General features: G+C 65.2%; 113 protein-coding genes, 1 tRNA gene and 1 pseudogene (1 of these 115 cut by a window edge). 65 read left to right on the plus strand and 50 right to left on the minus strand.

Features of this window, described 5'->3' with window-relative positions; all coding sequences use genetic code 11:
• Positions 1 to 145, minus strand: a 145-nt coding sequence (locus A5740_RS28600; protein ID WP_371454811.1) for a hypothetical protein, incomplete at its 3' end; no start/stop codon positions are given.
• Positions 146 to 175: 30 nt separating this feature from the next.
• Here A5740_RS28600 and A5740_RS28605 point away from each other — a divergent pair.
• The 3 genes and pseudogenes from A5740_RS28605 to A5740_RS24655 all read left to right on the plus strand — a co-directional run.
• A pseudogene (locus A5740_RS28605) lies at positions 176 to 1294 on the plus strand (tripartite tricarboxylate transporter permease); the annotation flags it as partial.
• Between the two features lie 58 nt (positions 1295 to 1352).
• A complete protein-coding gene (locus A5740_RS24650; protein WP_076198484.1) occupies positions 1353 to 1739 on the plus strand; it encodes a universal stress protein in 387 nt (128 codons plus the stop codon).
• Positions 1740 to 1852: 113 nt separating this feature from the next.
• Positions 1853 to 5884 carry a bifunctional nitrate reductase/sulfite reductase flavoprotein subunit alpha gene (locus tag A5740_RS24655; protein WP_076198487.1) on the plus strand — a complete coding sequence of 1344 codons (4032 nt, stop codon included), beginning with the start codon at positions 1853 to 1855 and terminating at the stop codon, positions 5882 to 5884.
• A 117-nt stretch (positions 5885 to 6001) separates the two neighbouring features.
• On the opposite strand, the gene A5740_RS24660 is transcribed toward A5740_RS24655, so the two are convergent.
• Positions 6002 to 6087 (minus strand) — tRNA-Leu (locus A5740_RS24660).
• A gap of 87 nt (positions 6088 to 6174) precedes the next feature.
• On the opposite strand from A5740_RS24660, the gene A5740_RS24665 reads away from it, so the two are divergent.
• On the plus strand, positions 6175 to 7509 hold the full coding sequence (locus A5740_RS24665) for a M20/M25/M40 family metallo-hydrolase (protein ID WP_076198488.1): 1335 nt from the start codon (positions 6175 to 6177) through the stop codon (positions 7507 to 7509).
• A 42-nt stretch (positions 7510 to 7551) separates the two neighbouring features.
• Entirely contained in the window at positions 7552 to 8076 is a 525-nt protein-coding gene (locus tag A5740_RS24670; RefSeq protein WP_076198489.1) for a YbhB/YbcL family Raf kinase inhibitor-like protein, read from the plus strand.
• A 55-nt stretch (positions 8077 to 8131) separates the two neighbouring features.
• Here the strand turns inward: A5740_RS24670 and A5740_RS24675 are convergent, their stop codons facing one another.
• From A5740_RS24675 to A5740_RS24685, 3 genes are read right to left on the minus strand one after another with little or no spacing between them, the layout of a single operon-like run.
• The gene (locus A5740_RS24675; protein ID WP_076198819.1) at positions 8132 to 9196 is read right to left on the minus strand and encodes a quinone-dependent dihydroorotate dehydrogenase; all 1065 of its coding nucleotides are present in this window, start codon (positions 9194 to 9196) and stop codon (positions 8132 to 8134) included.
• 8 nt (positions 9197 to 9204) lie between these two features.
• Positions 9205 to 9474, minus strand: a complete 270-nt coding sequence (locus tag A5740_RS24680) for a DUF5703 family protein (protein ID WP_067770565.1) — start codon at positions 9472 to 9474, stop codon at positions 9205 to 9207.
• On the minus strand, positions 9471 to 10499 hold the full coding sequence (locus A5740_RS24685) for a YncE family protein (protein WP_217696712.1): 1029 nt from the start codon (positions 10497 to 10499) through the stop codon (positions 9471 to 9473). Before A5740_RS24685 ends, A5740_RS24680 begins: the two co-directional genes overlap by 4 nt.
• Before the next feature lie 123 nt (positions 10500 to 10622).
• Between A5740_RS24685 and A5740_RS24690 the strand changes: the two genes are divergently transcribed.
• From A5740_RS24690 to A5740_RS24710, 5 genes are read left to right on the plus strand one after another with little or no spacing between them, the layout of a single operon-like run.
• The gene (locus A5740_RS24690) at positions 10623 to 10934 is read left to right on the plus strand and encodes a hypothetical protein (protein WP_076198490.1); all 312 of its coding nucleotides are present in this window, start codon (positions 10623 to 10625) and stop codon (positions 10932 to 10934) included.
• A 55-nt stretch (positions 10935 to 10989) separates the two neighbouring features.
• The gene (locus tag A5740_RS24695) at positions 10990 to 11820 is read left to right on the plus strand and encodes an undecaprenyl-diphosphate phosphatase (RefSeq protein WP_076198491.1); all 831 of its coding nucleotides are present in this window, start codon (positions 10990 to 10992) and stop codon (positions 11818 to 11820) included.
• Positions 11821 to 11835: 15 nt separating this feature from the next.
• Entirely contained in the window at positions 11836 to 12507 is a 672-nt protein-coding gene (locus A5740_RS24700) for a histidine phosphatase family protein (protein WP_076198492.1), read from the plus strand.
• Positions 12508 to 12542: 35 nt separating this feature from the next.
• Positions 12543 to 13130 (plus strand): DUF3090 domain-containing protein, encoded by a 588-nt coding sequence (locus tag A5740_RS24705; RefSeq protein ID WP_076198493.1) that lies wholly within the window; start codon positions 12543 to 12545, stop codon positions 13128 to 13130.
• Positions 13114 to 13944 carry an SCO1664 family protein gene (locus tag A5740_RS24710; protein ID WP_076198494.1) on the plus strand — a complete coding sequence of 277 codons (831 nt, stop codon included), beginning with the start codon at positions 13114 to 13116 and terminating at the stop codon, positions 13942 to 13944. The genes A5740_RS24705 and A5740_RS24710 overlap by 17 nt, the downstream gene beginning before the upstream one ends.
• Here A5740_RS24710 and A5740_RS24715 read toward each other — a convergent pair.
• Positions 13941 to 14348 (minus strand): DUF2628 domain-containing protein, encoded by a 408-nt coding sequence (locus A5740_RS24715; RefSeq protein ID WP_076198495.1) that lies wholly within the window; start codon positions 14346 to 14348, stop codon positions 13941 to 13943. The two genes, A5740_RS24710 and A5740_RS24715, sit on opposite strands and share 4 nt — an antisense overlap.
• 68 nt (positions 14349 to 14416) lie before the next feature.
• Here A5740_RS24715 and A5740_RS24720 point away from each other — a divergent pair, with 68 nt between their 5' ends.
• The 3 genes from A5740_RS24720 to A5740_RS24730 all read left to right on the plus strand — a co-directional run bounded on the left by A5740_RS24720 (position 14417) and on the right by A5740_RS24730 (position 17456).
• Complete coding sequence (locus tag A5740_RS24720; RefSeq protein ID WP_076198496.1) at positions 14417 to 15181, plus strand: 3'(2'),5'-bisphosphate nucleotidase CysQ; 765 nt, start codon at positions 14417 to 14419, stop codon at positions 15179 to 15181.
• A 103-nt stretch (positions 15182 to 15284) separates the two neighbouring features.
• Positions 15285 to 16532: a cysteine--1-D-myo-inosityl 2-amino-2-deoxy-alpha-D-glucopyranoside ligase gene (gene mshC / locus A5740_RS24725; RefSeq protein ID WP_076198497.1), complete on the plus strand. Its 1248-nt coding sequence runs from the start codon at positions 15285 to 15287 to the stop codon at positions 16530 to 16532.
• Between the two features lie 39 nt (positions 16533 to 16571).
• A complete protein-coding gene (locus A5740_RS24730) occupies positions 16572 to 17456 on the plus strand; it encodes an SDR family oxidoreductase (RefSeq protein ID WP_076198498.1) in 885 nt (294 codons plus the stop codon).
• Positions 17457 to 17492: 36 nt separating this feature from the next.
• On the opposite strand, the gene A5740_RS24735 is transcribed toward A5740_RS24730, so the two are convergent.
• The gene (locus tag A5740_RS24735; RefSeq protein WP_076198500.1) at positions 17493 to 18371 is read right to left on the minus strand and encodes a PAC2 family protein; all 879 of its coding nucleotides are present in this window, start codon (positions 18369 to 18371) and stop codon (positions 17493 to 17495) included.
• A 414-nt stretch (positions 18372 to 18785) separates the two neighbouring features.
• Between A5740_RS24735 and metH the strand changes: the two genes are divergently transcribed.
• The 3 genes from metH to A5740_RS24755 all read left to right on the plus strand — a co-directional run bounded on the left by metH (position 18786) and on the right by A5740_RS24755 (position 24897).
• Positions 18786 to 22562 (plus strand): methionine synthase, encoded by a 3777-nt coding sequence (gene metH, locus A5740_RS24745; protein ID WP_076198504.1) that lies wholly within the window; start codon positions 18786 to 18788, stop codon positions 22560 to 22562.
• 76 nt (positions 22563 to 22638) lie between these two features.
• A complete protein-coding gene (locus tag A5740_RS24750; protein WP_076198506.1) occupies positions 22639 to 23322 on the plus strand; it encodes an HAD family phosphatase in 684 nt (227 codons plus the stop codon).
• 99 nt (positions 23323 to 23421) lie between these two features.
• A complete protein-coding gene (locus A5740_RS24755) occupies positions 23422 to 24897 on the plus strand; it encodes a sugar porter family MFS transporter (RefSeq protein WP_076198508.1) in 1476 nt (491 codons plus the stop codon).
• A 15-nt stretch (positions 24898 to 24912) separates the two neighbouring features.
• On the opposite strand, the gene A5740_RS24760 is transcribed toward A5740_RS24755, so the two are convergent.
• The gene (locus A5740_RS24760; protein WP_076198510.1) at positions 24913 to 25380 is read right to left on the minus strand and encodes a hypothetical protein; all 468 of its coding nucleotides are present in this window, start codon (positions 25378 to 25380) and stop codon (positions 24913 to 24915) included.
• A gap of 37 nt (positions 25381 to 25417) precedes the next feature.
• Between A5740_RS24760 and A5740_RS24765 the strand changes: the two genes are divergently transcribed.
• The 4 genes from A5740_RS24765 to A5740_RS24780 all read left to right on the plus strand — a co-directional run bounded on the left by A5740_RS24765 (position 25418) and on the right by A5740_RS24780 (position 28499).
• A complete protein-coding gene (locus A5740_RS24765) occupies positions 25418 to 25699 on the plus strand; it encodes a phosphoribosyl-ATP diphosphatase (RefSeq protein WP_076198512.1) in 282 nt (93 codons plus the stop codon).
• Positions 25700 to 25713: 14 nt separating this feature from the next.
• Positions 25714 to 26568, plus strand: a complete 855-nt coding sequence (hisG, locus tag A5740_RS24770; RefSeq protein WP_076198823.1) for an ATP phosphoribosyltransferase — start codon at positions 25714 to 25716, stop codon at positions 26566 to 26568.
• Between the two features lie 67 nt (positions 26569 to 26635).
• Complete coding sequence (locus A5740_RS24775) at positions 26636 to 27118, plus strand: DUF4126 family protein (protein WP_076198514.1); 483 nt, start codon at positions 26636 to 26638, stop codon at positions 27116 to 27118.
• A gap of 4 nt (positions 27119 to 27122) precedes the next feature.
• Positions 27123 to 28499, plus strand: coding sequence for an FAD-containing oxidoreductase (locus tag A5740_RS24780; RefSeq protein ID WP_076198516.1), 1377 nt, complete (start codon positions 27123 to 27125; stop codon positions 28497 to 28499).
• Positions 28500 to 28510: 11 nt separating this feature from the next.
• Here the strand turns inward: A5740_RS24780 and A5740_RS24785 are convergent, their stop codons facing one another.
• The 4 genes from A5740_RS24785 to A5740_RS24800 all read right to left on the minus strand — a co-directional run bounded on the left by A5740_RS24785 (position 28511) and on the right by A5740_RS24800 (position 32713).
• Complete coding sequence (locus A5740_RS24785) at positions 28511 to 29686, minus strand: NDMA-dependent alcohol dehydrogenase (protein ID WP_076198825.1); 1176 nt, start codon at positions 29684 to 29686, stop codon at positions 28511 to 28513.
• On the minus strand, positions 29686 to 31152 hold the full coding sequence (locus tag A5740_RS24790; RefSeq protein ID WP_076198518.1) for an aldehyde dehydrogenase family protein: 1467 nt from the start codon (positions 31150 to 31152) through the stop codon (positions 29686 to 29688). The genes A5740_RS24785 and A5740_RS24790 overlap by 1 nt, the downstream gene beginning before the upstream one ends.
• A 13-nt stretch (positions 31153 to 31165) precedes the next feature.
• Positions 31166 to 31963 (minus strand): SDR family oxidoreductase, encoded by a 798-nt coding sequence (locus A5740_RS24795; protein ID WP_076198520.1) that lies wholly within the window; start codon positions 31961 to 31963, stop codon positions 31166 to 31168.
• A gap of 117 nt (positions 31964 to 32080) precedes the next feature.
• Positions 32081 to 32713: a TetR/AcrR family transcriptional regulator gene (locus tag A5740_RS24800; RefSeq protein WP_076198522.1), complete on the minus strand. Its 633-nt coding sequence runs from the start codon at positions 32711 to 32713 to the stop codon at positions 32081 to 32083.
• Positions 32714 to 32753: 40 nt separating this feature from the next.
• On the opposite strand from A5740_RS24800, the gene A5740_RS24805 reads away from it, so the two are divergent.
• Positions 32754 to 33899: an ABC transporter substrate-binding protein gene (locus A5740_RS24805; protein ID WP_076198827.1), complete on the plus strand. Its 1146-nt coding sequence runs from the start codon at positions 32754 to 32756 to the stop codon at positions 33897 to 33899.
• Here A5740_RS24805 and A5740_RS24810 read toward each other — a convergent pair.
• Complete coding sequence (locus tag A5740_RS24810) at positions 33891 to 34949, minus strand: dihydrodipicolinate synthase (RefSeq protein WP_076198524.1); 1059 nt, start codon at positions 34947 to 34949, stop codon at positions 33891 to 33893. The genes A5740_RS24805 and A5740_RS24810 overlap by 9 nt on opposite strands.
• A gap of 139 nt (positions 34950 to 35088) precedes the next feature.
• Here A5740_RS24810 and A5740_RS24815 point away from each other — a divergent pair, with 139 nt between their 5' ends.
• The 4 genes from A5740_RS24815 to A5740_RS24830 are packed head-to-tail and all read left to right on the plus strand — an operon-like array spanning position 35089 to position 38425.
• Positions 35089 to 36327 carry a cytochrome P450 gene (locus tag A5740_RS24815; RefSeq protein WP_076198526.1) on the plus strand — a complete coding sequence of 413 codons (1239 nt, stop codon included), beginning with the start codon at positions 35089 to 35091 and terminating at the stop codon, positions 36325 to 36327.
• 10 nt (positions 36328 to 36337) lie between these two features.
• A complete protein-coding gene (locus tag A5740_RS24820) occupies positions 36338 to 36517 on the plus strand; it encodes a hypothetical protein (protein WP_371454801.1) in 180 nt (59 codons plus the stop codon).
• Positions 36518 to 36525: 8 nt separating this feature from the next.
• Positions 36526 to 37530 (plus strand): hypothetical protein, encoded by a 1005-nt coding sequence (locus A5740_RS24825; protein WP_371454802.1) that lies wholly within the window; start codon positions 36526 to 36528, stop codon positions 37528 to 37530.
• Between the two features lie 52 nt (positions 37531 to 37582).
• Positions 37583 to 38425 (plus strand): SDR family oxidoreductase, encoded by an 843-nt coding sequence (locus A5740_RS24830; RefSeq protein WP_076198530.1) that lies wholly within the window; start codon positions 37583 to 37585, stop codon positions 38423 to 38425.
• 8 nt (positions 38426 to 38433) lie between these two features.
• Here the strand turns inward: A5740_RS24830 and A5740_RS24835 are convergent, their stop codons facing one another.
• Together A5740_RS24835 and A5740_RS24840 are read right to left on the minus strand one after the other, a co-directional pair.
• The gene (locus tag A5740_RS24835) at positions 38434 to 39237 is read right to left on the minus strand and encodes an SDR family NAD(P)-dependent oxidoreductase (protein WP_076198532.1); all 804 of its coding nucleotides are present in this window, start codon (positions 39235 to 39237) and stop codon (positions 38434 to 38436) included.
• A 12-nt stretch (positions 39238 to 39249) separates the two neighbouring features.
• The gene (locus A5740_RS24840) at positions 39250 to 40008 is read right to left on the minus strand and encodes an SDR family oxidoreductase (protein WP_076198534.1); all 759 of its coding nucleotides are present in this window, start codon (positions 40006 to 40008) and stop codon (positions 39250 to 39252) included.
• Between the two features lie 152 nt (positions 40009 to 40160).
• Between A5740_RS24840 and A5740_RS24845 the strand changes: the two genes are divergently transcribed.
• The 3 genes from A5740_RS24845 (at position 40161) to A5740_RS24855 (ending at position 42311) form a co-directional block, all read left to right on the plus strand.
• Complete coding sequence (locus A5740_RS24845) at positions 40161 to 40871, plus strand: alpha/beta fold hydrolase (RefSeq protein ID WP_254849331.1); 711 nt, start codon at positions 40161 to 40163, stop codon at positions 40869 to 40871.
• A gap of 364 nt (positions 40872 to 41235) precedes the next feature.
• On the plus strand, positions 41236 to 41904 hold the full coding sequence (locus A5740_RS24850) for a hypothetical protein (protein WP_371454803.1): 669 nt from the start codon (positions 41236 to 41238) through the stop codon (positions 41902 to 41904).
• Between the two features lie 74 nt (positions 41905 to 41978).
• The gene (locus A5740_RS24855; protein ID WP_254849338.1) at positions 41979 to 42311 is read left to right on the plus strand and encodes a hypothetical protein; all 333 of its coding nucleotides are present in this window, start codon (positions 41979 to 41981) and stop codon (positions 42309 to 42311) included.
• Positions 42312 to 42336: 25 nt separating this feature from the next.
• Here A5740_RS24855 and A5740_RS24860 read toward each other — a convergent pair whose 3' ends face one another.
• Entirely contained in the window at positions 42337 to 43950 is a 1614-nt protein-coding gene (locus A5740_RS24860; RefSeq protein ID WP_076198538.1) for a class I adenylate-forming enzyme family protein, read from the minus strand.
• A gap of 90 nt (positions 43951 to 44040) precedes the next feature.
• Between A5740_RS24860 and A5740_RS24865 the strand changes: the two genes are divergently transcribed.
• Together A5740_RS24865 and A5740_RS24870 are read left to right on the plus strand one after the other, a co-directional pair.
• Positions 44041 to 45261: a CaiB/BaiF CoA-transferase family protein gene (locus A5740_RS24865; protein WP_076198833.1), complete on the plus strand. Its 1221-nt coding sequence runs from the start codon at positions 44041 to 44043 to the stop codon at positions 45259 to 45261.
• Positions 45258 to 46490, plus strand: coding sequence for a cytochrome P450 (locus A5740_RS24870; RefSeq protein ID WP_076198540.1), 1233 nt, complete (start codon positions 45258 to 45260; stop codon positions 46488 to 46490). Before A5740_RS24865 ends, A5740_RS24870 begins: the two co-directional genes overlap by 4 nt.
• A gap of 6 nt (positions 46491 to 46496) precedes the next feature.
• Here A5740_RS24870 and A5740_RS24875 read toward each other — a convergent pair whose 3' ends face one another.
• From A5740_RS24875 to A5740_RS24915, 9 genes are all read right to left on the minus strand, one after another.
• The gene (locus tag A5740_RS24875; protein ID WP_083654410.1) at positions 46497 to 47054 is read right to left on the minus strand and encodes a hypothetical protein; all 558 of its coding nucleotides are present in this window, start codon (positions 47052 to 47054) and stop codon (positions 46497 to 46499) included.
• Between the two features lie 98 nt (positions 47055 to 47152).
• Positions 47153 to 47749, minus strand: coding sequence for a TetR/AcrR family transcriptional regulator (locus A5740_RS24880; protein ID WP_076198542.1), 597 nt, complete (start codon positions 47747 to 47749; stop codon positions 47153 to 47155).
• An 11-nt stretch (positions 47750 to 47760) separates the two neighbouring features.
• A complete protein-coding gene (locus A5740_RS24885; protein ID WP_076198544.1) occupies positions 47761 to 48927 on the minus strand; it encodes a lipid-transfer protein in 1167 nt (388 codons plus the stop codon).
• Positions 48924 to 49376 (minus strand): MaoC family dehydratase, encoded by a 453-nt coding sequence (locus tag A5740_RS24890; protein WP_076198546.1) that lies wholly within the window; start codon positions 49374 to 49376, stop codon positions 48924 to 48926. Before A5740_RS24890 ends, A5740_RS24885 begins: the two co-directional genes overlap by 4 nt.
• Complete coding sequence (locus A5740_RS24895) at positions 49373 to 50491, minus strand: acyl-CoA dehydrogenase family protein (RefSeq protein WP_076198548.1); 1119 nt, start codon at positions 50489 to 50491, stop codon at positions 49373 to 49375. The genes A5740_RS24890 and A5740_RS24895 overlap by 4 nt, the downstream gene beginning before the upstream one ends.
• A 7-nt stretch (positions 50492 to 50498) precedes the next feature.
• On the minus strand, positions 50499 to 50921 hold the full coding sequence (locus tag A5740_RS24900; RefSeq protein WP_076198550.1) for a Zn-ribbon domain-containing OB-fold protein: 423 nt from the start codon (positions 50919 to 50921) through the stop codon (positions 50499 to 50501).
• A 2-nt stretch (positions 50922 to 50923) separates the two neighbouring features.
• Positions 50924 to 51472: a MaoC family dehydratase N-terminal domain-containing protein gene (locus A5740_RS24905; protein WP_076198552.1), complete on the minus strand. Its 549-nt coding sequence runs from the start codon at positions 51470 to 51472 to the stop codon at positions 50924 to 50926.
• 18 nt (positions 51473 to 51490) lie between these two features.
• Entirely contained in the window at positions 51491 to 52672 is a 1182-nt protein-coding gene (locus A5740_RS24910) for an acyl-CoA dehydrogenase family protein (RefSeq protein WP_076198554.1), read from the minus strand.
• The gene (locus A5740_RS24915; RefSeq protein ID WP_371454804.1) at positions 52672 to 53895 is read right to left on the minus strand and encodes a cytochrome P450; all 1224 of its coding nucleotides are present in this window, start codon (positions 53893 to 53895) and stop codon (positions 52672 to 52674) included. The genes A5740_RS24910 and A5740_RS24915 overlap by 1 nt, the downstream gene beginning before the upstream one ends.
• A gap of 228 nt (positions 53896 to 54123) precedes the next feature.
• Here A5740_RS24915 and A5740_RS24920 point away from each other — a divergent pair, with 228 nt between their 5' ends.
• Together A5740_RS24920 and A5740_RS24925 are read left to right on the plus strand one after the other, a co-directional pair.
• On the plus strand, positions 54124 to 55584 hold the full coding sequence (locus A5740_RS24920) for an aldehyde dehydrogenase family protein (RefSeq protein ID WP_076198556.1): 1461 nt from the start codon (positions 54124 to 54126) through the stop codon (positions 55582 to 55584).
• Positions 55581 to 57974, plus strand: coding sequence for a CaiB/BaiF CoA transferase family protein (locus A5740_RS24925; RefSeq protein WP_371454805.1), 2394 nt, complete (start codon positions 55581 to 55583; stop codon positions 57972 to 57974). Before A5740_RS24920 ends, A5740_RS24925 begins: the two co-directional genes overlap by 4 nt.
• A gap of 7 nt (positions 57975 to 57981) precedes the next feature.
• Here the strand turns inward: A5740_RS24925 and A5740_RS24930 are convergent, their stop codons facing one another.
• The 3 genes from A5740_RS24930 to A5740_RS24940 are packed head-to-tail and all read right to left on the minus strand — an operon-like array spanning position 57982 to position 60373.
• Positions 57982 to 58455 (minus strand): MaoC family dehydratase, encoded by a 474-nt coding sequence (locus A5740_RS24930; RefSeq protein ID WP_076198560.1) that lies wholly within the window; start codon positions 58453 to 58455, stop codon positions 57982 to 57984.
• The gene (locus A5740_RS24935; RefSeq protein ID WP_076198562.1) at positions 58452 to 59651 is read right to left on the minus strand and encodes an amidohydrolase family protein; all 1200 of its coding nucleotides are present in this window, start codon (positions 59649 to 59651) and stop codon (positions 58452 to 58454) included. The genes A5740_RS24930 and A5740_RS24935 overlap by 4 nt, the downstream gene beginning before the upstream one ends.
• 59 nt (positions 59652 to 59710) lie before the next feature.
• Positions 59711 to 60373, minus strand: coding sequence for a cysteine hydrolase (locus A5740_RS24940; protein ID WP_076198564.1), 663 nt, complete (start codon positions 60371 to 60373; stop codon positions 59711 to 59713).
• A gap of 49 nt (positions 60374 to 60422) precedes the next feature.
• On the opposite strand from A5740_RS24940, the gene A5740_RS24945 reads away from it, so the two are divergent.
• Positions 60423 to 60863, plus strand: a complete 441-nt coding sequence (locus tag A5740_RS24945; protein ID WP_076198566.1) for a nuclear transport factor 2 family protein — start codon at positions 60423 to 60425, stop codon at positions 60861 to 60863.
• A 10-nt stretch (positions 60864 to 60873) separates the two neighbouring features.
• Here the strand turns inward: A5740_RS24945 and A5740_RS24950 are convergent, their stop codons facing one another.
• Together A5740_RS24950 and A5740_RS24955 are read right to left on the minus strand one after the other, a co-directional pair.
• Complete coding sequence (locus tag A5740_RS24950) at positions 60874 to 61773, minus strand: TIGR03619 family F420-dependent LLM class oxidoreductase (RefSeq protein WP_076198568.1); 900 nt, start codon at positions 61771 to 61773, stop codon at positions 60874 to 60876.
• 15 nt (positions 61774 to 61788) lie between these two features.
• Complete coding sequence (locus A5740_RS24955) at positions 61789 to 62892, minus strand: acyl-CoA dehydrogenase family protein (RefSeq protein ID WP_076198570.1); 1104 nt, start codon at positions 62890 to 62892, stop codon at positions 61789 to 61791.
• 103 nt (positions 62893 to 62995) lie between these two features.
• Between A5740_RS24955 and A5740_RS24960 the strand changes: the two genes are divergently transcribed.
• Genes A5740_RS24960 through A5740_RS24980 form a run of 5 tightly spaced genes read left to right on the plus strand, consistent with a single transcriptional unit; the run spans position 62996 to position 68803 of the window.
• Positions 62996 to 64192, plus strand: a complete 1197-nt coding sequence (locus A5740_RS24960) for an amidohydrolase family protein (RefSeq protein WP_076198572.1) — start codon at positions 62996 to 62998, stop codon at positions 64190 to 64192.
• A 6-nt stretch (positions 64193 to 64198) separates the two neighbouring features.
• The gene (locus A5740_RS24965) at positions 64199 to 65179 is read left to right on the plus strand and encodes an acyl-CoA dehydrogenase family protein (RefSeq protein ID WP_076198839.1); all 981 of its coding nucleotides are present in this window, start codon (positions 64199 to 64201) and stop codon (positions 65177 to 65179) included.
• Positions 65176 to 66375, plus strand: a complete 1200-nt coding sequence (locus A5740_RS24970; RefSeq protein WP_076198574.1) for an acyl-CoA dehydrogenase family protein — start codon at positions 65176 to 65178, stop codon at positions 66373 to 66375. The genes A5740_RS24965 and A5740_RS24970 overlap by 4 nt, the downstream gene beginning before the upstream one ends.
• Complete coding sequence (locus tag A5740_RS24975; RefSeq protein WP_076198576.1) at positions 66372 to 67916, plus strand: class I adenylate-forming enzyme family protein; 1545 nt, start codon at positions 66372 to 66374, stop codon at positions 67914 to 67916. Before A5740_RS24970 ends, A5740_RS24975 begins: the two co-directional genes overlap by 4 nt.
• 23 nt (positions 67917 to 67939) lie before the next feature.
• Positions 67940 to 68803 (plus strand): hypothetical protein, encoded by an 864-nt coding sequence (locus A5740_RS24980; protein WP_076198845.1) that lies wholly within the window; start codon positions 67940 to 67942, stop codon positions 68801 to 68803.
• On the opposite strand, the gene A5740_RS24985 is transcribed toward A5740_RS24980, so the two are convergent.
• Genes A5740_RS24985 through A5740_RS25010 form a run of 6 tightly spaced genes read right to left on the minus strand, consistent with a single transcriptional unit; the run spans position 68754 to position 75071 of the window.
• Entirely contained in the window at positions 68754 to 70217 is a 1464-nt protein-coding gene (locus A5740_RS24985; RefSeq protein ID WP_076198578.1) for a class I adenylate-forming enzyme family protein, read from the minus strand. The genes A5740_RS24980 and A5740_RS24985 overlap by 50 nt on opposite strands.
• Positions 70214 to 71014 carry an enoyl-CoA hydratase/isomerase family protein gene (locus tag A5740_RS24990; protein WP_076198580.1) on the minus strand — a complete coding sequence of 267 codons (801 nt, stop codon included), beginning with the start codon at positions 71012 to 71014 and terminating at the stop codon, positions 70214 to 70216. The genes A5740_RS24985 and A5740_RS24990 overlap by 4 nt, the downstream gene beginning before the upstream one ends.
• On the minus strand, positions 71011 to 71757 hold the full coding sequence (locus A5740_RS24995) for an enoyl-CoA hydratase/isomerase family protein (protein WP_076198841.1): 747 nt from the start codon (positions 71755 to 71757) through the stop codon (positions 71011 to 71013). The genes A5740_RS24990 and A5740_RS24995 overlap by 4 nt, the downstream gene beginning before the upstream one ends.
• On the minus strand, positions 71754 to 73010 hold the full coding sequence (locus A5740_RS25000; protein WP_076198582.1) for an acyl-CoA dehydrogenase family protein: 1257 nt from the start codon (positions 73008 to 73010) through the stop codon (positions 71754 to 71756). The genes A5740_RS24995 and A5740_RS25000 overlap by 4 nt, the downstream gene beginning before the upstream one ends.
• Positions 73007 to 73813: an enoyl-CoA hydratase/isomerase family protein gene (locus A5740_RS25005; RefSeq protein WP_076198843.1), complete on the minus strand. Its 807-nt coding sequence runs from the start codon at positions 73811 to 73813 to the stop codon at positions 73007 to 73009. The genes A5740_RS25000 and A5740_RS25005 overlap by 4 nt, the downstream gene beginning before the upstream one ends.
• Positions 73814 to 73820: 7 nt before the next feature.
• Entirely contained in the window at positions 73821 to 75071 is a 1251-nt protein-coding gene (locus tag A5740_RS25010; protein WP_076198584.1) for a hypothetical protein, read from the minus strand.
• A gap of 96 nt (positions 75072 to 75167) precedes the next feature.
• Between A5740_RS25010 and A5740_RS25015 the strand changes: the two genes are divergently transcribed.
• Entirely contained in the window at positions 75168 to 75989 is an 822-nt protein-coding gene (locus A5740_RS25015; RefSeq protein WP_076198586.1) for an enoyl-CoA hydratase/isomerase family protein, read from the plus strand.
• 2 nt (positions 75990 to 75991) lie between these two features.
• Here A5740_RS25015 and A5740_RS25020 read toward each other — a convergent pair whose 3' ends face one another.
• Positions 75992 to 76855: an SDR family NAD(P)-dependent oxidoreductase gene (locus A5740_RS25020; protein WP_076198588.1), complete on the minus strand. Its 864-nt coding sequence runs from the start codon at positions 76853 to 76855 to the stop codon at positions 75992 to 75994.
• A gap of 55 nt (positions 76856 to 76910) precedes the next feature.
• Here A5740_RS25020 and A5740_RS25025 point away from each other — a divergent pair, with 55 nt between their 5' ends.
• Positions 76911 to 78470, plus strand: coding sequence for a class I adenylate-forming enzyme family protein (locus tag A5740_RS25025; RefSeq protein WP_076198590.1), 1560 nt, complete (start codon positions 76911 to 76913; stop codon positions 78468 to 78470).
• 4 nt (positions 78471 to 78474) lie between these two features.
• Here the strand turns inward: A5740_RS25025 and A5740_RS25030 are convergent, their stop codons facing one another.
• The 3 genes from A5740_RS25030 to A5740_RS25040 are packed head-to-tail and all read right to left on the minus strand — an operon-like array spanning position 78475 to position 81333.
• Positions 78475 to 79782, minus strand: a complete 1308-nt coding sequence (locus A5740_RS25030; protein WP_076198592.1) for an amidohydrolase family protein — start codon at positions 79780 to 79782, stop codon at positions 78475 to 78477.
• Position 79783: 1 nt separating this feature from the next.
• Entirely contained in the window at positions 79784 to 80188 is a 405-nt protein-coding gene (locus A5740_RS25035; protein WP_076198594.1) for a Zn-ribbon domain-containing OB-fold protein, read from the minus strand.
• Positions 80188 to 81333 (minus strand): acetyl-CoA acetyltransferase, encoded by a 1146-nt coding sequence (locus A5740_RS25040; protein WP_076198596.1) that lies wholly within the window; start codon positions 81331 to 81333, stop codon positions 80188 to 80190. The genes A5740_RS25035 and A5740_RS25040 overlap by 1 nt, the downstream gene beginning before the upstream one ends.
• Before the next feature lie 77 nt (positions 81334 to 81410).
• Between A5740_RS25040 and A5740_RS25045 the strand changes: the two genes are divergently transcribed.
• Genes A5740_RS25045 through A5740_RS25060 form a run of 4 tightly spaced genes read left to right on the plus strand, consistent with a single transcriptional unit; the run spans position 81411 to position 85264 of the window.
• On the plus strand, positions 81411 to 82193 hold the full coding sequence (locus A5740_RS25045; RefSeq protein WP_254849334.1) for an HpcH/HpaI aldolase/citrate lyase family protein: 783 nt from the start codon (positions 81411 to 81413) through the stop codon (positions 82191 to 82193).
• Between the two features lie 34 nt (positions 82194 to 82227).
• Entirely contained in the window at positions 82228 to 83343 is a 1116-nt protein-coding gene (locus A5740_RS25050) for a TauD/TfdA family dioxygenase (RefSeq protein ID WP_076198600.1), read from the plus strand.
• The gene (locus A5740_RS25055; protein ID WP_076198602.1) at positions 83340 to 84437 is read left to right on the plus strand and encodes a hydroxyacid dehydrogenase; all 1098 of its coding nucleotides are present in this window, start codon (positions 83340 to 83342) and stop codon (positions 84435 to 84437) included. Before A5740_RS25050 ends, A5740_RS25055 begins: the two co-directional genes overlap by 4 nt.
• A 5-nt stretch (positions 84438 to 84442) precedes the next feature.
• Positions 84443 to 85264 (plus strand): enoyl-CoA hydratase/isomerase family protein, encoded by an 822-nt coding sequence (locus A5740_RS25060; RefSeq protein ID WP_076198847.1) that lies wholly within the window; start codon positions 84443 to 84445, stop codon positions 85262 to 85264.
• Positions 85265 to 85282: 18 nt separating this feature from the next.
• Here the strand turns inward: A5740_RS25060 and A5740_RS25065 are convergent, their stop codons facing one another.
• A complete protein-coding gene (locus A5740_RS25065; protein WP_076198849.1) occupies positions 85283 to 86470 on the minus strand; it encodes an amidohydrolase family protein in 1188 nt (395 codons plus the stop codon).
• 193 nt (positions 86471 to 86663) lie between these two features.
• Between A5740_RS25065 and A5740_RS25070 the strand changes: the two genes are divergently transcribed.
• A complete protein-coding gene (locus A5740_RS25070; protein WP_076198604.1) occupies positions 86664 to 87458 on the plus strand; it encodes a TetR/AcrR family transcriptional regulator in 795 nt (264 codons plus the stop codon).
• On the opposite strand, the gene A5740_RS25075 is transcribed toward A5740_RS25070, so the two are convergent.
• On the minus strand, positions 87447 to 88607 hold the full coding sequence (locus tag A5740_RS25075; RefSeq protein ID WP_076198851.1) for an acyl-CoA dehydrogenase family protein: 1161 nt from the start codon (positions 88605 to 88607) through the stop codon (positions 87447 to 87449). The two genes, A5740_RS25070 and A5740_RS25075, sit on opposite strands and share 12 nt — an antisense overlap.
• An 88-nt stretch (positions 88608 to 88695) precedes the next feature.
• Between A5740_RS25075 and A5740_RS25080 the strand changes: the two genes are divergently transcribed.
• Positions 88696 to 89709 (plus strand): acyl-CoA dehydrogenase family protein, encoded by a 1014-nt coding sequence (locus tag A5740_RS25080; protein ID WP_076198606.1) that lies wholly within the window; start codon positions 88696 to 88698, stop codon positions 89707 to 89709.
• A 37-nt stretch (positions 89710 to 89746) separates the two neighbouring features.
• Here A5740_RS25080 and A5740_RS25085 read toward each other — a convergent pair whose 3' ends face one another.
• The gene (locus tag A5740_RS25085; RefSeq protein ID WP_076198608.1) at positions 89747 to 90655 is read right to left on the minus strand and encodes an enoyl-CoA hydratase; all 909 of its coding nucleotides are present in this window, start codon (positions 90653 to 90655) and stop codon (positions 89747 to 89749) included.
• An 81-nt stretch (positions 90656 to 90736) separates the two neighbouring features.
• Between A5740_RS25085 and A5740_RS25090 the strand changes: the two genes are divergently transcribed.
• From A5740_RS25090 to A5740_RS25135, 10 genes are all read left to right on the plus strand, one after another.
• Positions 90737 to 91927 carry an amidohydrolase family protein gene (locus A5740_RS25090; protein WP_076198610.1) on the plus strand — a complete coding sequence of 397 codons (1191 nt, stop codon included), beginning with the start codon at positions 90737 to 90739 and terminating at the stop codon, positions 91925 to 91927.
• 11 nt (positions 91928 to 91938) lie between these two features.
• Positions 91939 to 93024, plus strand: a complete 1086-nt coding sequence (locus A5740_RS25095; protein ID WP_076198612.1) for a dihydrodipicolinate reductase — start codon at positions 91939 to 91941, stop codon at positions 93022 to 93024.
• 44 nt (positions 93025 to 93068) lie between these two features.
• On the plus strand, positions 93069 to 93671 hold the full coding sequence (locus A5740_RS25100; RefSeq protein ID WP_076198853.1) for a nitroreductase family protein: 603 nt from the start codon (positions 93069 to 93071) through the stop codon (positions 93669 to 93671).
• A gap of 164 nt (positions 93672 to 93835) precedes the next feature.
• On the plus strand, positions 93836 to 95116 hold the full coding sequence (locus tag A5740_RS25105; protein ID WP_076198614.1) for an MCE family protein: 1281 nt from the start codon (positions 93836 to 93838) through the stop codon (positions 95114 to 95116).
• Positions 95113 to 96141: an MCE family protein gene (locus A5740_RS25110; protein WP_076198616.1), complete on the plus strand. Its 1029-nt coding sequence runs from the start codon at positions 95113 to 95115 to the stop codon at positions 96139 to 96141. Before A5740_RS25105 ends, A5740_RS25110 begins: the two co-directional genes overlap by 4 nt.
• Positions 96138 to 97232 (plus strand): MCE family protein, encoded by a 1095-nt coding sequence (locus A5740_RS25115; protein WP_076198618.1) that lies wholly within the window; start codon positions 96138 to 96140, stop codon positions 97230 to 97232. The genes A5740_RS25110 and A5740_RS25115 overlap by 4 nt, the downstream gene beginning before the upstream one ends.
• Entirely contained in the window at positions 97229 to 98605 is a 1377-nt protein-coding gene (locus tag A5740_RS25120; protein ID WP_076198855.1) for an MCE family protein, read from the plus strand. The genes A5740_RS25115 and A5740_RS25120 overlap by 4 nt, the downstream gene beginning before the upstream one ends.
• Entirely contained in the window at positions 98602 to 99762 is a 1161-nt protein-coding gene (locus tag A5740_RS25125) for an MCE family protein (protein ID WP_076198620.1), read from the plus strand. Before A5740_RS25120 ends, A5740_RS25125 begins: the two co-directional genes overlap by 4 nt.
• Positions 99762 to 101357 (plus strand): MCE family protein, encoded by a 1596-nt coding sequence (locus A5740_RS25130; RefSeq protein WP_076198622.1) that lies wholly within the window; start codon positions 99762 to 99764, stop codon positions 101355 to 101357. The genes A5740_RS25125 and A5740_RS25130 overlap by 1 nt, the downstream gene beginning before the upstream one ends.
• A complete protein-coding gene (locus tag A5740_RS25135; RefSeq protein ID WP_076198624.1) occupies positions 101354 to 101848 on the plus strand; it encodes a hypothetical protein in 495 nt (164 codons plus the stop codon). Before A5740_RS25130 ends, A5740_RS25135 begins: the two co-directional genes overlap by 4 nt.
• Positions 101849 to 101998: 150 nt before the next feature.
• On the opposite strand, the gene A5740_RS25140 is transcribed toward A5740_RS25135, so the two are convergent.
• Positions 101999 to 102643, minus strand: coding sequence for a TetR/AcrR family transcriptional regulator (locus A5740_RS25140; RefSeq protein ID WP_371454807.1), 645 nt, complete (start codon positions 102641 to 102643; stop codon positions 101999 to 102001).
• Positions 102640 to 103410: an SDR family NAD(P)-dependent oxidoreductase gene (locus A5740_RS25145; RefSeq protein WP_076198626.1), complete on the minus strand. Its 771-nt coding sequence runs from the start codon at positions 103408 to 103410 to the stop codon at positions 102640 to 102642. Before A5740_RS25145 ends, A5740_RS25140 begins: the two co-directional genes overlap by 4 nt.
• Positions 103411 to 103536: 126 nt before the next feature.
• On the opposite strand from A5740_RS25145, the gene A5740_RS25150 reads away from it, so the two are divergent.
• The 8 genes from A5740_RS25150 (at position 103537) to A5740_RS28105 (ending at position 110602) form a co-directional block, all read left to right on the plus strand.
• Complete coding sequence (locus tag A5740_RS25150; protein WP_371454808.1) at positions 103537 to 104316, plus strand: SDR family NAD(P)-dependent oxidoreductase; 780 nt, start codon at positions 103537 to 103539, stop codon at positions 104314 to 104316.
• A gap of 25 nt (positions 104317 to 104341) precedes the next feature.
• The gene (locus A5740_RS25155) at positions 104342 to 105154 is read left to right on the plus strand and encodes a sugar phosphate isomerase/epimerase (RefSeq protein ID WP_076198630.1); all 813 of its coding nucleotides are present in this window, start codon (positions 104342 to 104344) and stop codon (positions 105152 to 105154) included.
• 58 nt (positions 105155 to 105212) lie between these two features.
• The gene (locus A5740_RS25160; protein WP_076198632.1) at positions 105213 to 105698 is read left to right on the plus strand and encodes a VOC family protein; all 486 of its coding nucleotides are present in this window, start codon (positions 105213 to 105215) and stop codon (positions 105696 to 105698) included.
• A complete protein-coding gene (locus A5740_RS25165; protein ID WP_076198634.1) occupies positions 105695 to 106705 on the plus strand; it encodes a zinc-binding dehydrogenase in 1011 nt (336 codons plus the stop codon). The genes A5740_RS25160 and A5740_RS25165 overlap by 4 nt, the downstream gene beginning before the upstream one ends.
• Positions 106706 to 106849: 144 nt before the next feature.
• Positions 106850 to 108094: an alkyl sulfatase dimerization domain-containing protein gene (locus A5740_RS25170; RefSeq protein WP_076198636.1), complete on the plus strand. Its 1245-nt coding sequence runs from the start codon at positions 106850 to 106852 to the stop codon at positions 108092 to 108094.
• The gene (locus tag A5740_RS25175; protein WP_076198638.1) at positions 108091 to 108840 is read left to right on the plus strand and encodes an SDR family NAD(P)-dependent oxidoreductase; all 750 of its coding nucleotides are present in this window, start codon (positions 108091 to 108093) and stop codon (positions 108838 to 108840) included. Before A5740_RS25170 ends, A5740_RS25175 begins: the two co-directional genes overlap by 4 nt.
• 12 nt (positions 108841 to 108852) lie before the next feature.
• A complete protein-coding gene (locus A5740_RS25180; protein WP_076198640.1) occupies positions 108853 to 110037 on the plus strand; it encodes a sulfotransferase in 1185 nt (394 codons plus the stop codon).
• Positions 110038 to 110230: 193 nt separating this feature from the next.
• The gene (locus A5740_RS28105; protein ID WP_083654412.1) at positions 110231 to 110602 is read left to right on the plus strand and encodes a hypothetical protein; all 372 of its coding nucleotides are present in this window, start codon (positions 110231 to 110233) and stop codon (positions 110600 to 110602) included.
• Here A5740_RS28105 and A5740_RS25190 read toward each other — a convergent pair.
• Both A5740_RS25190 and A5740_RS25195 read right to left on the minus strand, forming a co-directional pair.
• A complete protein-coding gene (locus A5740_RS25190) occupies positions 110599 to 111399 on the minus strand; it encodes a thioesterase family protein (RefSeq protein ID WP_076198644.1) in 801 nt (266 codons plus the stop codon). The genes A5740_RS28105 and A5740_RS25190 overlap by 4 nt on opposite strands.
• Positions 111396 to 112223 (minus strand): RecB family exonuclease, encoded by an 828-nt coding sequence (locus A5740_RS25195; RefSeq protein ID WP_076198646.1) that lies wholly within the window; start codon positions 112221 to 112223, stop codon positions 111396 to 111398. Before A5740_RS25195 ends, A5740_RS25190 begins: the two co-directional genes overlap by 4 nt.
• Positions 112224 to 112308: 85 nt before the next feature.
• Here A5740_RS25195 and A5740_RS25200 point away from each other — a divergent pair, with 85 nt between their 5' ends.
• Complete coding sequence (locus A5740_RS25200) at positions 112309 to 113187, plus strand: tRNA (adenine-N1)-methyltransferase (RefSeq protein WP_076198859.1); 879 nt, start codon at positions 112309 to 112311, stop codon at positions 113185 to 113187.
• A gap of 94 nt (positions 113188 to 113281) precedes the next feature.
• Here A5740_RS25200 and A5740_RS25205 read toward each other — a convergent pair whose 3' ends face one another.
• The 3 genes from A5740_RS25205 to A5740_RS25215 all read right to left on the minus strand — a co-directional run.
• Positions 113282 to 113575, minus strand: a complete 294-nt coding sequence (locus A5740_RS25205) for a DUF503 domain-containing protein (protein ID WP_076198648.1) — start codon at positions 113573 to 113575, stop codon at positions 113282 to 113284.
• 6 nt (positions 113576 to 113581) lie between these two features.
• On the minus strand, positions 113582 to 114001 hold the full coding sequence (locus tag A5740_RS25210) for a hypothetical protein (protein WP_254849335.1): 420 nt from the start codon (positions 113999 to 114001) through the stop codon (positions 113582 to 113584).
• Positions 114002 to 114126: 125 nt separating this feature from the next.
• On the minus strand, positions 114127 to 114481 hold the 3' portion of the coding sequence (locus A5740_RS25215; protein WP_076198650.1) for a hypothetical protein. The gene runs 149 nt beyond the window's last position; the window shows 355 of its 504 coding nt (coding positions 150–504); its start codon lies beyond the right edge, outside the window; the stop codon is at positions 114127 to 114129.

The raw sequence follows: 114481 nt of genomic DNA on the forward strand, positions 1-114481 counted from the left end.
GCTTGGACGAACCCAGCACCGCGGTCACGGCGACCAGGGCGAACAGCATGATGGCCAGGTAGGACGGCGCGCCCAGGGTGACCGCGAACCGCGAGATCGGTGGGGCGAACGCGGCCAGCAGCGCGGTCCCGATCGCCCCGGCCACGAACGAGCCGATCGCCGCGGTGGCCAGGGCCTGGGCGCGCCGTCCTACCTGGCCATCATGCTGTTCGCCCTGGTCGCCGTGACCGCGGTGCTGGGTTCGTCCAAGCTGCGCGGTGCCATCTCGCTGTTTCTCGGTCTGGCGATCGGCGTGGTCGGGATCGACTTCCTGACCGGCCAGCCCCGGGCCACGTTCGGCCTGCCGCAGTTGTCCGACGGCATCGACATCGTGGTGATCGCGGTGGCGATCTTCGCCCTCGGCGAGGCGCTGTGGGTGGCGGCACACCTGCGTCGGCGGCCGGCAGACGTGATCCCGGTGGGTCGGCCGTGGATGAGCCGTCAGGATTTCTCGCGGTCGTGGAAGCCGTGGCTGCGGGGCACCGCCTACGGATTCCCGTTCGGTGCGCTGCCGGCCGGGGGTGCCGAGCTGCCGACGTTCTTGTCCTACATCACCGAGAAGCGGCTCTCGAAGCACCCCGAGGAATTCGGCAAGGGTGCCATCGAAGGGGTGGCCGGCCCGGAGGCGGCCAACAACGCGTCGGCGGCGGGCACCCTGGTGCCGATGCTGTCGCTGGGGCTGCCCACCAACGCCACCGCGGCGGTGATGCTGACCGCGTTCGTGACTTACGGGATTCAGCCCGGGCCAACGCTTTTCGAGAAGGAACCGCTGCTGATCTGGACGTTGATCGCCAGCTTGTTCATCGGTAATTTCCTACTGCTGGTGCTGAACCTGCCATTGGCGCCGCTGTGGGCCAAGCTGCTGCGCACTCCGCGGCCGTACCTGTATGCGGGCATCCTGTTCTTCGCCACGCTCGGCGCGCTCGCGGTCAACGTGCAGCCCCTGGATCTGGCCCTGCTGTTGGTGTTCGGCCTCCTGGGGCTGATGATGCGGCGGTTCGGATTACCGGTGCTGCCGTTGATCATCGGGGTGATCCTGGGGCCGCGTATCGAACGGCAACTGCGCCAGAGCCTGCAACTCGGCGGTGGTGACTGGACCAGCCTGTTCACCGAACCGGTGGCGGTCATCACCTATGTGCTCATGGCGATCCTGCTGTTGATGCCGTTGGTGCTCAGGCTGATGCACCGCAGTGAGGAGACGTTGTTGATCGTCGAGGACGATGCGGATCAGCAGGAGAAGGCGGCCCAAGCGTGACCACCGACGAGCGCTTGCGCGAGGAGAATTCAAACGCACGCTTGCGTGAGGAGTATCGATGATCGTCATCGGCTACACGGCGGATGTCTTCGGCGTGGCCGCCGTCGAGCACGGCATCGCCGAGGCCAGGTTGCGCGGCACCAGCGTGTTGGTGATCAATTCGACGTCGGGTGAGGCGTACGTCGACAGCCGGTTCGCCAGGTCCGGTCAAATCCATGACGTCGAGGAGCGGCTGCGGGAGAGCGGCGTGCCGTTCGAGCTCCGGCAACCGGTAGGGGTCGACGCCGCCACCGAACTGCTCGATGCGATGGATGCCGAGGACGCCGAGCTGTTGGTGATCGGGATCCGCCACCGCAGCCCGGTGGGCAAGCTGCTGCTCGGCAGCGTGTCACAGCAACTGTTGTTGGAGTGCCCGAAGCCCGTGCTGGCGGTCAAGCCAGGCTAGCTGACCTGGGAAAATCGTCCTCACCGCGAGGGGATGCCAGCGGTGAGGATCAGTTTTCGCGGCGATAACCTCGATGGAAAGATCCGACAACACCTTCGCCCCACGCTGTGGGCATGGAAGCGACCCACCGGACTGCATGCTCGTACTGCGGTGTCGGTTGCGGCATCGAGGTCACCACCCGGGTCGACGACGGCCGCACGGTGATCGCCCGGGTCAGCGGCGACAAGCTGCACCCCACCAATTTCGGCCGGCTGTGCACCAAGGGGGCGATGCACGCCGAGATGATGGCCGCCGCCGATGACCGGCTCACGTCGGCGTTGCTGCGGCCCGCCCGTGCCGACGAACTGACCCCGACGCCGGTCGACGACGCCGTGGCCGAGGCGGGGCGCCGGCTGCGGGCCATCATCGACGAGCACGGTCCGGACTCGGTGGCACTGTATGTGTCGGGCCAGATGACGCTGGAGGCACAGTATCTGGCCACCAAACTGGCCAAGGGGTTCTTGCGCACCGTGCACATCGAATCCAATTCGCGGTTGTGCATGGCCAGTGCGGGCACCGGATTCAAGCAGTCGCTCGGCGCCGACGGACCCCCCGGTTCCTACACCGACTTCGACCACGCGGACCTGTTCTTCGTCACCGGTGCGAACATGGCCGACTGTCATCCGATCCTGTTCCTGCGGATGGCCGATCGGCTCAAGGCCGGTGCCAAGCTCATCGTCGTGGATCCGCGTCGCACCGCGACGGCCGACCGCGCCGATCTGTTCCTGCAGATCAAACCGGGGACCGATCTGGCCCTGCTCAATGGACTGCTGCACCTGCTGGTGCACAACGGAGACATCGACGAGCAGTTCATCGCCGACCACACCACCGGCTGGGACGGAATGCCCGAATTCCTGGTCGACTACCCACCGGACCGCGTCGCCGAGATCACCGGCATTCCCGAAGCCGACATCCGTACTGCCGCCACGATGATCGCCGATGCCGGCGAGTGGATGAGCTGCTGGACCATGGGGCTCAACCAGAGCACGCACGGCACCTGGAACACCAACGCGATCTGCAACCTGCATCTGGCCACCGGCGCCATCTGTCGCCCTGGCAGTGGCCCCATGTCGTTGACCGGTCAGCCCAACGCCATGGGCGGACGCGAAATGGGTTATATGGGGCCGGGTCTGCCGGGGCAGCGGTCGGTGCTCGCCGCCGGCGACCGGGCGTTCGTCGAGACCCGCTGGGGCCTCGAACCCGGCACCATCCGCGCCGAGGTGGGCCCGGGAACCGTCGGCATGTTCGAACAGATGGAACGGGGGCACATCAAGGCGTGCTGGATCATCTGCACCAATCCTGTTGCCAGTGTGGCCAACCGGAAGACCGTGATCAATGGTTTGGAGGCCGCGGAGCTGGTCATCGTGCAGGACGCCTATCGGTCCACGGCGACCAATCACTACGCCGACATCCTGCTGCCCGCCGCGTTGTGGGCGGAATCCGAAGGCGTCATGGTCAATTCGGAGCGTAACCTGACCCTGCTGTCCCCGTCGGTCGCCCCGCTGGGCCAGGCCCGGCCGGACTGGCAGCTGATCTGCCAGGTGGCCGCACAGCTGGGCTTCGCCGAGCATTTCGACTACCAGTCGGCCGAAGAGATCTTCGCCGAGATCCGCGGGTTCGCGAACCCGAAGACCGGATACGACCTGCGGGGGGCGGGCTACGAGAGGTTGCGTCAGACCCCGCTGCAGTGGCCGGTTGCTCCGGTCGACGGGCCCGGGGGAGCGGAGGACCGGCACCCGATCCGCTACCTCAACGACGGCGTGAGCCAGGAACTGTTCGTCGACGCCGACGGTCACCGCCCTCGGCTGGCCTTCCCGACGCCGTCGCGGCGGGCCGTGTTTCACGCCCGGCCACACATGGATGCCGCCGAACTGCCCGATGACGATTACCCGATGGTGCTGAACACCGGTCGGCTGCAACATCAATGGCACACGATGACCAAGACCGGCAAGGTGGACAAGCTCAACAAGCTCAACCCGGCGCCGTTCGTCGAAATTCATCCGCTGGACGCGCTGGACCTCGACATCGTCGAGGGCCAGCCGGTCGAGTTGACGTCCCGGCGCGGTCGCGCCGTGTTGCCTGCCGTGCTGAGCGACCGGGTGCGGCCGGGCAACTGCTTTGCGCCGTTTCACTGGAACGACGAACACGGTGAGTACCTGACGGTCAACGCGGTGACCAACGACGCGGTGGATCCGGACTCGTTGCAGCCGGAGTTCAAGGTGTGTGCGGTCAGCCTGCGTCCGGTCCGCTCGATCGACGGTACGCCCGCACTGCATCCACTGGCGGCCGAGATGGGTTTGCACGCGGCGCACAAGCCAACCCTGAGCCAAGACGAAAAGATCTATCTGGCCGGCTTTTTCACCGGCCTGACGGGCGATCCTGCCGGCGTTCCGACGCTCCCGGAGGCAGCGCCGATCAGCGCCAGGGTGCGGCTGTGGGTGGACGGGCTACTGGCGGGACGCTATTCGCGGACCGGCGACGGCCGGCCAGGTGAGCGGTCGGCACCCGAGGGGCCGCTGGTCCTGTGGGCCTCGCAAACCGGTACCGCCGAGGAGTTCGCGGCCGCTCTGGCGGGCCGTATCGACGGGTCGGTGTTGGTCAACATGGACGAACTAGAGCTGGCCGACCTGGCCACCGCGCGCGACATCCTGGTGGTCACCAGTACATTCGGCGACGGCGGCCCACCGGACAACGGGGCCGACTTCTGGAGTCGGCTGCAGGCACCGGATGCCCCGCAGTTGCACGGTCTTCGCTACGCGGTGCTCGGCGTCGGGGACAAGTCCTATGGCAACTTCTGCGGACACGCCAAGTCCCTGGATCAGCGGCTGGCCGATCTGGGTGCCACCAAGTTGCTCGACCGTGCCGACTGCGAGGCCTACGACGACGAACCGATGCGACGGTGGGCCGACGCGGTCACCACAGCGCTCACCGGTGCGGCGCCCGCCCCCACGGTCGTCGGTGGCGGCCTGCGTACGGTGATCCCCACCGAACCGGACGAATTCACCAGGGCCAAGCCGATTCTGGCCTCGCTGGCGCGCAACGAACTGCTGACGACGCCGACCGCGGCCAAGGAGGTGCGCCACTTGGGCTTCGACGTCTCCGATTACGACGTCAGCTATGCGGTCGGCGACTCACTCGGTGTGTACGCCAGCAACGACCCGGCGGTGGTGGACACCTGGTTGGCGGCCACGGCGCTGAATCCCGACTCGGTGATCGAGGTCGACAGCGTCGAGCAATCGCTGCGGGATGCGCTCATCTGCTCCTACGACATCTGCCGTATCACCCCCGACCTGCTGCGGTTCGTCGCCGATTCCTGCACCGACCGGGCCGCCGCCAGACGACTGCGCGGTAGCGGTGAACGGCAACGCAAGTGGCTGCGCAACCGCAACGGCCTGGACGTGGTCACCGAGTTCGCGGTCCGTGCCGAACCGCAACAGTGGCAGGAGGTTCTGGTCCGGCTCACCCCGCGCAACTACTCGATCTCGTCGAGTCCACTGGTCAGTCCGCGTGAGATACAGCTGACGGTGTCAGTGGTGCGCTACCGCGGGGCTGCCGGGATATCCCGGAGCGGGGTGTGTTCCACGTTCATGGCCGACCGGGCCGCCGCCGCACCGGTTTTCCTGCAACGCTCGCCGCATTTCCGTCCTCCCGAGGATGCGGGCACTCCGATGATCATGGTCGGCCCCGGTACCGGCGTCGCCCCGTTCCGGGGATTCCTGCAGGAGCGGCGGGCGTTGGGGCACACCGGCCGCAACTGGCTGTTTTTCGGTGATCAGCACCGCCGCGAGAACTTCTACTATCGCGACGAACTGGAGTCCATGGCCCGCGACGGGTTCCTGAGCCGGTTGGATCTGGCGTTCTCCCGCGATCAGGCCGACCGGGTGTACGTCCAGCACAAGATGCTCGAGGCCGGGGCACAGGTGTGGCGGTGGTTGGCCGACGGCGCACATTTCTACGTCTGCGGCGACGCCGCCCGGATGGCCAAGGACGTCGACGCTGCGCTGAGCACGATCCTGCGTACCCACGGCGGGATGTCCGAGGATGCCGCGCGTGACTACAAGCGGGAACTGATCGCCGACAAGCGGTACGTGCGCGACGTGTATTGAGTTCGTCGCACCGGGGTGATCGCCTGCCGACTACTCCGTGGAGCCGGCCACGCGGCCACGACAGTGTGGCGTCGATCCTCAGGAGTTGGGATTTCCATATCCCAAATTGATGAATTGTGTCCGAGGGGGGACTTGAACCCCCACGCCCGTTAATAGGGCACTAGCACCTCAAGCTAGCGCGTCTGCCATTCCGCCACTCGGACTTGCCAACCTCGCGGGGTTGGGCGCCTAAGGCTATCGGATTGTGTGCCCCAGACCCAAACCGGTGTCCCAGTGGTACGAATGGGACTGTGACTGTCCCCGCCTCCAGCGCCGACGAGGTGGTCGATCTCGTCAGCGCGCTCATCCGATTCGACACCTCCAACACCGGTGATCCGGCCACCACCAAGGGGGAGGCCGAGTGTGCCCACTGGGTGGCTGCCCAGCTGCAGGAGGTCGGTTACGCGACCGAATACGTCGAGGCCGGGGCGCCCGGTCGCGGCAACGTGTTCGCTCGCCTTCCTGGCGCGGACCGCTCGCGCGGCGCGCTGATGATCCATGGCCACCTCGACGTGGTCCCGGCCGAGCCGGCCGACTGGAGCGTGCATCCGTTCTCCGGCGCGGTCAAGGACGGTTATGTCTGGGGCCGCGGCGCGGTCGACATGAAGGACATGGTCGGGATGGCCATCGCGGTGGCCAGGCATTTCAAGCGCTCGGGCATCGTGCCGCCGCGCGACCTGTTGTTCGCGTTCGTCTCCGATGAGGAGCACGGCGGCACCTACGGCGCCAACTGGCTGGTGGACAACCGGCCGGATCTGTTCGAGGGCGTGACCGAGGCGATCGGTGAGGTGGGCGGGTTCTCCTTGACCGTGCCCCGCAAGGACGGCGGCGAGCGTCGGCTCTACCTGATCGAGACCGCCGAGAAGGGTCTGTCCTGGATGCGGCTGACCGCACGGGGACGGGCCGGGCACGGTTCGATGCTGCACGACGACAACGCCGTGACGGCGATCGCCGGTGCGGTGGACCGGTTGGGTCGGCATCAGTTCCCGCTGGTGCTCAATCCGGCCGTGGAGCAGTTCCTCACGGCGGTCGCCGAGGAGACCGGTTACGACTTCGACGTGAACTCGCCGGACCTGGACGGCACCATCGCCAAACTCGGCGGCGTGGCCCGGATCGTGTCGGCCACGCTGCGTGACACCGCCAATCCGACCATGCTCAAGGCCGGCTACAAGGCCAACGTGATCCCGGCGTCAGCCGAAGCGGTGATCGACTGCCGGGTACTGCCGGGCCGCAAGGAGGCGTTCGAGCGTGAGGTCGACGCGCTGATCGGTCCCGATGTCACCCGCAGCTGGGAGCGCGACCTGCCGTCGTACGAGACCACGTTCGACGGTGACCTCGTGGATGCGATGAACGCCGCGATCCTGGCGCTGGACCCCGAGGCCCGCACGGTGCCCTACATGCTCTCGGGTGGGACGGACGCGAAGTCGTTCCAGCGGTTGGGCATTCGTTGCTTTGGGTTCGCACCGCTGCGGCTGCCGCCGGACCTGGACTTCGCCGCGTTGTTCCACGGGGTCGACGAACGGGTACCGGTGGATGCCCTGCAATTCGGGGCGGGCGTTCTGGAACACTTTTTGCGGAACTGCTGACTTGCACGAGCTGGTTATACAAACGGACTACGAGAGGGAACCATGAGCACATCTCCGTACGACAGCCTGCCGAAGCTGCCGACGTTCACCCTGACCTCCGAATCGGTCAGCGACGGGCAGCCGCTGGCCAATGACCAGGTCAGCGGGATCATGGGGGCCGGCGGGTCGGACACCTCGCCGCAGCTGAGCTGGTCCGGCTTCCCGGCCGAGACCAAGAGTTTCGCGGTCACGGTCTACGACCCGGATGCACCGACTGCCTCGGGCTTCTGGCACTGGGCCGTGGCCGACCTGCCGGCCTCGGTGACCGAACTGCCCGCCGGCGCCGGTGATGGCGGCGAGCTGCCCGGTGGCGCGATCACGCTGGCCAACGATGCGAGCCAGAAGCGCTACATCGGTGCGGCCCCGCCGGCCGGTCACGGCCCGCACCGCTACTACATCGCCGTGCACGCACTACCGGTCGAGTCGCTTGAGTTGCCCGACGGCGCCACCCCGGCCTACCTCGGCTTCAACCTGTTCGGCCAGGCCATCGCCCGGGCCGTCATCCACGGCACCTACGAACAGAAGTAGTTTCGTCCACGGAGCAGACGTGAACCCGTACCAAAACCGGTGTTTTGGTACGGGTTCACATCTGCTCGCGGGGGTTGGCGGAGCCCACCGCATCCCTCAGCGAGGCGAATCCGCCGGCATGCAACCGCTCGGCGATGCCGTCGTGAATGTGTTTGGCCCACAGGCCGCCGCCGTAGACGAACCCCGTATAACCCTGTAACAGGCTGGCCCCGGAGACGATGCGCTCCCAGGCATCGTCGGCGGTCTCGATACCACCCACGCTGACCAACACGAGCTTGTCACCCACCCGCCGGTACAACCGGCGCAGCACCTGCAGGGACCGGTGGGCCACCGGACGCCCTGAGATCCCACCGGTACCCAACTCGGCGACGCCGGGGGTGGCCAGCCCGTCCCGCGAGATCGTGGTGTTGGTGGCGACGATTCCGGCCAGGCCCAATTCGACCGCCAGATCCGCGATTTCGTCGATGTCGGCGTCCGAGAGGTCGGGGGCGATCTTGACCAGGACCGGTTTGGTCGTCTCGGCACGCACCGCGGCCAGGATCGGCCGCAGCGATTCCACCGCCTGCAGATCCCGCAGCCCCGGCGTGTTCGGGGAGCTGACGTTGACGACGACATAGGCGGCCGGCCCGCTCACCAGCCGGGTGCTCTCGGCATAGTCGGCGACCGCGTCCTCGGCCGGGGCGACCTTGGTCTTGCCGATGTTCACCCCGATCGGGACGTTGGGGGTGTGGTCGGCCAGTCGCATCGCCAAGGTCGCGGCGCCCTCATTGTTGAACCCCATCCGGTTGAGCAGTGCATGGTCGTCGGGTAGCCGGAACAGCCGGGGTTCGGGGTTACCCGGTTGTGGCTGCGCGGTGACGGTGCCGACCTCGGCGAAACCGAAGCCGAGCGCGCCCCAGGTCTGCAGGCCGCGGCCGTCCTTGTCGAATCCGGCGGCCAGCCCCATCGGGCCGGGGAATCGCACCCCGAACACCGTGCTGGCCAGTGCCGGATCGGCCGGCGCCAGACGTCGCGCCAGGGCGCGCCGCAGGACGACAGGGCCGGTGACCGTCCGCAGTAGGGCGAACACCCACAGATGAATCCGTTCCGGCGGCACCAGGAACAGTGCCCGCCGCAGCATCGCGTAGATCACAGGGACGGCGCCTGGGGTGTGCCGGCCATCGATGACGCGGTTTTCTTGCGCCGCAACAGCACCCGGCGGCTCCCGTCTGTGTAGGCCCGCACGCGGGTCAGTTCCCAACCGCGGTACTCGGCTTCGATGGACAAGCGGATCGAGGCGCTGATCCTGGTGACGTCCGGAGGTAGCCGCAGCGGGATCCAGTCGTATTCCTCGGAGAGGTCCTCGGCGACGACCTTGTCCCATCCGGGGGGCATGCGGCCTTGTTGGATGGTGGTCATCGGCGCCCTGCTGCGTCGCGGATCACCTGGACACCGGCTCCCGAGCCGGACACCACGTACAGGGTGCCGGTCTTGTCGTCGTAGGCCAGGGAGTTCGGTTGCTGCACGGTTCGATGACGCACCTTTTCCACGGGTATGCCGGTGGAGAGATCGTAACCAATCACGGTGTTGGCCGCGGTCTGCGACACCCAGGCCAACTCGGCCGACCCGGCCAGGCCGTACGGGGCGGCGGGGACCGGGTAGCGCTGCCGCATGATCAACGGGTCGGTGCCGAACACCAGCAGTTCGTCGCCGCGGGTGTCGGCGACGAGGACCCGGCCGCGCGTATCGGCGGCGATCGTGGTGGCGCCCTCGCCAGCCCGCAGCGCCTGCGCGGCCTTGGTGCCGCTGGGATCGACGGCTGTCACCGAGGTCTGTCCGCGGTCCAGCACCACTGCGGTGTTGCCTTGGGTGACAAGCGAATCCACACGGGCGAAGATCTTGAGCCGGGTGCTCACGGTGTGATCGTCGGCCAGCGTGTACACGGCGCCGTCCGCGCTGCCCAGCACCGGTTTGCCGTCGGCGCGCAACGCGATCGCGGTGAACTCGACGTCCTGGCTGCCCTCCACCAGGATTTTGTCGGCCTTCGCGGTGCCGGTGTCGATGCGGAAATAGCCGCCGCGGGTGGCGGCCAGGATGTCCCCGTGGCCGTCGACGCTCATCGCGGTGGCCGCCGGTGTCAGCGTCACGTTCCGGGTGGGCCGGTTGCCGGTCAGCAGGCTCAGCGTCGACTGCCCGTCGGGTCCGGGGGAGAGCACGGCCAGGGTGGCTGTTGCCGGATCGAACACCGCGCTCTCGGCCCGCCCGGCCAGCGGTGTGATCTCACCATCCGGGGTGACGGTCACCGGCGGCGATTCCGCGGCCTGGGCCGGTTCGATGGTGGGTGGTGGGGCATCGGCGGGATTGGACGTGCACCCCGCGGTGAGCAACAGGGCCAACGCGACCAGTCCGGTGCGGACGGGCTGACCTGCAAAGATTGGGCGCAACGGTGGGCTCTCGATCGGATGTGAATGGTCGGTGACGGGCAGGAATCCAGTTTAGGCATGGCGGTTGGCCAGAAATGGTCGCGTCTTCAACCATCGCGCCATAAGTCGAGGTATGGTTCGACCATGACCCTCGCCGCAGACCGGGAACTGGAAAGCCGAGAGTTTGCTATGGAGGACATTTCCACTGGTGTACACGCCAGCGGGTTTGGCCAGGTTGGCGATGGCCGGAGTTTTTCCTTCCATATCGAGCGTCAGCAGCTGATGGTCGAGATCTACCGCCCCCGGCTGTCGGGTCCGGTTCCCGTGGAGGACGACGTGGTGGCCGTGGCGTCCCGCAAACTGACCGATATCGACCTGTCTGACGAACGCAGCTTGTCGGCAACGGTGCGCGATGCGGTGGCCGGCGCACAGCCGGTCTCACGCGCTACTCGCTGAACGCGTCCGCTGCGGTCGTCACGGTACGGTCGTCGGCGTGACTGACGTCGGAGCCATGTCCTGGCTGCAAGTGGTGGTGTTGTCGATTGTCCAGGGGCTCACCGAGTTTCTGCCGGTCTCCTCATCAGGGCACCTCGCGATCACCTCTCGTGTCTTCTTCGCCGACGACGCCGGCGCCTCCTTTACAGCGGTCACCCAGCTGGGCACCGAACTCGCGGTCCTGGTTTATTTCGCCAAGGACATCGGCCGCATCATCAAGGCGTGGTTCAACGGATTGTTCGTCGCGGCGCACCGCTCGGCCGATTACTGGCTCGGCTGGTGGGTTATCATCGGCACCATCCCGATCGGGGTGTTCGGTCTGTTGTTCAAGGACGAAATCCGTAGCGGCGCACGCAATCTGTGGCTCGTGGCCTCGGCATTGATCGTGTTCTCCGCGGTGATCGCCGCGGCCGAGTATTACGGCAGGCAGACGCGCCGGGTCGAGCAGTTGAGCTGGCGCGACAGCATCGTGGTCGGCCTGTCCCAGTGTCTGGCGCTGGTGCCGGGCGTATCGCGCTCTGGTGCGACCATCAGCGCCGGGCTCTTCCTGGGCATGGAACGCGAACTCGCCGCCCGGTTCGGATTCCTGTTGGCGATCCCGGCGGTCTTCGCCTCGGGTCTGTTCTCCCTGCCTGATGCGTTTCATCCGGTCGGCGAGGGAATGAGCGCCACCGGTGCTCAGTTGTTGGTGTCCACGGTGATCGCGTTCGTCGTCGGTTTCGCCGCGATCGCCTGGTTCCTGAAATTCCTGGTGTCCCACAGCATGTACTGGTTTGTCGGGTACCGCGTCGTGCTCGGCGTGGTGGTGCTGGCGCTGCTGGGTACCGGGGTGGTGGCGGCGCAATGATCGAGAGGAGCTGAAATGACGGTGATCTTGCTGCGCCACGGTCGTTCGACGTCGAACACCGCGCACACGCTGGCCGGCCGCAGCGACGGTGTCGACCTCGATGAACGGGGCGCCGAGCAGGCCGTCGGACTGGCCGCCCGCATCGGGGAGCTGCCGGTGGCCGCGATCGTGCGTTCTCCGTTGTTGCGCTGTGAGCGCACGGTGGCCCCGCTGGCCGAGGCGCTGGGGCTGGAGCCGGCGGTCGATGAGCGGCTCACCGAGGTCGATTACGGCAGCTGGACCGGGCGCGCGATCGGCGAGTTGGTCAAGGAACCGTTGTGGGCGGTCGTGCAGCAGCAGCCCAGTGCCGCGGTGTTCCCCGACGGAGAGGGGCTGGCCCAGGTGCAGGCCCGCGCGGTCGCTGCAGTGCGGGAACGTGACCGTGCGCTGGCCGAGCAGCACGGCGCCGACGTGCTGTGGGTGGCCTGCACACACGGCGACGTGATCAAGGCGGTGCTGGCCGACGCCCTCGGGGTGCATTTGGACGGGTTTCAGCGCATCACCGCCGACCCGGCGTCGATGAGCGTGATCCGCTACACCGATCTGCGGCCCTTCGTGATGCACATCAACCACACGGGTGCGCAGTTGAGCGCCGGCCTGGCCGCCAAACCCGTCACCGACGCCGTGGTCGGTGGGTCCACCAACTGACCCGGCGTTGCCCTACCGGTATTTTGGAAGGTGCCATGGCCCGCGCAATTCACGTATTCCGTACTCCCGACCGTTTCGTGGCCGGGACTGTCGGCCAACCCGGCAACCGGACTTTTTATCTGCAGGCGGTCCACGACAAGCGGGTGATCTCGGTGGTCCTGGAGAAGCAGCAGGTCGCCGTCCTCGCCGAGCGAATCGCCGCCCTGCTGACCGAGATCAACCGCCGGTTCGGCACGCCGATCCCGCCGGACACCGGTGAGGTGAGCGACCTGTTGCCCCTGGTCACTCCGGTCGATGCCGAGTTCCGGGTGGGCACCATGGGGCTGGGCTGGGACTCGGAGGCCCAGACGGTCGTGGTGGAGCTCCTCGCGGTGTCCGAAGGTGAGTTCGACGCGTCGGTGGTGCTCGACGATGCCGAGGACGGGCCGGACGCGGTGCGGGTGTTCCTCAGCCCGGAATCGGCCCGCGAATTCGCCACCCGGTCCAACCGGGTGATCTCGGCGGGACGTCCGCCCTGCCCGCTGTGTGACGAACCTCTGGACCCGGACGGCCACATCTGTGTGCGTACCAACGGCTATCGGCGTGGTGAGATCACCGGGTCCGACGATGACGCCGACAGCTGAGCGCGGGCCCGCCCAACCCGATGACGAGGTGCTGGCCGAGGGCGAACTGACAGTGCTCGGCCGGATCCGCTCGGCCAGCAATGCCACCTTCCTGTGCGAGGCCAACTTTCGTGACCGGCAGGTGCACTGCGTGTACAAGCCGATTCGCGGCGAGGCGCCGCTGTGGGATTTTCCCGACGGCACATTGGCCGGCCGCGAGGTTGGTGCCTGTCTGGTGTCGGCCGCTTTGGGTTGGAACCTGGTGCCGCGCACCATTGTTCGTGACGGCCCGGCTGGGTCCGGGATGGTGCAGCGGTGGGTGGATCAGCCCGGCGACGAGGTGGGCGACGAGCCGGCTGCCGGACCCGATCTGGTGGACCTGCTCCCGGCCGGCCACCTTCCGCCGGGTTTCTTGCCGATCCTGCAGGCCTACGACTACGCCGGCGACGAGGTGACCCTGGTGCACGCCGACGATCCCCGGCTGTTCCGGCTGGCGGTGTTCGACGTGTTGATCAACAACGCCGACCGCAAGGGCGGGCACGTCCTGACCGGGGTCGACGGCGCGGTCTACGGCGTCGACCACGGCGTGAGCCTGCATGTCGAGGACAAGCTGCGAACGGTGCTGTGGGGATGGGCCGGCAAACCGGTCGATGACGAAACGCTGGCCGATGTCGCGGCGCTGCGCGACGGCTTCGCTGAGCTGGCCGAACAGCTGCGTCCTCATGTCACCGCAGCCGAGATCGCCGCGCTGCGCTCGAGAATCGTTGGCTTGCTGGATGATCCGGTGATGCCGTCGCCGGATCGGCACCGGCCGATCCCGTGGCCGGCGTTCTAACGGACGCGCCTGAACCCCTCGAACGGATTCCACGATTGGCTGCCGCGCACCACGTGCAGGTAGTAGGCGTAGTTGGCGGTCGACATCGCCATCGTGGCGATTCCCAGGCCGATGGCACGGGCGAGGCTGTCACCGACCCCGATGGCCGTGAACACCACCGCGACCGCCACCGTCACCCCCAGCAGCGTCAAACCCTTGCGCCACATGCCTTTGACGAAGAAGTAGAGCGGCCCGAACAGGAACGCCAGGATGTTGGAGGTGAGCCGCAGCTTGGCCATGAAGCTGAGGTTGCGGTAGGCGGCCTTGGCCTCCGGGCTCGCACTGGGCAGCCCGTAGGTGCTGAAGAAATCGAACTTCCAGCGCCACGAGTCGGACAGGTTGTCGACAGGCGTCTGCTCGGTCATGGCCTGACCCTAATGGCACAGCCGGCCCCGCCGGCACACCAGTTCGGCGCGGCACCGATACTTGGTGGGTGCACTCGACCGACGCCGACCTGGCTGCTGCCGTGGCCAAGGAAGCCGGTGAGCTGTTGTTGGCCGTGCGCGAGGAGGTCGGTTTCTACGACCCGTACTACCTCGGCGACGAGGGGGACCGGCGATCCAACGCCCTGATCCTGGAGCGGTTGGCCCAGGCCCGGCCGGGGGATTCGGTGCTCAGCGAGGAGGCGGTCGACGATCTGTCGCGGGTCGACGCCGATCGGGTCTGGATCGTCGACCCCGTCGACGGCACGCACGAATTCTCGTTGCCCGGCCGGGAGGACTGGGCCGTGCACATCGCGCTGTGGCAGCGCTCGGTCGGCGCCGACGGCGGCCTGTCGGATGCGGTGGTGGCCCTGCCGGCGCGCGGCGAGGTGTACCGCAGCGACGCGGTCACCCCACCGGGTCCGCGTCGTCCGGGACCGTTGTTGATCACTGCGAGCTCGAACCGGCCGCCGGCAGTGCTGTGGCGGATGCGCGAACAGCTCGACTTCCGGATGGTGCGCATCGGTTCGGCCGGGGCCAAGGCGATGGCCGTGGTCCGCGGTGACGTCGATGCCTATATCCACGCCGGCGGGCAGTGGGAGTGGGATTCGGCCGCCCCGGCGGGTGTGGTGCTGGCCGCGGGTCTGCACGCCTCCCGGTTGGACGGCTCGGAACTGCGGTACAACCGCGCCGATCCGTATCTGCCGGACTTCGTCATGTGCCGCCGGGAACTGGCGCCCGTCCTGTTGGAGGCGATCGGGGCGGCCTCCCGATGAGCGCAGCGGGAATGGATCCGTCCCTGCGGTTGTCTGTCTACCTGAACTGTGCGGGACCGACCGGCGGGAGGCCGTCCTGAGCGAGCACCTTAGAGTCGAAGCCATGCAATCGTGGGCGGCACCGTCAATTCCGGTGCTGGATGGGAGTGGTCCGCAACTACGGCTGTATGACAGCGCCGACCGGCAGATCCGCCCGGTCACCCCGGGCCCGACGGCCACGATGTACGTGTGTGGCATCACGCCGTACGACGCGACCCACCTGGGCCACGCCGCGACGTATCTGACCTTCGATCTGGTCCACCGGCTGTGGCTGGATGCCGGGCACACCGTGCATTACGTGCAGAACGTCACCGACGTGGACGACCCGCTGTTCGAACGCGCCGCACGTGACGGCATCGACTGGCGTGACCTCGGTGACAGCGAGACCCAGCTGTTCCGCGAGGACATGGCCGCCCTGCGGGTGGTGCCCCCGCAGGACTATGTGGCCGCGACCGAGACGATCACCGAGGTGATCGAGTTGGTCGAGAAGATGCTGGCCTCGGGTGCGGCGTATGTCGTCGAGGACCCCAACGAGCCTGGGTATCCCGACATCTACTACCGCGCCGACGCCACCGTGCAGTTCGGGTACGAGTCGGGCTACGACCGCGACACCATGCTGCGGTTGTTCGGCGAGCGCGGCGGCGATCCCGACCGGGCAGGGAAGAGTGACGAGTTGGACGCCCTGCTGTGGCGCGCCGAGCGCCCCGGCGAACCGAGCTGGCCTTCGCCGTTCGGTGCCGGCCGGCCGGGTTGGCATGTCGAGTGTTCGGCGATCGCGCTGACCCGCATCGGTTCCGGCCTGGACATCCAGGGTGGCGGCAGCGATCTGATCTTCCCGCATCACGAGTTCTCCGCGGCCCACGCCGAATCGGTCACGGGGGAGCGGCGTTTCGCCCGCCACTACGTGCACGCCGGCATGATCGGCTGGGACGGGCACAAGATGAGCAAGAGCCGGGGGAACCTGGTGCTGGTGTCGCGGCTGCGCGAGCAGGGTGTGGAGCCGTCGGCCATTCGGTTGGGCTTGTTCGCCGGGCACTACCGCAGCGACCGCTTCTGGAGCGATGCGGTGCTCGAGGAGGCCACCGCCCGGCTGGCGCAGTGGCGCAGGGCCGTTGCGCTGCCCGCCGGACCGGACGCCACCGATGTGGTGGCCCGGGTGCGCCGGTATCTGGCCGATGATCTGGACACTCCGAAAGCGCTTGCTGCACTTGATGGTTGGTGTACCGACGCGCTGGCATACGGCGGGCATGACACCACGTCGCCGCAAACGGTGGCCGACACCGTGGATGCTCTGCTGGGGGTTGTGCTCTAGCACCTCGTCGGCCGCGTCCCCGTGCGGTACGTTGCGGCCATGGGTTCTGTGCATGGAAAAGTCGTATTCATCACCGGCGGTGCCCGGGGCATCGGTGCCGAGGTGGCCCGCCGGTTGCGGCGCCGGGGCGCCAAGCTGGTGCTCACCGATCTGGACGAGGCACCGCTGAGCGCACTGGCCGCCGAACTCGGTGAGGAACATGTGCTCACCGCGCTTGCCGATGTGCGTGACCTGGCCGCCATGCAGAAGGCCGCGGATGCCGCTGTCGAACGCTTCGGCGGCATCGACGTCGTGATGGCCAACGCCGGCATCGCCAGCTTCGGCTCGGTCATGCAGGTGGATCCCGAGGCGTTCAAGCGGGTCGTCGACATCAATGTGACGGGGGTGTTCAACACGGTCCGGGCCACGCTTCCGGCGGTCATCCAACGCCGCGGCTATGTACTCGTGGTGTCCTCGCTCGCCGCGTTCACCTCGGCGCCCGGGCTGGCCGCCTACCACGCCTCCAAAGCCGGCGCCGAGTACTTCGCCAACACCCTGCGGCTTGAGGTGGCCCACCTCGGTGTCGACGTCGGCTCGGCGCACATGAGCTGGATCGACACCCCCCTGGTACAAGACGCCAAGTCCGACCTTTCGGCGTTCCAGGAGATGCTGTCCAAGCTGCCGCCGCCGCTGAACCGGACCACCACCGTGGACGCCTGCGGCGCCGCCTTCGTCAAGGGCATCGAGGGGCGCAAGAAGCGCATCTACAGCCCGGAGTGGGTGGGGGTGTTCCGCTGGATCCGGCCGGTGGTGTCGACGCCGCTGGCCGAACGCGACATCCGCAAGTTCACGCCCACACTGCTACCCAAACTGGACGCCGAGGCGGCTGCCCTCGGCCGCTCGACCAGCGCCCGCATCGAAGCACTGGAGAAGCCCGAGGATTAATCGAGTGGCCGGTTGTGACACGCAGGCCAGCGGAGGCTACCGACCGCGACGCCGCAGGTAGCGCTCGAACTCCGCAGCCAACGCATCACCGTCGATCTTGCCGAGCGCCTCGTTCATGTCCACCTCGGCGTCACCACGCTGCTCCAACGACGCGACGTACTCGGCGATCTCGTCGTCCTCGGCCGTCATCTCGGAGACGGCCTGTTCCCACTCCTCGGCGGCGGCGGGCAGATCGGCCAGCGGCACCTCGATGTCGAGCACGTCTTCGACGCGGCGCAGCAGGGCGACGGTGGCTTTCGGGCTGGGCGGTTGGGACACGTAATGCGGAACCGCCGCCCAGAACGTCACCGCTGGGATGCCGGCCTGTACACAGGCGTCCTGGAACACCCCGGCGATCCCGGTCGGACCTTCGTAGCGGGTTTCTTCCAGCCCGAACACCTTCGCCGAATCCGACGAGTACGCCGAGCCCGACACCGGCACCGGCCGGGTGTGGGGCGTATCGGCCAGCAGCGCGCCCAGGATCACCACGGTCTGCACATTCAGCTTGTCGGCGATGGCCAACAACTCCGCGCAGAAGGTGCGCCAGCGCATGTTGGGCTCCACCCCGTGCATCAACACCACGTCGCGGTTGCTGCCCGGAGGACGGCAGTGCGAGACCCGCATCGACGGCCACACCAGCTCGCGGGTGACGCCGTCGACCTGGCGGATCACCGGTCGGTTCACCTGGTAGTCGTAATACGACTCGTCGTCGATCTCGACGATGGGTTGGGCCTCCCAGATCGCATCCAGGTGGTCCAGCGCGTCACTGGCCGCGTCGCCGGCGTCGTTCCAGCCCTCGAAAGCCGCCACGATGGTGGCGTCTTTCAGTTCGGGCAGGTTGATCGGCCGGCCGGCGTTCGGATACGACGGTGTCACACCTTCAGCGTAAGCCTTCCGATGGTGCCGATGAGCGCGTTGCGTGCGCGGGTCGTCGCGGGGTCCAACAGCGTGTTCGATAGACGGACTACCCTGTTGATGTGACTGCCGCTGACACATTCGGCTACGACATCGACCTGGGCATCCAGCTGCAGGCCGCCCGCCGGCCACGCGCCGTCGAGATGAAATATGGTCGGCCACAGCCTGGTTAGCCTCGGTGACGACGACATCGCCGACAAGATCCGCGGGTGGTCGCTGTAAGGGCGACGGGATGGGTGTCCAGACGTCGATCGGGTGACGACGTAGACTTTTCTGGTCGAGAGGCGTTGCAACGGTTATCGGGGGGGCGGTTCCCCGCGGTTTCCGCCACGCTCGGCAGAGTCAAGGACGCCTTCCGCTACGGAAGGAACGTACGTGAGCACTTCTGACTCGAACTCCTCTGGTTCAAATGGTTCGAACACTTTCGAGCCGAACATCCGTCCCGACTGCACCGATGACCTGACGGCTGCGATGCGCCGGCGGATCTTGGTGATCGACGGCGCGATGGGCACGGCGATCCAGCGCGACCGGCCGGACGAGGCCGGCTATCGCGGCGAGCGGTTCAAGGACTGGGCCAGTGACCTGCAGGGCAACAACGATCTGCTCAACCTGACGCAGCCCCAGATCATCGAGGGCATCCACCGCGAGTACCTGGAGGCCGGCGCCGACCTCCTCGAGACCAACACGTTCAACGCGAATGCGATCTCGCTCTCCGACTACGGCATGGAGGAGTTCAGCTACGAACTGAACTATGCCGGCGCTGCTCTGGCCCGGGCGGCCTGCGACCAGTACAGCACCGCGGACAAGCCCCGCTATGTCGCCGGGGCGCTGGGGCCGACGACGCGCACGGCGTCGATCTCCCCGGACGTCAACGATCCGGGTGCCCGCAACGTCACCTACGACCAGTTGGTGGCCGCCTACCTGGAAGCCGCCAAAGGCCTGGTCGACGGTGGCTCGGACGTCATCATCGTCGAGACGATCTTCGACACGCTGAACGCCAAGGCCGCGGTGTTCGCCCTGGAAACCCTGTTCGAGGAGCGCGGGCGCCGCTGGCCGGTGATCATCTCCGGCACGATCACCGATGCGTCCGGGCGGACGCTGTCCGGTCAGGTGACCGAGGCGTTCTGGAATTCGATCCGGCACGCCAAGCCGCTCGCCGTCGGTCTCAACTGTGCGCTGGGCGCGCCGGAGATGCGGCCTTACATCGCCGAGATGTCGCGGATCGCCGACACCTTCGTCTCCTGCTATCCGAACGCCGGCCTGCCCAACGCGTTCGCCGAGTACGACGAGACGCCGCAACGTCAGGCCTCCTACATCGCCGAGTTCGCCGAGGCCGGCCTGCTCAACCTGGCCGGGGGATGCTGCGGAACGACGCCGGCGCACATCGCCGAGATCGCCAAGGTGGTCGAGGGCAAGCCGCCCCGTGAGGTACCGGTCATCCCGGTGGCCACCCGGCTGTCGGGCCTGGAGCCGCTCAACATCGACGACAACTCGCTGTTCGTGAACATCGGTGAGCGCACCAACATCACCGGCTCGGCCCGATTCCGCAACCTGATCAAGGCCGAGGACTACGACACCGCGCTGTCGGTCGCCCTACAGCAGGTCGAGGTCGGGGCGCAGGTCATCGACATCAACATGGACGAGGGCATGATCGACGGCGTTGCCGCGATGGACCGGTTCACCAAGTTGATCGCGGCCGAGCCGGATATCAGCCGGGTCCCGGTGATGATCGACTCCTCCAAGTGGGAGGTCATCGAGGCCGGTCTGAAGAACGTGCAGGGCAAGCCGATCGTGAACTCGATCTCCATGAAGGAGGGCGAGGAGAAGTTCGTCCACGAGGCACGGCTGTGCCGCAAGTACGGCGCCGCCGTCGTCGTGATGGCCTTCGACGAACAGGGGCAGGCCGACAATCTGGAGCGCCGCAAGGAGATCTGCGGACGTGCCTACCGGATCCTGACCGAACAGGTCGGCTTCCCGGCCGAGGACATCATCTTCGATCCGAACTGCTTCGCGTTGGCGACCGGGATCGAGGAGCACGCGACGTACGGCATCGACTTCATCGAGGCCTGCGCCTGGATCAAGGAAAACCTGCCCGGGGTGCACCTCTCCGGCGGTATCTCGAACGTGTCGTTCTCGTTCCGCGGCAACAACCCGGTCCGCGAGGCGATCCACGCGGTGTTCCTCTACCACGCCATCAAAGCGGGTTTGGACATGGGCATCGTCAACGCCGGCGCGCTGGTGCCCTACGACTCGATCGACCCGGAGCTGCGGGAGCGCATCGAGGACGTCGTGCTGAACCGCCGCGAGGATGCCGCCGAGCGGCTGCTGGAGATCGCGGAACGGTTCAACAGCAAGGCCGACAAAGACGGGGGAGCGGCCGAAGCCGAGTGGCGCACCCTGCCGGTCCGTGAGCGCATCACCCACGCATTGGTCAAGGGCCTCGACGCCCACGTCGACGCCGACACCGAGGAACTGCGAGCGGAGATCGCCGAGGCGGGTGGTCGCCCGATCGAGGTGATCGAGGGTCCGTTGATGGACGGCATGAACGTCGTCGGTGACCTGTTCGGTTCGGGCAAGATGTTCCTGCCGCAGGTGGTGAAGTCGGCCCGGGTGATGAAAAAGGCCGTCGCGTATCTGCTGCCGTTCATCGAGAAGGAGAAAGAGGAGAACGGTACGGCGGACTCCAAGGACACCAACGGCACGATCGTGATGGCGACCGTGAAGGGCGACGTCCACGACATCGGCAAGAACATCGTCGGAGTTGTGTTGCAGTGCAACAACTTCGAGGTGATCGATCTCGGTGTGATGGTGCCCGCCCAAAAGATCCTGGACGCGGCCAAGGAGCACAACGCCGACATCATCGGGCTGTCGGGCCTGATCACGCCGTCGCTGGACGAGATGTCCAACTTCGCCGTCGAGATGGAACGCGAGGGACTGGAGATCCCGTTGCTGATCGGTGGCGCGACCACGTCGCGCGCGCACACGGCGGTGAAGATTTCGCCGCGGCGCAGTGGTCCGGTCGTCTGGGTCAAGGACGCTTCCCGTTCGGTGCCGGTGGCCGCCGCACTGCTCGACGACAAGCAGCGCCCGGCGCTGCTGGAGGCCACCGAGAAGGACTACGCCGCCCTGCGTGAGCGGCACGCCCAGAAGAACGAGCGGCCGATGCTGACGTTGGAGAAGGCCCGGGCGAACCGGACGCCGATCTCCTGGACGGACTACACGCCGCCGGTGCCTGCCCAGGGTCTGGGCGTGCGGGAGTTTCACGACTACGACCTGGCCGAGTTGCGCGAGTACATCGACTGGCAGCCGTTCTTCAATGCCTGGGAGATGAAGGGGCGTTTCCCCGACATCCTCAACAACCCGGCCACCGGCGAGACCGCGCGCAAGTTGTACGACGACGCCCAGCAGATGCTCGACACGTTGATCAAGGAGAAGTGGCTGACGGCCAACGGGGTGATCGGATTCTTCTGCGCCAACGCCGTCGGGGACGACATCGAGGTCTACACCGATGAGAGCCGCACCGAGGTGCGGACCACGTTGCACAACCTGCGCCAGCAGGGTGAGCATCGCGAGGGCATCCCGAACCGTTCGCTGGGGGACTTCGTCGCGCCCCGAGAAACCGGGCTGGCCGATTACGTCGGTGCCTTCGCCGTCACCGCCGGGCTCGGTAGCCAGGACAAGATCATGGAGTTCAAGGCCGCCCTCGACGACTACAGCGCGATCCTGCTGGAGTCCCTCGCCGACCGGCTGGCCGAGGCCTTCGCCGAACGCATGCATCAGCGGGTCCGTGAGGAGTTCTGGGGGTACCAACCCGACGAACAGCTGGACAACGACGCACTGATCGCCGAGAAGTACGTCGGCATCCGTCCTGCCCCCGGCTACCCGGCCTGCCCGGAACACACCGAGAAGGCGACGCTGTGGCAGTTGATGGACGTCCAGAAGCGGACTGGCATCGAGCTGACCGAGTCGATGGCGATGTGGCCCGGTGCCGCGGTGAGCGGGTGGTATTTCTCGCACCCGCAGTCGCAGTACTTCGTGGTCGGCCGGATCTCCCAGGACCAGGTGGCCGACTACGCCAGACGCAAGGGCTGGACGCTGGCCGAGGCCGAGCGCTGGCTGTCCTCCAACCTCGCCTACAACCCGGAGGACTGAGCCGAAACCCGGTGCACCGCAGTGCACTGAGTCACACGATTTCGCGTGGTCCGTTGTGCGATGGGACAATCGGACCATGCAAGCGGTGCTGTGGGACATGGACGGCACCCTCGTCGACTCCGAAAAGCTCTGGGACATTGCGATGCACGCGCTGTATGCGCGCATGGGGGCAGTGCTCACCCCCGAGGTTCGCGAAACCACGGTGGGCGGCTCGTCGGAGAGCGTGATGCGCATCGTCTACGACGATCTCGGTCTCGAGCCGGATCCGGCTGCCATGGCGGCGTCGGCGGACTGGTTGCACGATTACACCGGCGAGCTGTTCGACCAGGGCCTGCCCTGGCGGCCGGGCGCCCAGGAGATGCTCGAGGCCCTGTCCGCGGCCGGCATCCCGATGGCACTCGTGACCAACACGCGCCGCGATCTCGCCGAGCGTGCTCTGAACAGCATTGGCCGCCAATACTTCTCGGTGACCGTATGCGGCGACGAGGTACCGAACGGCAAGCCGGCACCGGATCCGTACCTGCGGGCGGCCGAGCTGCTCGGCCTGCTTCCGGCAGACTGCCTGGCAGTCGAAGATTCGGTGACCGGTACGACGTCAGCGGAGGCCGCCGGCTGTTCCGTTCTGGTGGTGCCCAACGACATCGAGGTGCCGAACGGCCCGGGCCGTCGGCGCGCGGAATCGCTGGGCGCCCTCGATGTCTGCGATCTGCGTTCCATCCATGCCGAACTGACTGTCGGCTCAGGTGTCCGCGGCGTCTGAGACGCGCCGAATTCAGCTATCCGGATATGGCCCGACCTGTGGGCTCACTGTGCCAAGGTGATGATGACTGGTCACCCGATGGCGCGGAGAGGACAGGTCATGTCACATGGTCCGGTAAGCGGCGGTACCTCGTCGGTCCACGACGACGAGTATTTCTCATCGGGTCGGAGCGCCGTGCGTATCGCCTCGGTGGCCGCCCTCGGCGGGCTGCTGTTCGGCTACGACAGCGCGGTGATCAACGGCGCGGTTGACGCCGTTCAGAAGAATTTCGACATCGACAACAAGATCCTGGGTTTCGCGGTGGCATCGGCACTGCTGGGCGCGGCCGTCGGTGCGCTGTCCGCGGGTCGGATCGCGGACCGGATCGGTCGCCTCGCGGTCATGAAGATCGCCGCGGTGTTCTTTTTCATCAGCGCGATCGGCACCGGGTTGGCCCCCAGCGTCTGGGTGGTGGTGTTGTTCCGCGTCGTCGGCGGTATCGGTGTCGGCATCGCCTCGGTGATTGCGCCGGCCTACATCGCCGAAACCTCGCCGCCGGGAATCCGTGGACGGCTGGGATCCCTGCAGCAACTGGCGATCGTCTGCGGCATCTTCCTGGCGTTGAGCATCGATGCGCTGCTGGCCCGTCTGGCCGGGGACGCCACCAAGGAACTGTGGCTGAACATGGAGGCGTGGCGGTGGATGTTCTTGATGATGGCGATTCCCGCGACCGTGTACGGTCTGCTGACCTTCACGATCCCCGAGTCACCGCGGTATCTGGTTGCCACACACCGCATTCCCGAGGCGCGCAAGGTGCTTTCGCGGCTGTTAGGCGAGAAGAATCTGGAAATCACCCTGAGCCGGATCCAGGACACCCTCAAGCAGGAGAAGCCCGCCGCCTGGCGTGATCTTCGCAAACCGACCGGTGGCGTCTACGGCATCGTGTGGGTAGGTCTCGGCCTGTCCGTCTTCCAACAGTTCGTCGGCATCAATGTGATCTTCTACTACTCGAACGTGTTGTGGCAGGCCGTCGGATTCGACGAGAATTCGTCGTTCATCATCACCGTCATCACCTCGGTGACCAACATCTTGACCACGCTGATCGCGATCGCGTTGATCGACAAGGTGGGCCGTAAGCCGTTGCTGTTGATCGGGTCGGTGGGAATGGCCGTGACACTGGGCACGATGGCAGTGATCTTCGGTACGGCAAAGACGCACGAGGTGCTCAACACCTCCACGGGCCTGATGGAGCAGCAACCCTTCCTCGGCGGCATCACGGGTCCGATAGCGCTGGTCGCCGCCAACCTGTTCGTGGTGGCCTTCGGCATGTCATGGGGACCGGTGGTGTGGGTACTGCTCGGCGAGATGTTCCCCAACCGCATCCGCGCAGCCGCGCTCGGTTTGGCGGCCGCGGGGCAGTGGGCCGCGAACTGGCTGATCACCGTGTCGTTCCCGGAACTGCGCAACATGCTCGGGGCGGCGTACGGGTTCTACGCGATCTGTGCGGTGTTGTCGTTCGTCTTCGTGTGGCGTTGGGTCGCGGAGACCAAGGGCAAGAATCTGGAGGACATGCACGCCGAGGTGTTGAAGGCGTAGCGGCGAAGCTGGCGCTCAGGCCGGCGACTCGTAGTCGTCGATGTATGGTCCGGCGCCGACGGTGCGGGCGATCTCGATGGCCGGCTCGACCAGCGTCTCCGGGGCGATGTCCCGGTGGGCCAGATACACCTCGCAATGATCGACGAGGACGCGGACGCTGGACAGCGTCGTCTGCACCAGGGCGAACTCGTCAGGCTCGTCGCGTCGCACCTCGTAGGTTCCCGGCGTGAAGTCCGCCGCCTGACGTAACTCCTCACGCGCCACCGTGACGTCGTCGATCGGATGGATGGCCAGGGTCAAGGTCGCGGCTGCGGCGGAATCGGGACCCCAGGACGCCGACAGACAATCCAGCGGCCGGATCGGGTTGGCGGTGCGATTGTTCTGGATCAGTGACGCGAGGGGAAGGTGCGTGGCCAGGATCGTCCGGATCTCTGCGACCCTGGCGGTGTACGTCGGCAGCTGGCGGTCGACTGATTCGCTCACCCTTCTATTGCACCGCACAAACCGACCCCCGCCGAGCATGAAACAATTCACTGCTGTGAAGACCTTCGATGCCCTGTTCGCCGAACTCAGCGACAAAGCGCGCACCAGACCCGCCGGTAGCGGCACGGTCGCCGCGCTTGACGCCGGCATCCATGGGCTCGGCAAGAAAATCCTGGAGGAGGCCGGTGAGGTATGGCTGGCCGCCGAGCATGAGAGCGACGAATCGCTCGCCGAGGAGGTCAGCCAGTTGCTGTACTGGACGCAGGTGCTGCTGATCTCGCGCGGTCTGACCCTCGACGACGTCTACCGGAAGCTGTGAACGTGGCCGATCAGATGTTGCGCGTTGCCGTGCCCAACAAGGGGTCACTGAGCGAATCGGCCGCCGAGATCCTCTCCGAGGCGGGGTACCGGCGCCGGCGTGATCCCAAGGACCTGACCGTCGTCGACCCGATCAACAATGTCGAGTTCTTCTTTCTCCGGCCCAAGGACATCGCGATCTATGTGGGCTCGGGTGAACTCGACCTGGGCATCACCGGCCGTGATCTGGCGGCCGATTCAGATGCCCCGGTTCGTGAACGCCTGGCGCTGGGTTTCGGCAATTCCACCTTCCGCTACGCCGGCCCGGCCGGTCGGGAGTGGACCACCCAAGACCTGGCGGGCAAACGTATCGCGACCTCGTTCCCGAACCTCGTCCGCAAAGACCTCGCCGCCCACGGAATCGAGGCCTCGGTCATCCGGCTCGATGGCGCGGTGGAGATCTCGATCCAGCTCGGCGTCGCCGACGTGATCGCTGACGTGGTCGGGTCCGGTCGTACGCTCGGCCTGCATGATCTGGTGGCTTTCGGAGCGCCGCTGTGCGAGTCGGAGGCGGTGCTGATCGAACGTGACGGCGCTCAGGGCGACGGCAACGCCGCTGCGCGCGATCAACTCACGGCTCGGGTGCAGGGTGTGGTCTTCGGCCAGCAGTACCTGATGCTGGATTACGACTGCCCGCGTGCGGTTCTGGAGAAGGCCACCGAGGCGACGCCCGGGCTGGAATCGCCGACCATCGCACCGCTGGCGGATCCAGACTGGGTGGCGGTGCGCGCTCTGGTGCCGCGCCGCGACGTCAACGCCATCATGGACGAGATCTCGGCGATCGGGGCCAAAGCGATACTGGCATCAGATATTCGGTTCTGCCGTTTCTGATCGGCGCGTGCTGCGTCTTTCTGCGTGTTAGCGTCCGGAGGACAAATCCAGGCCCTCGGAGGTTGCCGTGACGCATTTTCTGGTTCTGTTGTTGGCGCTGCTGATCGGGGTGGTGGCCGGCCTGCGGGCTTTCACCGCGCCGGCCGCCGTGGCCTGGGCTGCCGCATTGAGCTGGATCAACCTCGACGGCACCTGGGTCGAATGGCTGGCGCACCCGATCACGGTCACTGTGTTGACGATTCTTGCTGTGGTGGAATTGGTTACCGATCAACTGCCGAGTACGCCGAGCCGCAAGACTCCGGTGCAGTTCATCGCCCGGCTGATCACCGGTAGTTTCGCCGGTGCGGTGATCGGCACCGCATGGGGGTACACGTTCGGCGGTCTGGGCGCCGGCCTCATCGGCGCCGTGCTCGGCACGCTCGGCGGATATGAGGCGCGTCGGCGTCTGGTCTCCGCCACCGGCGGCCGTGATCTGCCAATCGCCTTGGTGGAGGACGCCGTTGCGGTGCTCGGCGGCTTCGCCATCGCCGCCCTGACTGCAGTCGTGTAAACCCATGGCGCCCGTGCGGAACTTCGACGCGATCGTCATCGGCGCGGGCCAGGCCGGACCGCCGTTGGCCGGCCGGTTGACCTCAGCCGGGCAGACCGTCGCGGTAATCGAACGCAAGCTGGTGGGCGGCACCTGCGTCAACTACGGCTGCATTCCCACCAAGACCCTGGTCGCCAGCGCCCATGCCGCGCACGTGGCCCGCCGTGGCGCTGATTTCGGTGTGCGCACAGGCGAAGTCATCGTCGACATGGCCAAGGTGAAGGCCCGCAAGGATGCGATCATGCTGGCCGATCGCCACGGCGTCGAGGATTGGCTGGACGGCATGGACAGCGCCACGCTCATCCGCGGACATGCCCGGTTCGTCGACCCGCACACCATCGATGTCGACGGCCAGTTGTTGCGGGCCGAGCGCATCTTCCTCAATGTCGGTGGGCGCGCGGTGGTTCCGGACTTTCCCGGTCTGGACGGCATCGACTATCTGACGAACGTCGGGATTCTGGACCTCGACGTGCTCCCCGAACATCTGGTGATCGTCGGCGGCAGCTACATCGCACTGGAGTTCGCGCAGATGTACCGCCGGTTCGGTTCCCGTGTCACGGTGATCGAGAAGGGCTCGCGGCTGACCTCGCGCGAAGACGAGGATGTCTCGGCTGCCATCGCCGAGATCCTGCGGGCCGAGGACATCACCGTGGTGCTCGACGCCACCGGTATTCGGTTTGCGAAGCGGGACAACGGCTTCGAAGTGACGCCTCGCGACGGTGCGGACCCGATCTGGGGAACCCATCTACTGCTCGCGGTGGGGCGTGCACCCAACACCGACGATCTGGGGTTGGAGAACGCCGGCGTGGACCTCGACAGACGCGGATATGTGGTCGTCGACGATCAGCTACGCACCACCGCCGAACACATCTGGGCGATGGGGGACTGCAACGGCAAAGGGGCATTCACCCACACGTCCTACAACGACTTCGAGATCGTCGCGGCCAATCTCCTCGACGACGACTCACGGCGGGTGAGCGACCGTGTCACCACCTATGCGCTCTACATCGACCCGCCGCTGGGCCGGGCCGGCATGACCGTCGACCAGGTGCGGGCATCGGGCCGGAAAGCGTTGGTGGGCAAGCGTCCGATGACCCGGGTCGGCCGGGCCGTGGAGAAGGGCGAAACCCAGGGCTTCATGAAGATCGTGGTCGATGCCGAGACCGAGGGGATTCTCGGTGCGGCGATTCTCGGTGTGGGCGGGGACGAGGTGGTGCACTCGATCCTCGACGTTATGACCGCCAAACTGCCCTACACCGCGATATCACGCACCATGCACATCCATCCCACCGTCAGCGAGTTGGTGCCGACGATGCTGCAGGAACTGAAGCCGTTGGAATGAACGTGCGGCCGTCAGTCGAACGCGATCACACCGCGGATGTTCTTGCCCACTCGTAGGTCTTTCATCGCCTCATTGATCTCGTCGAGCTTGTAGCGCTGCGTCACGAGTTCATCGAGCTTTAACGTGCCGGCTTCGTACATGGACAGTAATCGCGGCATGGCCTCGCGCGGGTTCATCTCACCGTAGAGCACGCCCTTGAGGGTCTTACAGGAGCTGACCATGTCGGGCAGGATCAGCGGCACCATCATGTCGGTCAGCTTGGCCATGCCGGTGAGCACACAGACGCCGCCCTTCCGCAGCAGCATCATGGCGACCATGATCAGATCCGGCGGCACCACGCCGGGCGTGAGTACGACGCGGTCAGCCATCACGCCCCAGGTGAGCTCCTTGACCAACTCGACTGCTGCGCCGGCGTCGACGGCGGTGTGGGTGGCCCCGAAGTTCGGCGCGACCTCTCGTTTGAACTCGTTCGGGTCGACCGCGACGATGTGCTTGGCGCCGGCGGCCTTCGCGCCCTGCACCGCGTTCATCCCGATTCCGCCGACACCGATGACCACGACGGTGTCGCCGACCTGGGTACCCGCTGCCACCGATCCCGATCCGAAACCTGTTGTCACCCCGCAGGAAACCAGCGATGCGGCCTCCAATGAGATCCAGTCGTTGATCTTGACGAGTGATCGCTCCGAGGCGACGACGTACTCGGAGAACGTCCCGACCTGCATCATGGCCATCAAGTCCTCCGGGCCGTTCGGCCCGGCTACGTGTCTGCGGCGGGTGTGGTCGGTGGTCATCTCCTTGCTGTAGATCTCGGCACCGACATCGCACAGGTACGTATGACCGGTGACGCAGAACCGGCAGCTTCCGCATGCCGGGAAGAATGAAACAGCCACGTGGTCACCGGTTTTGAGGCTGGTCACACCGGGGCCCACCGCTTCGACGATGCCGGAACCCTCATGCCCGCCGAGCATCGGAAACCATTCGGGCACCGGTACGCCGGCCGCCCGCATCATCTCCTCCATATCGGCGCTCGGGACACTGTCGCCGCTGTAGAAATGCTCGTCGGAGTGGCAGATACCCGCGAAGGCCATCTTCACCAGAACTTCACCCGCCCTGGGCGGGTCGAGGTCGATTTCGGTGACCTCCCAGTCGATGCCTACTCCACGGAGAATCGCGGCCTTGGACTTCATCAGGCGGGCCACCCCACCGTCTTGGTCTCGGTGAAGATCTCCAAGCCCTCGAGGCCGCACTGGCGTCCGATGCCAGACTGCTTGTAGCCACCGAACGGGGCGTCGGCGCCATACCAGAGACCACCGTTGATGCCCAGTGTGCCGGTGCGTATCCGGCTTGCCACATTCTTGGCGCGCTCCAGGTCGTTGGCGAACACCACACCGGACAGTCCGTAAATGGAGTCGTTGGCGATGCGCACGGCGTCATCGTCGTCGTCGAATCCGATCACCGACAACACCGGACCGAAGATCTCCTCCTGCGCGATGGTCATACTGTTGTCGACATCAGCGAAGATCGTCGGCTCCACGAAGAATCCCTTCGACAAATGTTTGGGAACACCACCGCCTGTGACGAGCCGGGCGCCTTCTTGCTTGCCCTTCTCGATGTAGCCCAGCACCCGGTCCTGTTGGCGTTTGGAAACCTGTGGCCCCTGCAGTACCGACGGATCGGTCGGGTCGCCGTATTTGTTCTTCTCGAGCGCGGTCTTGACGATCTCCACGGCCTCGTCGTACCGCGAATTGGGAACCAGCAGCCGGGTGGGCATGGCGCAGCCTTGCCCGGCGTGCATGGAGATGAAGGCACTGCCCCCGATCGACGCCCGCATATCCCCGTCGTCCTCGAGAACCAGATACACCGACTTGCCGCCGAGTTCGAGGAAAGTGGGTTTCACCGTCGCCGCGGCGGCCGCCATGATGCGGCGTCCGGTCGCGGTCGAACCCGTGAACGCCACCATGTCCACGAGCGGAGAGGTGGACAACACTTCGCCGACGAGGTGGTCGGAGGAGGTTACGATGTTGACGACACCCGGTGGGATATCGGTGTGTTCGGCGATGATCCGGCCGATCCGGGTGGCGTTCCACGGTGTGTCGGGAGCGGGTTTGAGCACCACGGTGTTGCCCATGGCCAGGATTGGGCCGATCTTGTTGAGGATGATCTCGAACGGGAAGTTCCACGGCGTGACGACACCGACAACCCCGATCGGCTCCTTCCACACCTCCCGCGCGGCGGGCGTTCCCATGCCGAACGCGTCCTTGTCGGGAAGAGAACGCTTCCAGGGAAACTGGGCGATCATGTCGGCGGGCCAAGTGAGCGCTTCGCTGAGCGGGGCGTCGAGTTGCGGGCCGTAGGTCGACAAGACCGGACAGCCGACCTCGGCGACGAGCTCGGCACGGATGTCTTCGCGTTCGGCCTCCAGAGCCGCCTGCAGCTGACGCAGACCGGCGGCCCGCAGTTCACCGTTTCGCGACCAGTCTGTGTTGTCGAATGCGTGCCGGGCCGCCGCCACGGCACGTTCCATGTCTGCGCGGGTGCCGTCGGCGGTGACGCCGAGCACTTCCTCGGTGGCGGGGTTGATGTTCTCGAAGGTCCGGCCGGTCTCCCCGTCGACGAGCTTGCCGTCGATGAGCATGCGGGATTCGTGTGTCATCTGGTGTTGTCCTTCACCACTGTCGGAGTTCGTTGACCGCCGCGGATGGGCGGGGGGCCAAGGTCAGGTAAGGGATGAAACTGCTGTTGCCGCAGACGAGTACGGAGTACACGACGTCGGCAAGGTGGCCGGCGTCGACAAGGCCGCCCTGCATTTCGCCCCGCTCCATCCACAGCCGAATCGCTTTGTCGAGCGCTTCGGGATTCCAGTTCTTGTTGAATTCGGTCTGCGAATCGCCTTTGCCGCCGAAGCTGTCGCCCACGGCAAGACGGGTGAAACCGATGTTGGGATGTTCGATGCGCCAGGCCTCGACGAGTTTGTCCAGCGCGGCTTTCGTCACGGCGTAGGCACCGAGGAGCGGCCACGGATTGGTGTAGGACGCGCTCAGCGACGACAGGTAGACCGCGGAGCCGCCGGTAGCGGCCAGGTGTGGTGCGGCCGCCGCCGTCGCGAGTGACGCACCGGTGACGTTGGTCGCGAACAGTTGCGCCCATTGTTCGGCGGTGACTTCCCGCAGTGGCGCGAGGACCCCCATGCCGGTGGTGTACACCATGGCGTCCAGACCGCCGAATTGGTGGATGACCTCGGACATGGCGGCCTCGCAGGAATCGGCGTCGGTCACATCGCAGACGACGCCGACGGCTCCGCTGCCTGCCTCCTTGGCGGCGTTCTCGAGGCGGTCCCGTCGGCGAGCCAGGAAAGCGACGCGAGCCCCCTTCTCGGCCAATCCCATTCCGATGCAGCGGCCGAGTCCTGCGGACGCGCCGACAACGGCCACCCGTGGAGCGCCAGATGTTGGGCTTCGCTGCATGAGTCTCCTTGGGGTGATCGAGAGTGAAGCTATCACTCAGATAGAGCGACTATATGCGATATATGAAAATCATCATTTACGTTGAGGTCCATGAATGCGATGAAGGGCCCCTAAGCGTCAGTCCCGCAGGGCGTTTCGGCCGATGGGTGCGAAGCTCAGCAACATACGATCGAGGATGGCGGCCGCCCGCTTCCGGGCCTGGGTGGTGTTCTTTGCGTGCGCGACCAGGAGGGCGGCCTCCTCCAGGGCAGCGACGAGCATATGGGTCAGTTCGGTGACGGGCTGGTCATCGATCACGCCCGCGGCGATGGCGTCCCGTACGGTGGCGTCGATGAGCGCGATGCTGTTGTCTTCCTGGACCGCACGCAGCGTTCGCCAGCCCAGCACGACCGGTCCGTCGATCAACATGACCCGTTGCACCTCGGGCTCCACCGCGGCCTGAAGAAACCCGTGCAGGCCGGTGCTGAGCCGTTCCCAGGCGTCGGTGCCCGGTGGTGGGGACGCCAGTGAGCGCAGCGTCAGATCCCGTTCGACCTCTTCGAAGACGGCGCGGAACAGCTCGGCTTTGTCCTTGAAGTGGTGATAGAACGCGCCGCGGGTCCCGACTCCGGAAGCGGTGACGAGATCGCCGATGCTCGTGTTGAAGTAGCCCTTTCGCACGAACAGCTCGCGACCTGCGTCGATCAGGTCGCGACGGGTCGCCTCGCCCCGGGCTCGGCGCTCATCGTCGGTCCCTCCCCGCTTCGCCATGCGGGTGATCCTATCAACATTCATGATGTATGTTGCGGGTATGGCGGACGATGAGGTGCGCGCGTACGGCATGGTCGCCCCACTGAAAGTGGGTCTGCTCAACGACTATCCCACCGGGGGCGACACCGACAACGACACCCTCGCAGCGCTGATGCTGGTGATGGAGGAGGCGCTGGTCTCGGGTCTGATCGATCGCCCAGTGGAGATCGTGCAGCGCAACGTCGTCGGACTGCCCAATGGCACCTACCACGCGGTGGAGCAGGCGTTCGACGAGTTGGTCGACGAGGGGTGTCTGGCCATCTTCGGGCCGTGGGTGTCCGACAACGTCGTTCCGCTCCGGCCCCACGTAGACGTCACCGCGCGCACCCCGATCATCACGCTGTCCGGTTCGGAGGGAGCGCTCGGTGAGTGGTGCTTCGCGCTCAACAACGGTTCGATGGCTGAGGAGCCCATCATGCTGGCCGCCGTCATGATTGGTGACGGTCGCTCGCGGATCGCGATCGCCTACGAGTCATCACTCATCGGTAAGGAGTATCTCTCCGCGTCGCAGAAAGTGTATACCGCGGCCGGGCTGAAAATCGTTGCCAGCGTGGCGATCCCTCAGGTGGAGGCCGATAAGGCGGCTGCGGTCGAAGAGTTGCGGATGGCCGGCCCGGACGCGCTGGTGCACGTCGGGTTCGGGCACGGGTTGTGGGGTTTCAGCGATGCGCTGCTGGCTGCCGACTGGGATCCCCCCCGCTACACGACCACGGCCTTCGAGATGGCACACATCAACGCCGATTGGATGCGGCATCTGCGCGGGTGGATCGGGCTGGACAGCTACGACGAACGGAATCTGGTCGGCCAGGCATTCCTCGATCGTTTCCAGGCGAAGTTCGGCCGGCGGCCTAAACACTCGATGCCCGGGCTGGCCCATGACGCGGCCACCGTAATCGCGCGCGGGCTGTCAGTGGCACGGCCATTGACCGGCGAGGGCGTCAAACACGGCATCGAGCAGATCAAGCTCATCCCGTCGGCCAGCGGTGCGCCCGGCACGTTCCTGCGCTTCGGCCGCTTCATCCGTCAGGGTTGGCTGGGCTCGGACTACCTGATCGCCCGGCGAGTGCTGTCCGATGGCAGCGCGCACGTCTTCCATTCCGTCCCCAGCGCGAAAATCGCCCAGGCGGTCGGATGCGGTTCAGGCTAGCCGGATGGCGCCGAACACCGGTGCGGTGACGATGCCCGGCGGTTGCGCCAGGACATAGGGGATTGCCCGGACGGCGCTCATGGCGATCATCAGGTGTCCGGGGAGGGTGGATGGCGCAGTGTGACCCCCGATGTTGCCCCCGACGTCGAGCTGCAATTCGAAACTCGGATTCCCGCTGATCACTGCGCGGATCAGTGGTGCCTTCTGGCCCGGTAGCAGTGGACTCAGGCCCCATTGCGGCAGATCTCGGGTCAGGATCCATTCTTCGTGAATCGCCAGCAACGCCCGTCCGGACCAGTGGCCAACCCACGAGAACCGTTGGCCGACCACGGTTCCCGCCTCGATAGTGCCTGCGGCCACCTCGATGTCGTGCGGGAGGGTGGCGGCGTCCACTGCAATATCGATATGCGACAGTCTGACGCCCATCACGTCGGCAGTGGCGTTGAGAGCCTGCCGGTATGCCATGTCGAGCTTGCCGATGATGGGGGAGTCGACGGTGACGTCCTCGGGCGGACGACCCATTCCCATCAGGTCTACGAGCATGGGGCGACTGTCGACGGCCGAGACGTCGGTGGCCTCGTAGAGGTCGATCCGTTCGATGGTCTTGCTGAGTCCGGTGACCGTGGCGACCAGACGTTCGAACATGAAACCGGGATTCTCGCCGGCGGCGTGAAAGCGCGATCCGCCCGCGCGGCAGGCTTCGGTAAATGCCGCCTCGGTATCTGCGCCGTAGGTCCGAAGGTGGTTGTAGGACGTCGTCGAGATGACGTTGATTCCGGCTGCGAGGAGTCGGCAGATGTCCTCGCCATTCGTCTCGACCGCGTGAGCCTTGCTGGCCGCATGCACCACGACGTCGGGAGCGAGAGCGACGATCGCGTCCTTGTCGTCGGTGGCCTTCACCCCGGTGGGTGCTTCGAGTTCGCATAGGAGACTCGCGTCCTGGCCCGCTTTTGCGGGGTCGTAGACGAGTACCCCGACCAACTGGAAAGCTGGATTCTCGATGATCTCGCGCAGCGCCGCGCGTCCTACCGCGCCGGTTGCCCATTGCACTACTCGAGTTACCAATCGAATACTCCCAGTTGTGCTTTCGAGGCTGTCCGAACCCTGGTGGCGATCAACATACATCATGTAGGTTAGCAACCGACAGCGCGAATGTTGATTCTGTCGCACGACAGTAAGGAGGCCACGAATGGGGGAACCAGCCACCGTGGCGGAGCTCGAGCGGAGCATTCGCGAGGCGCAGGAGAGATTCAACGCGGGAATGGGTGCCGACGGCGACGCCACGCCCTACCCCCTGCTCAAGCGGCTCCGCACAGAGTCGCCCGTCCACGCCGGGTGGCCGGAAATGGGCATCGTCGGCAATCCGGACGGCGGACCGTACACCTTCACGGCGTACACCTTCGACGCGGTCAAGGCGGTATTCACCGACAACATGACGTTCAGCACACGCTGCTACGAGGACGTGGTTCGGCCGCTGCAAGGACCGACGATCCTGGAGATGCAGGAACCCGAGCATGCGGTGTACCGCAAGTTGCACGAATTCGCCTTTGCCCGATCGTCGATGAAACGCTGGGACGCCGAGCTCGTCGGTCCGCTGGTGGACAGCACCCTTGCGAAGTTCAAGGCCGCCAAGCGTGCCGACCTGGTGGACACGGTGTTCATGCCGATCCCGGTGCGGGTGATCGCCGCACTGCTCGGTCTCCCGAATTCCGATGTGCTGCAATTCCATCGGCTGGCCATCGACATCCTGGGGTTCCGCGCCGACTTGGACACAGCCATGAAGGCTTCGGCCGAGATGAAGGAGTACTTCGTCGGCATTCTGGCCGAGAAGCGCCGAGAACCCACCGACGACATGGTGTCGGTCTTGGCCGGCGCCGAGGTCAACGGTGTGAAGATGTCCGATGAGCAGATCTACGGCTTCATGCGCAACCTGCTGCCTGCCGGCGCCGAGACCACCTCACGGTCTACTGCCAGCTTGGCACTCGCGCTTCTCACCCACCCTGACCAGCTCGACGCGGTGCGTGCCGACCGCAGCCTGCTTCCGCAGGCCATCGAGGAGGGTATCCGCTGGGAGACGCCGCTGCTGAACTTCATGCGCGAGGTCACATGCGATACCGAACTGGCTGGGGTCCACATTCCGGAGGGCGCCACCATGATGTTGAACCTGGGCAGCGCCAACCACGACGAAACCCGATGGGACAATCCGGAGCGGTTCGACATCTTCCGGGAGCGCAAGCCGCACATCGGATTCGCCCACGGTGCCCATGTGTGCCTCGGGATGCACCTGGCCCGGCTGGAGACCACGAAGATCTTCAACGCGTTGCTCGACGAATTACCGGGGCTGCGACTGGATCCGGATGCGCCGCCGCCGTACATCACCGGGACGATGTTCCGGTCGCCGCCGCGCCTCGATGTGATCTGGGACTGAGGGATCCGACATGACACGGGTAATTCAATGGGCCACCGGCGTGACCGGAACGATGGCCCTTCGGCATGTCATCAACCGACCGGACATGGAACTGGTCGGCGTGCGGGTATACGACCCAGCCAAGGCTGGGGTTGACGTCGACGAGCCTTTCGCTCCGCATTGGACGATGCGCTCGGTCCCGGCGGCCTGAGGAGTCGCATGTCAGCAAATCCGCCCTTCGCTCCGGAGTGCCAGGTGTCATGTCGACGTTCTGAGCTCGACCTATACCGCCGCGGCTGGGTCCCGGACGCTGACGCGGGCCTCGCCGGAATGTGGGTCGGCGCGGTGCTGACCGACGCGAACAACCAGGACTACTGGGGACTGCGCGGAGCCGACGATTTTGTCCCTGGTATGACGCATGTGGTGTCACCGATCACCGGCTTCCGCGTGCTCACACCCGAAACCGCCGACCCACCACATCTTTTCGATGAGTACTCCGGTATCGACTGGTACGAGCCGTTGTCCTGCGACCAGACCTCCGACAGGGTGCTGCTCAGGTATCCCAGTGGCTGCATCGAGCGTGAGGACGGCAGCTTTCGCTGGTACGACGCAACCGATCGATGGATCATCGAGGGCCGAACCGTCAGCGACGTTTTCACGGTGCACGTACCCGCCCAGGAAGGGGTTTCCGACGCGGTGTTCTACCGCCATGAGCTGGTCCAGGTTACCGGATCCGTTGGTGGCGTCGCTGTGTCCGGATTCGCTCATCAGGACTATGCCTACGGTCCGCCCGGCATGGTCTACGCCGAACTGCCCATCGCCAGGCAACTGCAGGGGATGTGGGTGTCCTGGATGCACGAGTACGCCGACGGCGAACTCGGTGGTGGGTGCTTCTGGCAAGGCCGCGACGGCGTCACGTTCGGCCCGGGCTACGAACTCCGCCAAGGCGTCACGACCGGATACGACGACATCGTCGCGACACCCGTGTTCGGCGATGCAGGCCGCCTCAGCACGATGTCGGTGTCGATCGGCCCCGCGGAATACTCATTCGCCTTCGACAGGATGGGCAGCCCGCTGCACCACTTCGGCAAGTTGGAAGGCGGATCCGACCACAAGGCGGTGGCGCGCAGTTGGTGTTGGGTCGAGTATGCCGGCGGCATGCTCACGCCCGAGATCCTCGACTTCGCGATGGAGCCGTTCAAGCTGGCCCGCGGGCAGGAGTGAAGATCTCCGCCCATCAACCAATCAATGTTCCGTTTCGGGAAGGAAGGTCGTCGTGAAAGACGTACTCGGGTATGAAGGAAAGTCCGTCGTAGTCACTGGCGCCGCGTCGGGCATGGGGCAGGCGACCGCACAGATCCTGACAGATCTCGGCGCGGCGGTGACAGCACTCGATATCAAGCCGACCAGCGTGCACGTCGCCCGCACCTTGCAGATCGATCTCCGAGACCGGAGCAACATCGAGGAGATCGCGGCGACCATCGACGGACCCGTCGATGGTTTGTTCAGCTGCGCGGGCCTACCGGGTCCGCCGTTCAGCGAGTGGGACACCATTCTGGTGAACTTCGTAGGCGCCCGTCATCTCGCCGAGCAGCTGGTGCCCAAGATGGTCCCGGGGTCGGCCATCAGTGTCATCTCGTCGTCGGCTGCGATCGGTTGGCAGGACCACATCAAGGTGATCACCACGCTTCTGGAGACCGATGGATTCGATGCAGCCGTCGAATGGCTGAAGACAAATGAGAAGAAGTGGTCGTGGAGTGGTTATGCCTACTCCAAGTACATCATCGATGCATGGGTCGGATGGTGGTATCCCGAGCTGGGGCGCAGGGGGATTCGTATCAATTGCATCAATCCCGGCCCGACCGAGACGGCGATGATGCCGGCATTCCAGGACCTGATGGGCAAGGAGACGGTCGACGACGCGATCGGGCCTGTCGGACGCTACTCGAGGGCAGAGGAGCAGGCCTGGCCGCTCGTGTGCCTGGGTAGTCCACGATTGAGCTATGTCGGTGGAACGGTGTTGTGGACCGACGGTGGCTGGAACGGCGCGATGACCATGGGACGCCACAACGCTCAGTGGGCGGACACCGCTGCCGACCAGATGGCCAGGGAGCGCTGACCGACCCGTCAGATGAAGTCCGAACCGCCATCTACGTTGACGGTGGCACCGGTCACGTAGCCATTTCGCCGGGACGCGAGATAGGCGGTGGCCGAGGCGATTTCTTCGGGCGTCCCGGCGCGGCCCACATCGCACGGATGACCGTACGTCCGCTCGACCCAGCGCATCACGTCATGGGGGTCGGAGGAATCGAAGCCTTCGGCGGCCAGAACGTCGCGCAGGATCTCGGTGAAGCTCGCGGTGACGATCGTGCCGGGACAGACACAATTGACCAGGATCCCCTCGGGGCCCAGGCTTTTCGAGAGGTTCTTGGTGAAGCTCGACAGCGCAGCCTTGCTTGCCGTGTAGGCGACTAGCCGCGGGCTCTGCCGCTGGATGGAGTGGGCCGACAATGTGACGATGCGTGCCCACTGGGCGGCGCGCAGCAGGGGCAGCGCAGCACGGACCGACCGGACTGCCGACATTGTGCCCAGGTCGAACGCTGCGTGCCAGTCGTCGTCGTCGAGGTCTTCGAATGCGCCCGCGTCGGGTCCGACGGTGTGCACTAAAACATTCAGTGCTCCCCATGCTTCGTCGACCGAGCGATAGCCTGCCACGATGGATGCGGGATCGGCCATGTCCACGCTGATCGGCAGCACCTCAGGTGCGCCGGCGGCCCGGATACGTTCGGCGGCCGCGTCCAGACCACTCCGGCCGCGGGCCATGATGGCCACCGCGGCGCCCTCGGAGCCGAGGCACTCGGCGATCGCCAGGCCCATCCCGTTGCTGCCTCCAGTGACGACCGCCGTGGCGCCCGTGAAACCCAGGTCCATGACTTCCCCTGCCTATCGACTTCTCGGAACTCGCGGTGCGAGGTGGACGATTTCGCTGACCACCGAAGGATTGGCCCGGCTGACGGCGACGAGCGACAACATCGCATTGGCGACGTCCTCCACAGCCGACATCCGAGCGGGTATCTGACCTTCCTGTGCCCAGGCGCGGTAGAGGTCGGCCAGCAGATCGCGGTCGGCCCCGCGCAGTATCTCGGTGCCCTCGGTGGGCCCCACGCTCACCCGGATGACCGGCAGTTCGGGATGCTCGGCACGCCAGGAACGCAGGATCTCGTCGAGCGCCGCCTTGCTGGCGTGATACGCGGCCACCCCGGCGCGCGGACGTCCCACGTCGTGGCTCGATGCGATGAGCGTGACGGCATCGTCGGCGAGGTGAGGGAGTGCCGAACGCAACAGGTGAGATGCACCGACGGCGTTGACCGCGTAGGCATGCAGCCAGGTGGTGACGTCGGTGTCCTCGATCAACGCGAACGGTACCACTGCGCTGGTGAACACAACCGCATCGAGGCGACCCAACCGGACCGCCACCTGGTCGACGACCTGCTTGATCGCCCCCGGGTCGGAAACGTCGAGTTCGTGTGCGGTACCGCCCAGTTCAGCGGCCAGTTCGTCGAGCAGATCGACGCGCCGCGCGGCCAGCGCGACAGTGGCACCCCGGGCGTGAGCGGCGCGGGCGAGTGCGCGTCCGATCCCCGATGACGCTCCCACGACCAGCATCCGGGTACCCGAGAGGTCGGAATGTCGGTCACTCATGTCGTTCTCGGCCTTTCGAGTCGGTGGTGGACCGGACGGTGCGGCACTGAGCGCGCTCGGAGCCTGCGAGACGGTTTCGAGGTATTCTCGCATATGAGAATTGCTATTCTCGCCCATGTTGTCTGAAGCAGGTCCGTTGCCATGAAGAGGCGGTGGCGCAATTGATGTTCGCTCTGCTGCACGGTGGGATGCACAGAGGTTCGTGCTGGGATCTGGTGCGCGAGGAATTGGAGCGGCTCGGCCATCGGTCGGTGGCACCCGATTTGCCTGTGGACGACGATGCCGCCGGGGCCCGGGAGTGGGCCCGAGTCGCGGCCGCGGCCATCGACAGTGCGACGACCGATGCTGACGGCGTTGCCGATGTCATCGTGGTCGCACACTCGGTATCTGGGTTGGCGTTGCCGGTGCTCGCCGCGCTGCGGCCGATGCGCCGCATGGTCTTTGTCGGTGGATTGCTGCCGGTGCCCGGCGTGACATTCGCAGAGCAGATCGCGGAAAATCCCGATGCGGTGATCTTTCCCGAACCTGAAGCCGGCGGTTCGGGACCCTTTGGTATGACCTGGGAATCGGTCCGCGCTGGTTTCTATCACGATTGCCCGCAAGACATTGCGCGTTCGGCCTTTGCGCAGATGCGCTCCCAGTCATTCACGGTGTTCTTGGAGCCCAGTCCGCTCGCGGAATGGCCGGACACGCCGTCCACATACATTTTGCTCCGCGATGACCGGGCGGTCGGAGCATCATGGGCGCGGCGCAATGCGGTCCGCATCGGCGCGCAACTCGTCGAGCTCGACGGCGGGCACTCGCCGTTCTTCGCGCGGCCGGCCGAATTGGCCGAGCTGCTCGCAGACCTTGCCGCCGAGTAGGAGATTGCTTCGAAGGTGCGGTACCAGCACGCTCGCTCACGGCCATTGACATCTTGGGCGCATTCGACCATATTCGGGAGAATGCAGATTCTCAAATATGAGAATTATTGGTTCTGGGGCCGAAGGGGATTCGAATGTTGCAAGAGCTCGTCCGGCTGGCCTTCGCGTGGGCCGCGATGATCGGCATTGTCGCGTTCTGGTACTGGCTACTCGCGAATATCGGGACCTTCTGATCCTGATGAACGAACAGGACCGGCGTCGTCGCCGCGCGCTCATCGTGTTCCAAATCGTCATCTACGCGGCATTGCTGTCGATGTTCGCCATCCAGTTGCACATGCTCGTAGTCAGGGATTGGTAGGTATCCGTGCAGACGCTGCAACAGCATGACGATGCCAGCCGCGCGGCTCAACGCCAGGCGGACCGTTGGTTGATCGTCGGCACTGTCTTGATGGGCACATTGGTGCTCGGCCCGATCGGTCTGCCGATTTTCTGCCGGGGCGTGGTGCTGTTCCGGCGCGCGGAGAGGGCGGGATTGTCGGTCCGGCCGATGATGGTCACCCTCATCGGCTACGTGATCATCCTCGATGCCGCGATCAACAGTATCGGTTGGGGTCTAGATGTTTTCGCCAACCACGCTCTGATCACCAGAACGATTTTCACCGCATGGGGCAACCTCATGGACGGCGGCTACTTCTGGCACTACAACGAGCTCTGGATCGGTGGGGCGGGGGCCCCAGGGGAGAGGGCCTGGATCATCGTGTGCATCGTGGTGGTATTCCCGATGCGCATCGCGGCCGCAATCGGATTCCTCCGAATGAAGCGGTGGGGTCATCAGTGGATGGTCGTCACGTGCTGGTTCGGCGTCATCGCCTGGCTGGGCTACATCCTGAACATGACGATGTATGCGGACGTCCGCTATGCAGGCACGGCCATCCCGGTCATCGGATGGTGGCTCTACAACATCTTCTACATCACACCGTTTCTCGCGATTCCGTATCTCCACACCGTCAATCGCGAGATCTTCACCGACTGAAAGTCAGGACAGTGTCAGAGGAATCCGCTCAGGCAAACGAACCGCCACTCGGCACACCGCCGGCCTTCGCCCGCATGCATCGGTGGCTCAAACGAGGCCTCTTCTTCTGTCTTTTCGGACTGGTGATCGAAGGGGCTCTCACGGTCCCGGCGTTGGCTCTGTGGTACGGGTGGCCCACGCTGTCGCTCACCGAGATCTGTAGTGAGCTGTTGAAGGTCCGGTATTCAGACGACACCTTGGAGTGCCGCCAACCCTATCCGTTGAGTGGTCCGCCTTTCGGGGGACGGCCCGAGGCGGCGGGACAGCAGACGGCTCGGGACGAGTGGGGCGTACAACCGGTCCCGCTATATCCCAGCCTCGGCTTCCGGGAGTTGGTCCGTATCCACGAGGCACGCGAGGGCAACTGACGATCAGACGGCGGGCTGGTGCCGCTTAACGTTGCGCCAGCAACTCCTTCAACTTGAGCGCCAGATCGGATTTCCTCACTTTCCCGGTTGCGGTGAACGGCAGTGCTCCCTTGTCGGTGACCCAGATGAACTTCGGAACCTTGTACGCGGACAGCCGATCCCGAAGCTGGACGCGCAGTTCCTGTGCGTCGAGCACAGCGGATCCGTGGGGCACCACGGCCGCGGCGACGACGGTTCCGTGATCAGCGTCCTCTGCGCCGACGACGTAGGCTTCCAAGACTCCGTCGCAACCAGCTAGCGCCAGTTCCACCTCCGACGGAGTGACATTGGTGCCGCCGCCGGTCTTGATCAGATCTCCGAGTCGTCCCGCGTATGCGATCCAGCCGTCGTGGAATCGGACCCCGCTGTCTCCGGTGCGGTAGTAGCCGTCCGGGGTGAAGACATCCTCCCGTTCGCGCTTGTAAAGGCGCTGCATCAGCGAGTATCCGCGAACCCAGATCTCACCGCGGAAGCCGCCTGGCAGTGGCGTATTTGTGTCGGGGTCGACGATCAGGTGCTCGAGGCCTTCCATCGGCCAGCCGCCGGTCTGAGCGCGCTCGGGCGGTTGCGAAATGTATGGGTCCACGCCGATGTGGCTGCCGCACAGTTCGGTCATGCCGAGGGCGTTGGGTCCCTGGGGCCGCCGTTGCGGATCGACCATCGCGGGCATGCTGGTGCGTCGGATCGAGCTCAGATCCCGCTTTCCGAAGTCGGGGTGTTCGGCCAGTGTCTTGCCCTGCTGTGGCCAGCCCAATGTGATGGTGGCACGGTGGCGTTCGATGAGTTCGAGCGCCTCGCCGGCGTCGAATGCGGGTTGGGTGACCAGGGTGGCGCCGTGGTGGGCAACCGCGTGTAATCCGGTGATGAGCCCCCCCACCCAGAAGAACGGCATCGAGGTGAACATCACCTCGTCACCGGTCACCCCATAGGTGAACGTCAGGTTGTACGACTGGCGAATCAAAACCCCGTGCGTGTGCACCGGAGCCTTGGGGTCGCCGGTGCTGCCAGAGGTGTAGATGATCATCGCGTCATCGGCCGGGGTGACACATGCTTCGATGTCGGCCAGGAGGTCGGTATCTAGTCCGTTCGATGCTGTCTCGTCGGTCAGGGCGGTGGCCCAGGGCCGGTCGGCGTCGCCCCATACTGCGACCCTGCGCAGGTAGGGCGCCGCCCGGACTGCGATTCGGTCCGGATTCTCCTGGTCGTCAAGTCCTGGCAGTGCTTCCTCGAGGAGCTCGACAAAATTCTGGTTGCGAAATCTCGACCAGGCCAGTACGGCGCGGAGATCGGCGTGGCGTACCGTCCAGGCAAGCTCGGCGGCCTTGTGAAAGGTGTTCAGCGGCACCGCGACTGCGCCGATACGTGTCACCGCGAACCAGGTTATCGCCCACTCGACGCTGTTGGGCATGAGCAGCCCGACGTGGTCCCCCTTGCCCAAGCCCATCGAAACGAGGTTCATGGCCAGTTCCGCGGACCGCAAGTCGAGATCACGGTAGGTGAGGACGCTGTCCTCGGCGATCAGATACGGCTTGTCCCCAAACCGGGCGGCCGAGGATCGCACCAGTGCGGGGACGGTCGGGGTGATCGGTGGGAGCGGCATGAGTATCGACGATACCGAATATGAGAATGAGTGTTCTCCATCGGGTTGATATTGGCTACTCTGAAGGCACCACGATCATGGGAGGACACGATTTCCACTCGCAAGGTGCTTGACGGGGTACGGGTGTTGGAGGTCGCGGCGTGGACGTTCGTGCCGTCGGCCGGTGCTGTTCTGGCTGAATGGGGAGCCGAGATCATCAAGGTCGAACCGCGTGACGGTGGTGATCCCCAGCGCGGTCTCGTGACGATGGGCATCGTCGATCAGGGCGGGGGTTCGGTCAATTACATGATCGAAATTCCGAACCGGGGCAAAAAGTCGATCGGGGTCGATCTGAGCACCTCGGGCGGGCAGGAGGTGGTCCGCGAACTCGCGAAGACGTGTGACGTATTCCTGACCAGTTACCTGCCCGCGCGGCGGAAGAAGCTCGGCATCGACGTGGATGACATCCGGTCCGCCAACCCAGGGATCGTGTACGTGCGAGGGTCCGGCCACGGTCCGAAGGGGCCGGATGCGGACAAACCGGGGTACGACGGGGTGTCCTACTGGGCTCGCGGCGGCATCGCCACCATGCTCACCGAAGATGGTGACGATCTGGTGCGCTCGCGCCCCGCTTTCGGAGATCTGCTCGGCGGGATGACGATCGCGGGCGGGATCGCCGCCGCGCTCTACCGGAAGGCGACGACGGGGGAGGGGACGGTGGTGGATGTGTCATTGTTGGCCTTGGCTGCATGGAATCTCAGTCCGGATGTGGCGGTAAGCCAGATTCATGGCGGCACGTCGATTCCGAAGTTTGGCCATGCCGATGCGCCGAATCCACTGGTCGGGACGTACCGCACCAATGATGACCGGTATGTGCAGCTGATGATGCTGCAACTCGACAAGTTCTACCCGGAGGCGATGCACGCGATCGGGCTGCCGGAGTTGATCGCCGACCGCAGGTTCGCCGACCCTGGGTCACGTTACGAGAATCGGGTTCAGCTGATCCAGCTTCTCGATGAGGCCTTTGCGCAACGGACGCTTGCCGAATGGCGCGAGGCGCTGGCCAGTCTGTCTGGCGCGTGGGGCATCGTGCAGACACCGGGCGAGCTGTGCACGGACCCTGCTGTGACCGCCAACGGCTACGTGGCAGAGACCGCGACAATGAACGGCATACCCTTCGCGCTGCCGACCAACCCGGTGCAGTTCGACGAACAGGCGGTGGTGCCACCAGGAGCGCCCGAGCACGGCCAACATACCGAAGAGGTGCTCCTCGACGCAGGCCTGGCGTGGGAAACGATCGAGAAGTACAAGGAATCCGGAGCTATCCTGTGAACGCACCACGCACGTCGACCACCGCCCAGGCCGCTGTGGAGTTCGACCCATTCTCCGCGGAATTCTTCAACGGGGCCTACGAGAGCTTTCGGCGGCTGCGCGACGAGGCCCCGGTGTACTACAACGAGAAGTGGGACTTCTGGGCGCTGAGCCGATATGAGGACGTGGCGCCGGCCACCAGGGACCATGAGACCTTCTCGTCAGCCAAGGGCGCCACGCTTGACGCGGTCAAGGCTTACGACGGTGCGATCCCACCGCCCAAAGTGATCATCTCGATGGATCCACCCGAACATCAGAAGATGCGCAAGCTGGTCAGCAACGTGTTCACTCCGCGGGCGATCGCTTCGTTGGAAGACATGGTGCACGAGAAGATTTCCGAGCGCATCGACGCGCTCGATCCGCGGTCGTTCGATGTGGTTGCCGACTTCTCCGCGTTGTTCCCCAATGAGGTGATCACCACCATGCTCGGGGTACCCGAGGAGGATCGCGAACAGATCCGGCGGTGGCTGGACCTGTTGCTGGAACGGCGCATCGGCGAAATCATCGTTCCGCCAGAGGGGCTCGAAGCTTCGATGAACACCGGTGTGTACTACTACAAGCTGATCCAACAGCGCCGCGCGGACCCGCGCGACGACATGATCAGCCGGCTCATCGAGACCGAGATCGAACGTGACGGTGTGGTCGAGAAGCTGACCGACGTCGATATCGCGGGATTCGCAACACTGCTCGGTGGTGCCGGCGCGGAGACCGTCACCAAGCTCGTCGGCAACGCCATCGTGGCGTTCGCGGATTTCCCCGAACAGTGGCAGGCGCTACGCGCTGACCGCAGCAAGATACCGGCAGCTATCGAAGAACTGCTGCGCTATGAAGCTCCGTCGCAGTACCAGGTACGCACCGCGACGCGCGATGTGACGTTGCACGGGACCACGATCCCTCGGGACAGTGTGGTGCTGCTGCTCACCGCGGCCGCGACCAGGGACGAGCGCATGTTCGGAGACCCGGACCGGCTCGACATCGACCGCGAGCGCAAGATGGGCTTCAACCTCGCATTCGGGTACGGCGTGCATAGCTGCCTCGGTGCGGCACTGGCGCGGATGGAGAGTCGGATCGCTCTGGACGCATTGCTCGATGTGCTCCCCGACTACGAAGTGGATCGCGACGGACTCCGTCGAGTGGCGATGTCGAATGTCTGCGGCTGGGCGAACGTTCCCGTCCGACGGCTGGGCTGATCGGGGTCAGGCGGGTGGCAGCAGCGGCTCCGTGGTGCGGACGCGACACTGGCCACTGAGGAATTGCTCAGCAGGACCGACGGATCGGTCGAGGCCCGCGGATGCAACGGCGTACACCTTGAAGGCGCGTGCTGCGATACTCAGCCGGTGTTCGACCATGCCGGTGCCTGACTCGAGGTTGCCAGGCCATTTGCCACCCCACATCGCGACCTCGGTGTGCGGCCGGCGTGAGGCCGCGTTCAAGATGCGGCGTATGTCGGGTTGGGTGCCGTAGACGTCCGCGCCGATCAGTATCGAGTCGGGCCAATCAGCCGGATCGAAGCGGGCCGAGTGCATGCGGTTCTTGATACCGAGGATGCGCATCGTGCGTTCGTCTTTGGGGGTGTCCGAGACGAGATGGATCTTCACTTCCCATCCTGCTCCGACGCGATCGAAGATGAGCCCGCCGGCGAACTCGGCGGCATCGGCCGAACTGCTGGCAAATACCAACAGGCTGTGCGGGGTGGCGTAGCCGCGCTCGGATTGCATTCTGCTCGCGTCGGACTTGGCCGTTACCACCGTCATGATCGCCCCTCGCTGTGTGGGATTGATAGTAGTCGATCTCATAGTTGAGAATAATCATTTTCATATGGGTGTGGATCACCGTACCCGCTGTCGGTGTGTCACCGTCTGGGGGGACGACCTCCGCCGAAGCCCTGAACGGCATAGGGTCTGACGAACTCGGCGACCGCGTCGTCGTTTTCGATGAGTGCCGATGGAGTAGTGAACAGCGAGAACAACATCCGCGAGAACCACTCCGAAGCGGATGGTATGTCGATGTCGTGACGGACCTCGCCGGTGTGCCGTGCTGCGGACAGGTACGGCGCGAAGAACTCCGAGCACTCCTGCAGCAGGGTGGCGGCGTTCTTGGTCAGCATCAGGTTCACTTCCTGATCATCGAAGTAGACCTCGGGTTCGACAACCCGGCGGGCCTGACATACGAACACCGCCGCGCGCACCAGCTTGCCTTCCAGCGTGCTGCCGCCGTCGCGGTCGATGGCCTTGGCCATATTGCGGTAGAAACGCTGTGAGGCCGCCTCGGCGCAGGCCTCGACAACGGTTTCCTTGTCCTTGAAGTACTCGTAGACGGTGCTTCGGGATACCTCGGCCGCCCGCGCGATGTCCACGATCGTGGTCTTGGCGAGGCCCCGGGTGCGAAAGCAGGCGAAGGCCGCCGAGATGATGATCTCTCGGGTGTCGGCGGCTGTCGCTTGCGTCATAGAGCGTCAGACTAGTGGACGGGAGCCAGGATCAGTCCGCTGGTGGGAACGCCGGTGCCCGAGGTCACGAGCACATGTTCGGCGTCTTCCACCTGATTGTGGGACGTGCCGCGGATCTGCCGGACTCCCTCGGTGATGCCGTTCATGCCGTGGATGTAGGCCTCGCCGAGCAGACCGCCGTTGGTGTTGATGGGCATGCGACCACCGATCGACAGCTCGTCGACGTCGACGAAGTCTTTGGCCTCGCCCCGCCCGCAGAACCCGAGCTCCTCGAGCTGGGTGAAGACGAACGGGGTGAAATGGTCGTAGAGGAAGGCCGTGGAGATGTCGGCGGGCTTGAGTCCGGAGTCACCCCACAGCTTGTTGCCGACCACACCCATCTCCGGCAGCCCGGTGATGTCGTCGCGGTAGTAACTGGTCATCACCTCACCGTCATAGGCGGCGCCCTGTGCGGCCGCGGTGATGACCGCCGGCGGATGCGGCAGGTCACGGGCCCGCTCCACACTGGTCACCACCATCGCGACCCCCCCATCGCTTTCCTGGCAGCAGTCCAGCAGCCGCACCACCGGCTCGACGATCCAGCGCGACTGCTGATGTTCCTCGATGGTGATCGGCTTCCCGTAGAACCACGCATCGGGGTTTTTGGCCGCATGCTTGCGGTCGATCACCGAGATCTTGCCGAAGTCGGCATTGGTCACGCCATAGGTCGACATATAGCGCTGCGCGTGCAGGGACACCCAGGCGGCCGGCGTCATGAAACCGAACGGAGCGTACGGCGCCATCCACAGCGGCGTGACCCCGGGCTGGCGGCCGGCACCACCGAATCGGAAACCCGAACGCTCGTTGAAGGCCCGATAGCACACCACGGCTTCGGCGGCACCCGTCGCCACGGCCATCGCCGCCTGCATCACGGTGCCCGCCGCCGCGCCGCCGCCGTGCGGAACCCTGGTGAAGAACGACAGATTCTGGATGCCGACATTGCGGGCGACTTCGATCTCTTCGTTCTCGTCGACGGTGAAGGTCACCATGCCGTCGATATCGGACGGGCGCAGCCCCGCGTCGTCGATCGCGGCCTTGACTGCCTCGCAGGCCAATTGCATCTCGGTGCGGCCGGACTCTTTTGAGAACTCGGTCTGGCCGATACCGGCAATTGCCGCCTTTCCGCCGATGCCGCTCATTCCCGAACGCCCTCAAGAAGACTGAGCACCGCGGTGCCGGAGACGTGATCACCCAGGCTGTTGCCGCCCTTCAGGGACACTTCGACCAGTCCCTCGCCGTCGGCGATGGACTTGGCTGCGACGCTGCCGGTGAACCGCAACGGATCGTTCGGGAACGCCGGCACACCGAGCCGGATCGACAACCGCTTGATCATCGCCTCGGGACCGGCCCAGTCGTGCAGGAACTTCACGCACAGGCCGTTGGTGGTCAGGATGTTGAGGAAGATGTCCGGAGATCCCTGCCCGGTCGCGAAATCGCGATCGTGATGGACCGGCATGTAGTCGCGGGACGCGATCGCGCCGGCGACGATCAGGGTGGTGGTGACGGGCACCACGAGGGGAGTGATCTCGGCGCCTACGTCGATGGCGTCATACGCCAGAGTGGTCGTGCCACCGATGGTGGAGGTCATTTGTGTCCTTCCTGATAGGCCGTGCCGAGATGGGCGAGTTGTGCGGAGGCTGAACCCAACGCGAGCTCAATGTTCTTGGCCCACAAGTAATAACGGGAAACCGGATAAGTGACGTCGATGCCCATGCCGCCGTGCACCTGCTGGGTGGTGGCGACAACCCGGGCGCCCGCCTCGGCGGCCCAGAATTTGGCGATGGCCGCCTCCCGTTCGGCCGGCCGGCCCTCGGCGATCAGCCAGGCTGCGTGCCACGTTGTCCAGCGGATCGCCTCGGTGTCGATGAATGCGTCCGCCATCCGCTGCTGGACGGCCTGGAACGATCCGATCGGCCGGCCGAACTGTTCGCGTTCACTGGTGTAGGTGGCCGCGATTCGCAGTGCACGATCGGTGACACCGACCTGTATTGCGGACAGTCCCACCAGCGCCCGCGTGTGCAGTGCCGCCACGATGTCGTGACCATCACCCCCGTCGCCCCCGAGACGCCGCGCCCGGGCGCCGGTGAAGGTGACGTCGGCATAGGGCTCGCCGTGGGTGAGATCCACCGGCGAGACCTCGACGTGCTGGGTGTCGGTGTCCACCACGAACAGTCCGGGACCATCCGCCGCCGCCGCGGACACGATGATGGCGTCAGCCAACTGCGCGGCAGGCACCAGTTCCTTAACGCCGTCGATGAGCCAGGTCGCGCCGTCGGGCCGCGCGGTCGTGCGGCACGGGACGGTGGCGTTGGAGTTCCCGGCCTCGATGAGACCTGCGGTGAGGATCACGCTACCGTCCACGACACCCGGGAGGTATTGCTGCTGCAAGTTCGAATCACCATGCCGGGCAATGGTGTCCGCGCCGAGTAAGAGGGTCGGATAGACCGGTACAGGTGCGACGCTCCAGCCCACCTCGGCCAGCAGGATGCCGAGTTCGAGGAAGCCGGCGCCGCTACCGCCGACCGAATCCGGCAGTGCGATGCCGAGCAGGTCGGATGCCGCCAGCTCACTCCACAGCCCTGCGTCGTGTCGGGTGCCACCCGATTCCAACTCGCTCAGGTGCTCCGGTGTGGCGCGATGCTCGAACAGCTGGCGAGCCACCTTGCCGACGGTTTCCTGGTCTTCGTTGAAGCTGAAATCCATTGTTGTGTCACGCCTTCGTGGTTACCGGACGGAACTGATGCAGCACCAGCTCGTCGCCGCTGGGCAGGGCTTCGAAGGTCTCGTAGAAAACTTCGACGGCCAGGCCGGGTTCGATGTCCTTCGGTTCGATATCGCAGAGATTGGAGACGATCCGGACCCCCTCGTCCAGATCGATCAGTGCCACGACGTACGGATACCGCAGGAACGGCAACGGCGGGTATTGCGGCATGACGAAGCTGTATACGGTCCCGTGGCCGGTGGACGCCACGTAATCCCAGTTCAGTGACTGGCATTGGCCGCACATCGGGCGAGGTGGGACACGCAGCACTTTGCAGTCGGTGCATCGCTGAATGCGCAATTCGCCGTCTTTGAGACCCGACCAGAAAAACTCGGTGTCGGGGCTGATCGAGGGAGCGAGCCGGTGTGCCACTGCTAACCGTCCTTCTTGAAGCGCAGGGTGCGGAAGCGCTGCCGGCCGATGACCTCGCCGTCCTGGTTGCGGTATGTGGTGATCCAGGTGACGAAGAACCCGGTACCCATCGCGGTTTTCTTTTCGTCGGAGATGGTTTCGAATACCGTCTCCGCAGAGAGATCGTCGCCGACACGTGGGTAGCGCTCGATCTCGAATTCCGAGTTGGTGGCGACGATTCCGGTGTAACCGGCATCGGCCAGGAACTGCAATGGGTTCTCCCCGAGCTCGACGGGGACACCGCCGCGTTCATGGATACCCTCCAGCTTGGGTGGGGCCATGGTCCAGCTCTGCAGCATCACCGGCGGCGACACGATGGCCCCGTAGCGGGAGTTCCTGGCGAATTCCTCGTCCAGGTAGGCCGGGTTGAAATCACTGAGGGCGTGTGCCCAGTGCCGAATCATCGGCACATTAACCGGGTCCGGGCTGCGAACTGGTTGCCCGGAACTGATCGGCTGGCCGACGAGTGCGTCGAGGCGCTGCCGCAACTCGTCTTTCGCTTGCTCGGTCAATGCCCTGTTTCCTCTCTCTCAGGATGCCCGCATGTCTCGGGGGGCCCGCGGCATCCCGAGACCGGCCATGGCGATGATGTCGCGCTGGAGTTCGTTGGCCCCGCCACCGAAGGTGTTGATGACGGCGAGCCGGTAGGCGCTCTCGAGTTCCCCCCGCAGCGCTGTGGCGTTGCCCTTGCGCAGACCGGTGTGGCCGACGACATCGAGCAGTTCGCGCGCCACCTGCTGAGTCAGTTCGGTACCGAACACCTTGGCCGCCGAGGCCTGGCCCATGCCCAGCCCGCCGGAACTCAAGGTGGTGTTCACCCGCAGATTCATCAGCCGGTAGGCCGATACCTGGGCCTCGACCCGGGCCAGGGCCTGCTGTACCCACGGCTGGTCGATGACGCGCCCGTCGTCGAGTTGGGTGTCCCGGGCCCAGGCCAGCGTCTTCTGGAACAGCGGTTCCAATGCACCCAGGTTGCCCAGCGCAGCCCGCTCCAGGTTGAGCTGGTTGGTCACCAGCTTCCAGCCCTCGTTCTCACCGAGCACGATGGCGCTTGCGGGCACGCGCACGTCGTCGTAGAAGGTGTAGTAGGTCGAGACCCCGGGCATGGTGTGCAGCGGTTTCCACGAGAAGCCCGCGGCGTCTGTCGGCACGATGAACAACGTGATGCCCTTGTGCTTCTTGACATTCGGATCGGTTCGGGCTGCCAGCCAGATGTAGTCGGCGAACTCGGCGCCACTGGTGAACATCTTGGAACCGTTGATGACGAACTCATCGCCGTCGCGGACCGCAGTGGTGCGCAGCGAGGCCAGGTCGCTGCCGGCTCCGGGCTCCGAGTAACCGATGGCGAAATCCACATCTCCCTTGAGGATGGCAGGGAGAAACTTCTGCTTCTGTTCATCGGTGCCGAACTGGATCAGGGTGGGTCCCACGGTGTTCAGCGTGATCATGGGAAGCGGCGCATTCACCCGGCGGGCCTCTTCGCCGAAGATGTACTGTTCCAACGCGGTCAGGCCGTGCCCGCCGTATTCGGTGGGCCACGCCACCCCGAGCAGACCCGCAGCGCCGAGCGCGCGCCGGCACTCGGTCATGGCGGCGCCACCTTCCATCAGGCCCGCGACCGCGGCGCGCCGCTCCGGGGTCATGACCGCCTCGAGGCGCTCGCGGTAATCCTTGCGCAGCTCAACCTGCTCTGGGGTGTAGTCGAAATCCATCAGATGTTCGCTCCCAGTCGAACCGGCATCCGTTTGACACCGGGCACCATGGTGGCGCGTAGCCGGGTGACGTCGCCGGTGAGTTCTATCGACGGGTAGGTCCCCAGTAACACCTCGAACATCACCCTGGCCTCCAGGCGGGCCAATTGTGCACCGAGACAGGCATGTTCACCGGCACCGAATGCGATGTGGGGATTGGGGTGCCGGGTGATGTCGAAGGACTCGCTGCGCGCGCCGAACACCTCCTCGTCGCGGTTGGCCGATCCGTACAGCATCACGACGGTGTCACCGGCCTTGATCTGCTGCCCCCGGATCTCGACATCCTGGGTGGCCCGGCGTGCCATGTGGGTGACCGGGCTGGTGTAGCGCAGCATCTCCTCCACGGCGTCGGGGAGGAGCGCCGGATTCGCCCGTAGCAACGCGAATTGTTCTGGATGTTCGATCAGTGCCTGGGTGCCGAGCGCGATGAGATTGCGCGTCGTCTCGTTACCGGCCACCAGCAGCAGGAACGAAAAGTTCAGCAGGTCCTCGTCCGAGAGTTGTTCGCCGTCGACCTCGGCCGTGGCCAGGATGGTCAGCAGGTCGTCCTGGCCGGTGACTTCGCCGCTGCGGCGCGCGGCGATGAGATTGGTGAAGTATCCGTACAGTTCACCGAGAGCTTCCAGGTGGTCCATCTCGATATCGGGATCGGCCGTGCCCACGGCGGCGTCGGACCACTTGCGGAACTGCTCCCAGTCCTCCGGTGGGGCGCCGAGCATTTCGGCGATCATCCGGGTGGGCAGTGGTGCGGCGATCTCTTCGGCGAACTCGTACTCCCGGCTGGTGTCGACCTCGGCGATGATGCCCCTGACGATCTCGCGCACTTTGGGTTCCAGCAATGACACCTGCCGCCGGGTGAAGCCGGAGTTGATCAGCTTGCGCAGCTGGCGATGTCGTGGCGGATCGGTGAAGATCAGGTTTCCCTCTTGCACCGGTTCCGGTTGGGCCGGATCCGGGATGGTGATGCCCTTGGTCGACGAGAACAGACCCGGGTTGCCGGAGACGAACCGGACATCCTCGTATTTGCACAGGGCCCAAAAGTCGGTGACGTCATTCCAGACGACCGGGGTGCCGGCGCGCAGCTCCCGATATGCCGGATAGGGGTCGCCGGCATAGAAGTCCGGTGAGTGCAGGGGATATGCGGTGGTGGGTCCGGCGAGCCGGCTGGCGGGCTTAGTGGGCACCTCAGGGCCTTCCTTGACATGAGATCGATCCGACAGACATGCTCTATCTGTCTGGTTGAGCTTCTGTCTACCAGCAGCGGCATGAGTGAGTCAATCAGCAGAACGACGTTATAAACAGGGCATTTCCGTGCCGCGGTCGGCTGTTTTTGCGCTGTGCAGAGTGGGACGATGTGTTGGGAGCGTGTCCGACGAATGTCGGTAGCTTGTCAAGAGGGGACAGGTGACTTCATGGCCGATCCGCAGACGCTGATCGATGACTACGGGCACTACATCGACGGGCAGTGGGTCGACGCCGACGCCGGCCGCTACGACGTCGTCAACCCGGCCACGGAGCAGGTGGTGGCCTCGGCGCCGGATGCCGGCGTCGCTCAGGTTCAGAGCGCTATCGCGGCGGCGCGTACGGCGTTCGACACGGGCGTGTGGTCGCAGGCGGAACCCGCCGAGCGCGCGCGCTGCCTGCAGCAGCTGAGCGCGGCGCTGTTGGCCCGCGGTGAGGAGATCTTCGCGCTGGCGCAGGCCGAATGGGGTTGCACGGCAAATGAACGGCTGATCCACGTCGAAGGTCCGGCCTTCATGGTCGGACATGCCGCCGAGTTGGCGCTCGAGCCGGCCGAGGCGCCGTTGGACGCCTGGGGAGCGGCCGGCACCACACTGCTGCGTTACGAACCCCTCGGCGTGGTATCGATCCTGACGCCGTGGAACTTCCCGCACACCCTCAATGCGATGAAGCTCGGCGCGACGCTGGCCGCCGGCAACACCGTGGTGCTCAAGCCGTCCCCGTTGACCCCGCTGGCTGCTCTCGCCCTGGCACGTCTGGTCCACGAAGAGACCGACATCCCGCCAGGTGTGGTGAATGTGGTGACCCCGGCCGGCGTCGAGGCGAGCATCGCACTGACTCAGGATCCCCGCGTCGACATGGTCAGCTTCACCGGAAGCTCGGCCGTGGGCCGCGCGGTGATGGCCAATGCCGCGCAGTCCATGAAACGGGTGTTGCTGGAGTGCGGTGGAAAGTCGGCAGCCATCCTCACCGAGGATGTCGACATCACCGACGAGTTGCTGGAACGGCTGCTCTTCGAGGGCTGCACATTGCACGCCGGTCAGGCGTGCATTCTCAACAGCCGTCTGCTGCTTCCCGATTCGCTGCACGATGACGTGGTCGGGCGGCTGGCCGAACTGGCCCGCAACGTCGTCATTGGTGATCCGACCGACGCCGCGGTGACGATGGGTCCGCTGATCAGTGCCGAACATCTGGACCGGGTCGAGGGATTCGTCACTCGCGCCGAATCCGACGGCGCAACGGTCGTCACCGGTGGCCGCCGACCCAAAGACAGCTCGACCGGTTTCTATTTCGAGCCGACCATTCTCACCGATGTGACGCCGGATTCGCACATCGCTCAAGAAGAGGTCTTCGGTCCCGTGCTGACAGTGCTGCGCTACAGCGATGACGACGAAGCCGTAGCCATCGCCAACAACTCTCAGTACGGCCTCGGTGGGGCGGTATGGGCATCGGATGTCGACCGGGCCATGGCGATCGCACGGCGGATCAGGACGGGCCAGGTCTCGATCAACGGCACGATTCCCGGTGACGCGCCGTTCGGCGGTTTCGGGCAGAGCGGGATCGGGCGCGAGGGCGGGGTCCTCGGGTTGAGGTCCTATATGGAGCCCAAGGCCATCGGGGTGCCGGCATGAGCGACGCTTGCGGAGCGAATCAACGGGTGATGAGCGACGGAGCATTGGCGGGGCTGCGCGTGGTCGAGATCGGTGGTGAGATCGCGGCGGCGTACTGCACCAAGTTGCTGGTCGATCTCGGTGCCGACGTCCACAAGTTCGAACCGCCGTCCGGTGACCCGCTGCGGTCATGGGGGACCGGCGGCGGGCTCTTTGAGTATCTCAATGCCGGAAAGCGAAGCAGCACAATCGATCCGACGGTCGCCGCAGATCTCGCTGCCGCTCGCGAGCTGATTTCCGGCGCCGATGTGCTCGTCGACAGCATGTCCGTCGGCGCCCTGGACGGCTGGGGTGTGGACGTCCACACCCTGCGAAGCCTGAATTCACGGCTTGCGGTGGTTCGAATCTCGGATTTCGGGCAGCACGGGCCCCTGCGGGGCCGGGAGACAACTCCGTTGACCATGCAAGCGGCCGCAGGTTGGGTCAACGATCGCGATCCTGGTCGTGCGCCCGTACAGGCCGGCGCGCGCATCCCCGAATACATCGCGGGTTCTTACGCGGCCATGAGTGCGCTGACCGCTGTCCGGATCGCGTCCGGAGGTGTCGGCGGGCCCGTAGAGGTGGATCTGTCGGTGTTCGAATGCCTGCTCTCGACACTGCCGTATCCGATGTTGCTGGCCGAGCGGTTGATGAAGATGGGGCTGCCGGGCAATTCCAAGGGCGCACCGATGTTGGGCATCGTGCAGGCCGCCGACGGCTGGATCGGCATCAACTGCCTTACCGGTCAACACTGGCTCGACGTCTGTGCCATGGTCGGTTTGCCCGATTTCGAGGAACATCAGATCGCCATCATGATCGGCGGTCCCGAGCGCGAAGAGTTCTTTGCCAAGGCCCAGCCCTGGCTGGATTCGATGAACGTCGCCGATCTCGTGGAGCTGAGCCAGGCCATGCGGATACCGGCCGCTCCCGTCACCGACGGTAAGACCATTCTGGACTGCCCGCAGTACGCCGATCGTGGATTCTTCATCGAGGCCGGCGCGACAGGGCGCACCTTCACCCGTCCCGGTGCGCCCTTCCGGCTATCCCGGACGCCGGTACCGATGCCTGGCCCGGCGCCCCGGCAGCCGTCGTCAGCGACGGTGTGGCCGCGTGCCGACCGCGCGGGCTTCGCATCGGTGCCCGACCCGGAGCGGCCTTTCGAGGGCTTGAAGGTCTTCGATCTGAGTACTTTCTGGGCCGGCGCCTACCTCACCTGCTATCTGGGTGCCTTCGGCGCCGATGTGGTCAAGGTCGAATCGATCCAGCGGCCCGACGGGCACCGTTATTCGGGTTCGCTTCTGCGCGAGGGTGACGACTGGTACGAGCGTGGTCCGCTGTGGCAGGGGACAAATCTGAACAAGCGGGACATCACCCTGGATCTCTCCTCGGCGGCGGGGCGCGAACTGGCGTTGCGGATGGCCACCGAAGCCGATGTGGTCGTCGAGAACTACTCGCCCCGCGTGGTGGAGCAGTTCGGCATGGACTACGACTCGCTGGTGAAGGTCAACCCCGATGTGATCATGGTCAGGATGCCCGGTTTCGGTTTGGCCGGGCCGTGGCGCGACTATGTGGGCTGGGCGCTGAACATCGAGCAGCTGTCCGGGATGTCGGCGGCGACCGGGTACCCCGATGGCCCGCCGTGCAACCTACAGGGTCCGGCCGATCCGATCGCCGGCGTGCACGCCACAGTGGCGCTGCTGGCAGCACTCGAACACCGAACCCGAACGGGTGAAGGACAACTCATCGAGGTGGCCCAGATCGAGGTCGGCGCCGCGGTGACCGCCGAGCCGGTCATCGAGTCCTCGCTGACCGGCCAGGTGCCGGGCCGGGACGGCAACCGCCACCGTGAGTACGCCCAGGGTGTTTATCCAACGATGACCGCCGATGACTGGGTGGCCGTGTCGGTCCGTGACGATGCGGACTGGGCGGCGGTGGCGGAGATCCTCGGGCGCCCGGAGCTGGCCGACGACGGGCGGCTGGCCACTGCGACGCAGCGGCGAGCCAATCATGACGCGTTCGACGATGTGGTCTCGGCGTGGACGCGCGGTCGCTCGGCGGGGGACGTCGTCGCCGCATTCGCCGCCCGCGGAGTACCCGCCGAGCGCGTCTTGACCCCTGATCGGATGTACGACATCGACCAGCTGGACGCTCGCGGGTTCTACCAGGAACTGAATCATCCGATAACCGGTGACCATCGGTATCCAGGCTGGCCGTTCCGGATTTCTCCGGGACCCCTGCGGCACCACCGGGCAGCGCCGCCGACGCTCGGTCAGCACAACGGTGCGGTGTTGGAAGCGCTGGGACTGACGGCCGACGAGGTCGATCTACTGCGCGCCGACGGTGTCATCGGCGAGCGTCTCCGCGACGCGTAGGTCGGGCTCAGTCCACCATCAGGGCGATGGTGTCCACCACACACGCTGGCCGGTCAGATCCGTCGACCTCGACCGTCACCCGCACGGTGGCCCGCGAACCCTTTTTGTCCCGCTCCACCGCAATGAGCTCCGCGCCGGCCCTGATCCGCGAGTCGACGGGAACCGGCGAGGGAAACCGCAGCTTGTCCACCCCGACGTTGACTTGCATGGACAGGCCGGTCACCTGGTAGATCTGCTTCACCAGAATCGGCACCAGCGACAGTGTCAGGTAGCCGTGGGCGATGGTGCGGCCGTAAGGACCGCCGGCAGCCCGAGCCGCGTCGACGTGGATCCACTGATGATCGCCGGTGGCATCGGCGAACAGATCGATCTGCTGCTGGGTTACGGTGTGCCATCCGCTGTAGCCGAGGTGCTCTCCGACATGCGCCTCGAAACCGGCAACTCCCCGGTAGGTCTTCGGGGCAGGCGGTGCCTGGGTCATACCGCGGCGACCTTGTTCAGCCGCAACTGCTCGATCGCGTTGCCGCCCATGATCTTTACCTTGGCCTCCTCGGAGATGCCGTCGAGGCGGTCGACGAAGCTGAGCGGGTCACCGATGCCTTCCGGATGCGGGAAATCGGAGCCGAACATCACATGATCCTCACCCATGATGTCGACGATCGACTTGACGTCGTCCTCGAGGAACGGGTGGATGTAGACATTGCGCTTGAACACCTCGACCGGGTGTTCGTCGAACTCTTTGGGCATCACGCGATACGCCTTCTCCAGCTGGCGAAGCAGATTCTTCACCCAGCCACTTCCGTTCTCCACGACCAGCACCCGCAGGTCCGGGAAACGGGACAGAACTCCGTGGCAGATCAGGGCGGCCAGGGTGTCCTCCATCGCGCGGAAGCCCATCACGACCTCACGAAGTGCGCTGGGCTTGAAGGACAAGTACTCGTCGCCGCCCTCCCACTCCATCAGATGCTTCTGATAGCCGCTGTCGGATGCGTGGAACGTCACCGGGATATCGGCCTTGACCACCTCTGCCCAGAACGGATCGAACTCGGGCAGGCCCATCGAGCGCGAACCGCCGAAGCGGCTCGGCACCGGTGCCGGGCGCACCAGGAACGTCTTCATGCCGCGCTCAAGGCACCAGTGGAATTCCTTGATCGCCTCGTCGACCAGCGGGAGGCAGATGACGGGCGTGGCGAAGATCCGGTCTTGATAATTGAACGTCCAGTGCTCGTGCATCCACTCGTTCAGCGCGTGGATGATGGCGTGGGTCAGCACCACGTCGTCGGTGGTGCGCTCCTCGATGAGGCTGGCAAGGGTGGGATACATGACGCACTGGTCGATGCCCAACTCGTCCATGAGCTCCAACCGTGGGGCCGGTGACTGATACGCGGGAATGACATCCATTGCCTCACCGACGAACTCGCGAAAGTTCAGGCCGTTGGGGTTGTTGCCGAGGAAGTAGTCCTCGGCACTACCTGGCCGAGCCACCCGCGCGAACGTCGGGTTTGGGATCATGTGGCTGATGTGGTCTTTGACCACCAGCTTGGGACGTCCGTTGACCTCGACGTACCCCACCTTTCCCTGGTGCTGCTTCGGCAGGTATTTGAGCAGTGCATCCGTCGTCTCGTACATGTGGTTGTCGATATCGAACACCGGGTACGGAAGAGAGCGGGAAGGCATGAGGTACTCCTCCTCGGACCAATGGAAATGATCATTTACACGTTTCGAAAACGACGTTATCACCCTCGTGGGTGAACATCTACATCCTCGCCGGATCGCGCGTCCGCCCAGGCCCGTATCACGTCGTCGGTGGTGGTGACGGTGGCCAGTAGGGCCAGCGTGTTGTCGATCATGGCGTCGGCATACTCCCGCGGGTAGCCGGCTACCGCGTCGCGGGCGAGGACGAACTGATAGCTGCGGTTCACGGCGTCCATCACGAAGTTGGTGATCGCCACGTTGACCGAAACACCCACGCCGACAATGGTTGTGATGCCCATGTTCCGTAGCACGGAATCGAGGTCGGTGCCCGTCATCGGGCCGGCGCCGTGGGTTCGGGTGAGTACCAGGTCGGACTCGTCAGGGCCCAACCCGGGCAGCAGGGATGCTCCGGGGCTACCCGGGCTCAGGTCGGCGTCGAAGGACTTGCCTGCGGCGAACAGACGCGCATTGGAATTGGAGCCGCGGCCGTCGGGGCGGCGCTGGATCAGGCAGTGTACGACGGTGACTCCGGCTGCCCGCGCCGCAGGCAACAACTTGACGATGTTGGGGATCGCCTGACGCTCTGCTTCGTGGGCCAGCATCGGCAGCCCGGCCTGCGGGCCTATCACGCCGCCCTGACACTCCTGGGTGACAACGGCTGTCGTGCGTGGCGAGATGAGGTCGCTAAGGTTGGGGCGAGGCATGAGAACAGACGTTATCGTCTGTGCCAGGGCAATTTCCAGAGGAGATTCAATGTACGAGTGGGAGCTATCGGTCCGGGAGGCCGCGCGACAGCTGTTGGCGGACTACACCGCCGCGACCGACCGGTTCGACTTGCGGGCACTGGCTGCGTGTTTCGCCTCGGACGGAATTCTGGAGTTCACCGGGGGCGATGATCCGCTCACCGGTCCCGGCGCGATCGAGGCCGGACTCGGTGCCGCGATGGCTGGACCACAGGATGCGACGCGCGCCAAGCCGACGTTCGTGCGCCATCACGTCTCCAGCATCAGGTTCGGAGCCGTCAGCGCCGAGCGAGCCGAGGTCAGCAGCTATTTCGCGGTGTACACCGATATCGGGCTGGACCACTGGGGCCGGTACCGCGACCAACTGGTTCCCGAAGAGGGACGTTGGCTGTTCGCGTACCGCCGAATCACGGTGGACGCCTTCGCGCCCGGCAGTCTGATGCGATCCTGACGAGCGGCAGTCAGCCGCCGATGAACTCCTTGGCGAACGCCTGCGCCCGTTCTATGTAACCGTCGCGGTCATCGCCATTGGGCGCCACGGGAAGCCAGGTGACGCCGGCGATGGTCAGCCGCTCGATCAGGGCATGGCGTTCATCGGTTGAACGCGTCTCATCGAGCATGCTGCCCGCCGAGAAGCAGATATCCAGTGGTTCGGTGCGGCCGATCTCATCGGCGTAGCCCCGCGCCCAGGCGACGGCCGACTCCAGCTCCTCGACCGTCGAGATCTCCGCGGTCCGGGAAGCGGTGGCGTAGCCGAAGGTGTTGAATGGTGCCCAGCCCTGGCCGCGGCTGACCGCACGTCGTACGGCGGGTTTGCTGTTGCCGCCGACCCACACCGGTGGAGGTGTCACGATGGGACGTAACCGCACGCCGCGTGCGGCGAATGTCGAACCGGCGTAGGCGATGTCGTTGCCACTGAGCGCTTTGTCCAGGACGTCCAGCGCCTCGTCCAACAAGGCGCCACGGTCGTCGAACTCCACCCCGAGCGCCCGGAACTCGGGCTTGAGATAGCCGGCTGCCGTGCCGATGATGAGCCGACCGCCGGACAGTGCCTGCAGGCTCTGGATGGATTTCGCGCCGAGAAACGGATTGCGGTAGGCGGCGATGTAGACGTTGGTGAGCAGTCGCAGTGTGTCGGTGGAGGCGGCCGCGAAGGACAACGCGACGAACGGATCGAGCGCGTGATGTCCGCCGTGGTCTAGCCATTTGGCATCCGGAGCCGGATGGTCGGTGACGTGCACCGCGGCATACCCGGCAGCCTCGGCGCAGCGTGCGATATCGGCGATGGCTGCCGCGGTGACGAATTCGTCCGGGGCATCGACGCGCTGGGTGGGCAGTTCCAGGGAAAAAGAGACGGTCAAGAGTCGTTCCTCCAGTCAGGCAGATGTCAGAGTGATGAGGTCGGCCAGTCGTAATGCGTGGTGATCGGGGTCGCCGAACATGAGCGAACTGGCCTTGGCACGGCGCACATAGAGGTGGGCATCGTGTTCCCAGGTGAAGCCGAGCCCGCCATGGATGCGCATGTTGTCGAACGCCGCGTGGGTGAAAGCTTCGGAGGCTGCCAGTTTGGCCACTGACGCCGCGATCGCCAACTCGTCGGAGGCCGTCGCCGCCGCGTGCACCACCGCCGAGCGGGCGCCCTCCACCTCGACCAACATGTCGGCACAGCGGTGTTTGACCGCTTGGAAGCTGCCGATCGGGCGTCCGAACTGGATGCGGGCCTTCGCATATCCGACGGCGACGTCCAGGCAGCGGGCGGCGCCGCCGCCCTGCTCGGCGGCCAACAACACAGTTGCGATGTCCGACGTCAGGGCCAGCCCGGGCGCTGCCGCTCCTGGACGACCGATGAGCCTGGCTGGTGTGCCGTCGAAATCGAGGCGGGCGATCTTGCGGGTGCGATCGAGCCCGGCCAGTGGGGTGCGGGTCAGGCCCTCGGCGTCGCCGGCGACCGCGAACAGCGACGTACCGGCGCCGTCGCGGGCCGCGACGAGCACGATGGCTGCGGTATGGCCGTCGAGAACCATCGGCGCCGAACCGTGAATGGTAGGTATCCCGTCCACGTCGTGCGCGGTCAGTGCGACCGCGGTCGGGTCCCACGGCCCGAGCCGGTTGTTGAGGACCAGCGTCGCGGTGTCGGTGCCGTCGGCCAGGCTCGGGATGAGATCCTCGGCGGCCTGTTCGTCGCCGCTGGTCAGGATGGCCGGAATGGCGAGGGCCACGGTGGCGAAGAACGGTGCAGACATCAGAGCTGCACCCATCTCCTCGAACACCACGGCAAGTTCGGCGGTAGTCGCCCCGGCGCCACCCAACTGCTCGGGAACCGCGATGCCGTGCAGACCGAGTTCGGACGCCATCCGCAGCCAGGCCGCCTTGTCGTAGCCCGCTTCGGTGTCCATCAGTCGCCTGACCACCTCACTGGGGGTTGTGGCGGCCAGGAATTCGCGGACGGCCTGCCGGAGTTCGTCGGCCGCTGAGGTCATCGTCTCCCTAACTGTGAGGTACCCAGATACGGGCATTGCCGGATAAGGATAGTATCTTTTCTGAAAACGGAGAATAATCATTCTCATCGAAGGGAGCTACGCGGTGACGGCGAAACTCGACTATGGGATCTTCGACTGCGATACGCACTGCTACGAGACGCGCGACGCGTTTACCCGATATCTGCCCAAGGAATTTCACGACCGGGCCATCGCGCCGGTACGGGGTGTCGACGGCAAGGAGGTCATCCTCGCCGGGCACCGGATCGCAACGTTCAACAGTGAGGCGGGGCTGGGCTTCGACCTGGCCTACCGGCCGGGCTCGCTCAAGGAGATGCTCAAGCAGATGGGCTCGGGCAATCCGGACGAAACGTATGAGCCGCAGCCCATGCAGCCGGAGTGGCTGGAGCGCGATGCACGGCTGAAGGTAATGGCCGAGCAGAATGTCGAGCGTGCGGTGATCTTCCCGGCGGGTATGGCGCTGGCGGCCGAACACTATGTCGACGACACCGCGGCGCTCTATGCGAACCTGAGATCCTTCAACCGCTGGTTCGACGACACCTGGGGTTTCAACTATCAGGACACGATCTACGCGACCGCGCTGCTGTCACTGCGTGACCTGGAGTCGTCCATCGCCGAGACCGAGGCGATCATCGCCCAGGGGGCGAAACTGGTCCTGCTTCCGACGGGTCCGGCGCACGGACGCTCGCCCGGCGATCCGTACTTCGACCCGATCTACGCCCGCCTGCAAGAGGCCGGTTGCACACTGGTCTTCCACATCCAGCCGTTCTGGTACTTCAACGCCATCTCGCCGGCGTGGGGACACAACCCGGACCCCGCTGCGTGGCACATGTCGGCATGGCAGTGGATGAACATCTACGGGCAGCGCCCCATCGAGGACACCTTGTCGGCGTTGGTGTTCGACAACCTCTTCGGCCGGTTCCCCGGCCTGAACGTGCTGGTGGCCGAGCACGGCGCGGAATGGGTGCCGCAGTTCGTGATCCACATGGACAAGAGCCGCGGCATGGGCCGCAACGGGCCGTGGATCGGCGGCAAACTCACCGAGCGCCCCTCGGAGATATTCCGCCGCCACGTCGGCGTCGTGCCCTATCCCGAGGACGATATCCCCACGATCGTGGACCGGCTCGGCTACGACGAGGGCCTGCTGATGGGGTCGGATTATCCGCACGCCGAAGGCCTCGCCGAGCCCGCCGACTTCGTCAAGCTCCTCGACCCGCTCGACGACGCCGCCAAGAGGCGCATCATGCGGGACAACGCCGATGCGCTGCTCGCTCGGAGCTGAACGGTGGTGACGGTCGACGCAAGCTCATCCGACGACGTCGATCTCGAATTCCTACGGGATTCGGCGCGCGAGTTCCTCACCGGCCGCGGTGAGAAGAAGTCGCTGGCCGAGCTCGCCGGCATGGACTGGACGGGCCTGCTGGTCGACGAGTCACTCGGCGGTACCGGATGGCGGCCAATGGAGGCGACCGTAGTCGCCGAGGAACTCGGGCGTGCCGGCGACCGGTCGACGTGGCTGGGAGCCGTGATTACCGCGGCGGCGCTCTCGACGGCGCCGGCCGAGATTCGCGAGCGCTGGCTCGCCACCGTGCTCGACGGTGCTGCGCCGTCGGCGGTGGCGCAGGCCGGCGATACCGTTCGGGTGGCCGGTGCCGATTCCCTGCGGCTCTTGATTACGCTGGGAAGCAACGGAATTCAGCTGTTCGAGATGTCCGATACCGTGCCGAGGGCCCGCGACGACGAGCTGCTGGACATCAACCGATCGGCGTGGCGGGTCGAGCTCGCGGGTACAGCCGGTGTGACCATCGGAGGACCGCAGCGCGCCGAACAGCTGCTGGCGGTGGCCAAGGTGCTGCTCAGTGCGGACTCGCTGGGCGCTCTGTCGCGGACCTTCGAGCGGCTGGTGGCCTATCTGAAAGATCGGATCGCCTTCGGTGCGCCTATCGCGAGCTTTCAGGCGGTGCAGCACCGACTGGTCGATCTCCTGGTTCTGGAGGCCAAGGCGCGCGCGGTGAGCATGAAGGCTGCTCGTGCCCTGGCACGTGCGGACGTGACGGCCGACGCGATTGCGTTGTCCGCCACCGCCCACGCCTTCGTCGCGTCGAAAGCCACCGCTGCCGTCGACGAGTGCATGCAACTGTCCGGCGGTATCGGATTCACCTGGGAGTATCCCTTGCACCACGAAATGCGCCGTACCTTCACCAACGGCTACCTGCTCGGGACGGCCCGCTCGAGCCGAGCAGATTTGGCGGAGAAGGCCGGCTGGTGAGCGTCGTGAGCGATCGACCCGGCACCGCGCAGCTGGCGGACTTCAGGCAGCGTGTGCGTGCCCATATCGGCGAATACGCACCGCCTTTCGCCGCTCGCGAAGGGCGCCGGGCCCCGGAGAACGCTGAGCAGGAGGCCCAGCTGCGCACGTGGTTCGCCGGCCTGTTCGCCGCGGGCTTCGTCGGTGCGGACTGGCCGGTCGAATACGGCGGCAGGCCGGATCACCATCCGCTACACGATCGCATCGTCAGCGAGGAACTCCTGCGGGCCCGGGCGCCCCGGCCGGTCGACCAGGTCAACCTGGCGGCACACGTGCTGCTGCACTTCGGGTCCGACGAGCAGAAGGCTGCCCTGTTGCCGCCGATCCGGCGCAGCGAGCATGTGTGGTGTCAGTTGCTCAGCGAGCCGGATGCCGGCAGCGATATCGCGGGGGTGCGCTGCCGCGGTGTGCGCCGCGACGACGGCTCCTGGGTTCTCGACGGACAGAAGACCTGGATCACGGACGGACACTGGGCCGACATGGGCCTGGCCTTGATCCGGACCGACCCGGCGTCGACACGGCATCACGGTCTGTCGGCGTTCATCGTCCCGTTGTCGGCGGCGGGGGTGGAGGTGCGACCGATCCGGACCATCAACGAAGCGATCGAGGTGAACGAGGTCTTCTTCGACGGCGTCACCGTCGGCCCCGACGGACTCATCGGCCAACCCGGCCAAGGCTGGTCGATCATCATGACAGGCCTGGATTTCGAACGCTTCGGCATCGGCGGCAACGTCATCCTGCTGGAGCTGTTGATCGACGATCTGGTGACAGTGGCACGGAACGCGACCCTCGGCGGCAGGCCCGCTTTCGACCATGACGACATCCGTCAGACGGTGGCCGACCTCGCGGTAGAGGTCGAGGTGGCCAAGGCGTTCATTGACGACCATGTCGAGCGAATGACGGTCGGGGCGGATGAGATCGGCGACGGATCGATAGCGAAGCTGAGTTTCGCCGAGACCTACCACCGGGTTTCGGCGTACGGCGCCGAACTCGGTGCGATGGTGTGTACCGTTGCCGCCGATGCCGATGTCCAGCATGCGAAACAGCGGCTGCGGGAGTGCTGGTTGTGGTCTCGCGCCTACACCGTGTCCGGGGGGAGTTCGGAGATGATGCGAAATATCCTCGCCAAACGCCGGTTGAACCTGCCGAGCCGGTGACTTCGCCAACGTACTGGGACCTGGTCGATACCGCGGCCTCCCAGCATCCCGACCGGCTGGTCCTGATCGACGATTTCGGGCGTAGCCTGACCAGCGCGCAGTTGCGCGATGCCGCGCTGGACACCGCGGCGGCGTTGGCGCAGCGCGGGGCTTCGGCGGGCGCCGTGGTGTCCTGGCAGCTACCCACGACGATCGAGACGATGGTCGTGATGGTGGCGCTGGCCCGGTTGGGCGCGGTGCAGAATCCCATCCTGCCGATCTGGCGGTCAGCCGAAGTGCGTTTCGCGACAACGCAACTCGACACCGAGGTGCTGATAGTCCCGGGGAAGTGGCGGGGCTTCGACCATGCGGCGCTGGCCGCCGAACTCGCGGCCGAACGTGAGATGTCGATCGTGATCGTCGACCACGAGACGCCCATCACGGACAGCCTGCGATTACCCAGCGCTGATCCGACCAGGCTCGGACCTCCGCCCGCGTCGGCGGAGCAGGCTCGCTGGGTGTACTACTCGTCGGGGACCACCGCGGCACCCAAGGGCGTCCGGCACTGCGACCGGTCGGTCATCGCCGGGTCCGCCGGAGTGGTGGGGATGGTCGGGGCTTCCAGCAACGATGTCAACCCGATTGCGTTCCCGGTATCGCATGTCGGGGGAGCAACCATGCTGGCCGCCTCGTTGCTGACCGGGATGCAGCTGGTGCTGTTCGACACGTTCGACCCGATCGAGACACCGAAGGCCATGGCGGCTCACGGTGTCACGATTCTCGGCTCGGCCACACCGTTTTTCGTCGCGTTCATGGCCGCCCAGAAACTGCACGGCACCGAGCCCCTGTTCGATCGCCTGCGCGGCTGTGTCGGCGGCGGCGCGCCGATCACGGCGGAGCTCAACCATCAGTTGCGCGAGATCCTCTCGGTACCCGGTGTGGCGAACGCCTGGGGACTCACAGAGTTCCCGGTCGCGACCTCACCGCGACCGGACGCCGATCCGGATGTGCTCGACCACACGGTAGGCAGTCCGGTGCCAGGGGTATCGGTGCGGGTGGTCGACGAGTCCGGGCACGAGGTGGAAAGAGGCGGCGAGGGGGAGTTGCAGCTCAAGGGGCCGCAGTGTTTCCAGGGCTACGTCGACGCCACACTCGATGCCGACGCGTTCGACGCCGACGGCTGGTTCCGCAGCGGTGATCGCGGGCGGATCGATGTGCGTGGGAACGTCGCAGTCACCGGCCGGATCAAGGACGCGATCATCCGCAACGCCGAGAACATCTCCGCCCTGGAGGTCGAGAACGTGCTGGCAACTCACCCCGCGGTGGCCGATGTCGCCGTGATCGGCGTGCCCGACGAGCGTACCGGTGAGCGGGTGTGCGCGGTGGTCGTCGCCCAGCCCGGCGCCCCGGTCACCCTCGACTCGCTGTTCGCGCACTGCCAGTGCAGCGGACTGAGCAAACACAAGGCACCCGAGCGCCTGGAGTTGGTGGAGGCGCTGCCGCGCAACCTGACCGGCAAGGTGCTCAAGACCGAACTGCGCGCGCAGTTCGCAGGTCGATGAGACCGTCAGTACAGGGAGGCAACATCATTCGCGATATCAGAGATCTCAAAGACGACCCCGTTGCCTACGCCGCCGAACTGCAGCGCCGCTGGGGTGGCCTGCTCAGCTACCGGTACATCGGACGGCACCACGGGTCGATGAACGTCGGGCCCGTCGACGACACCGTCGCCGTGCGCTCCGATATGCGCGACGGCGCCGGCGCAATTCTGCTGTGCGTCTTCGGTATCGCCTCGCCCGAGGGTGGCCTGGTGTCAGATCTGGAGGCGGTCCCGAACCCGGTGGTGCACTCCTGTCAGGTCCTGGACACCGGTGCCGGCGTGAGCCGATTCGAGGTGCGCACCGAGGACCTGAAGCGCGGCCGCAGCATGGCCTACAGCCGATCTCTGATCGTCGACGCCGATGAACCGGCCCGCGTGCTGGCCGTCACCGAAGGCCAGGGCGTGACGATCGGCATCCCCCCGGACGGTCTGCAGAAGATGGTCGTGGAGCCGATCGAAGTGGTCGACTCGCCGGATCTGCCGCCGTTATGGCAGGTGTTCGGTGGCCGCCGGGTAGCTGCCGGCACCTGGCTGCTGCCCGAACTGTCGGTGGAGGTGGCCTCGCCGGATGCGGCGCTGCACGTGGGTCCGCAGTTCGTGATGACCGAGACAGCGGCCCGCAGCAGCGCCGCCGAACTGGCACAGACGGACACGCTCACCGGAGTCTCGTCGCACACCATGTTCCTGGCCAGGGCCAAGGTGGGCCCGTTCCGTTTCGTGGCCGAACCGCTGACCGGCGCCGGTGGCGTCGTGGCGGCACGCACGCAGGTCTACGACGACGGGGCCGGCGGAAAGTTGGTCACCGTGGCGACGCATGTGTTTCAGCGTGCGGCAACAGATCACGCTTGACCACCTTGCCGACATCGTTGCGCGGCAACCGCTCCACGAACACGATGCGGGCGGGTACCCGATAGGGGGTCAATCGCTCCCTGCACCATGCGTCCAGCGTCTGCTCGGTGATCGTGTCGTCCAGGCGGGCCACGAAGGCCCAGGGCACCTCGCCGAGGCGTTCGTCGGGGACCCCGACCACGGCGGCTTCGCGCACCCCGGCGGCGGCCAGCAGGACATCCTCCACGGTGCCGGGGAACACTTTCAGCCCACCGCGGTTGATCATGTCCGACACCCGGCCGTCGAGCCACAGGAAACCGTCGTCGTCGAACCAGCCCAGATCGCCCGTGTGGAACCAGCCGTCGTCGGTGAGCCGATCCAGGAAGGCCGGGTCGATCTTGCGGGCCGCCGTTGTCGGCGTGCGCACCATCACCTCGTCCTCGGTGATCGTGACGTCGATACCAGGCAAAGGGCGACCGACCGAACCGAGTTTGGTCTCACCCCATTCGCGGGCATCGGCTGCCGACCAGCCGACCACCTCGCCGCCGAGCTCGGTTTGGCCGTACGAATTCAGCACCAGCACACCGAATCTGTCGCGGAACCGTGCGGCCTGAACCGGCGAGAGTGGCGCGGTGATGGATCGCACGATCTTCAACGGCGACAGGTCGGTCACCGTCTCGTCGTGCAGCACCATCGTCAGCGCGGCCGGCGGCAACACAGTGGAACGCAACTGGTGTCGCCGAACCAGCGCGGCGAAATCCCCTGGGGCGAAGTGGTTCATCAGAACGACTCCGGATCCAGCCCGGAATGCGAACAGCACTTGATAGATGCCGGCCCACAGGGACAGCGACAGTGGGACCAAATTGGGCATGGGTGCACGTTTGGGTTTGTCGGCGTCCGGCTTGCCTCGCAGTTTGGTCAGCAGCCGGTCGATGAGATCGAGGACCGTGGTGTGCCGTAGCGGCACCGGTTTGGGTGCCCCGGTGGTGCCGGAGGTGAATTGCAGCAGTGCCACGTCGGCGTCGTATTGTCGCGGACCCTGCTGCGCCTCACCCGTGGCAGCGAGTCGCCAGGACAGTCCAGAGCCGATGATGACAGGCAACTTTGACGACGAGAAGCGATGTGCCAGCTCGGGCGTAGTGATGACGGCAACCGGCCGAAGAGTGGCCAGCTGGGATGTCACCTCGGCATCGGCAGCCCGCGGATTGAGCGGTGTGTAGACGCCACCGGCGCACCAGGTGCCGAAAAGTCCGGCGATGGTGGTGGCCTCGTTGGGCAGCATCGCCGCCACCACCCGCCCCGTCTGAACTCCGGCCTCGGTCAGCAACTCACCGAGCCGGCGGGCAGCGACCACCAGATCGTCCCGTGGTACGTCGAATTCGACCGTGTGCACTGCCACGGCGGGCAGGTCGTCGAGCAACTCCGTCAAGCTCACGACTCTGCCTCCAGAGGAAGCCAATTGGGGCTGCGCCTGTCGGAGAAGGCCTTCGGACCCTCATCCTGGTCGGGGTGGCCCCACATCGAGGTCAGATGTTCGGCGCCTGCGCGGCAGGCGTCGGTCAGCCCGTATTCCAAGGCACCCCACAGTGCTCGTTTGGTGGCCCGCATTGCCGCGGGTGAGTTCATGGCGATCTTCTCCGCGAGTTCCTGTGCGACATCGCGTAGTTTCTCCGGCGGATCCACCACCTGGCTGACCATGCCGAGCTCGTAGGCCCGTTGTGCGGTGAGCCGCTCGTGGCTACCCACCAACGCCATCCGCAGCACAGCCTCGGCGGGCATCTTGCGCATCAGGGCGATCGTCTCCAGAGCGCTGACCTGACCGATCGACACGTGCGGGTCGACGAACGTGGCATTCGAGGAGGCGATGACGATGTCGGCGTCGGCCACCCAGTGCAGGCCGCCGCCCGCGCATACGCCGTTGACCGCCGTGATGACGGGTTTACCGACATTGCAGTGCCAACCGGTCAGGCCCAGGTCGAGGGAGGCCATGGTCTCCTGGAACTGATGCACCGCGTCGCCATCGAGGTCGTCGACATCGGCGCCCACCTGGAAAGCGCGTCCATTGCCGGTGTGCACGATGACCCGGACATCGGCGTCGGCATCCAACTCGGCCCACGCCCTGCGGAACTCGTCGCGCATGACTACGTCGTAGGCGTTGAGCCGGTCCGGGCGGTTGTTGATGATCCATCCGACGGGACCGCGCCGCTCGACGATCAGTCGCTGGTAGGTCATGACACCTCCGTGGGATGGTTGTGCATCTGGCGGATCGCTTCCGCCGCCTCTTGGCGGGCTTGCGTCAGTCCGACCTCCAACGACCGCCACAGCGCCTTTTTGGTCACCCGCATCGCGGTAGGGGAGTTGACCGCGATCGCGGCGGCCAGCGTTCCGGCCGCCGCGCGCAACGCGTCGTCTGGCACGACCTCGGAGACTATGCCGAGTTGATAGGCGCGCTGGGCCGAGATCCGTTCACCCTTGCCGCTCAACGTCATTCGAGTGATGGCTTCCATCGGCGATTTACGCAGCAGGGTGATCGCCTCGTAGGCGACGGCTTGCCCCACCGACACGTGTGGATCGACGAAGGAGGCGCGTTCGGCGGCGATCACGATGTCGGCGTCGGCGACCAGGTGAAGGCCGCCCCCGGCGCACACCCCGTTGACCGCTGCGATCACCGGCTTCCAGACGTCGCAGTGCCAGGACGAAATCTTCAGCTCGGCGTCCCTGGTGCGCCGGGAGTGTTTGCGCATCGCCTGTTTGTCGCGGGCGACCTGCACGACGTCCATCCCGGTGCAGAAGGATCGTCCGTTGGCCATGTTGACGATGACCCGCACATCGGGGTCGGCGTCGAGGTCGGCCCACGCGTTTTCCAGCTCGTCGAGCATCAGCGCATCGAAGGCATTGCCGGCATCTGGGCGATTGAGGGTCAGCCAGCCGACCCCGTCGGACTTCTCCACCGCAATCCGCTCGTAGTCGGTCACGATCGCGGGATGTCCTTCCAGGGCTTGCCCTTCCACGGATCGGGCTCCTTGGGCAGACCGAGCACACGTTCCCCGAGAACGTTCTTGTTGATGTCGGTGGTGCCGCCCTCGGTGCCGTTGGCCAGGCTGCGCATCCAGCCCTGCACCTCCCGCGGTAACGCGTCCGCGTCCTCGGTGGCAGTCCAGGCGAGCGCGTCCGTGCCGAGCAGGTCGACCATCAGATCCTGGATCTGCTGGTTCAGCGTGGCCTGATGGACCTTGCCGATGGAGGATGCCGCACCGGGTGATTGGCCGGCCTTGAGCGCCTCCCGGACCCGGACGTTGGTCCAGCCACGGATCTGCTCCTGGGCCCACAGCCGCATGACCTTGTTCCGGATCACGGGATCGGACCAGCGGCCGGTCTCCTGCGCCAGCGTGATCAATCGTTGCGCGCCGGAGCCGCCGAGGCGGCCCATGCCGCCCGAACCCGACCCCGACACCATCTGGCGTTCACTGGACAGCGTCGACGCGCTGACCCGCCAGCCGTCGCCCCGATCGCCGACCCGATGCGCGTCGGGGACCCGGGCGCCGTCCAGGAACACCTCGTTGAACTCCCGCTCACCGGTGATCTGCCGCAGCGGGCGCACCTCGACGCCGGGCTGTCGCATATCGAGCAGAAAATAGGTGATGCCTTGGTGTTTGGGCTGATCCGGGTCGGTGCGGGCCAGCAGAATGCCGAAGTCGGCATCATCGGCCCAGGTCGTCCACACTTTCTGGCCGGTGACCACCCAGTCTGCGTCATTTCCGGGGCCGTCGCGGACGGCGCGAGTGGCCAGCGACGCCAGGTCCGAACCTGCGCCGGGTTCGCTGAACAACTGGCACCACTTCTCCTCGTTCGCCACGATCGGCGGGAGGAAACGCAGGCGCTGTTCCTCGGTGCCGTGGCTGAACAGCGCGGCCGCGGCATTGTTGAGGCCCAAGGGGTTCAACCGCGTGAGCCGCAGCGGTGTCAGCACCGATTCGATGCTGCGGGCCACCACGTTGGAGATACCGAGACCACCGTATTCGGGTAGCCAGGTCGGGGCGACGAGTCCGGTCGCGGCGAAGGTGGGATACCAGGCCCGATAGGCGGCCGGCGTGCGGACGGCGCGCAGTGCCTGGGCGCCCTGGGCTGCGGCGGTCCGCCAATGGGCGGGCACCTCGGCCTCCACCCACATCCGTACTGCGGCGACCGCGTCGTCGGTGCTGGTGGTCTTGTCGATAGGCAGTGTCATCGGCCCTGAAACTCCGCATCCCGTTTGTCCCGGAAGGCGGCCAGCCCCTCCTTGAAATCATCGCTCCGGCTTGACAGCTCGAGAGCCATGGCTTCGTTGTGCAGGTGTCGGTCCAGGTCCAACCCGTGGCCGCTCTGCAACAGCCACTTGGTCAGCCCCAGTGCAACGGTGGGTGCCGCGGCCAACCTGCCCACCAGCTCGTCTGCCGCCGATTCCAGTTGGCCGACGGGATGGGCACCGTGGATGATGTCCCAGTCGGCGGCATCGGCCCCGGATATCTCCTCACCGAGCATCAGCAACCGGCGGGTGCGTACCATCCCGATCACGCGGGGCAGCAGCCAGGCGGCGCCGCTGTCCGGGCTGAACCCGCGGGCCATGAACGGCTCCCAGAATCGGGCGTCGGTGGCGGCCACGCAGAAGTCGGCGGCCATCGCGATGTGGAATCCGAGCCCGGCGGCCCAGCCTCGCACCACGGCGACGATGGGGACCTGCGTCTCGAGCATGAGCGGGATCAACCGGTTCGCTTTGTTCGGCATCCGGCGCTGCGTGCTCCCGACCCGCGGTTTACGTTCGGAGCGTGCGTTGTTGGCGATGAGGTCAGAGCCTGCGCAGAAGTCGGAGCCGTTCGCGTCGATGCGGATGACGCGCACCGTCTCGTCGGTACCGGCGGCCGCGACATGTTCGATCACGGCGTCCAGAACCGTGTCGTTGACGGCGTTGCGGCGGTCGGCACGATCGAACGTGAGCCGCAACTCGGGGCCGAGGTGTTCGACCACGAGTCCGTCGACGCTGGAGTAGGCCATCGGCATATCAGTGTTCGGCGAACTGAGCTGAGACGGCGGTTAGCAACTCGGCGAGGTCGGTCGCCCCGCCGGGGGGATCGGGAAGTCGAACCGGTCCGCGTTCGCGACTGGGCAGCAGGATGGTGGCGTGGCCGGGCGTCGTGATCTGGCCCCGCTGGTTGGTGGCCGCAAGTTCGAGTTCGACGGCCGGCCGGTCACCTTCGGCGAGGAACTTGCGTGCCACGGTGCCGCTGATGGTGTGCAGATCGCCGACGTAATTGAACAGCCGGAACTCGCAGTCCAGTTTCCACAGCCAGGCGTCGTCGCCCATCCAGTCTGTGCAGAGGTGGATGAGCCAGGTCTCGCGCATTCGGCCGTAGTCGAATGTGGTGGGGTTACCGGCATTACGGGCGGCGTCAGGCTCCCAGTGCACCCGCTGCTGGACGTCGGGGACGCCGTGCTCGTTGGGACTATAGAACCGCGGGATGCGTTGCCGATTACGCCATGCCAGTCGTAGTGGGCGCACGCCATACATTCCGGTGCCCATGCCGACGTGCCAGCAGACCATATCGGTGACGGTGAGCGGGCCCTTGGTCAGCGGCCCGACGGTGTCGCCCTCGGCCACGTCTTCCCACCAGCGTGGTTCGGCTCCGCGCGGGGTCTCCTGCGGATAGCGCGCGTCGATCTCGGCGATCTGCTCCGGCGTCCAGGTCTTGAGTTCCACCGCTTCGTACTTCTTGCGGCCGCGCGCCTTGCTTCGCTCGGTGCGGATCATGTTGCGGTACTGGCCGCCCAGGATGGTGCCTTCGTCGTCCCGGAACACCTGGGCAGACCACTCGTGAATGGCGCGACCGGCGAAATCGCTGTTCTTGTCCAGCGCCGCCACCAGGGCATTGCGCCGGAATACCCGGTGCCCGGCGCGCAGCGGTGCCCACCATTCCCGGGATGAGGACGCATAGAACGCGTGTACGCCGCGCAGTGGATCGCCTTTGGTCAGCGCCCGGTCGGTGTCGGACAGTTCGGTGACCTCGTCTTCGCCGATCAACGTGTCGCCGCCGACAAGCGCGGGTGGCGCAATCGACTGGCCCCAGACCGACTTGGTGGCGTAGTCGGGCTCGCACCACAGCGGGTTGGCGTCACCGTAGCTTTCCGCGACATGTCGGAAGGCGTCCTCATTGGGGCGGTGGTAGTGCGGCGGTTGGGTGTGCGGGACGGCGATGCCGACGGTCGCCCGCAGCCGGTCCAGGCCCTCATCGGTGATGCGGCCGGTCTCGGTCATCGAGCAGCCTCCTCAGGTGCGTGTTCCTTGGCCTAAACCAAAGTGAGAATTAAGATACCCGAAAAGTGGAAATGCCGTTAACGCAGGGCGGGTGGGATGTCAGAGAAATCGACAGGGATCACGGTCGACACAAGGGCAGACGGTGTGCGCCGCATTGTGATCGATCGCCCGGAAATCGGAAATTCGTTGTCGCCCTTGGCGCGAGACGCCGTGGCGGATGCCCTGATTGGCGCTCATACGGACGCCGCCGTTCGAGCCGTGCTCTTGACCTCGTCGGGGTCGCGGCACTTCTGCGCCGGGGCGGGGCTGCCGTCCCGATCGGCTGATGCAGCTTCACAGCTCGCGCCCGACCGGCGGCCCGGCGACATCGCCCGCATGCTGGCCCAGGGCTGGCAGAGGCTGGTGAGTGCGGTACTCGACTGCGACAAACCGGTTGTCGCGGCGGTCAACGGGACCGCGGTAGGTGCCGGTGCCAGCCTGGTGTTGGCCTGCGACATCGTGGTGATGGCGCGCCAGTCCACCCTCGTGGAGGCGTTCGTGCACCGCGGGATTCTGCCGGATTCCGGGGCGGTGCACCTGCTCACCAGGATCGTGGGTCTGCGCAAGGCCACCGAACTGTTGATGCTCGGTGAACCGGTGGACGCCGACGAGTGCCTGCGGCTCGGACTGGCGAACCGGGTGGTGCCCGCGGAACAGGTGGATCAGACGGCGGATGCACTGGCAGTGCAGTTGGCAGCGGGCCCGTCGGTGATGCTCGCGCTCACCAAGCGTCTGCTGTCGGTCTCCTCGGAATCCCCACGCGAGCGTGCGTTCGAGCAGGAGGCCTGGGCGGCCGAACTGATCTCCCGGACAAGCGATCTGCAGGAAGGGCTGTACGCGTTCGCCGAACGCCGACCGCCCCGCTTCACCGGGCGCTGAGCTCAGCCGGCGGCCGGCCCGCCGCGGATGATGAACGACGAGCTGTCGTCGATCCGGTCGATCGCCTCGGCAACCCCTTCCGCGGTGAGGTCGGTGTCTTCGATTCCCTTGGTCACGCCGATGAACACCCTGGACACCTTGCCCGCCCCGACCGAATAGATGTGCGCCGTGCGCTCGCAACTGCGGTGTGCCAGATAGATCACGACCGGGGTGACCAGTTCCGGGTCCATCGCCTTGCCCGCCTCGCCCATGATGTCCTCGGTCATCCGGGTCCGCGCGATGGGGGCGATGGCGTTGACGGTGATGCCGTTGCGTGCGCCCTCGATCGCCAGCACATGCATCATGCCGACCAGGCCCATCTTGGCCGCACCGTAGTTGGCTTGACCGAAGTTGCCGAAAAGCCCGGTACCCGAGGTTGTTTGCACGATTCGGCCGTAGTTCTGCTGTCGCATCACCGGCCACACCGCGCGTGTCACGTTGAACGCGCCGGTGAGGTGCACGGCGATCACCGCGTCCACCTGGTCGGCGGTCATGTTCTTGAAAGCGGCGTCGCGCAGGATGCCGGCGTTGTTCACCAGGATGTCCACGCGCCCGAACGCCTCGGCCGCGGCCGCGACGATGGCCTGGCCACCCGCCTCGGTGGCCACCGAGTCACCGTTGGCGATGGCGGTGCCGCCTCGGGCGGTGATCTCGTCCACCACCCGCTGCGCGGCCGATGTCGAAGCTCCGCTGCCGTCGACCGCGCTGCCGAGATCGTTGACCACCACCCGCGCGCCACGACGCGCCAGTTCGAGCGCATGGCAGCGGCCGAGGCCCCCGCCCGCTCCGGTGACGATGGCTACCTGGTCCTCGAATGTGATTGACATGGGTGAGAGGTTACATTTGCATGAACGAGAATGTGCATTTGCATCGGAGGATGTCATGGCAGCCGATCTGCTGGGTGATGCGCCATCCCGCGCCGCACGCTTACGCCCGCGATACCGCGCGGCCGGCGTCTGGTCCGAACGGCCGCTGGACCTCGTTCGCTTCACCGCGGCAAGGTATCCCACGCGGCCCGCACTGATCACCCGTGGCGTCGAACTCAGCTACTCGGAATTGGATGAACGCATCGACCGGGTCTGTCAGACGCTGACCGAGGCCGGCGTGGCACCGGGTACACCGGTTGTCGTCGTGGTCGGCAACGACGTCGACTCGGTGGTGGCAGTCCATGCCGTAGAACGTGTGGATGCCGTGGTGCTGCTGGTGCCACGCAGCGCCGGGGCCGCACAGGTGGTCGATATCGTTGATCGCACCGGGGCGGCGTTCGGTCTCGCACCGAATTGGCCTGACGTTACGAAACCGGATTTGGTAGGGCGCTGCACCTGGATCGCGGTTCCGGCCGCGATCACCGCGGCGCCGGTTCGCCCGCAACGGCCTGCCGACGAGCCGTCGTTCGTGCTGTTCACCTCTGGTACCACCGCAAGACCCAAGGGGGTGGTGCACTCTTTGAGCACCCTGCGGAAGGCGTCGGCCAACTACATCGCTGCCACCGGTCTGAGTGCTGAGGACCGGATCTTCTTGATCAGTCCGCTCGCTTCGGTGACCGGGGTGGTGCAGACGCTGTTCATCGCCCCGATGCTCGCGGTGCCGGTGGTGCTGGAGGATCGTTGGGAACCCGCGGCCACCTGCGATCTGCTGCTGGCCACGGGCGCGACTTGGTACGGCGGGCCCGACCGGCTGTTGGACCGGTTGCTCGCCGAGGCGGTGGCACGGGACCGGGCGGTACCGTTGCGGGCGGTGTACCTGGGCGGCACGATGCTGGACCGCCGGATCGTCGAGCGCATCGAGGAGGATTTCGGGATCGTCGTGATGCGTGCCTACGGATCGTCGGAAGTTCCCGTCAGCACCTCCGGCCAGCGCACCGGTCCACGGCAGGTACGGCATGCCGACGACGGAGTGCCGCTGGCGGACGTGGAGGTCCGGCTGGGCTCGGCCGACGATCCCGCGGAATGCTGCATCCGTGGCCCGCACGCCTTCATGGGCTACACCGACGTCGAGGCCGACACAGCCGCGTTCGACGGGGAGTGGTTCCGCACCGGCGATATCGCCGAGGTGGTGGACGGGCGCGTGCGCATTGTGGGGCGGATCAAGGACATCGTGATCCGCAACGGCATGAAGATTCCGGCTGTTGAGGTGGAGGAGGCGGTGGCCAGGATCGCCGGGGTGCGCGAGTGCGCGGCGTACTCGGTGCCCGACGCGACCACCGGAGAGCGGCTCGCCGTTGCGGTGGTACTCGACGGGTCCGCGGAACTCTCCCTGCGAGAGGTGGCGGCAGCGCTGATATCGGCGGGCCTGCCCAAGTACAAGCTGCCGGAGGAATTGGTGTTCTGGGACCAGTCGTTGCCGATCAACGCCAACGGCAAGGTGGAACGAAAAACATTGCACCAGAATGCACACGGTCGGCCCCGCGCGGTGGCCGACCGTCTGGCTGCGACGCCGTGATGCGCTAGCCCTTAGTGCCGCCGCTGACGTTGATCGTCGCCTTGTTCATCCGGGCCTGCCAGTCCGACGAACTGTCGCTGTGCTCCCGCTTGGACAGCGCCTGGATGGACACGTCGTGGCCCTCGGCAGCCTTACGTAGGCTCCCGACGGTCGCCTGCTCCTTGCTGATGTGGGTGAAGGGATCCCAGTGGTACCAGCGCATCGCGTTCTCATACGTCATCTTGTTGATATCGGTTGCCGGAACGTCGAACTTCTTGAGGACCTCGTCGAGCGCCTCGGGCGCGTCGGGCCACATCGAGTCGCTGTGCGGATAATCGGCCTCCCAGCAGATGTTGTCGATACCGATCTGATGGCGCAGTTCCACGCCTACCGGATCGGAGATGAAACAGGTCAGGAAGTGCTCACGGAAGAACTCCGAGGGCGTCTGCTTGCCGAAGTCCTGACCCGTCCAGGTGGAGTGCATCTCGTAGGTCCGGTCGGCCCGGTCGAGGAAGTACGGGATCCAGCCGGTGCCGCCCTCGGAGAGGGCGATCTTCAGGCCGGGGTAGGTCTTCACGGGCTTGGACCACAACAGATCCGCCGCGGCCTGCACGATGTTCATCGGTTGCAGGGTGATCATCACGTCCATCGGGGCGTCAGGCGCGGTGATCGCCAGCCGGCCCGATGAGCCGATGTGCACGTTGAGCACCGTGTCGGTATCGACAAGGGCTTCCCACATCGGTTTCCAGTGGTCCAGATCGTGGAAGCTCGGGTAGCCCATCGCCGCCGGGTTTTCGGTGAAGGTCAGCGAGTGCACACCGCGGGCGGCGTTGCGACGGATCTCCTTTGCGCAGGCCTCGGGGTCCCAGATGACCGGCAGGGTCATCGGGATGAAGCGCGCGGGATAGGCTCCGCACCACTCCTCGACGTGCCAGTCGTTGTAGGCCTGTACAAGGGCCACGGAGAATTCGTGGTCCTCGGTGGCGAACAGCCTTCCGGCGAAGCCCGGGAACGACGGGAAGCACATCGAGCCGAGGATTCCCCCGGCGTTCATGTCCTTGACTCGCTCATCGACGTTGTAGCAACCGGGCCTGATCTCGTCGAGCCCCTGTGGTTCGAGGCCGTACTCTTCCTTCGGCCTGCCGGCCACCGCATTGAGCGCGACGTTGGGAATGACGACGTCGCGGAACTGCCAGGTGTCACTACCGTCGGCGTTGTGCAACAGTCGTGGCGCGTCATCCTGGTACTTCTTGGCCAGGTGGTTCTTGAACATGTCGGGCGGCTCGACGATGTGGTCGTCGACGCTGACCAGGATCATGTCGTCTTTGTTCATGTCATTTCCTCTCGGGTGGTGCCGGTGTGAGGGGCCTGAATACGGGAACGACGAAGCCGTCGTCGTCGTGACGGAAGTCGAGGATGAGCGGCAGCCCGGCCTCTAGGTCGTCGGGAGAGCAGTGTTCGATATTCGTCATCAGCCGGGGGCCCTCGGCCAGGTCGACCATGGCGACCACCGACGTTGCAGCGTCCTGGTGGACGACCGTCCAGGTGTACAGCGTCGCGCGACCGCCGGCCGGAATCGAGGACACGTCTTCACCCCAGCAATAGGGGCAGAAGGGTCTGGGATACAAGGAATTCCGTCCGCAGGATGCGCAGGTAGTGACCAGCAATGCGCCGTTCTGGACGGCGGCCCACCACGCTTCGCTGTCGCTGTCGGTCATCGGCCGGTTCGGGGCGCTCATCAGTTCCTCCCCAGGATCGTGGTGGCGCTGTGGCTGAAGAAGCCACCCATCGCGTGCACGCAGGCCAGTTCAGCGTCGTCGACCTGGCGGTCACCGCATTCGCCGCGCAGTTGCCGAACCGCTTCGACCAGAAGGAACATGCCCCGCATCCCGGGGTGACAGGAGGCCAACCCGCCTCCGTCTGTGTTGGTGGGCAGCGTCCCACCGGGCCGCAACGCTCCGGATTCGATGAACTTGCCGCCATCGCCCTTGGCGCAGAACCCGAGATCCTCAACGGTTAAAAGCACTGTGGCGGTGAAGGAGTCGTAGAGTTGGCAGACGTCGATATCGGCTGGGCGCACTCCGGCCCGGGCGAAGGCTTCCGGTCCGGACACCGCGGCCGCCGACGTGGTGAAGTCACCCCATTCACTCATGCTGACATGCGAGGCCGCGTCGGCTGATCCGAGGATCCAGACCGGGTCCTTGGCGCACGAGCGGGCGACGGCTTCACTGGCGAGCACCACAGCACCGCCGCCGTCGGTCCGCAGGCAGACGTGCTTGGTGGTGAAAGGGTCTGCCAGCATGGGCGCCGACGCGACGTCGGCCAGGGTGATGCGGTCGCGTTCGAATGCGTTGGGGTTCATGGCCGACCACTCGTGCGCCGCCACCGCCACCTCTGCGAGTTGCTCTACGGTGGTGCCGAATTCGATCATGTGCCTGCGCGCTGCCATGGCGTATTTGGCTATCAGAGAGGCGCCGTACGGGGCCTCGTACTGCATGGCGCCGCCGGTGTTCATCGCCGCAACCAATCTGCGCACCCGGCGTTTGACATCGGAGCGAGCGGTGGACCCGTAGGTCAGAAGGACGACGTCGACCTCGCCTGTCGCGATGGCCGCGACCGCATGTCGAGTCATTACCTCCCAGGAGGATCCGCCTACATTGGTGGCGTCGACCCAGCGCGGCCGCAGCCCCAGGTATTCGCTGACCTCGATCGGCGGGAGCAATGTGCCGTGGCCACCGAAGCCGTCGATATCGTCCTTGGTCAGCCCCGCATCGCTGACGGCGCGGCGCGCGGCCTGAGCCATCAACCCCATCGCGGTCATCTGGGGAACCCTCCCGCAATCGGACAGGCCGGCTCCCACGATGGCAACACGTCTGGTTGGCATAGCCCATGTTAACCACACCGATAATGGCGTATGCGAATCGGCGCAAATGATCGTTCTCGTTGCGTAAGGTAAACCCGGTGCAACAGAATTTCAGGGCGAAGCTGCGCGGCGATCGGTTGGTACTGTGCCTGGCCCTGTTGAACTCCCGAACTCCAGAGGTCCCGGCCATCGCCGCCTCCTGCGGTTACGACGCGATCTATGTGGACCTCGAGCACACGTCGGCATCGCTGGATACCGCCGCGCTGATGTGTGTTGGAGCGGCGGGGGCCGGCATCGCCGGTTTGGTTCGGGTGCCCTCGCATGATCCGAGTGTGATCGCCCGAGTGCTCGATGCGGGGGCAGTGGGAATCATTGTGCCACATGTTAATTCCTCAGACGAGGCGTCCACGGTGGTGTGCGCGGCCCGATTTCCTCCCATCGGCCGGCGGTCGATCTCCGGTCCCAATGTGGTCAGCGGATTCGGCCCGAGAAGTCCGTCGGAGCTCGCCGCCGCACTGGAGGACCAGACTGTGGTGGCGGTGATGATCGAGACTCCCGATGCGGTTGCGGGCTGTGAGGGTATCGCCGCGGTGGCGGGAGTCGACATGATCCTGCTCGGGCCGAGTGATCTGACCGCCGAGATGGGAATCCACGGCGACTATGAGAATGAGCGTTTCCGTTATGCGGTAAGCTCTGTTGCAGCGGCCTGCCGTAGGCACGGTGTGGCGCTCGGGATAGCCGGTATCAAATCGGTTGACCTGCTGGAACGATTCGTCGGGCTCGGCCTGCGATTCATCTCGGCGGGTACCGATGTCGGGATGATGACCGAGGCGGCCACCTCCCGAGCGCTGGCGCTTCGTGCCCTACCGATTGGTCGCTGACAGCACAGGCCGCGTCACGACGACAGGAGCACGGATGCCCACCGCGATTTACACCGAACAGGTCACCGACTCGATGGCCTGGACCGGCGCCGATTTCACCAGCAAGGAGGATTTCTGCTTCGATCTGTCGGCACGCAACGTGGCGGCGCTGGAGTCGATCCTGGTGAAGACGGCCGCCAAGGACCGGGACGACATCACCTTCGACGACGTCCGCCACCCCGACCTCGATGACGACCTCGCGAGGTTGTACCGGGATCTGATGTTCGGCAAAGGGCTGGCATGCGTCCGCGGGTTCCCGGTCGAGCAGCATTCGGTGGAAGAGCTCGAGCGCATCTACTGGGCGTTCTGCTGGCACCTGGGTTATCCGGTGTCCAACAACTCCTTTGGGCATCGACTGGTGCGGGTGCAGGAAGAGATCCTGCCCAATGGGGTGCAGCCGGCGCGCGGTACGAAATCCAGCGCGGAGCTGGCCATGCACAACGATGCCGCCGACATTCTGTCGCTGCTGTGTGTGTACCCGGCACTCTCCGGCGGCGAAAGCCAGTTCGCCAGCGGCCCCGCCGCGCACAATCGGATTCTCGTCGAGCGGCCGGACTTGCTCGAGGTGCTGTACCAGGGGTTCCCGCACCATCGCCGCAGCGAGCAACCCGATGACCAACCCGATGTCACGCCCTATGACGTGCCGGTGTTCTCTCAGATCGACGGCCGCATCTGCATCAATTTCACCTACAGCAGCATCCTTCCCGCGATGAAGACGATCGGTCGCGAATTCACACCGATCCAGGAGGAGGCGATCGAACTCCTGCGCAACATCCTCGTGGAGCAGCAGGTGGAGTTCCGGCTCGAATCGGGTGAGGCGGCGGTAGCCAACAATTTCGCGATGTGCCACTCGCGCTCGGACTTCGTCAGCAGCAACGATCCGAAGAAGGCTCGCTGCTTTCTGCGCGCCTGGATGGAGGTCCCCCGCGAAGACCGCAGGCTGCCACTGGGCCGTGAGTACTTCCACATGGAGAACAAGGATCTGCGGCTCGGCTACGACATCGTCGAGGGTCGCGACGGCGCGATCGCGCGCAACGACTACAAGAACGTCGACAGCGCGCTGGCCGACATGTTCAAGGCCGCGCAGGCCAAGCCCAAGCTGAACAGGTGACCGGAGTTGGGCCGCATCCGCGGCTGGTCTATGAGCGGTGGACCGATCCGATCGCCGGCGACGTGCTCGGGCTCGCCGATATCGATGTCGTCAAGCTGGAACTCTCGGCATCCGACGAACAGAATTGGGCGGCGCTCGAGTCGGCGCACGGCTACCAGGTGGCCACCCGCACCGACACGGCATCGGTACCCGGCGGAGCGAAGTGGCTTGCCGGACCCGATCTGATCTCGCGCTGCGACAACCTGTTGGCTGTCTGTTCGGCCGGTGCCGGTTACGACGTGATCGACGTCGAGGCCTGTACCCGTGCCGGGGTGGCGGTATGCAACAACTCGGGTCCGGGTGCGGAGGCCGTTGCCGAACACGCACTCGGATTCATGCTCGATCTGGCGAAGAAGATCACGGTCTCGGACCGGACTCTGCGCGCGGGCCCGCTGCAGAACCGGCTGGCGTTGCGGGGCACCCAATTGCTGGGCAAGACCCTCGGTGTGATCGGACTGGGGGCCATCGGAAGTCGGTTGGTGGAACTGTGCGCACCGTTCGGGATGGAAGTCCTGGTCTTCGACCCATACCTGGACGAGGTGGCGGCCGTGGGCCGCAGAGTGACCAGGGTGGCGCTGGCGGAACTGGTGCGGCGGTCCGACTTCGTGCAGGTAACTTGCCCGCTCACGACGGAGACCGCAGGTCTGATCGGACGGGCCGAGTTCGCCGCCATGAAGCCCACCGCGTACTTCATCACGACCGCGCGCGGACCGGTACACGATGAGACCGCTCTGTTGGACGCCCTGCGCAGTGGTGATATCGCCGGGGCGGGCCTTGATGTCTTTCACACCGAGCCGCCACGTGCCGACGATCCGCTGCTACAGATGGCCAATGTGGTCGCCAGCCCGCACACGGCGGGAATCACCGTCGAAGCCGCCCGAGATATCGCGGTGGCCACCGCCACCCAATGGACGACCATCTTCGGGGGTCAGTTGCCGCCGCGATTGCTCAATCCGGATGTGTGGCCGCGTTATTGCGAGCGTTTCCATGACATGTTCGGGTTCCGGCCGAATGCCCAACCGGACCCGGCAGATCTCGATCCGAACCGAAGGTGACCAGCGTGGGATATCAGACAATCGAGTTCGAGGTGCGCGGGCACACGGCCTGCGTGACCCTGAACCGCCCCGAAGTGCTCAACGCCATCAACGACGAGATGATCGCCGAACTGGCCGAGGTCTATACCGAGATCGAACTCTCGCAGGACATCTGGACCGTGATCATCACGGGAGCGGGGCGGGCTTTGTGTGTCGGGGCCGATGTCAACAAGGCTGCCGACCACGACATGGAGAACGCGGCGGGCATCGACAATCAGGGTGAGCCCATCCTGAGCTCGCTACGGCAGTGGGATGCTCCCCAGGAGGCCACGCCGCCCTGGCTTCAGATGACGAAACCGATCATCTGCGCGGTCAACGGAATCGCCTGTGGAGCTGGGATGGATCTTGTCACCACGGCCGATATCACCATCGCTTCGAAGACAGCGACGTTGATGGATCCACATGTGAGCATCGGGGTGACCTCCGGCAGGGAAGCTGTGCGGCTGGCGCGGATCCTGCCGCTGCCAGTCGCCATGCGGCTGGTGCTTATGGGCCGGCACGAGCGTCTGGACGCCCGGCGAGGCTATGAGCTGGGCATCTTCACCGAGGTGGTGCCCGCCGATGCACTCATGGAGCGGGCGTGGGAAATCGCCAACACCGTGAATGCGAATGCACCATTGGCGGTGCGTGGCTCGCGGATGGCGGTCCGAAAAGGGCTGACCCTGCCGATCTATGAGGCCGAACTGCTGGCCGAGAACTACCGCATGAAGGTGGCACTCACGAAGGACGCGATCGAGGGTCCGCGCGCATTCCTGGAGAAGCGCGCGCCGCAGTGGCGGGCTCGCTAGCCCGCCACGCGACGCGAGCTACGTCAAGCCGAAGAAGTTCTTTGCGTTGGTGGACAGCACTTTTCGCTTGGTCTCCTCGTCCAGTCCGGCGGTGGCCCTGTTGGCGACGTCGGTGCTGTGCGGCCAGTTGGTGTCGTTGTGCGGGTAATCGGTCTCGAACATCAGCTGGTCGGGTCCGACCAGATCGAGGATCCGGAACGCCACCGGGTCGCCGAAGGTCGAGAACCATACCCGGCCCGGAACCTGAGTGCTCGGCGGCTCGGTGAGCAAGGGATGGATGCCACCCCAGGCCCGGCGATCTTCCCAGACCTCGTCGACCCGCTGTAGGTAATAGGGAATCCAGCCGGCCTGCGCCTCGGCGAAGGCGAGTTTGAGCTTCGGGAATTGCCTGAGCTTGGCGGAGAACAGCCAGTCCACCAGTGCGATAGTGCAGTTGACCGCCATGAGTGCGCTGGTGACGACATGCGGGGAATCGGGAGAGGATTTCGTCAGTGACGAGCTCGACCCGATGTGCAGCATGATGCCGACATTGTTGCGCTCGCACGCTGCGAAGAAAGGGTCCCAATAACCGCTGTGGATGGACGGCAGGTCCAAGCGCGCCGGCAGTTCTGAGAAGCAGACGGCCGGCATCCCCTTGGCGGCGACGCGGTCCACTTCCTGGGCGGCCAGGTCGACGTCCCAGAGCGGGATGATGCCGAGCGGGATCAGTCGCCCGTTCGAGCCCGCGCCCCACTCCTCGATCTGGAAGTCGTTATAGGCCTGTACGCACAGCAGTGCGAGGTCTTTGTCCTTGCCGTGCAGGAACCGCTGCCCACAGAAGCGCACGAGGGTGTTGGGGAAACAGGCCGAGGCCTCGATCCCCGCGATGTCCATGTCGGCGAGGCGATCGGCCGGACGGTAGCAACCGGGCCGCATCTCGTCGTAGGTGATCGGGTCCGTTGTCAGCTCGTCGATTTCATAGCCGACGGCGGCGCTGATCAGTGGGATCGGGATGATCGCGTCTTCGTAGTGCCAGATGTCGGCATCGCGGCCGTCCGCATCGTCGATGAACGCGACATCCGAGGTGACGGTCGGGTCCATGCGCCCACGGTGCCGGATGATGCGCGGGCCGACGTCGCGATAGCGTGCCGGCAGCCTGCTCGTCCACAGATCCGCTGGCTCCACCAGGTGGTCGTCGGGCGAGACGATGGGGATATCGGTTGAGATGGCTGAGCTCAAAGCTGCACTCCTTCACAGGCGCCCTGATACAAAGAATTCCCGATTGCGAGAATGACCGTTCTCACGATAGCGCATGCTGTCTGGCTGCGTATCCGGCAGTGGGATGTGGGCGTGAAAATCAACATACCCGTGAATGTAGATCGCAAATTCTCACCGGCGATCCCGTATCCTGCTAGGCATCATGAACGCGAAAAAGGGCACGAATCCCAGCAGTGCGGGAGCCGAGTTGGAGATCGTTGATGCCGAGTTGGACATCCCCGCGGCGAGTTGGCAGCAGCGGACCATCGAACGACGGCTCAGCACCGCGCGTGCGCGAGCACTGGCGCGCAGCTCACGGTTTCTGGCCACCGCGCTGGAACTCGTCGAGGAGTCCGGTCGAGCCGATTTCACCATCCAGGCCCTCATCGACCGCTCGAACTTGAGCCTGCGGGCCTTCTACCAGCACTTTGCCGGTAAAGAAGAACTGCTCCTCGCGTTATATGAGAACGTCACCAGCCAGTTCACCGAGAGCATCCGCCAAGAGGTCGCGGCAGCCGATGGTCCGATGGACCAACTTGAAGCCTTCTGCCGCGGGTTCCTTTCGCGGGCGGAATCCTCGGAGAAGGTCGGCGGTCGGGTCATGACCATCTACAACCTGAGCCTGGAGATCGAGCGACCCGCCGACTTCGCGAAGATCTGGGAGCCGCATCACAAGCTGCTCACCAAGATCGTCACGTCCTGCTCACGGGCCGGCCTGGTGCGGAAGGACCTGACCCCCGCCCAGTTGACCACGCTGCTGAACTCCACGCTGACCGCACTCGCGCAGATCGGGGTCTTCCAGGTCGGGGCCAAAGCAGTCGCGCTCAGCGAGGATCAACTGTGGGCCTGGTGCAAGCAGGCGGTCTCGCCGCCGGCCGACGAGAAGCCGAAACCGGCGCGGGCCAAGTCTGCGCCACGCGCCGGCACGGCTCGCCGGTCCGGCAAGCTAACGGGGTAGGCCGAGCCCGCGCTGGGCAATTATCGATCGCTGTACCTCGCTGGTGCCCGCATATATCGTCGTGCCCAGGGAGAACCTCATCAATTGCTCGAATCTTCCGTGTTCGGGTGCGGTCGGGTCGAGGTAGCTGCGCACCCCGTCCGGTCCGAGCAGTTCGACGATGTCCTGGCTGGCGCGCTCCAGCGCCTCGGTGCTGAAGAGCTTGGACATCGGGCCCTCCGCGACCGGATGCCTGCCCTGCTCACTCATCCATACGCAGCGTCGCAGCAGCAACTCTGAGACCTCTGTTTCCATTGCGACCCTGGCGATTCGGCGTCGCACATCGGAGTCGACGATGGGTGGCTGACAACCCTCGGCCGGGGTTGCCCGCGCCCACCGCTCAGCGTGGTGGAGCAACCTGGCAATGTGGGGCCCCCAGCCCGAGGCGTGTTCATCCCGCAGGGACAGCCCGAGAACCTGCCAGCCGCCGTCGATCTCGCCGACGCGCCACTGGTCGCCGATACGGACGTCGCTGTAGAAGGTGATGTTGGTGCGCTCTCCGGATAGTGTCCAGACAGCCTGTGCCTCGAATCCTGTGCTGTCCAGCGGCACCAGGAACATGGTGAGCCCCTTGTGCTTGGGCTTCTCTGGGCTGGTACGGGCAAGCAGGAAGACGAAATCGGCGATGTGGCCGTTCGTGGTGAACATCTTGGAGCCGTTGATCACCCAATCCTCGCCATCACGTACGGCGCGAGTGGCCGCCGCGGCGACATCTGAGCCGCATTCGGGTTCGGTGAAACCCAGCGCGATCGTGAGGTCCCCGCTCATCGCGGACGGAACGATCCTCTCCTGCAGCTCCGGGGAGCCGATAGCGCGAATGATGGATGCCACCATCCTGGTGGTCTCCGACAGGTAGACCGGTGCGTCGAATCGCATCATGAGTTCCTTGACCACCTGCTCGGCCCATGGACCGCGGTCCTGGCCGCCGAATTCCACCGGCCAGCCCGGGGCGAAGTAGCCTTCTTCGACCAAGCCCTTGGCGAAGCCGTCGTCGTGGGCGACCCCGCTGCGATAGATCTGCTCCTCGAATTCCGGCGTAAGGACTTCCTGTAGGTGTGCGCGCACCTCGTCGCGGAATGCTGTGGTCTCCGAATCAAGCCGAAAGTGCATGCCCACATACCCTCTGTCGTCGAACTGTCCGTGTAGATACTGATACTCTCAAAAGTGAGAACTATCATATCCGCAGGAGTGGAGCGACGTGGACCTGACTCTGTCCGAGGAACAACGCCAGCTCGTTGATTCGTTCGCTGCCTTGTACGCGCGGGAATCCAGCACCGAACGGGTGCGTGCCGCCGAACCACTGGGATTCGACCCCGCCCTGTGGGCGGCGCTGAGTGCTACCGGTGCGGTCGAGATGGCTGTCCCCGAGGAGCATGGCGGCTGCGGTGCATCGGTTCTGGAACTGGCACTGCTGGCCGAACAGCACGGCAGGGCAACCGGTTCCGCTCCGGTGATCGAGGCTCAGGTGGCCGCCTGGCTCCTGGCCCGATGCGGTGCGACCGGCGCGGAGTTGCTTGCCGCGGCGGCGTCGGGGGAGCGGTTGGTCACCTTCTCGCCCCGCCCTACCCCTCGGCCTCAACTCGCGTTGGTGCCGGCGGGTGCGGTCGCCGACGTGGTGATCGCGCTGATCGGAGACCGCCTGGTGGCCGCGCCGATTCGGACGCGCACCATCGTCGAGAACCTCGGCACTTTGCCGCTCGCCGATGTGGAGATCGACGCGGAGGCGGTCACCCTGGCCGAGGGAAATGTGGCGGTGGATGTCTATTCGGCAGGGCTGGATCGCTGGCTCACACTGACCGCGGCTGCGTTGGCCGGCATCGGGGCGCGGGCCATCGAGGTAGGCGCGCAGTATGCAAAGGAGAGGCACGCATTCGGTGCGCCGATCGGGTCTTTCCAGGCGGTCTCCCATCCGCTGGCCGACGGTGCCACCGCCGTCGACGGTGCCCGGCTGCTGGCGTTCAAGGCGGCGTGTGCGTTCGACGATGAGCCCGGCCGGGCAACCGAACTGTCCGCCATGTCATTTGCCTTCGCCGCTGAGTCCGCCCGCGGGGCGACCCGCACCAGCCTGCATGTGCACGGTGGCTACGGCTTCGGTATGGAGGCCGATGTTCAGCTGTACTACCGCCGGGCTCGGGGATGGATGATGGTGTACGGGGACCCGGTGACCGCACTGGACAGGGTCGCGGATGCCCGCTACGGCACCGCCTGCTGATCGGCGGTCCGCGACCGCAGGGCGACCTCTATGGGTTTCATTCGGGCGCCCGGACCTGATCCTTGAGCGCGAGTACTACCGGCGGGGCGCTGCGCCAGTCCGGCACGCCCTGTTCGGGGCCCGCGGTGGCCAGTTTGTCCTCGCGGATACCGGCCCAATGCGAGTGATTGAGCTGGTGCAAGGTGAAACACGCCTGCAGGGAGTTGTAGAAACCCATGTTGTCCTGGGTTTGATTGACCGACTCCTTGATGAGCAGAGCGGCCATGGTGGGCACCGCGGCGATGCGGCGCGCGAGTTCAAGCGTGTTGTCGGCAAGGTCCTCTCGGGTGAACACCTTGCTGACCATGCCCAGTCCGTGTGCCTCGTGGATGTCGATGGCATCACCGGTGAGCATCAGCTCCTTGGCCTTTCGCGGACCGAACTCCCAGGGATGGCCGAAGTACTCCATGCCGCACATGCCCAGCCGAGTGCCGACCACATCCGCGAATCGCACGTCTTCGCTGCCGACGATCAGGTCGCAGGCCCACATCAGCATCAGACCGGCAGAGAACACATCGCCGTGCACCTGCGCGATGGTGATCTTGCGAAGGTTGCGCCAGCGCAGAGTGTTCTGGAAGAAGTAGTGCCATTCCTGCAGCATGCATTTCTCGGCGCCCTCGCGGGTGCCACCGTTGATGGCCGCGGTCGGATGTTGGCCGGGGCCCGGCAGATACTCGCTGATGGCCTGTTTTGATCCGATGTCGTGGCCGGACGAGAACATTTTGCCCTCACCGGCCAAGATGACCACCCGGACGGTGTCATCGGCCTCGGCGGCGCCGAAGGCCTCGTCGAGCTCCGCGAGCATGCCGCGGTTCTGGGCGTTGCGCTGATCGGGGCGATTCAACGATATCCGCACGATTGCGCCGTCGTCGTAGCTTTGCAACTTCAGGAACCGGTATCCGTCCACTGTTCTCCCTATGCCGCTTGTGGTAATGATGTTATCGGTCAGTGAGAAGCAATGTTCTCATAATGCGTCAGGAGAGCCCCGATGACCCATCCGGCCCGTGAGATCTGGGATGCCGACAACCATCTGTACGAACCCACCGATGCCTACACCCGGCATCTGCCGAAGCAGTACCGCAGCGCGATCCAGTGGATCCAGGTCAACGGTCAGACGAAGCTGATGATCAAGGGCCGGCTCACCGACACCATTCCGAACCCGACCTACGATGTTGTTGCGTCTCCCGGGGCCTGGGCAGATTACTTCCGCGGGATCAATCCGGACGGAAAGTCATTGCGGGAGTTGGCCAATCCCATCGCCTGCCCAGAATCGTTCCGGCGGGCCGAAGAGCGGTTGGCGTTACTCGACGAGCAGGGTGTGCACGCCTGCGTGATGTTCCCGACAACCGGCGGCATGCTCGAGGAACGGATGACCGACGACATCGAACTCTCGCACGCGGTTGTCCACGCGTACAACGAGTGGCTGCTGGAGGAGTGGAGCTTCGACTACCGCGGCCGTATTTTCGCAACGCCGGTGATCACCCTTCCCGATGTCGACAAGGCTGTAGCTGAACTGGACTGGTGTGTGGAGCGCGGCGCTCGCGCGGTCCTGGTGAACCCCCGGCCGGTGGCGACGGTCTCCGGTCACACCACCTCGATGGGGCAGCCGTACTTCGATCCGTTCTGGGCGCGACTGGCGCACCACGGCATCCCGGTGCTCATGCACGCCTGTGACTCCGGCTATGACCGGTACAGCCGTGACTGGGAGGGGGCCGGAGCGGAGTACCTGCCGTTCAAACCCGATGCTTTCAAGACGATCGTGTACGAGGACGCGCGATCGATCCTGGACACGTGTGCGGCGCTGGTGGCTCACGGTGTCTTCACGCGCCACCCGGGCGTACGGATAGGTGTCATCGAGAACGGCGGCAACTGGGTGCCCAGGCTGGTCGAACTCTTCGACCGGGTCTACAAGAAGATGCCCGCGGAGTTCGCGGAACACCCTGTCGCCCAATTCAAACGCCATGTATGGGTGAATCCGTTCCACGAGGAGGACATGAGCGGGCTCATCGACCTGATCGGCGCCGACAGGGTGCTGTTCGGGTCGGATTATCCGCATCCCGAAGGCCTGGCGCACCCGGCGGAGCTGACTCCCGAGATCGCTGCCCTGGACGAACCTGTGATCGATCGCATCATGGGCGCCAACCTGCGCGAGCTGTTGACGGTGGTGTCGCGAGGATGAGCAATCCAAGAGTGATCCTGTGGGGACCGGGCCAGGTGGGCATCGGGGCATTGCGCGCGGTCATCGCGCACCCCGGGTTGGATCTGGTCGGGCTGATCGTACATTCGGAGGCCAAGGACGGTCGCGATGCCGGCGATATCTGCGGTCTGCCCGATACCGGCGTGATCGCCACTCGCGATATCGGTGCGGCTCTCGCGATCGACGCCCATGTCGTGGCCTTTTTCGCCTCTGGCGATTACCGCTACCACGAGGCGGCTGAGGACGTGGCTCGTTGTCTGCGTGCCGGCAAGAATGTGGTCTGCACATCGCTTGTGCCGCTGTGCTATCCACCGGCCGCAGACCGTGAAACTGTGCAGCTGCTGGAAGCCGCCTGCCGCGAGGGCGGTACCAGCCTGTTCAACAGCGGCGTCGATCCCGGCTGGGCCAACGACGTCATCGCCTTGACGATGACCGGTTTCAGCAGCCGAGTCGACACCATCACCATGCTGGAGATCCTCGACTACGGTCCGATCGCACAGCCCGAGATCATGTTCGATTTCATGGGCTTCGGCCACGAGCCCGATTACCCGGCACCGTTGTTCGACGCTACCCGGCTGGCCGCGCTGTGGGCGCCGATCATCCATTTGGTCGCCGACGGTGTCGGGTTGCCGCTCGATGATGTGGTGACGACCATCGACAAATGGCTGGCCACCGAGCGGTACGAGGTCGCTTCAGGCTGGATCGAGCCGGGAACCATGGGCGGTATGCGGTTCAAACTCGCCGGCATGGTCGACGGAGAAGAACGAATCATGCTGGAACACATCACTCGGATGGGGGAGCAGTCCGCCCCGAACTGGCCGCGGCACCCTTCACCGCACGGTGGCTACCGGGTGATTGTCGACGGAATGCCGACCTACACCGTCGACATCGAGATGCATGGCCGCGGCAACAACATGCGTGGGCTCACCTACGCAACGGTGATGCGCGAGCTCAACGCCATCCCGGCCGTCATCGAGGCCGAACCCGGCCTGCTGTCCACGTTGGACCTTCCCCTGATCACCGGGCCGGTGCGGGGAGGCAGCTGGCGAGGGGTCATGCCCCGAACGGTTGACGCGTGACCAACCAAGCGGCCGAGTACGTTTCGGACGACCTGTGGACGGTGATGAGCACCGCGACGGCCGTCCGGCGCTACCGTGACGAGCGGGTGCCGGATGCGGTCCTGGAGAAGTGTCTGGTTGCGGCATCCTGGGCGCCATCGGGTGGTAACGGGCAGCCATGGCGATTCGTGGTGCTCAATACTCCTGAACTCCGCAACATGGTCTCGGCCGCGGCGCGGCGTACGTGGGAGGTGATGAAGGACTTCTACAAGCTGCCGACGGTCAGCGATGCCGCCGATGATCCGAAATCCCGCACCTTGCGGACGATGGCCGAACACATGCGGATCGGCGGTGCAGCTCCTGTGCTGGTGCTGTTCTGCGTGCAACCGCAACGGGGAACGACAGAGCTGCAACAGGGCGGGTCGATCTTCCCTGCCGTGCAGAACTTCCTGCTGGCCGCGCGTGCTCAGGGACTGGGAGCCGCCATCACGCTGTGGCAGGACGCCTGTGACGCCGAATTGCGTTCTTTCATCGGTATTCCCGACGACTGGAAAATCGCAACGCTGCTGACGGCGGGATGGCCCGTAGGTCGGCATCACCCCGTCCGTCGCCGGCCGTTGTCGGAAGTCGCGAGGTGTGACCGCTGGGACCGGCCCTGGCAGGTCTGAGTGGCATGATGCCGTGCGCGCGTTCCTGAGAGGGATGCTCTACCAGATATGAATATTGTTATTCTCTGTTCAGAGATGATGTGTTTGCATACGATGAACGCTGCCTTGTCCTTCACTGCAGTCATACCGTGACCAGAGCGCCTGAATAGCCGGAAAAGAGCCCAGTGACACGACATTTCGGACCAGGACCGATACACCGATCGGAAACCGACAGCCAGGCGAGTCCGGTGGCCGGCAGGGCCGGGCGCAGTTTCGGGGTAAGCGGGATCATTCGTCCCCTGGCCGGCATGATGATGGTTCTCGTGGTGGGCGCGGTCGTGGCGCTGAGTGCCGCGCTGTTCCGAGGGGGCTTCGACGACACTGTGCCGATCACTGTTGTCTCTGACCGCGCCGGTCTGGTCATGAACCCAGACGCCAAGGTCAAGATGCGTGACATCCAGATCGGCAAGGTGTCCTCGATCGAACAACGCGCAGATGGCAGGGCGCTCTTGCGTTTGGCCATCGATCCGGCAGCCGTGTCGATGATTCCGGCGAACGTGCGCGTCGACCTGGCCTCTTCGACGGTGTTCGGCGCGAAGTTTGTTTCGCTGAATGCGCCGCCGAATCCGTCCCAGGAAACTGTGCGCGCAGGCCAGGTGATCGAAGGTGACCATGTCACCGTCGAGATCGACACGGTGTTCGAGCAATTGACGTCGGTGCTGTCGACGATCAAACCTGAGCAACTGAACGAGACCGTGAGCGCCCTTTCGGCCAGCCTCAACGGCCGGGGACAGACCCTTGGCGAAATGATCGCCGACGCCAACGCCGGACTGGCCCAGATCCGTCCAAGCCTGCTCAACCTCAGCCACGACATCGCCGTTGCGCCTGAGGTGTTCACCACGTATGCGGACGCAGTGCCGGACCTGCTTGCCACGATGGGCAACGCGAGCCAGATCAGCAAGACCATCGTGGACCAGCGCGACGGATTGGACTCGTTGCTCACCAGCGTCATCGGGCTCGCCGACATCGGAAACGACGTCATCGGCACCAATCGACACCCGCTCACCGACGTCCTTCGGTTGCTTTCACCGATCACCGGTCTGACCAACACCTACAACCAGGCGCTCTACTGCGCGCTTGCCGGGGCAGTCAACATGTCCAAAGTGCCGCCGCTGCGGGTGCCTGGCGCCGAGGTCACCGCGGGGCTGTTGTGGGGGGCGGATCCCTACCGATATCCCTCGGATCTGCCGAAGGTGGCAGCTACAGGTGGCCCACGGTGCGTAGGCCTGCCGCAGGTGCCATTCGAGACGCGCCCGCCCTACGTCGTTGCCGACGTCGGGACGAACCCCTGGGAGTACGGGAACCCGGGCAACGAATTGAATACTGCGGCGCTCAAGCAATGGCTGCTCGGATCAGGCGTCGACGGTCCTCCCCGAAACTCGGCGCAGATCGGAATGCCGGGATGAGCCACGGAAGATTCACCCTGTTGAAATTCGGCACCTTCGCCGCTGTCATGGTGGTTTTGACGGCTGGGCTCATTGCCGTTTTCGCCGATTACCGTGGTGGCGCGGGTCATCGTTACTCTGCCGTGTTCACCAATGTCTCGGACCTCAAGGCCGGGGACTCCGTGCGGGTGGCCGGAGTCCGCGTCGGAACGGTGGAGGCAGTCACGCTTCGACCGGACAAGGCCGTCGTCGTCGACTTCGGCGCCGATACCGCGGTGGCGCTGACGACCGGGACGCGAGCGTCCGTCCGCTACCTGAACCTGGTCGGGGACCGCTACCTCGACCTCTCTGAAGGACCGGGCTCGACGCACATCATGGCTTCGGGCTCGCAGATTCCGGTCGAGCGCACCTCTCCCGCACTTGACCTCGACGTACTACTCAACGGTCTGAAACCGGTCATGCGGGGACTCGATCCCCAGGATGTAAACGCCCTCACCGCCACACTGATCGAAATCATGCAGGGCCAGGGCGAAAACCTACACTCGTTGACAGCGCGCACGGCTTCCTTCACTCGTACGCTGGCCGACAACGGTCAGGTCATCGAGAGCCTCATCGACAATCTCAACGATGCGATCGGAACCGTCAGCCAGAGTGGCCGAGAGTTCGGCGTTGCCCTCGACCGGCTTCGACAACTTGTTGGCGACCTCGCGGCAGACCGCGACTCCATCGGTGTGGCCATCGAATCGCTGAGCAACGGCACTGCGTCCGTGGCGAGTCTGCTCGGCGATGTTCGCCCGCCGCTGACCGCCACGGTCGATCAGCTCAACAGGTTGGCGCCGGCATTGGACTCTGACAAAGAACTGATCGACAGTGCATTGCAGAAGGCTCCCGAAAACTATCGCAAGCTTGCCCGAATCGGCTCCTACGGCAGCTTTTTCAACTACTACCTGTGTGGAGTGACCTGGCGGGTCAGCGATCTGCAGGGCCGCACCGCAGTGTTCCCCTGGATCAAGCAGGAGACCGGAAGGTGCGCGGAGAACCCATGAACAAATACCGCGGAAAGGAAGTCATCCGGGCTGGATTCATCGGTGTTGCCCTCATAGTCCTCATCGTCGCCGTGGGACTTCAGCCCGAGCGACTGATCAACTGGGCGTCTTCCATCAGGTATCAGGCGGCGTTCGCCGAAGCCGGGGGTCTCGAACCTGGCAATCCCGTCAAGATTTCCGGAGTCAAGATCGGCGCCGTGACCGAGATCGAGCTCGACCATGGTGATGCGCTGGTCACGTTCGCAGTCGATCACAACGTCCGACTCGGTTCCCAGACGACGGCCCACATCGGTACCGGAACCTTGCTGGGTGAGCGCATGCTCACGCTTGAGTCGACGGGGTCGGGAACGATGGCCCCCCTCGACCGGATCCCGATGACACGTACCGCTTCTCCGTACTCGCTCACCGACGTCGTCGGCGACCTCACCACCAACGTTGCGCATACCGATACCGACTCCTTGAACCAGGCCCTGGACGTGCTGTCGAGCACGATTGACCAAATTGCCCCGGAACTGGCCCCGACCTTCGATGGGCTCACCCGGCTGTCGAAGACGCTCAGCGGCCGGAACGAGAAGGTCTCCGAGCTCTTGCGGAACACCTCGGAGGTGACCGAGATCCTTGCTCAGCGCAGCGATGCGGTGAACACACTGATCCTCGACGCCAACAATCTCACCGGCGAGCTGGTCCAGCGCCGGCAGGCGATCGTCAACCTCATCGCCGACACTTCCGCACTGGCCCAACACATTACGACCCTGATCAACGAGAACCAGGCCGAATTGAAGCCGACCTTGGACAAGCTCAACTCGGTGACGGCCGTCCTGGAAAAGAACCGTGACAACCTGGCCAAGGCGATCCCTGGGCTGGCGAAGTACGAGAGTAGTTTGAGCGAGTTGGTCGCGAACGGTCCCTACTACGTGGCTTACATCCCCAATCTCACCCAGGGCTCACTGCTACAGCCATTTCTCGACTACGCTTTCGGGTTCCGTCGAGGAACCGATGCCGGTCAACCACCGGACAATGCCGGGCCGCGCGCCGAAATTCCATTTCCGCGCAATGGTATTCCACAACCCCAGGAGCAGTGGGGCCGGTGACCAGACGCAGAACTGCCCGACTCACCACGCTGTTGCTGGTGGGATTGCTGATCGCCGGTGTGGCGTGCATAGTCCACATGCGCTACTTCTCGCCGCGAACGTTGACGGCGATCTTTACCACAGCGACCGCTGTGTACCCGGGAGACCAGGTGAAGGTCTCGGGTGTTCGGGTCGGCACGATCAAGTCGATCGAAGCGGCTGGAACCTCGGTGCGTATGACGATGACCGTGGATCGCGACGTGCCGATACCGGCAGACGCGCGTGCTGTCATCGTGGCTCAAAACCTGATTTCCGCGCGATACGTTCAGCTCACGCCGCCCTACCGGTGGAGTGGCCCCAGGATGCCCGACGGCGCCGAGATTCCGCTGGAACGTACTGCTGTGCCCGTTGAATGGGATGAAGTCAAAGACCAACTCAACAGACTCGCAGTCGAATTGGGGCCCCAGAACGGGGTGTCCGGCACGGCGACGGCACGGGTGATCGACAGCGCCGCAAATGCCATGGCGGGCAATGGGCCGAAGCTTCGTGAAACGTTGGCCCAACTGTCCAACGCCGGAAGGATCCTGGCCGACGGAAGTGGCGACATCGTCGGGACCATCCAGAACCTGCAGAGGTTCATCACGACGCTGAAGGCCAGCTCGACACAGATCGTGGAATTTCAGGATCGGCTCGCCAGCCTGACCAGTGTTCTCGACGGCAGCAAGTCCGACATCGATGCGATGTTGACCAATGTCTCCGAAGTCGTCAGCGAGGTCCAGCGGTTCGTGCGGGACACCCGCGAACCAGCTGCAGAGCAGGTGAGAGGGTTGGCCAGCGTCACGCAGAACGTCGTGGATCATCAGCGCGACCTGAAACAGATCCTGCATGTTGCGCCGACTGCCATCGCGAACACGTTGAACATGTTCGATCCCCGTGATGGCGGTGCGACGGGGATCTTCACGTTTGTCAATTTCAGCAACCCGGTCGAATTCCTTTGTGGCGCAATAGGTGCGATCGAGAACACCACTGCGCCCGAAACCGCGAAGCTCTGCAATCAGCACCTCGGTCCCGCGTTGAAACAGATGAACTTCAACTACTTGCCGTTCCCGGTCAATCCGGTCCTGACATCGGTCCCGCCCCCTGAGGATCTGCTGTACACCGAACCAGGACTCGCACCGGGCGGTTCCGGGCCGAAGCCCGAGGCGCCGGAGCCGCCGCCGGCGGTCTCTGCCTACACCGGCGTAGGGGACGTGCCCCCGCCACCTGGCTACGGGCCACCGCCGGGCCAGTCAGATCTCAGCGGGATGCTGATGCCGGCGTCTCCGCCCGCACTGCCGGTGCCGCCGCCTTCGGAGCCGCCAAGAGCTGCAGAGAGAGGAGCGCCGTCACCGTGAACCTCCTCGGACCGCTGCGCCGCTGTGCGGTGCTGTGCTCCTGCGCGCTCGTCACGGCCGGTTGCAGCTTCGGTGGGTTGAACTCGCTTCCCTTGCCAGGCGCTGATGGCCGCGGCTCTGATGCCATCACGTACCACATCGAAGTGTCCAACGTCAGCACGCTGGAACCCAACTCGCCGGTGCTGCTCGATGACGTCACGGTCGGAAGTGTGCGCAGTCTGCGTGTCGCGGGATGGCATGCCGACGTAGAAATCTCCGTACGGCCCGACGTTATCGTCCCAGGCAACGTCAAAGCGTCGGTCGGACAGACCAGCCTCCTCGGCTCGATGCACCTGTCCCTCGATGTACCCGCGGGCCAGGTGCCGCAGGCGCGCCTGGCTCCCAACTCCACCCTGTCGCTGAACGAATCCACCGCGTATCCCACCACCGAGCGGACACTGACGACGCTGTCGGCAGTGGTGAACTCGGGCGGACTCGGACAGATCGGCGACATCATTCACAACTTCGATGTCGCGCTTACTCCGCACCGATCGGACGCTCGGGAGCTGCTCACCAACCTCAATGAGGTAATTGGTGTGTTCGACACTCAGCAGGGCGACATCGTCGCGTCGATCCAAGCGTTGAACCGGTTGGCCGGCGAGCTGGCTGATCAGCGGGGCGTCATCACCCGCACACTGAAGGACGTACCTCCGGCTCTGGATGTGCTGATCGCCGAACGTCCTCGCATAACAACAGCATTGGACAAGATGCGAGTCTTCAGCGACACAACCCGTGGATTGATCGACGACAGCCGAAACGATTTGGTCACCACATTGCACAACCTCGAGCCGACAGTTCGGGCGCTGGCTGACGTCGGGCCCGAAATCGACACCGCACTGGCCTTCTTGCCGGTCATGCCCTTCGGACAAAACGTGATCGATCGCGGTATCAAAGGTGATTACATGAACTTGTTCGCGGTGTTCGATCTCACCGTCCCCCGGTTGAAGCGCGGGCTGCTCACCGGAACCCGTTGGGGAGACGAACATATCCACTTGGTGCCGGCTCCCGGAGACCCCGGCTACGACGCCTACTACGCCAACAGCCCGCTCACCGCACCCCTGCAATCTCCACCGGCTCCACTGCCACCTGCACCCGCACCGCCGAGCGGGGGCGGCTGATGCTGACCCGCTTCATCCGGATCCAGTTACTGATTTTTGTGATTGCCTCTGTCGTCGGAATGGTCACCATGGCTGTCGTTTACATTCAGGCACCCACCCTGCTCGGCCTCGGTCGCCTCGTCGTCCGGCTCGAACTTCCCGCCGGTGGTGGGATTTACCAGATGTCCAACGTGACCTATCGGGGCGTCCAGGTAGGCAAGGTCACCGACGTCACCCTCACTCCTGAAGGTGCTGAGGCGACGATGTCGCTCGCCTCCTCACCGCGCATACCCGCAGATCTTGTCGCCGAAGTGCGCAGTGTCAGTGCCGTCGGTGAGCAATACGTTGATCTTCGCCCCCGCACTTCGGCACCTCCCTACCTGGAGACGGGTTCGGTCATCACACGTAAAGACGCGAGCATCCCCCAACCTGTCGGTCCGATGCTCGACAACGTCAGCGCACTCCTTGGCAGCATTCCGAAGGACCAGCTGTCCGATCTTCTCGACGAGTCGTCCAAGGGGCTCGACGACGCGGGGTTCGACCTTGGGTCGCTCATCGACTCGTCGGCAACCGTGGCGCGGGATTTCCATACGGTCTCTGGGCAGACGCAGACCCTGATCGATGACTCGGGACCGCTTCTGGACGGCCAGGTGCAGTCGGCCGACGCAACCCGAACATGGGCCCGGAGCCTGGCCGGCGTCACCGACCGCCTGGTCGCCGGCGACCCCCAGATCCGGACGATATTGCAGCGGGGGCCGGGCGCTCTGCAGGAGGTGTCGCGCCTGCTGAACAGCGTGAAGCCGACGTTGCCAGTGCTGCTGGCCAATCTGACGAGTCTCGGGCAGGTGGGTGTCACGTATCTGCCTTCCCTAGAGCAACTTCTGGTATTGATCCCGCCGTATTTCGCGGACCTGCAAGCAATTGCGCCGAACAACAATGCCACCGGCCTACCGCTGGCGAACTTCAGGATCGAGATAAGCGATCCCCCCGCGTGTACGGTCGGGTACCTCCCGCCCTCGCAATGGCGTTCGCCGGCTGACACCACGACCATTGACACGCCCGACGGTCTGTATTGCAAACTGCCGCAGGATTCCCCGATCCTGGTACGCGGAGCCCGCAACCTACCGTGTATGGGTAAGCCAGGGAAGCGGGCACCGACAGTCGAGATCTGTGAGAGCGACAAGCCTTACATGCCGTTGGCAATGCGCCAGCACGCCCTCGGTCCCAGTCCCGTCGATCCCAATCTTCTGGCGCAGGGAGTGGCCCCCGATGATCGAGTGACCTACGACGATCACACCCACGCACCTCTCGACGGCACGCCGTTGCCACCCGGCGTCGATTCCTCCGCGCCGGCGCCCGCTGACGGTCCGCCTGCACCGGAGCTTTTGCCGGGAGATGCTCCCCAGTCCGGGACACCCGTGGCGCCGTCCGGGTATTCCAAATCCTCGCCAAGTCCATCGGTTTCGGTGGCCACCTACGATCCACGCACCGGCCGGTTCATGGCATCTGACGGATCGACCCATGTTCAGGCCAACATGGTCGTACGACCGTCGCAAGAGACGTCTCAAGACAAGTGGAAGGACCTGATCCTCGATCCCGCGGTGGGCGTTTCATGACCGGAAACTGGTCCGTCATACGGCACGCCGCGGCGGCCGCGGCGGTGATTACGGCGGTGGGGTCGGTGCCCATCGCGCAGGCGACGTTCGAGGACATCGCGATCAATGCGACGATGCGTGCGGTATCCGATGGGCAGTGGGCCAAGACCAACGAGATATTCCACGACGAGCCATCGGTATCGAGCACGTGGACCATCACTTCGACATGCAGCGGTGCCTACGACTGCGTCGGGCAGGTCACCAGCGACCACGGTTGGACTGCGCAGGCGCGTTACGTCAGCAAGTTGTGGTTCGTCACACGCACCGTCCCGGACTGGGTGCGCTGTGACGATGGCAGCACCGCTCCGGGCAAGCAGATCTTCAAGTTCTACCGGGATACCAACGATCAGCGGACGTTCAGGGGCTGGGACTCGACAGTCGGGCCCAGCGGCGCCTGTGGAATCAATCTGCCCTTGGCCATCGAGATGCCATTCACGCTGAGCCCGGTGTAGTGCGATGGCTATCGGTGAGTGAGAGGCCACAACTACCCGCATTCCGCTGGTCGGATCGGCGACCCGGAGCACGATATCGGCTCGGCCGTCGCCTTCCTGGTCGGCACTCAGGCGCGCTACGTCACCGGTCGGGGTGCTCGGCGCGGCGATTCAGTCTCTCGCGTGTTCGCGTGCTTGGGTGGCAATGCCAGTGGCGACTGCTTCGAGAAGCCTCTCGATGTGCTTCGCATCGCTCTTGGACCGATCGCCGGAGGCATACCGTGTGAACAATCCCGCGATAAATGTGATGACCGCGTCGCCCTGTGCGTTGCGTACGTCCTCATCGACCGGGCCGAAGTTGACTCCCGCTATGGCGTCGTGCGTCATCGCCACAATCCGGGACACGAACAAATCGAAGGTTTCGGCTAGTACGGGATCCCTCGCCGCAGCCAGCAGCAGTTCTTGACGCGCTATGTTGAGCAGCAGCCCGTCGCCTCTGGACTGCATGACGATCAGCTCCGCCAATCGACCGAAGGGAGAATCGGTCTTGGTCGCGGTATCAGTGACCGAACGCAGATTCTCGCGGTCTATGGCCGCGACTCGTTCGCCGACGCCGCGCACTAGTGCAGCCCGGGTCCGGTAGTAGTAGGACGTCGTGCCGTCGGGAACGTTAGCGGCGCGGTCCACTTGTTGGTGGGTGAGCCCGCGAGAACCCTGCTCGGCAAGTACGCGAATCCCGGCATCGCACAGTTCGCGTCTGCGCTCGTCGCCGTCGCGTTTTCGTGGTGTGGCAATGCGCCCGAGTGTACCGGTCAACGCAGGACCGTCCCCCCGTCCACGTTGATGACCTGGCCGTTGATCCAGGCGCCCTCGTCAGATAGCAGGAAGGCGACGACGCCTGCGATGTCGGTGGGTCGGCCGACCCGCGGACCGCGGATTCGCTTGAGCGCCGACTTTTCGAGGTTCGGCCACTGCGGCACCGAACGTATCGCCTCCGTGGCGGTGAAGCCCGGGGCCACGGCGTTGCAGCGGATCCCCTCTTTACCCCAGCGCGTCGCCACGTGCCGCGTAAGCGCGCCAACGCCCGCCTTCGACGCGGCATACGCCGGCCGGGCGGGCTCACCTTGAAAGGCCGCGGCCGACGACATATTCACGATTGCGCCGCCACCGCGTTCGAGGATGTGTGGGATGGAGTGCTTCATCGCCGCGACGTAACCGCGCAGCGTCACAGCCATGACGCGGTCCCATAAGTCGAAATCGATTTCCACGACGTCGGAATCACCTTGTAGGGAACTCATGTCGGCGCCAACTGTGAAAAGCGCGTCCAATCCGCCGTAACTCTTCACCGTCTCGGCGACGAGATGGGCGACCGACGCGGGGTCAGCCAGATCGAAGGCGACGGCCGTGGCTGTGCCGCCCTCTTCGACGATCGTGCGCGCCGTCTCCTGAGCCGCCTCGGCGGCAATGTCGCCCACCACGACACGGCACCCGTCCGCTGCGAGTCGCGCGGCAGTCGTGGCACCGATGCCCGTGGCGCCGCCGGCGACGAGAACGACCTTGCCGGCCAGACCTTGCAGGCTCATTACGGCTCCTTTGAAATCAAGGCTTTCCCTCGCACGACAATACCTCTATAGTCACAGAGGTATAGCTCTAGAGGTATAGAGGAGTCGACATCGAGGGGTACTTCGCCACCTTCGACTCCGGATTACATGGGACTGCCTGACATGCCTAAAACCGAGTCGAACACAACCGGCCGCAGACGAGTTCTGGTTACCGGCGCGGCCACCGGCATCGGCGCAGCGATCGTCGACGTCTTCGTGGATTCCGGCGCCGACGTCGTCGCCACCTTCCATGAGGCGCCGTCGCCGGAACGCTCCCAAGCCACCTGGCTTCACTGCGACGTCACGAGCGTCACCAGCGTCAACGAGACGGTGGACGCAGCCGCGGCGGCCATGGGGGGCTTAGACGCCGTCATCCATGCTGCCGGACTCTGGCTACCGGGCATCGCGGGAGCGATCACCGATGCCGACATCGATCGGCTCGTATCGATCAATCTGCGGGGCACCATTCACGTCAATCAAGCCGCCCACCGAGTCATGCAGGGCTCGGGAGGCCGGATCATCAACTTCGGCTCCGCAGAAGCGGTGATGGGCAGCCCCATTTCGGCGGTCTACGCGGCCACGAAGGGAGCGGTACACGCATGGACGCGTTCCGCCGCCAAAGCGTGGGCCAGTGGAGGCATCACCGTGAACGCGATCGCGCCGGCGATGCAAACGCCCGGAGCCGACCGCCTGCGTACTTTTCTCGGCCCCGAAGGTGCGGCGTTCATGGACGAGAACCTGAAGCTGGCCATCCCGTTGCGCGGAGCCCTAGGCGAGCCGGCCGAGGACCTCGGTCCGTTCCTGGTCTTTCTAGCCGGCGAGGGGTCTGGATTCATCACCGGCCAACTGCTCGCCGTCGATGGCGGCCTCGTCATGCTGGGCGCTTGAGACACCACACCGATCGGAGTACACAATGGACCGGCTGGGCATCGAATTCCTGAGCATCTTCGGCATGCCACCGATTGAATTCATCTCTCTCACAGCGGAATTGGGTTGCTACTACATCTCGACGGCGCTCTACGGGGTGCCGCTGCCCGAATTGGGTTACCCGGCGTATTCGCTCAAGGATGACAAGCGTCTGCGGCGCGAAATGGTTGCCGCCCTTGCCGATACCGGTGTGAAGATCTCGTTGGGTGAGGGATTGCTGATACTGCCCGAACGTGACTCCGCCATTCTGGCAGACGATCTCGACGTGATGGCCGAACTCGGTGCCGAGAAGGTCAATGTCGTGAGCTTCGAGCCCGATCTACGCCGAAGCTGTGACGAGTTCGCTGCGATCACCGAGATGGCTTCGCAGCGTGGACTGAGTACGGTCACGGAAGTCGTGCCGGGTTTCACTGTGGGAGACCTCAACGCGGGTATGACGGTGGTTGAGTACGTCGACCGGCCCGAATTCCGCCTCCTGATCGACACCATGCACATCGCCCGGTTGGGCACGCGGCCCGCCGACCTCGCAGCACTCCCCGGGGACAGCATCGGGTACATCCAGCTGTCCGACACCACGTTGGTCAGCCGATTCGACGACTACAACTTCGAGGCCATGAACGAGCGCCTGGTTCCCGGTACCGGTGAGGTGCCCCTGAGGGAGTACCTGGCTGAGCTCCCCAAGGACGTCGTCGTCGGCCTCGAAATGCCGCAACGCGAAGCGGCCCTGGCCGGTGCCGGGGCAGCCGAACGACTGCGACCCGGCGTCGAAGCAGCGCGGGAACTACTCGCATCCATCTGATGGCCGTCCCACATTGTGCACGAAGAAAGGCGACGAATATGAAAGAAGGACAACGGGAATGAGGGCAGACGATCTGTACCACTGCGGACTCGTCGTCGAAGACTTCGACGACGAGATGGCGTTTCTCACCGACGTAGTCGGTCACCGGTGGACTGACACTATCGAGGTGGAGCAGGCGGTCGAAATCGACGGCAGGGTCGAGACCGTACCCCTGCGGCTGGCGTTCTCGCTGAACGAACCACGCCTGGAACTCGTCCAGGCCGTTCCCAACACCCTGTGGACCCCGTCGACCTCGGGCCTACACCACCTCGGATATTGGTCCGACGACATCGATGACGACATCGCGACGCTGCGAGGAAGTCACTTTATTGTCGAGGCACGGGGTCTGACCCCCGAAGGCGACACACTCTGGGCGTACTGCAAAGGCCCGATCGGTCCACGTATTGAACTCGTCAACCGCGTGATGCAGCCCGTCATGGAGAGCTTCTTCGGCTTGAGGGAAACCCACCCCGCACGGGTGGACGGCGATCGGCCGCTGTCATGAAGCAGGCGACAGTCATTGCCGTCGGCGAGACGGGGTTAGTCGAGGTTCCGAAGCCGCAAACCGGGCTGAACGACGTCCTGGTGCGCATGCGTGCTTGCGGTGTATGCGGGTCCGACGGAATCTACATATCCATGGGCGGGGTCCCACCCATGGAGGGTCGCATGCCTTTGGGCCACGAACCCGCGGGTGAGGTCGTCGAGGTGGGCGCGGAAGTCGTAGGTATCCAGGTCGGGGATCACGTCGTGGTCAACCCGATGAGCGCGCCGAGCGGCATTATCGGAAATGGCGGCACCACAGGGGCGTTGGCGCCGTATCTACTCATCGAGAACGCCGTACGTGGACGCAGCCTCGAGGTGATACCCGAGCACGTACCGTGGGAGGTCGCAGCGCTCAACGAGCCCATGGCCGTCGCCCTACACGGCGCCAATCGCTGCAACCCTCGAACCGGTGACAAGGTCGTCGTCTTCGGTGCCGGACCGGTGGGCCTCGGTGCGATTCTGGCGTTCAAATCACTTGGCGTGGGCCATGTGGTCGCGGTCGACCCAATCTCTGGCCGTCGCGAAAAGGCGCTGCAGGTTGGCGCCGACGCCGTGATTGACCCCTCCGAGGAGGACCTTGCGACGCGGCTCCTGGAACTGCACGGCGAGGGCGAGTCAATGTTCGGCGGTCGAGTCGGGACCGATGTCTACCTCGACGCAGCGGGCGCGAAATCCGTCGTCGACTCCGTCCTGGCGGTGGCGAAGCGGGGTGCGCGATTGACGGTCGTGGGTGTCCACAAGGAACCCGTGCCGGTGGAATTGCTCAACGTGATGGGCAATGAAATCGAGATCGTCGGATCCTGTGGCTACCCTGACGAAATCTTTGAAGTGACAAATGATCTCGTTGCCAACTGGCAGAAGTACGCCGTCATCGTCAGCCACCAGATTCCGTTCGATGATGTCGAGGCGGCGTTGCGGTTGGCGTCCACCGCCGGCGCCGCGGACAAGGTCGTCGTGACGTTCCCCTGACGTTGCGCGACCATCTTGGGCAGTCCGTCGGAGCAAACCAATAGTCCGTCGTTCCGCTCAAGGCGCTGAGTTGCATCGAGGGCCGACCGGTTGATGGCCATTGTCGTTCAAATGCAAAAACTGTGAAGACGAAGAGGAGATCACATGGTGGGCATCCATCGCGAAAGGCCCGGCGTTGATGCCCTTGCCGTGGCCACTGACAATCCCGCCACGGCTCTGGGCGACGACGTGTGGATGTCTCCGGGCATCTCGAACTCGTATGCCCTCGGCACCGATGACGGTCGCGTCATCATCAACGGCGGCGCCTTTTTCGAGGGTGAACGCCACAAGAAGGCGTTCGCCGAAGTGTCGGGCCCGACACGCGCGATCGTGGTCACGCAGGGTCACGCGGACCACTGGGGCGGAGTCAAGGCGCTTCTCGAGCCTGGCACCGATCTGGTGATGCACTCCAATTACCGGTACTGGCGCGACGACAACACGCGACTCATGGGCTACCGCGGCGCCAAGGCATCCTTCGCCTTCCCGCAGTTCCTGTCCGCAACGCTCGAATACTTCGATACAACTGACCCGGCGACGATCGACATGTCGTTCCCCGAGCCGACGACCACGTTCGACCGGCGTCATCAGATCACCATCGGTGGCCGCCGCATCGAATTGGCTTGGACACCGGGCGGTGAGACCACCGACGCGCTGGTGGTCTGGCTACCAGACGAGCGGATCGTGTTCACCGGCAACCTGTTCGGTCCACTGTTTGGGCATGTACCGAATCTGATGACGATCCGTGGCGACCGCTATCGCGACCCTGCCCTTTACATCGAGTCGCTCAACACCGTGCTCGAGTTCGCTCCGGAGCGATTGATCACGGGCCATTTCGATCCCATCGAGGGGGCTGACCGGATCGCCGAGGAGGTCACGGCCATGCGAGACGCCATGCAGTCGGTTCACGACCGCACCGTCGAACTCATGGCCGGCGGCGCCAACGTGTACGAGGCGATGAGAACGGTCGCTGTGCCGGCCGATCTGGACGTCGGCGAAGGCTACGGCAGAACGCCGTGGAACGTCCGCGCCATCTGGGAGATGTACGCCGGTTGGTTCCAACACCGCTCCACCACCGAACTGTTCGCAATTGCGCCGGCAGCCGTGGCCGAGGATGTCGTGCGCATTGCCGGTGCGCAACCACTGGTCGATGCGGCCCGTGAGCACGTCGACGACGGTCGACCGTTGCGAGCGCTGCAGCTCACCGACCTCGTGCTGGAAATCGAGCCTGGCCACGCGGATGCGCGAGCCGTGGCGGTAGACGCCCACCACGCCTTGCTCGCGAGCACCGAGAACTTCTGGGAACGAGCCTGGATCACCAAAACGATTGACGAATTGAGGGCAAGCGAATGAACTCGGTCAAGTTCGACTTCTCCGGGGCCACCGTCCTGGTGACCGGAGGCACCAGCGGAATCGGCTACGCCATCGCGTCCGACTTCGCCGGCGCGGGCGCGAAGGTCACCGTCACGGGAACTCGAGCCAATGCGTCGGACTATCCGGACGTCGATCTCACGGACCTGACCTTCGTCCAATGCCAGCAATCCGATACCGATTCGATTGACGCCCTTGCCGAATCGCTCGCAGACCTCGACATCTTGGTCAACAACGGAGGCGCACCATACGCCGCCCAGAAGGACGAATGGGACCCCGAAGGATATGCGGGTTCGGTGGCGGTCAACATGTTTGCGCATATGCGGTTGACCATGGCATGTCACGAACGGCTCCGGGCCAGCACCTTGGCGGGCGGCAGCAGCGTTGTCTCGATCGTTTCAATGTCTGCCTTCGTCTCCGCCGTGGCGGTGCCTGCATACAGCTCGTCGAAGGCCGGCATGGTGGCCTTCACCAAGAACCTAGCCCGACGCTGGGTCGACGACGGCATCCGCGTCAACGCTGTAGCGCCGGGACTCATCAAAACGAGAATGACCGCACCGGTTCTCGACTTCCCCGAAGCGCTCGAGCCTGAAATGCGGCACACCCCGATGAACCGGATGGGCCTCGCTGAGGAAATCTCGCCGGCTGTGCTCTTCCTGTGCAGCGACGCTGCGTCCTATATCACCGGAACCACTGTCGCCGTCGACGGCGGCTACCTGACGGTCTAGGAGCGCCCTTCAATGAGCCAATTCGACGCCGTGACAACGTCCGACGACGTGCTGCGTCTTGCCATAGAGGCCACGGGCGTTCCGCAACCACAGTCCGAGTCGTGGCGCCCAGGCCTGGATATCATGCTCGATGAACTCGCTTCGTCGTCTGCGTTCAGCGCACACGGTCGGGACTACATCATCGACAACTCCGTCAAAGCGCTCGCGCGTCGCCTCCAGGTAGATGACTACGCCGAGAAACACCCCGAGGTTCTCGACGCATCTGTCGAGCGCCCGATCTTCATACTGGGCATGCCTCGCACGGGTACGACTGTGATCAGTTACCTGCTCGACCAGGATCCGGCTCGGCGTTCGCTACTGCACTGGGAGTGTGTACATCCGATCCCCCCGGCCACCAGTGACACCCTGCGTACCGACCCACGATGCCTAGCGCTGATCGAGGAACAGAACCTGCTGCTCAATGCGCTGCGCAGCGCTCACATGTCCGTCCCGCACTGGGAAGACGCCGACGGTCCGACAGAGTGCATGTTCATCCACAACCAGGATTTCAAGGGCTTGTCGTGGGATGCGTTCATGAAGACGTCGCGGTACGCCGAGTGGTTGTTCGAAAAGGCAGACATGACGACCACCTACGAATATCAGAAGCGATATCTGCAGGTGCTTCAGTCCACCGCCCCCGGAACGTGGAGCTTGAAGATGCCGTCCCACTCCATTCACATCGAGGCACTACTCGAGGTATTTCCCGATGCTCGACTCATCTGGGCGCACCGCGACCCCTATCGCGCAACCGGGTCGTTGGCCAATCTCTGGAAGCTGCCCAAAAGGCTGACACTGCAACCTGACTCGATCGATATTCCAGACATGGGGCGACAGGCTCAGTGGCAGATGAGCTACCACGTCGACAGGCCACTGCGAGCACGTGAGCGCATCGGGGACGACCGCTTCTTCCACATGTACTACTCCGATATGATGCGCGACCCGCTCGACGTCATGCGGCGCATCTACGCCTGGGCGGGTGATCCGCTCACCGAGGAAACCGAGAACCGGATGCGTGCCTGGCTCACGGCTCACCCCCAAGATCACTACGGGACCAACACCTACAGCCTCGAGGAGTACTCGCTGACTGTAGATGTGCTCCAACCCACATTCGCGGAGTACCTCGACACCTTCCCCATCGAACTGGAGGCCAAAGCGTGACGAGTACACCGCAATGGGGCCTGATGTGCGCCCGAGTGTCGACGCGTGTGGTGGTTGAGCTCGCAAACTAATAGTCAGTCGCACCACGCGGTATCGGCGAGAGCGTCAATTATTAAGTGAAGGCGGAAATTTCGAATACATTCCCGCGCCGAGGTTCGTCGTGCAACCATCGGCCTTGGCGTGAGGAGCAAAGATGAGAATTGCCGTTGCCGCGGTGTTGATCGGGATGGCCGCCATGGGTGTGGCTGCTCCGGCGAACGCGAACCCCAACTCGGATGATCCAAATTGTGCCGCGGAGCCGTTTCTGGCCGAGTGTGCAGACAGCGGATTCGGGGCACCCACCGGTCCGTCGGACTCGGCGTGCATTTCCTCGCCGATCGATCCGGTGTGCGCAGGAGGTCCGTACGCCCCGCCGGCGCCGGCCATGCCGCCGCCAGTGGGTAGCGACTTGCCGGGAAGCATGATGCCCGACGGGATGCCCTATGGCAGCGGTCCGCCGCCTGGCATGCCTGGGAGCATCCCGGGGATGCCGGGGAGTATGCCCGGGATGCCCGGCAGCATCTAACCCGGCGCGCGCATCACCAACAGCGTCTGGGCGGACGTGCCGATAAACCCTTGGCGGTCAAAGATTTCCGCCGTCGTTGCGCCGATACCGTCCGGGCCGATCGAACCGCGGGCCCGCAACGCGAAATCCGACCCGACGGGCAGGCGGTGCACATGCACCGAGGTGTCGGTGTTCATGAAGATGAACTTCTGCGGATCCAGCGCCGCACCAATGCCATTGGCCGAATCCACCACGAGTGCGAGCCGCTGCAGAGCCGTGGTCTCCTCGCCGTCGACCACCGGCGTCAACGGACTCATCCACGCCACGGCGGCCTCACCTTCGGCCGTACGCTGCCGTCGCCATGTCACGGTGTCCAGGTAACCCGCGGCACCGGCCCAGCTGTGCGCCACCTCGGAGGCTTCGCCCTCCACCAACGGTGGGAAGCGGTCGGTGGCCACGTCACTCGTGTCGCTGGGCGACAGCAGCCACGAAGTCACCCGCGCTACCGCGCGCCAGGTTCCGTCGGGGCGGGCCGCCTCCATCTCCGAGGCGACCATCGAGATTCGTGACCCAGGGCGGTCCACCCATGCCCGAACCCGAACCGGCGCAACCGGAATCGCACCGAGGATGTCCAGGGTCAACCGGCCGACCCGCAGGCCCGATCCTGCGGTCAACTCCTCGATGGCCTTGGTCAGCAGCGCCAGTGGCGGTGAACCGTGCTGGATGGCCGGATCCCAGTTGCTCCGGGTGTCGGCGGTGGACTCGAACAGTTGGTACTCACCATCGGCCCCGAGCCGATGGTAGTGACAGCCGATCATGCAGCTCCCGATTCTGGCCAGCCCGGGTACGGCGGCGGGGTGCCGCCGAAGGCCGGGCACAGGCTCTGGTGTGCGCACCACGAGCACAAGCGCGACGGGTTGGGCCGGAAGTCTCCGGTGGCCCCGGCCACCTGGATGGCCTGCCAGATCGCCATCAGCGTGCGCTCGAACCGCAGCAACTCGTCATGGTTGGGGGAGTAGTCGAGCACCTGACCGTCGGCGAGGTACAGCAACCGCAGCCGCGACGGCATCACGCCGCGCGAGCGCAGCAACGCCACGGCGTAGAACTTCATCTGGAACATGGCCTTGAACTCGGCCTGGGCGAACGCCTGCGACGGCGCTTTGCCGGTCTTGTAGTCGACGACCCGCAACTCGCCCGACGGAGCGACATCGATTCGGTCGACAAATCCGCGCAACAGGGTGCCGTCGGCCAACTCGACCTCTAGGCGGTGCTCGCAGCACTGCGGGTCGAACCGGGTCGGATCCTCCAGCCGGTAATACCCGGACAGCAGCGCCCTCGCCTCGGCCAGCAACGTGGCCGGATACTCGGTGTCGGCCAACTCGGGTTCGGCGGCGACCACCTGCTCCCAGGCCGGCTCCACCAGCGTCAGCGCGGTGTCGTGGATACGTTCGGCCGCAGGCAACCCGTAGAGCTGTTCCAGCGCCGCATGCACCAGGGACCCCCGTAGCTGCGCGGTGGACCGTGGCTCGGGTAACCGGTCGATGGCCCGGAATCGGTACAGCAGCGGGCATTGTTTGAAATCACCAGCCCGCGACGGCGACAACGCCGGGCGGCGCTGGATCAGGGCCGGCTCCTCACTCACATCAGTCAGCCTAGGACCGGGCACCGACAAAAATGAGCAACCCCCACGCACCCGGCCGGTGTGGCTACTGGCAGGCTGGACGTCCGTGGCAGCGAAGAGACCGACCGGACCGTTTGCCGTTGGCGACCGGGTGCAACTCACCGACGCCAAGGGCCGGCGCTACACGATGGTGCTCAACCCCGGCGGCGAGTTCCACACCCATCGCGGCATCATCGCCTTCGACAACGTGATCGGCCTGCCGGAAGGCAGCGTGGTCAAATCCACCAACGGCGATCAGTTCTTGGTGCTGCGCCCGCTTCTGGTCGACTATGTGATGTCGATGCCACGCGGTGCGCAGGTGATCTATCCGAAGGACGCCGCGCAGATCGTGCACGAGGGGGACATCTTCCCGGGCGCCCGGGTGCTGGAGGCCGGTGCCGGGTCCGGCGCACTGACGTGCTCACTGCTGCGTGCGGTGGGCCCTGAGGGGCGCGTCACCTCCTACGAGATCCGTGACGATCACGCCCCGACCGCCGAGCGCAACGTCATCACGTTCTTCGGCGAGCGCCCGGAGAACTGGGACCTCGTGGTCGCCGACCTCGCCGACTACGACGGGCCGGAGATGGACCGCGTGGTGCTCGACATGCTGGCGCCCTGGGAAGTGCTGCCGGCCGTCTCCAAGGCCCTGGTGCCCGGCGGCGTGCTGATCGTCTACGTCGCCACGGTCACGCAGCTGTCGCGGGTCGTGGAGGCGCTGCGCGAGCAGCAGTGCTGGACCGAGCCGCGGTCCTGGGAGAGCATGCAGCGCGGCTGGCATGTGGTGGGTCTGGCGGTTCGCCCGGAACACAACATGCGCGGCCATACCGCGTTCCTCGTCAGTGCACGCAGGTTGGCGCCGGGCGCGGTGGCGCCGGTTCCGCTGCGCAAGAAGCGTCAGCTCGCCGTCGAGGCAGTGGAGTCCGCGTCGTCGGATTCGGGCGCCTGACGGTCGAGCCATCGGCGTCGCATTCTGCACCAGGGTCGCGCCTCGGCGGAAATCACCGCCCTCAGGTCGAAAACGGCACGCGTGGTGCTGCGGCCTAGTCGTCGCTGTGGTGCAGGCCCCGCCGGGTCGACAGCAGTTCGAGTTCGGGACGGAACGCCACCATGCGTTCGGCAGCGTCGAGTACCTCGACCACATGGGCGCGGTCGGCGGCCACGAGAGCCATGCCGATGCTGGCCCGGCGATGCAGATCCTGCTGGCCGGTCTCCGCGGCCGAGACCGCGAGCTTGCGCTGCAGTTCGGCGATCACCGGCCGGATGACCGAGCGCTTCTGCTTGAGCGAATGCACATCTCCGAGCAGAAGGTCGAACTCCAGCCAGCCGATCCACATACCGGCTCAGCGGGGCGGGGTGGACGCAGGAGACTTGCCACCCGAACCCATCACGAGCAACAGGTCGGCGGTATGCCTGGTCAGTTGCCAGCCATCGCCGTGCGGGGTGAACTCCATCGGGAAAGTGAACTGGCGCGCGTCATCGGAGGCCGCGGTGACCCTGACGGTGGCCACCACGTTCTTCGGCTCCGTAGGGGACCACGCCAGATCCGTCGCCTCGAACGCCAGCGGGGAGAAGCCGTTGTCGGCCAAGGCATGGCTGAACTTGTCCAGCGCGGCGGCGTCATCGGCGGTGCCCTGTTCCACCAGACCCACCTTGTCGGGCCCGGCCACGTTGACGTCGGCCAGCTGATACAGCACGCCGGTCAACGCATCGGCGGCCGGTAACGGTGCCGCGGGCGGCTCGGCCGGAGCCGTCGCCGGCATCGCGGTGGTCGTCGGGTGCGACCGCTGCGCAGGGTGATCGTTCGTACTACACCCGCAGAGCCCAAGTGCCGCCACAATCGTGGCGGCACTCAGGACTGCGATACGGCTGCGGTTCAATTACCTACTCAGCCGACGGAAGACAGCAGGTTCAAGGCGGATCCCTTGGAGATCTGCCAGCCGGTCGGGCTCGGGCCCGCGACGAACTGAATGTTCTGGGTCGCGGTGCCGCCGAGGGCCGAGGTCGCCGTGACGTCCGCGAAGGCCACGCCACCCTGATCTTCGATGTTGGCGACGTTGAAGGTCAGCGGGAACTTTCCTTCGGCGGCGGCCTTGTTGTAGGCGCGGTCCGCGGCGATGCTCTCGATCCGGCCGATGCCGCCCTGGATGTAAGGCGCCTTGCCGCTGAACGAGCCGGGGCCTGCGAGCGCCTGAAGAGTCTGCACCAACGGTGACTCCAGTTCCGGTGCCGGCGCGGCCGGC

This window comes from Mycobacterium sp. GA-1841 (assembly GCF_001954135.1).
Lineage (GTDB): Bacteria > Actinomycetota > Actinomycetes > Mycobacteriales > Mycobacteriaceae > Mycobacterium.

Coding starts and splice junctions, on each gene's coding strand:
- A5740_RS25165 (WP_076198634.1), top strand. CDS start 105,695: ATGAAGCAGGCGACAGTCATTGCCGTCGGCGAGACGGGGTTAGTCGAG.
- A5740_RS24670 (WP_076198489.1), top strand. CDS start 7,552: ATGAGCACATCTCCGTACGACAGCCTGCCGAAGCTGCCGACGTTCACC.
- A5740_RS25135 (WP_076198624.1), top strand. CDS start 101,354: ATGACCGGAAACTGGTCCGTCATACGGCACGCCGCGGCGGCCGCGGCG.
- A5740_RS25090 (WP_076198610.1), top strand. CDS start 90,737: ATGACCCATCCGGCCCGTGAGATCTGGGATGCCGACAACCATCTGTAC.
- A5740_RS28105 (WP_083654412.1), top strand. CDS start 110,231: ATGAGAATTGCCGTTGCCGCGGTGTTGATCGGGATGGCCGCCATGGGT.
- A5740_RS25020 (WP_076198588.1), bottom strand. CDS start 76,855: ATGTCAATCACATTCGAGGACCAGGTAGCCATCGTCACCGGAGCGGGC.
- A5740_RS25035 (WP_076198594.1), bottom strand. CDS start 80,188: ATGAGCGCCCCGAACCGGCCGATGACCGACAGCGACAGCGAAGCGTGG.
- A5740_RS24930 (WP_076198560.1), bottom strand. CDS start 58,455: ATGACCCAGGCACCGCCTGCCCCGAAGACCTACCGGGGAGTTGCCGGT.
- A5740_RS24835 (WP_076198532.1), bottom strand. CDS start 39,237: ATGGACCTGGGTTTCACGGGCGCCACGGCGGTCGTCACTGGAGGCAGC.
- A5740_RS25155 (WP_076198630.1), top strand. CDS start 104,342: ATGGACCGGCTGGGCATCGAATTCCTGAGCATCTTCGGCATGCCACCG.
- A5740_RS24800 (WP_076198522.1), bottom strand. CDS start 32,713: ATGGCGAAGCGGGGAGGGACCGACGATGAGCGCCGAGCCCGGGGCGAG.
- A5740_RS25010 (WP_076198584.1), bottom strand. CDS start 75,071: ATGACCGAGACCGGCCGCATCACCGATGAGGGCCTGGACCGGCTGCGG.
- A5740_RS24940 (WP_076198564.1), bottom strand. CDS start 60,373: ATGCCTCGCCCCAACCTTAGCGACCTCATCTCGCCACGCACGACAGCC.
- A5740_RS24875 (WP_083654410.1), bottom strand. CDS start 47,054: ATGACGGTGGTAACGGCCAAGTCCGACGCGAGCAGAATGCAATCCGAG.
- A5740_RS25110 (WP_076198616.1), top strand. CDS start 95,113: ATGAGCCACGGAAGATTCACCCTGTTGAAATTCGGCACCTTCGCCGCT.
- A5740_RS25180 (WP_076198640.1), top strand. CDS start 108,853: ATGAGCCAATTCGACGCCGTGACAACGTCCGACGACGTGCTGCGTCTT.
- A5740_RS24820 (WP_371454801.1), top strand. CDS start 36,338: ATGACACGGGTAATTCAATGGGCCACCGGCGTGACCGGAACGATGGCC.
- A5740_RS25145 (WP_076198626.1), bottom strand. CDS start 103,410: ATGAGCCTGCAAGGTCTGGCCGGCAAGGTCGTTCTCGTCGCCGGCGGC.
- A5740_RS25170 (WP_076198636.1), top strand. CDS start 106,850: ATGGTGGGCATCCATCGCGAAAGGCCCGGCGTTGATGCCCTTGCCGTG.
- A5740_RS24795 (WP_076198520.1), bottom strand. CDS start 31,963: ATGCAGCGAAGCCCAACATCTGGCGCTCCACGGGTGGCCGTTGTCGGC.
- A5740_RS25030 (WP_076198592.1), bottom strand. CDS start 79,782: ATGAACAAAGACGACATGATCCTGGTCAGCGTCGACGACCACATCGTC.
- A5740_RS24855 (WP_254849338.1), top strand. CDS start 41,979: ATGCATCGGTGGCTCAAACGAGGCCTCTTCTTCTGTCTTTTCGGACTG.
- A5740_RS25130 (WP_076198622.1), top strand. CDS start 99,762: ATGCTGACCCGCTTCATCCGGATCCAGTTACTGATTTTTGTGATTGCC.
- A5740_RS24675 (WP_076198819.1), bottom strand. CDS start 9,196: ATGCTGCGGCGGGCACTGTTCCTGGTGCCGCCGGAACGGATTCATCTG.
- A5740_RS24650 (WP_076198484.1), top strand. CDS start 1,353: ATGATCGTCATCGGCTACACGGCGGATGTCTTCGGCGTGGCCGCCGTC.
- A5740_RS25115 (WP_076198618.1), top strand. CDS start 96,138: ATGAACAAATACCGCGGAAAGGAAGTCATCCGGGCTGGATTCATCGGT.
- A5740_RS25025 (WP_076198590.1), top strand. CDS start 76,911: ATGGCAGCCGATCTGCTGGGTGATGCGCCATCCCGCGCCGCACGCTTA.
- A5740_RS24990 (WP_076198580.1), bottom strand. CDS start 71,014: ATGACCTACCAGCGACTGATCGTCGAGCGGCGCGGTCCCGTCGGATGG.
- A5740_RS25040 (WP_076198596.1), bottom strand. CDS start 81,333: ATGCCAACCAGACGTGTTGCCATCGTGGGAGCCGGCCTGTCCGATTGC.
- A5740_RS24860 (WP_076198538.1), bottom strand. CDS start 43,950: ATGCCGCTCCCACCGATCACCCCGACCGTCCCCGCACTGGTGCGATCC.
- A5740_RS24925 (WP_371454805.1), top strand. CDS start 55,581: ATGAGCGACGCTTGCGGAGCGAATCAACGGGTGATGAGCGACGGAGCA.
- A5740_RS24700 (WP_076198492.1), top strand. CDS start 11,836: ATGACGGTGATCTTGCTGCGCCACGGTCGTTCGACGTCGAACACCGCG.
- A5740_RS24920 (WP_076198556.1), top strand. CDS start 54,124: ATGGCCGATCCGCAGACGCTGATCGATGACTACGGGCACTACATCGAC.
- A5740_RS24805 (WP_076198827.1), top strand. CDS start 32,754: ATGGCGGACGATGAGGTGCGCGCGTACGGCATGGTCGCCCCACTGAAA.
- A5740_RS24840 (WP_076198534.1), bottom strand. CDS start 40,008: ATGAGTGACCGACATTCCGACCTCTCGGGTACCCGGATGCTGGTCGTG.
- A5740_RS24710 (WP_076198494.1), top strand. CDS start 13,114: ATGACGCCGACAGCTGAGCGCGGGCCCGCCCAACCCGATGACGAGGTG.
- A5740_RS25150 (WP_371454808.1), top strand. CDS start 103,537: ATGGGACTGCCTGACATGCCTAAAACCGAGTCGAACACAACCGGCCGC.
- A5740_RS25000 (WP_076198582.1), bottom strand. CDS start 73,010: ATGACACTGCCTATCGACAAGACCACCAGCACCGACGACGCGGTCGCC.
- A5740_RS24890 (WP_076198546.1), bottom strand. CDS start 49,376: ATGACCTCCACCATCGGTGGCACGACCACTCTGGCGTATGACGCCATC.
- A5740_RS25050 (WP_076198600.1), top strand. CDS start 82,228: ATGCCCACCGCGATTTACACCGAACAGGTCACCGACTCGATGGCCTGG.
- A5740_RS24880 (WP_076198542.1), bottom strand. CDS start 47,749: ATGACGCAAGCGACAGCCGCCGACACCCGAGAGATCATCATCTCGGCG.
- A5740_RS25160 (WP_076198632.1), top strand. CDS start 105,213: ATGAGGGCAGACGATCTGTACCACTGCGGACTCGTCGTCGAAGACTTC.
- A5740_RS24895 (WP_076198548.1), bottom strand. CDS start 50,491: ATGGATTTCAGCTTCAACGAAGACCAGGAAACCGTCGGCAAGGTGGCT.
- A5740_RS25210 (WP_254849335.1), bottom strand. CDS start 114,001: ATGCCGGCGACGGCTCCGGCCGAGCCGCCCGCGGCACCGTTACCGGCC.
- A5740_RS25075 (WP_076198851.1), bottom strand. CDS start 88,607: ATGCACTTTCGGCTTGATTCGGAGACCACAGCATTCCGCGACGAGGTG.
- A5740_RS24715 (WP_076198495.1), bottom strand. CDS start 14,348: ATGACCGAGCAGACGCCTGTCGACAACCTGTCCGACTCGTGGCGCTGG.
- A5740_RS24705 (WP_076198493.1), top strand. CDS start 12,543: ATGGCCCGCGCAATTCACGTATTCCGTACTCCCGACCGTTTCGTGGCC.
- A5740_RS24945 (WP_076198566.1), top strand. CDS start 60,423: ATGTACGAGTGGGAGCTATCGGTCCGGGAGGCCGCGCGACAGCTGTTG.
- A5740_RS24885 (WP_076198544.1), bottom strand. CDS start 48,927: ATGAGCGGCATCGGCGGAAAGGCGGCAATTGCCGGTATCGGCCAGACC.
- A5740_RS25015 (WP_076198586.1), top strand. CDS start 75,168: ATGTCAGAGAAATCGACAGGGATCACGGTCGACACAAGGGCAGACGGT.
- A5740_RS24655 (WP_076198487.1), top strand. CDS start 1,853: ATGGAAGCGACCCACCGGACTGCATGCTCGTACTGCGGTGTCGGTTGC.
- mshC (WP_076198497.1), top strand. CDS start 15,285: ATGCAATCGTGGGCGGCACCGTCAATTCCGGTGCTGGATGGGAGTGGT.
- A5740_RS25005 (WP_076198843.1), bottom strand. CDS start 73,813: ATGGCCTACTCCAGCGTCGACGGACTCGTGGTCGAACACCTCGGCCCC.
- hisG (WP_076198823.1), top strand. CDS start 25,714: ATGTTGCGCGTTGCCGTGCCCAACAAGGGGTCACTGAGCGAATCGGCC.
- A5740_RS24750 (WP_076198506.1), top strand. CDS start 22,639: ATGCAAGCGGTGCTGTGGGACATGGACGGCACCCTCGTCGACTCCGAA.
- A5740_RS24695 (WP_076198491.1), top strand. CDS start 10,990: ATGTCCTGGCTGCAAGTGGTGGTGTTGTCGATTGTCCAGGGGCTCACC.
- A5740_RS24910 (WP_076198554.1), bottom strand. CDS start 52,672: ATGGATTTCGACTACACCCCAGAGCAGGTTGAGCTGCGCAAGGATTAC.
- A5740_RS25205 (WP_076198648.1), bottom strand. CDS start 113,575: ATGTGGATCGGCTGGCTGGAGTTCGACCTTCTGCTCGGAGATGTGCAT.
- A5740_RS25175 (WP_076198638.1), top strand. CDS start 108,091: ATGAACTCGGTCAAGTTCGACTTCTCCGGGGCCACCGTCCTGGTGACC.
- A5740_RS25190 (WP_076198644.1), bottom strand. CDS start 111,399: ATGATCGGCTGTCACTACCATCGGCTCGGGGCCGATGGTGAGTACCAA.
- A5740_RS24780 (WP_076198516.1), top strand. CDS start 27,123: ATGGCGCCCGTGCGGAACTTCGACGCGATCGTCATCGGCGCGGGCCAG.
- A5740_RS24790 (WP_076198518.1), bottom strand. CDS start 31,152: ATGACACACGAATCCCGCATGCTCATCGACGGCAAGCTCGTCGACGGG.
- A5740_RS25100 (WP_076198853.1), top strand. CDS start 93,069: ATGAGCACCGCGACGGCCGTCCGGCGCTACCGTGACGAGCGGGTGCCG.
- A5740_RS24815 (WP_076198526.1), top strand. CDS start 35,089: ATGGGGGAACCAGCCACCGTGGCGGAGCTCGAGCGGAGCATTCGCGAG.
- A5740_RS25070 (WP_076198604.1), top strand. CDS start 86,664: ATGAACGCGAAAAAGGGCACGAATCCCAGCAGTGCGGGAGCCGAGTTG.
- A5740_RS24785 (WP_076198825.1), bottom strand. CDS start 29,686: ATGAAGTCCAAGGCCGCGATTCTCCGTGGAGTAGGCATCGACTGGGAG.
- A5740_RS24690 (WP_076198490.1), top strand. CDS start 10,623: ATGACCCTCGCCGCAGACCGGGAACTGGAAAGCCGAGAGTTTGCTATG.
- A5740_RS24730 (WP_076198498.1), top strand. CDS start 16,572: ATGGGTTCTGTGCATGGAAAAGTCGTATTCATCACCGGCGGTGCCCGG.
- A5740_RS24755 (WP_076198508.1), top strand. CDS start 23,422: ATGTCACATGGTCCGGTAAGCGGCGGTACCTCGTCGGTCCACGACGAC.
- A5740_RS24825 (WP_371454802.1), top strand. CDS start 36,526: ATGTCAGCAAATCCGCCCTTCGCTCCGGAGTGCCAGGTGTCATGTCGA.
- A5740_RS24955 (WP_076198570.1), bottom strand. CDS start 62,892: ATGACCTCAGCGGCCGACGAACTCCGGCAGGCCGTCCGCGAATTCCTG.
- A5740_RS24765 (WP_076198512.1), top strand. CDS start 25,418: ATGAAACAATTCACTGCTGTGAAGACCTTCGATGCCCTGTTCGCCGAA.
- A5740_RS24935 (WP_076198562.1), bottom strand. CDS start 59,651: ATGCCTTCCCGCTCTCTTCCGTACCCGGTGTTCGATATCGACAACCAC.
- A5740_RS24680 (WP_067770565.1), bottom strand. CDS start 9,474: ATGACCACCATCCAACAAGGCCGCATGCCCCCCGGATGGGACAAGGTC.